Raw genomic sequence first — 115,343 nt, forward strand, 5'->3', positions numbered from 1 at the left:
TCATCATACTGGGCCAAACTGTATTATCAGGGCCTCAGAGAAAAGGGCAAATCTCATCAGTCTGCGATCCGGGCACTGGCGTTCAAATGGATAAGGATCATTTACCGCTGCTGGAAGGCCAGAACCTGTTATGACGAAGCGAAATATTTGCTGGCTCTCGAAGCGAGACACTCGCCCTTACTGAAGCCATAAAAAGCTTGTCGAATGTCTCAGGGCGTGAAGCTGACCTTCTATCTGCAGCCGATGCCTGTGGCTTACCGTGTCAAAGCCCCCAGGAGAAAGACAACTATCATTCGAGGGCAAAGCCCTAATGCATAAGCTCAGCACTCTCCTTTTTAAGGTTGCAGTACGAATCGTTATGTATTCAAATGCATAACGATATCCATATTGGAAGAGGATGATTGATGAACCTGTATATGTTTTATATCGGTGGTAATGCTGGCAAATCAAATATTGAAGTACACGACATTCAGTTTGTCGCGGCCAAAAAGCCAGAAGACGCCTGGCCCGCCCTTCGCGATGCATGGTTTGGCGATAAAGATAAAATTCATATTGACGGTTACAGCCGTATCACCTGGGTTGACGGTTATTCCGTCACATTGTCTGCTGAGCCTTCTCGAGCTGCAAACAAGTTATTTTTCGTCAATGTGGGAGGTTACAGGCCTGATACGCTTGCTGAGTTACATGAGTTCGATTTGTTTGTGGCCGAAAATGCCCTGCAGGCCAAGAGTAAAGCATTAAAGACACTGCTCTGTGGCGCCGACCATCAGCATAAGGATAATCTGAAGGACGTGGATGATTGCCTGTTACTTGAAAAAATAGGTGAGTTTTTTATTAATTTGACCCCCTGCGAGTCAGGAAGTCGTGATCAACCAGAGTGGCAGGGCTATCAGCCGATAGGTGTCTAATATTGTAAACATAAACCAAGCGAACGTCCGCTCCTGACACGGCGCGGACAGAAAGCAAGGTTATAAGGTCCGCTGTGATCGAGGAGCAGACGTTCGTCTAGTGTATAAATAGCAATGTCGCTTACGCCATCGGAGCTGCCTCCCCGCTTTCTTATTCAGCGCGAATTTATGTGGAGTGCCACGAAGCAACGGCTTATCGGCGATGGTATAGCGGAAAACACACATTGTGTTGACGATATAGCAATGCAAACGAGTGAATATATTGATTGATGTTATACTGACGGTCATTTCCGAGTGGGACAACAAGGGGTTATCTATCTTGCTCAGACAAAAGTATATCAGTGCTATTTTTTTAATCGTTGTTTGTACCACTGTACTTTTTATTGCACTGGCCGTCCGTGAGGTACACGAGTTAAAGAGCTACCTGGGATATGTCGCTGAAAACGGTAAATCGGCACTTTTCCATGAAGAATCTATTAACCAGAGTATTGCCACACGACTTTCCCGGGCGTTTTATACCAGAACCGTGTCTGCGCCCGCAGCCCGCAGCGAACGGGTCGCCATTTGCCAGTCCCTTGAAAAGGAAGGTGATATTTACGGATTCAATCTGCTGGCAAAAAAAATGACCAGCCTGAACGGCACTCTGCAAACCCGTAATAAATCGTGCGAAAACTGGGCTGGTGATATTAGCGCGTTATCGGTTATTCACACGGCTGAGAGCAAGATTTTATCGAAGTACAGCTTTTCAAATTATACCGGGTATAGGTTCAGGAACATCCGGTACTACATCGATCTTTCTTATAATTATATTTATATTAATCAGCCAGTTAATACAAAAGACTACACTTTTAACAACTGGCTGGTTGGCAATAACAACACTATCAACATCGCGCGTAGTGCTCACACCATTTCCATTGATGACAATGCCCTGAATGATCTGCTTAAGGGTGAAAGTACGCTGTCTCATATTTATCAGGATGGATATACACATAATAATATCATCAGTATGCTTACCCCGGTATTTCTGGGTGATAAGGTAAAGGGCGTTCTGATCACCGACGTCAATATTAACGATCTCGTGGTTTCGTTTAAAACGGTCGATCGCCCCTTATTATGGAAATTCCTTTCTTTATATGTTACTGATAATGAAACCGGCACGCATATTTTTTTCCATAAGCCACAAATCAAGTCATATGATTTAATCGGCGACGAAGATAAACTCACACGGTACAACACAGTCCATGTAGAACTGGATGCTATCTATGTCATCATTACCAATTTATGGCTATTAGTGCTTTACATCCCGGGTACCTGGATATTATGTCGCTATGCCCGTAAGCAGTTAATCAGACAGGAGTCGCTTTCCAGAGATAATGTGACGGACGCGATGACCGGTTTGTATAACCGAAAAGTCATTACACCGGAGCTGGAACAAAAAATCCGTTCACTTGTTGACAAAAACATCCCCATCACGGTTATCGCCATTGACAGTGATGGACTCAAAAAAATCAATGATTCTCTTGGCCACCATATGGGTGATAAGGCAATACAGACACTGGGACTGGCACTGGGGAATGCCATTCGTAAAAGTGACTATGGCATACGGCTTGGAGGTGATGAGTTCTGTCTGGTCCTTATCGATTATTCTCTGAATAAATCCCGAGATGTTATTACCCGTACGCAGGAACAATTACTCGCGATTGATCCGAATAAGCTGGTCGCATTTTCCTGGGGAGCATATCAGCTCCTGTCAGGAGATACGCTGGAAGTGGCGATGCTGAAAGCTGATGAATTACTTTATCAGCACAAACGTAGCAAATACGAGGTACGCCGATAAGCCAGTGTGCGTATTCATTATTCGCTACTGGCACAAAACGGACCTGGATATTAGCCAGCATCTGCCAGCAGCGATCATAAACAGATAAGGAATGTTTATGTAAAGATAACACCCGCCGAATACGAAACTCAATATTATCAACGATTTGTAAGTGTCTGGATTATCCGTGGCGATTCAATTTCGAATAGCCGGGCTGCCAGCTAACTTTTACCTGAACCGCTTATCCAGAGCCGCTTCAGGTCGCTGGTTATCAGTACAGCGACCTCAGATACCGACAAGATTGATGAGCATAGCTAATAAACCCTAGCTAATTACCCCATCTAATCGAATAAATCAGTTTGCGTTATGCTTTTTCTGAACAAAAGCGGAAGGACTATGTCATGCAAACTGTAAAACTGAACAACGGTATTGAAATGCCCCTGCTGGGTTTTGGTGTGTTCCAGATGACGGATGCCGCTGAATGCGAGAGAGCCGTTATTGATGCCATTGAAACGGGATATCGCCTGATTGATACCGCGGCGTCCTACCAGAATGAAACCCAGGTCGGGAACGCCCTGAAGCAAAGTGGTATTGCGCGCAACGAACTCTTTATCACCACCAAACTTTGGCTACAGGATACGAATTACGAAGGTGCCAAAGCGCAGTTTGAACGTTCACTGAACCGACTTCAGTTGGACTATGTTGACCTGTACCTGATTCACCAACCTTACGGTGATGTCCACGGTGCCTGGCGTGCAATGGAAGAACTGCAGCAGGCAGGCAAAATTCGCGCCATTGGCGTAAGCAACTTCCATCCGGACAGACTGGCCGATCTTATCGCCTTCAACCGCGTTGCCCCTGCGGTAAACCAGATTGAAGTTAACCCCTTCAACCAGCAACTGCACGCTGTTGCGTGGATGCAAAGCCGTGGCATCCAACCGGAAGCATGGGCACCGTTTGCTGAAGGAAAAAATGGGTTGTTCCAGCATCCCGAATTAGCGGCGATAGGCCAGAAGTACGGAAAAAGTGTAGGTCAGGTTGTCCTGCGGTGGATTTTCCAGCGAGGCATTATTTCGCTTGCAAAATCAGTGCGAAAAGAACGCATGGAAGAGAACATCAACATTCTCGATTTTGAACTCAGTGCTGAAGACATGCTGCAGATTACCGCACTTGATACTGCCACCAGCGCATTCTTCTCTCATCGCGATCCGGCGAGAGTGGAGTGGCTCACTGGCCGTAAACTCGACGTTTAAGCCGCAATAATAGAGGTATTCACACAATGCAAAAACGTTATCTGGGTAAATCCGGGCTTGAAGTATCAGCCCTTGGACTCGGTTGTATGGGCTTAAGCCACGGCTACGGCCCGGCGACAGATACCCGCCAGGCGATTGAACTCATACGGACAGCGGTTGCACGTGGCGTCACGTTCTTCGACACCGCCGAAGTGTATGGTCCGTTTTTGAATGAAGAGGTTGTCGGTGAAGCGCTAAAACCCTTTCGCGACCGCGTGGTCATCGCCACAAAATTTGGCTTTACCTTTGGCGATGACAACAAACAGCAGATTTTAAACAGCCGCCCCGAGCATATCCGCGTGGCCGTTGAAGGATCGTTACGCCGCCTTAAAACCGACGTCATTGACCTGCTTTATCAACACCGTGTCGATCCGGACGTGCCAATTGAAGATGTCGCAGGAACGGTGAAAGACCTCATTGCTGAAGGAAAAGTCAAACATTTCGGTCTTTCCGAAGCGGGCGCGCAGACGATTCGTCGTGCACATGCGGTTCAACCTGTCAGCGCCCTGCAAAGCGAATACTCCATGTGGTGGCGTGAACCTGAACAGGAGATCCTGCCGCTTCTGGAGGAGTTGGGTATTGGTTTTGTGCCATTCAGCCCGTTAGGTAAAGGCTTTCTGACCGGAGCAATTACGTCAGGAACAACGTTTGGTAAGGATGATTACCGAAGCCAAGTGCCGCGTTTCACCGCTCAGGCAATTGCCGCCAACGAAAAGCTGGTTTCGTTGTTGGGTGAACTGGCAGCCGATAAAGGGGTGACGTCTGCACAAATCGCGCTGGCATGGCTATTGGCACAAAAATCGTGGATTGTTCCTATTCCGGGCACCACCAAACTGCATCGCCTCGAGGAAAACCTGGGCGCCGTTGACGTTATTCTTTCTCAGGATGAGCTGTCCCAGGTCACGCACGCGCTGGAAACGATAAAAATCGTTGGCGAGCGTTATTCGCCTGAGCATCAGGCTCGCGTAGGCCGCTGAAACTTAAGCTTGCGATATCCATAAATCAAAATCGCAAAAATTGCTGCGATGCGGGAAGATTCCGTCACAGGTCAATGTTCCGACGACGCCTGTGCAACACCAGAGAAAAGAACCCGGAACCGTTGATGTGGGCCAAAGGGAAATTCGGTGTTTTCCTCGATATTAACCCACGCGGCACGGTACTGGCAGCCACGTTGCACTCCCCCACCGCAAGCAACGACGATCAAGGAAGGGTTTATTGCCGAAAGGTAAAAATCACGCCGTTGGCCGACGTGTCAGCACAGGAAAAACAGGCATTAAAAAACCCGCTTCGGCGGGTTCTTTTTTTGGAGTTGGTTTGGCTATTGAAAGAAAAATAGTCCAATACTATACCAACAGCCCGAAAAACAAAGGGGTTACCTTTCGGTAACCCCTTGTTTAATCTGGCGGAAGCGCAGAGATTCGAACTCTGGAACCCTTTCGGGTCGCCGGTTTTCAAGACCGGTGCCTTCAACCGCTCGGCCACACTTCCGGAATGAGGCGCACTATAAACATCCCAATGCGCCGTGTAAAGCCCGAATGTGTTCGTTTGCCTGAAAAACAGTCAAAATGCTGTTAATAGCCTGAAATAACAACAGATTGACCATTTATTCAGCACAATACTCACGCTTTATCAGCCATTCACCATAATCCACGATGAAACCTGATTTAGATCAAATGAGTAAAGATGGGTAAAAGCGCTGTGTGCGCGGCTGTGTTTTCATTATCCTCCATCATTAATTACATCTGTCATAAGAGAGTGACTCATGGATCGTATTGTTAGTTCATCACATGACCGTACATCGCTACTCAGCACGCACAAGGTGCTGCGCAATACCTATTTTCTGCTGAGCCTGACGCTGGCGTTTTCGGCGATCACCGCCACCGCCAGCACCGTGCTGATGCTGCCTTCTCCGGGTCTGATTCTGACGCTGGTGGGGATGTACGGGCTGATGTTCCTGACCTATAAAACGGCAAACAAGCCGAGCGGCATTATTTCCGCGTTTGCCTTCACCGGCTTCCTCGGTTACATCCTCGGGCCGATTCTGAACGCTTACCTGTCCGCAGGGATGGGCGACGTGATCGGTATGGCGCTGGGCGGTACCGCGCTGGTGTTCTTCTGCTGCTCCGCCTACGTGCTGACTACCCGTAAAGACATGTCCTTCCTCGGCGGTATGCTGATGGCCGGTATCGTGGTGGTACTGATTGGCATGGTGGCGAACATCTTCCTGCAACTACCGGCACTGCATCTGGCAATCAGCGCGGTGTTTATCCTGATTTCTTCAGGCGCAATCCTGTTCGAAACCAGCAACATCATCCGTGGCGGTGAGACCAACTACATCCGCGCAACGGTTAGCCTCTACGTTTCGCTGTACAACATCTTTATCAGCCTGCTCAGCATTCTGGGCTTCGCCAGCCGCGATTAACGGCAACAAAGCATGACACCCGGCCCCGCTTATGCGGGGCTTTGTTTTTTGGTAAACTGCCGCCAGGTTGTCTAACGCAGTGAAGAATTATGTTGATCTTTGAAGGTAAAGAAATCGCTACCGACTCCGACGGTTATCTGAAAGAGAGTGCGCAGTGGAGCGAACCGATGGCTGTAGTCATTGCTGAAAACGAAGGAATCACCCTCTCTCCGGAACATTGGGAAGTGGTGCGTTTTGTTCGCGACTTCTATCTGGAGTTTAATACCTCGCCTGCGATTCGCATGCTGGTCAAGGCGATGGCGAATAAGTTTGGCGAGGAGAAAGGCAACAGCCGTTATCTGTATCGTCTGTTTCCGAAAGGCCCGGCGAAACAGGCCACTAAAATTGCTGGCCTGCCAAAGCCGGTGAAGTGTATTTAATAGCGAATACTAAAACCGGTAAATTCCTCACGAGGACGGTGCGGCTCGCTCAGGACTCTGTCTACCCGGGCAGAACTCGGGCCGCCGTCTTTGAGCCACTTCAGTAATTTGTCGACCTGCTCCGCTTCGCCGCTGGCGACAACCTCCACGCTGCCATCATCCCTGTTCCTCGCATAGCCGGTTAAACTCAGTCGCCGCGCCTCATGCTGCGTGGTATAGCGAAATCCCACGCCCTGAACCCGGCCGTAAACCCACGCGATAATGCAGACTCTCGCCATGGCTATTCTCCTTCTTATCGAAAACGATGAGCGTAACCTCACACGGTTATGTGAATAACATTAACGTACCTGTTTCGGCAAGCATCCGTAATATTGGCTAAACCTCGCCGTAAATCGCGAGCCTGAAAGATAGCCGCTGCGCAATGCTATCTCTCCTATTGGCAACGTCGTCGACTGCAATTGAGATAACGCATAAGACATACGGACCTCTTCAACAATCTGTCGGTAGCTCTGCGATTCTTGCTGGAGTCGTCTGCGCAACGTGGAGGTTCCCATGGCTAACCGATGTGCAATATCCTGTGCTCTCCAAAGCTTAGCAGGTGCCAACATAATGAGCTGGCGTACCTGTTCCGTTAGCGTGTAACCCCGTTCGATAAGCAGTGGACCGATTGCCCCTTCATGCAACAGTGCGAGTAATAATCCCATTGCCTGATGTGCCTGCAACTCAACCGGCAATCCCTGGCGCACAGCGGAAAGTAAATTCGTCCACATAAACGCCAGACTGGAGTTCATCGGCGTACATAAAGAGGTCAGCGTGGCGGGCGGAAAATCCTTAACATAGGTTTTTTTAAATGCGGAAATCATGTCTGGCGAGAGTAGCAGGAGATCTGAACGAAAACCGCCCTGCCCGGGTTGATTAATAATGTCCAGCGACGTGTTCGCCGGAATGATGATTAACTCGCCAGGTTTTGCAACCAGGCGATTATCCTCTTGCATAATGACTTTGCTGCCCTGCGTGATATGGCAGAGTGCAGCAGAGAAAAGCTTAACACGATGCAAGCGATGACGTTGGCTGGAACGCACCTCCGCTGTCGTGAGAACATTATGTTGAAAATAAACGTCCTGCACCGTGTTCTCCTCTGTTTATCTTCCGTATGTGGCTGTCAATTCCGCTTTGGCAATGACATGACTGTTAAGCATAAATCCCACCAGCGCACCGCTCGCATTGTGATCGATGGGTAAGGCATCGGTGCTGAGTGCCCATAAAGTGAACTGATAGCGGTGCGGCTTATCTCCAACCGGCGGACAAGCCCCGCCAAACCCAGCATAACCAAAATCGTTACGCCCCTGAACAATCCCCGCCGCCACGGTTTCCATCTTCACACCAGATGGGAGAGCATGAATACTTGCCGGAATATTCACGACCGTCCAGTGCCACCAACCACTTCCCGTAGGCGCATCGGGATCAAACACAGTGATCGCGTAGCTTTTTGTTCCCTCGGGCGCATTTTGCCAGTGCAACTGCGGAGAGATATTTCCGCCTTCACAGCCAAATCCATTAAAGACCTGCTTTTGCGTTAAAACGAGATTATCGGGAATGTCTGTACTGCCGAGGCTGAACGCCGGAGAGGCCGCCGCACCATAGCTGAGCGTCGTCAGCACAATAGCCGTCAGATAAGATGACATATTCATTGTATTTCCTTATTCAGATTAAGAAATGACAATCTATCAGGCGCATACCCAGGAAATTGTGCCTCTGTGCTTTCAGTTTGTGCCGAAATGCTCACTGTCGGTGCTGATGATTGCATCCCGCATCTGTGCTACCCTACGCGCCATTTTGTTTTAACGGTATCAGGCTGGAATAGACACCCGGCTCGCATCACTGTTTGTGTGAGGTTGCTCGTATGACTGAATCTTCATTTCCTCAATATCCCCGCCTGGTGTTAGCCAAAGGGCGCGACAAATCATTACTTCGTCGCCATCCGTGGGTCTTTTCCGGTGCCGTTGCCCGCATGGAAGGTAAAGCCAACCTCGGTGAAACCATCGACATTGTTGACCATCAGGGTAAATGGTTAGCCCGTGGCGCCTTTTCCCCGGCGTCGCAAATCCGCGCGCGCGTCTGGACCTTCGACAAGTCCGAATCTGTCGATATCGCCTTCTTCACCCGCCGTCTGCGACAGGCGCAGCAATGGCGCGACTGGCTGGCGAAAAAAGATGGACTGGACAGCTATCGTCTGATCGCCGGTGAGTCCGACGGCTTGCCGGGCGTCACCATCGATCGCTTTGGTCATTTCCTCGTGCTGCAATTGCTCAGCGCCGGGGCGGAATATCAACGCGCCGCGTTGATTAGCGCGCTGCAAGCGCTCTACCCGGAATGTGCGATTTACGATCGTAGCGATGTCGCAGTGCGTAAAAAAGAGGGTATGGCGCTGACGCAGGGCCCGGTCACCGGTGAGATCCCTCCAGCACTCCTGCCAATTGAAGAACACGGTATGAAGCTACTGGTCGATATCCAGGGCGGCCACAAAACCGGCTATTACCTCGATCAGCGTGACAGCCGTCTGGCAACGCGCCGCTATGTCGACAATCAACGGGTACTCAATTGTTTCTCCTACACCGGGGGGTTTGCCGTTTCTGCGCTGATGGGCGGCTGCCGTCAGGTTATCAGCGTCGATACTTCCCAGGAAGCGCTGGATATTGCGAAACAGAACGTCGAACTGAACAAACTCGATCTCAGCAAGGCTGAATTTGTTCGTGACGATGTTTTTAAACTGTTACGGACCTATCGCGATCGCGGCGAGAAATTTGATGTCATCGTGATGGATCCCCCGAAGTTTGTCGAAAATAAAAGCCAGTTGATGGGGGCGTGCCGGGGTTACAAGGATATCAACATGCTGGCTATCCAGTTGCTGAATCCGGGTGGCGTGCTGCTGACATTCTCCTGCTCCGGTCTGATGACAACAGATTTATTTCAGAAAATCATCGCTGATGCCGCAATTGATGCGGGTCGTGATGTACAATTTATAGAGCAGTTCCGTCAGGCCGCCGATCATCCCGTGATCGCTACCTACCCGGAAGGGCTGTATCTCAAAGGGTTTGCCTGTCGCGTCATGTAACTTGAAAAGTGGAATTTTACCCTTATATCAAGGGTAATGATTTCCCGGGAGGTGACTATGATTGCCAGCAAATTCGGTATCGGCCAGCAGGTCCGCCATTCCCTGTTAGGATATCTCGGAGTGGTCGTGGATATCGACCCGGTCTATTCGCTTGCGGAACCGTCACCTGATGAGTTGGCGGTCAACGACGAGCTTCGTGCTGCTCCGTGGTATCACGTGGTGATGGAAGATGATGACGGTCGTCCGGTACATACCTATCTTGCCGAAGCGCAGCTAAGCAGCGAAACGCAGGACGAACATCCTGAACAGCCTTCGATGGATGAGCTTGCTCAGACCATTCGTAAACAGTTGCAGGCCCCCCGCCTGCGTAACTGATCCTTGTTGAGGCCCGATAGCACATTGCTTATCGGGCCTGTTTCCTTTCTGCCATCAGGGCAATTAACTTACTTTGTCAACCCCAGGCGCGGGATCTCAATCGCCGGGCAGCGATCCATCACCACCATCAGACCCGCTTCGCGCGCCAGCACCGCCGCCTGCTCATTGATCACGCCCAACTGCATCCACAGCGTTTTCGCGCCAATCGCGATCGCGTCCTGTGCGACGCCCCATGCCGCTTCTGAATTGCGGAACACATCCACCATGTCCACTTTTTCCGGCACGTCCGCCAGCGTCGCGTAGCCCTGCTGCCCTAGCAGCGTTTTCCCGGCGACCTTCGGAGAAACCGGAATCACGTGATAACCCTGATCGAGCAAATACTTCATCACACGGTAACTTGGACGATCGGGTTTATCGCTTGCGCCAACCAGGGCAATGGTACGGGTCGAGGTCAAAATGCCAGCAATGTCGGTCTCTTTCATCATCATTCTCCAGGCTGTTTTGCAAAGTGTACGACAATCCTGACGACCCAACCATGCGTCCCACCCGTAAGTATGAGAGCAAAACGCCAAAATATGTCTATATGTTAGTAAACATGATTGTCGAAAAATTTTGATACATTCTTACCCGGCGGTCTTTGGACAGGAGAACCTTATGAAAACCGGCACTGTGACCCTGATGATTGCCCTCTGTTTGCCGGTCGCGGTTTTCGCTACCACCCTCCGTCTTTCAACCGATATTGACCTGCTGGTGCTGGACGGCAAAAAGGTCTCCAGTTCACTCCTGCGCGGCGCGGACAGCATTGAACTCGACAATGGACCGCATCAACTCGTTTTTCGGGTTGAGAAGACAATCCGTCTCTCCAGCCATGAAGAACAGCTCTACATTTCCCCACCGCTGGTGGTAAGTTTTGACACTCAGCGTGTGGGTCAGGTCAATTTCCACCTTCCGCGTCTGGAAAGCGACCGTGAAGCCAGCCATTTCGACGCCGCTCCGCGTCTGGAGTTGCTGGATGGCGACGCAATGCCGATCCCGGTACAACTGGATATCCTCGCCATTACCTCAAAAACAGAAACCATTGATTTTGAGGCAGAAACAGAGCGCTACAATAAATCGGCCAGGCGCGCCTCCTTACCCCAGTTCGCCACGATGATGGCCGACGACAGCACCCTGCTTTCGGGGGTCTCAGAGCTGGATACCATCCCTCCCCAATCTCAAACCCTCACGGAACAGCGCCTGAAGTACTGGTTTCGCCAGGCGGATCCGCAAACCCGCAATAGCTTTCTGCAATGGGCGGAGAAACAGCCCTCTTCCTGATGTCTTTGACACGTCCGGCTTTTTTTTCGTCTTTCTCTTGCAGCGTCAGACACATTCAGTACTCTGTAGCAAAACCCACAATGGAACTGAATGATGGAACTGACGACTCGCACTTTACCTGCGCGTAAGCATATTGCGCTGGTTGCGCACGATCACTGCAAAAAAATGTTGATGAGCTGGGTAGAACGCCACCAGCCGTTGCTGGAAAAGCACGTGCTCTACGCGACCGGGACAACCGGAAATCTCATTCAACGCGCAACGGGTATGGACGTTAACGCCATGCTGAGCGGCCCGATGGGCGGCGATCAGCAGGTTGGCGCGTTGATTTCTGAAGGGAAAATTGATGTGCTGATTTTCTTCTGGGATCCGCTTAACGCCGTTCCGCACGACCCGGATGTGAAGGCGCTGCTCCGTCTGGCGACCGTCTGGAATATCCCCGTCGCCACTAACGTCGCCACTGCGGATTTCATCATCCAGTCGCCGCACTTTAATGACGATGTCGATGTGCTCATCCCCGACTACCCGCGTTATCTGGCTGATCGTCTCAAGTAATCCCACGCAGGCGACATTCGTCGCCTGCTGCTTACGCTTTTCTCGCTACCGGAACATCCAGGTCTTTCAGATCCTCGACAAAGCGTGACGGATTCGCTTTGCTATACAGCAACCAGACCCGATGGCGGGCGCGGGTCAGGGCAACGTAAAGCAACCGTCGTTCTTCTGCATCCGGGAAATCTTCCACGACGGGCAGCAGCGCCTCTTCCATGATGGATTCACGCGCCGGCGCCGGAAAACCATCACTCCCTTCCTGTAACCCGACAATGATGACGTAATCCGCCTGTTGTCCCTTGCTGGCGTGGATGGTCATGAAATCAAGCTGCAACTTCGGCCAACGGGTTGTCGCCTTTTCGAGGCTGGCCGGTTTCAGGTGGTGATAACGGGCCAGCACCAGAATCCGCTCGTCGGCTTTCGCGTAACCGGAAAGCTTATCCAGCAACGCATCCAGTTGCGTTTCATCCAGCAGTGTGACGGCTTTCTTGTCTCCCGTCGTCAGACTATTAAGCGGTTTCTTCAGTTGATGCGGGTTCTGTTGAATAAAGCGGTTAGCGATTTCACCAATTCGATTATTGAAACGATAGGTGGTGTCGAGGTCACAACGGTCGCCGTCACCGAAGGTCTGATGAAACGCGGTCGTTAATGAAAGCTGCGCGCCGCTAAAACGGTAAATAGCCTGCCAGTCATCCCCAACGGCAAACAGCGTGGTATGGCTGTTTTGCTTACGCAGCGCGGCCAGCAGCGCCGCACGCTGCGGGGAGATATCCTGAAATTCATCCACCAGAATATGCTTCCACGGACTGACAAAACGCCCTTTTTCCAGAATCACGATTGCCTGATGGATCAGACCGGAAAAATCGACGGCATTTTCCGCTTTCAGCGCGTTTTTCCAGGCCTTCAGCAAAGGTGCCATCAGCTTCACGCGCTTGCTGAACAGATCCCGAATCTCTTCCGGCGCGCTGGCGATCATCTCCGCCTGGGCTCCGCCATGCATGCGCATCAGACTCACCCACCGATCCAGCCGCGAGGCCAGACGACGCTGAAGTTTTTCATTGTCCCAGAAATTGCCTTCCGGCACCGTCCACTGCATCTCCTCTTCCAGCCACTGCCGCCAGCCCTTCGCCTGCGCTTTTTTCTCGCTGCATTGCTGACGCCAGGTACTGATAAACAGTTTATTTCGCGCGGAGGTGTCGTTCTCAAGCTTACTGATGGTCGGAACTTTTTTGCTGCCCTGCTGGATGATATGCAGCGCCAGGGCATGGAACGTCCGCGCCGTTATCTCCTCGGTATGCAACCGCTCGCGAATACGCTCGTCCATCTCCTGCGCTGCCTTACGGCCAAAAGCCAGTAGCAGGATCTGTTCTGCGGCCGCTTCGCCCCGCGCCAGCAGCCAGCCTGCACGCGCCACCAGCACCGACGTTTTGCCACTCCCTGCCCCGGCCAGCACCAGCAAAGAATGTTCGCCGTTGACGACCGCTCTGGCCTGAGCCGGATTGAGCGGCGACGATTCCACCTGCTGGAAGAAATCAGCGTATTCCGTCAACATCGTTTCGGTATATGCCTGGTTATGCTGCAGGCGACACGCTTCGATATCTTTCAGCCACGCCTGGCACTGCCGCAACGCATCGCGACAGTTATCAAACTCTTCCAGCCGATTAACCGGCAGCGGCAGTGCGGCAAACGCCCGCAGGATCTGCTGCTGTAATCCCGTCGTCTGCTCGCGCGTCAGCCAGGCATTCTGCCCGGTTCGCACGGCAATTAAATCCAGTTGTTCCTGCAATACACCGGCCGCAACTTCACTCATCTCCTGGCTCCACTGCTGCCAGCGGGTATTCAGATGATGATGGAAACGCTGGGTTTCAGCCCACTCGGTGCCATGCAGTCGCACCACTTTTTCATCCGGCAGCACGAATTCAAGTTCGCCCCACACCAGCCCGCGCTTACAGTGAATCGCCAGTAACTGATTGAAGGGAATAAGATATTCATGGCGATCGCCCGACACTTTAATGCCAGCATTGAGGATCACCGCCCTGTCGTAGGGGTGTTGTGCCAGACGTTTTCCAATAGACGTTGCTTTAAGTTCCATGACTCAGCCGATCCAGACAAAGCGTATTTCTTCTCAGTGTAACCGCCAGAGAATACGTGCTCCAGCCCAAAAAAACGTTACAATTGCCAGGAATCATAGAAAACCAGAATCAACCGAGGGTCTATGCGTACCGTTCTGAATATTTTGAATTTTGTGCTGGGGGGTTTTGCCACCACACTGTCCTGGTTCCTGGCGACGCTGGTCAGTATTGTGCTGATCTTCACCCTGCCGCTCACCCGTTCGTGCTGGGAAATCACCAAACTGTCGCTGCTGCCTTACGGAAATGAAGCGGTCCATGTCGATGAACTGGATCCGGCGGGAAAAAACGTGCTGTTGAATACCGGCGGGACGCTGCTGAATATTTTCTGGCTGATCTTCTTCGGCTGGTGGCTGTGCCTGATGCACATCGCCGCTGGTATCACCCAGTGCATCACGATCATTGGTATTCCGGTTGGCATTGCGAACTTTAAAATTGCCGCGATTGCGCTGTGGCCCGTGGGACGTCGCGTCGTCTCTGTGGAAGTCGCACGGGCGGCACGTGAAGCGAACGCCCGCCGCCGTTTTGAGTCACCAGGACGCTAAGTCAGTATGTTAAGTCCCCTGCTTCGTCGCTATACCTGGAACAGCACCTGGCTGTATTACGTGCGAATTTTTATCGCTCTCTGCGGAACTACCGCGCTGCCCTGGTGGCTGGGCGATGTCAAACTGACCATCCCCCTGACGCTGGGAATGGTGGCGGCGGCGTTGACCGATCTGGACGATCGGCTCGCGGGCCGTCTGCGAAACCTTATCATCACGCTCATCTGCTTTTTTATCGCCTCCGCCTCGGTCGAGTTGTTGTTTCCCTACCCGTGGCTGTTCGCCATCGGACTGACTATCTCCACCAGCGGTTTTATCCTGCTCGGCGGCCTGGGTCAGCGCTACGCAACGATTGCCTTCGGCGCGCTGCTGATCGCGATTTACACTATGCTCGGCGCGTCTCTGTACGCCCAATGGTATCAGCAACCGCTTCTGCTGCTGGCTGGCGCAATCTGGTATAACGGATTAACGCTTACCGGCCATCTGCTGTTCCCCATTCGTCCCCTGCAGGACAATCTGGCGCGCAGCTATGAACAACTGGCACACTTTCTGGAGCTAAAATCGCGTCTTTTTGACCCGGATATTGAAGACGAAAGCCAGGCGCCGCTTTATGATTTAGCACTGGCCAATGGCCAACTGATGGCGACGCTGAATCAGACAAAAGTGTCCTTGCTGACCCGGTTGCGCGGCGACCGGGGACAACGCGGCACGCGGCGTACTCTGCATTATTACTTTGTGGCGCAGGATATTCATGAACGCGCCAGTTCCTCGCATATTCAGTACCAGACGCTGCGCGACCATTTTCGTCACAGCGACGTGATGTTCCGCTTTCAACGTCTGATGTCGATGCAGGGGCAGGCCTGTCTGCAACTGTCACGCTCGATTTTGCTACGCGTCCCCTACCAGCACGATCCACATTTTGAACGCGCTTTCACGCATCTTGACGCAGCACTTGAGCGGATGCGGACAAACGGTGCCTCCGCCGATCTGCTGAAAACGCTGGGATTCTTACTGGCTAATTTGCGCGCTATCGACGCGCAGCTGGCTACGATTGAATCCGAGCAAGCTCAGGCCATGTCGCGCAATGAATCAGAAAGCCAGCTTGCCGATGACAGTCCGCACGGGCTCAGCGATATCTGGCTGCGGCTGAGCCGCAACTTCACCCCGGAATCCGCGCTGTTTCGGCATGCGGTCAGGATGTCTCTGGTCCTGTGCGTCGGCTATGCGATCATTCAGATAACCGGTATGCATCACGGTTACTGGATCCTGCTGACCAGCCTGTTTGTTTGCCAGCCTAACTACAACGCCACGCGACACCGTCTGGCGTTGAGGATCATCGGGACGCTGGTCGGGGTCGCGATTGGTATCCCGATTTTATGGTTCGTTCCGTCACTGGAAGGCCAGCTCATTCTACTGGTGATCACCGGCGTCCTGTTCTTTGCCTTTCGCAACGTCCAGTATGCCCATGCGACCATGTTTATTACGCTGCTGGTCCTGCTGTGCTTCAATTTGCTCGGCGAAGGGTTTGAAGTCGCCCTCCCCCGAGTGATTGATACGCTCATCGGCTGCGCCATTGCCTGGGCGGCGGTCAGTTTCATCTGGCCTGACTGGCGTTTTCGTAATCTCCCGCGGGTGATGAAAAGAGCAACCGACGCCAACTGTCGCTATCTGGACGCCATTCTGGAACAGTACCATCAGGGACGCGACAATCGACTGGCATATCGGATTGCTCGCCGCGATGCCCATAACCGCGACGCAGAGCTGGCCTCCGTAGTGTCGAACATGTCCAGCGAACCCGATGTGACGGCACAGACGCGTGAGGCAGCGTTCCGTTTGCTCTGTCTCAACCATACATTCACCAGCTATATCTCCGCATTAGGGGCGCATCGTGAGCAACTTACCAACCCCGACGTACTGGCACTACTGGACGATGCGGTCTGTTATGTCGATGATGCGCTACATCATCTCCCGGCCGACGAAGAGCGCGTGCAACAAGCGCTGGCAGAACTGAAACAGCGCATCCAGCATCTTGAGCCGCGCCCGGACAGCAAAGAACCATTGGTGATTCAGCAGGTCGGTTTGCTGGTGGCCCTGCTGCCGGAAATGGGTCGACTACAGCGACAAATCACTCAATCTTCTCCGGATACATCGACACCGGCGAAAGCGACTTAACCCACAAAGCAAGCTCCTGGCGGCGTATCGCCGGGAGCGCAGCTTCATGAATGCCATAAATGGCGCCTTCAAGATTAAACAGAACCTTGTCGGTAATGGACTTATTAATCTGTCGAAGCCGCAGCCAGCACATTTTGGCCCCCAGCATTCGCAGGGTGGCGACGTCGTAGATCCCCGCTTCATTCAGTAAACTTTCCAGATGAAAGGTCATATTGGGGAGATCCTTAAGCCGCTGCTGTGAACAACGGGTCAACTTCTCCTGCAACGCGGCATCCAGTGAAAACTTCGATAACTGGATCAACTGCTGCTGGTCGCGCCACAAACTGTCATCAACCTGATAATAGTTGAGCATGACCGGACGTCCGCGTTTGAGAAATGTCAGCCAGACAGGGGAATGTTGCACGCAATACTGTACGCTTTGCTCACAGGCACGAAGATAAAGCTCACCATTCGCGACCATCGCAAAGACGGTATTCTTGATAGTCAGACTGTAGCTGCCGAACAGTGAACGGAAATGAATCCTCCCCAGAGAAGATAAATATTCCTGTGATTTATAGATCCTGTCATAGGAGTGTACTTTCATAAAATTCCCTGTTAAATCATAAACTAAAAGAATGATTTGTCGTCGCGGATCCGTTACAGACGAAAATAGGCAACTTATTCTCAGGGGGCAAGTTGTATTTCGTTTTTACCGCAACCATGAATAAAAAATGCGAGTCTGTTTCCGAAAATAAAGTTGATCTTTCACGACATCAGGGTTACTGTACATCCATACAGTAACTCACAGGGCTGGATTGATTATGTACACTTCAGGCTACGCAAATCGTTCTCCGTCATTCTCTTCCACATCGAACACGATGGCGCGCGTCTCTTCTGAGAAAGTGTCCACCGGGCTTATCAGCGAAGTGGTCTATCGTGAAGACCAGCCCATGATGACGCAGTTACTGCTGTTACCGCTTCTTCAGCAGTTAGGTCAACAATCGCGCTGGCAGCTCTGGCTGACGCCGCAGCAAAAACTGAGCCGTGAATGGGTTCAGTCTGCCGGCCTTCCGCTGACCAAAGTGATGCAAATTAACCAGCTTTCCCCCTGCGATACGCTGGAATCGATGATTCGCGCATTACGCACGGGCAATTACAGCGTGGTGATCGGCTGGCTGACAGAAGAATTAACAGAAGAAGAACATGCTGAATTGGTCAGGGCTGCAGATGAGGGAAACGCGATGGGATTTATCATGCGTCCCGTGAATGCTCAGACCCATGCCACGAGACAGCAAACCGGGCTAAAAATTCACTCGAATTTGTATCATTGAGTGAAATTAGGATTTATCCTGGAATTTTTTTTGCCCCCGAGACCTTCGCATTGAGGACTAACGCTTTTTTTCGGTGAACGCTTGGCGGACGCGGTTCCCGCGAAATCGGGGGGAAGATTTTGATGCACGAAATGTTAAATATTATGTATACAAGCTTTTTTTTTTCATATGCCTGACAGAGTTCACACTTGTAAGTTTTCAACTACGTTGTAGACTTTACATCGCCAGGGGTGCTCGGCATAAGCCGCAGATATCGGTAGAGTAACTATTGAGCTAGTCCCCCGGTGAAGGATTTAACCGTGTTATCTCGTTGGAGATATTCATGGCGTATTTTGGATGATAACGAGGCGCAAAAAATGAAAAAGACAGCTATCGCGATTGCAGTGGCACTGGCTGGTTTCGCTACCGTGGCGCAGGCCGCTCCGAAAGATAACACCTGGTACACTGGTGCTAAACTGGGTTGGTCCCAGTACCATGACACTGGTTTCATCGACAACAACGGTCCGACCCACGAAAGTCAACTGGGTGCCGGTGCGTTCGGTGGTTACCAGGTTAACCCGTATGTTGGCTTTGAAATGGGTTACGACTGGTTAGGTCGTATGCCGTACAAAGGTGACAACATCAACGGTGCTTACAAAGCTCAGGGCGTTCAACTGACCGCTAAACTGGGTTACCCAATCACTGACGATCTGGACATCTACACTCGTCTGGGTGGTATGGTATGGCGTGCAGACACCAAGTCTAACGTACCTGGTGGCGCATCAACCAAAGATCACGACACTGGCGTATCCCCAGTATTCGCAGGTGGTGTTGAGTACGCAATTACTCCTGAAATCGCTACCCGTCTGGAATACCAGTGGACCAACAACATCGGTGACGCTAACACCATCGGTACTCGTCCAGACAACGGTCTGCTGAGCGTAGGTGTTTCTTACCGTTTCGGTCAGCAGGAACAAGCTGCTCCGATCGTAGCTCCGGCTCCGGCTCCGGCTCCAGAAGTACAGACCAAACACTTCACCCTGAAGTCTGACGTTCTGTTCAACTTCAACAAAGCCACTCTGAAACCAGAAGGCCAGCAGGCTCTGGATCAGATGTACAGCCAGCTGAGCAACCTGGATCCGAAAGACGGTTCCGTAGTGGTTCTGGGCTTCACTGACCGCATCGGTTCTGACGCTTACAACCAGGGTCTGTCTGAGAAACGTGCTCAGTCTGTTGTTGATTACCTGATCTCTAAAGGTATCCCGGCTGACAAAATCTCCGCACGTGGTATGGGCGAATCCAACCCGGTTACTGGCAACACCTGTGACAACGTGAAAGCTCGCGCTGCACTGATCGACTGCCTGGCCCCGGATCGTCGCGTTGAGATCGAAGTTAAAGGCATCAAAGACGTTGTAACTCAGCCGCAGGCTTAAGTTTCCGTCTAATAAAAAACCCCGCGCTGCGGGGTTTTTTTTCGTCTGTTATCTACAGGATGGTTGTAACGTGCGGACTACTCTTTGCCCAACAACGCCTGCAGATCCTGCTTCAGCGAAGACATCTTGTTGGCATACTTCTCTTTATTCTCTGCATCTTCAATTAGCTGCACCACGGTCTCTGATAACGTCTTACCGCGCCGCTGCGCCAGTCCGGCGAGTCGCTGCCAGACGATAAACTCCAGATCGATAGATTTCTTTCGCGTGTGCTGATGCTCGGCATTGAAATGACGTTTACGCCGTGCACGTATCGTCTGCTTCATGCGGTTTTGCAGCGCAGGATTCATATGTTCATCAATCCAGAGATTGACCCGCACCGGTTCATTTTCCAGCGTAAGCAACAAATCCACGGCTTCCTGGGCAGCACTGGCCTCCACATAACGGGTAATTAATTCCCCTTCGCGGTGCTTCTTCACCAGGTACTTCCACTTCCAACCGCTTTCAAGATTCTCAAGTTGTTGATATTTCATGGCGATCTCAATGTTACCGTGTCACTCCTATCAGAATATCAGCTTTTTCAGCATCTGAAGAAAAGAATCTTCAGGCTGTGAGCCACTCTGCACGCTCCTGTGCGTTTACCGTCGCTTTCCACGTGTGAAGCGCGGACGGTTACGCTATAATCGCGTCTTTTACAACAGACTATAAAACATCAACTTTGACCATTACGAAACTTGCATGGCGTGATCTTGTCCCTGATACCGACAGTTATCAGGAGATTTTTGCACAGCCACATGTCACTGAAGAAAACGACACATTACTGAGTGATACTCAACCACGCTTACAATTTGCCCTGGAGCAATTGTTACAACCCAGAGCCACATCCCCTTTCATGCTGGCCAAAGCGCCTGAAGAGCTTGAGTATCTTAATCTTCTGGCCGATGCCGCACGTGCCTTACAGCACGACACCGGTCGCCTGACTGGAGGTCACTACGAGGTTTCGGGCCACACGATTCACTATCGTGACGCTGAGCGGGCTGAAGACAATTTTGCCACCTTATCACAGGTGGTGATTGCCGACTGGGTTGAGGCAGAACAGCTGTTTGGCTGCCTGCGTCAATTCAATGGCGACATCACGCTGCAGCCCGGACTGGTTCACCAGGCCAATGGCGGCGTGCTGGTTATCTCCCTGCGCACCCTGCTTGCACAACCGCTGCTGTGGATGCGCCTGAAGGCCATTGTCAGCCGCGAACGCTTTGACTGGGTAGCCTTTGATGAGTCCCGCCCGCTGCCGGTCTCCGTGCCGTCTATGCCGCTTAAACTGAAGGTGCTGTTAGTTGGTGAGCGCGAGTCGCTGGCGGATTTCCAGGAAATGGAACCTGAACTGGCCGAGCAGGCTATTTATAGCGAATTCGAAGATAACATGCAGATCGTGGATGCAGAATCCATGACGCAGTGGTGTCAGTGGGTGACGTGGACTGCGAAACGTAATCAGTTACCTTACCCGGCGCCCGATGCCTGGGAAGTACTGGTTCGCGAAGCAGTGCGTTATACCGGCGAACAGGATACGTTACCGCTCAATCCGCTGTGGATCATCAGGCAGTTCACGGAAGTCGCGCCGCTGTGCGAAAGTGAAACCTGCACAGGTGAACAGCTCAGCCTGATGCTTGCCCAGAGAGAGTGGCGCGAAGGATTCCTGGCCGAACGCATGCAGGATGAGATCCTCCAGGAACAGATCCTGATCGAAACAGAGGGTGAGCGCGTTGGTCAGATCAACGCCCTGTCGGTGATTGAATTTCCCGGCCACCCGCGCGCCTTCGGTGAACCTTCACGTATCAGTTGCGTCGTGCACATTGGCGATGGTGAGTTCACGGATATTGAGCGGAAAGCCGAACTTGGCGGTAATATTCATGCTAAGGGAATGATGATCATGCAGGCGTTCCTGATGTCGGAACTCCAGCTCGAGCAACAACTCCCCTTCTCGGCCTCGCTGACGTTTGAACAGTCCTACAGTGAAGTTGATGGCGACAGCGCTTCCATGGCAGAACTGTGCGCACTGATAAGCGCGCTGTCCGATGTGCCAGTTAATCAGAGCATCGCCATTACCGGTTCGGTCGACCAGTTCGGTCGCGCTCAGCCCGTTGGCGGTTTAAATGAAAAAATTGAAGGCTTCTTCACGATTTGCCAACAGCGCGAACTGACGGGTAAGCAAGGGGTCATCATCCCCTCTTCCAACGTCAGGCATCTTAGCCTGCAACCCGCGCTGCTACAGGCCGTTGAAGAAGAGAAGTTCACTATCTGGGCGGTAGATGACGTTACCGACGCGCTGCCGCTGCTGTTAAATCTGCTGTGGGATGGTGAAGGCCAGACAACGTTGATGCAGACTATCCAGGAGCGTATCGCCCAGGCGACGCAACAGGAAGGACGTCACCGTTTTCCGTGGCCGCTGCGTTGGCTGAACGGGATTCTTCCGAACTGATCGGACTTGTTCAGCGTACACGTGTTAGCTATCCTGCGTGCTTCAATAAAATAAGGCTTACAGAGAACATGGTAGATAAACGCGAATCCTATACAAAAGAAGACCTTCTTGCCTCTGGTCGCGGTGAGCTGTTTGGTGCGAAAGGCCCGCAGTTGCCTGCTCCGAGCATGCTGATGATGGACCGTGTCGTCAAGATGACCGAAACGGGCGGTAACTTCGACAAAGGTTATGTTGAGGCAGAGCTGGATATCAATCCGGATCTTTGGTTCTTCGGATGCCACTTCATTGGCGATCCCGTCATGCCGGGTTGTCTGGGGCTGGACGCAATGTGGCAGTTGGTTGGATTCTACCTCGGCTGGCTCGGCGGTGAAGGCAAAGGCCGCGCACTGGGCGTAGGCGAAGTGAAGTTCACCGGTCAGGTACTGCCTACTGCCAGGAAAGTGACCTATCGTATCCACTTCAAGCGCATCGTGAATCGCCGCCTGATCATGGGCCTTGCGGATGGTGAAGTGTTGGTGGATGGGCGTCTGATCTATACCGCGAACGATCTGAAAGTGGGTCTGTTCCAGGACACCTCTGCATTCTGATGCCTGACCCGGTAAAGGGCCAGTGTGCCGTTTATCACAGGTTATAAAAGGCGAAACCTCCGCACTGCGGAGGTTTCTTTTTTAAAGAGACAGAATCAGGCCATTACCACCCTGTCAGCCATGGCTTCTCGCCAGCCTCCCAGCCAATACGATCTCTGATTCAGCGTCTGATAGGGACACATTTCTTTCGAACGTCCGGCAATACCGGCCTGATAACCACGTTGATGTGCCCGTTCCAGGCGATCTCGTTTTTGTCTCTTCATGCCTCGTTTCCCTCATACTTATATCTGGTGGAAAAGATAACAGTGATTACGAAGTGTGCAATCACACTAAACGAATACCGCGAATCCCCTGTCCCGTCAATGTACAAAATTCACACGGGTGTCATATTTGTGAGCTAGCGAAAAACTCAGTTGTACAAAAAATGTGAGCCGGAACAAGTTCCTGGGTCATCCTGCCGGTAAAAAAAAACCGCCCCAAACACGCTGTCTGAGACGGTTTTATTTACAAAAATTTAAACTATGGAATGCGCTTCAGCTCCTGGGCGATCGCCGCAGCTTCCTGGCTCCAGACGGTTGCCAGCACTTTCACCATCTCATCGTAGCCATCCTGCGTCTGAACGGCTTCAATGTGGAACGGACGCTTGATGAGACGTCCCTGGTGGTTAAGCAGCCACTCACCGCTGACCACCACCTTACCATCATAACGACCGTGGAAGCCGGTTACCGTTACGTTGAGCGTATCCTGCACGCTGCCCAAAGGTTGAGAGGCTACTACCCAACCTGGCAGTTGCGTACTCAGATTGGCAACCAGCGTATTACGCAATTGCTGATCCAGCGGGCTGGCCCACAAATTGTTATTGGCGATCGCGTACTTCACATCGCTGGTCTGATAGACCACGCCATTGCCAGCCAGATAATCTGGCACCGCAACCTGCTCGACCCACAGCAGACGGTTACCCTGGTTTGCGGTACTTTGCACGCCTCCCTGCGCAACAGGGAGCTGATAATAGCTTTTATTCTCTCCACTGGAGCTGCACGACGTCAGCCAGAACGCCATCGCCACCACTAGCCACTTTTTCATTGTTTCGCCCTCTTCGGCTCTGGATCTTTCTTGTCCTTCGCTTCAAACACCAGCGCGTTGCTCTTCTCATTCAGCGTTTTCAGCACCGGCTGTAGCTCGCGGAGTACCTGATCAAGACGTTGCATATCGGCCACCATCTTGTTGTAGGCTGCGGAGCCAGGCTGGAAGCCCTGCATGCTGCGGTTCAGTTCACGTAACGTGTTCTGCATATCCGCCGGCAACTGTTGCATTGACTGACTGGAGGTAATCTTGTTCATGTTATCCAGCGTCGTTTGCAGATGTTTCATCGTGCGCTGGCTTTCACTCAACGTATTGGTAGCCTGCTCAATCATCGGGTTCAACGGCAGATTGTTGATCTTATCCAGCGCTTCCATCAGTCTCTGCTGAATTTGCGCCAGACCTCCGCTCACCGTCGGGATGATCTGATAACCGTTAAACTCGCGGATACCGGTAAGCGGCGGCTCTTTCGGATAGAAGTCCAGATCGACATACAACGCCCCGGTCACCAGGTTCCCGGTTTTCAGCGAGCCGCGTAAGCCCCGTTTCAGCAGTTCGGCCAGATGTGCACCCACGTCCGTATCTTCACCAAGCTGTGCTTTCAGCCGCTCGGGTTCAATGCGCACCAGCACCGGAATGCGGTAATCGTTGTTAAATACCTGGCGCATATTCGGCGCGAAGAACGGCACTTTACTCACCGTCCCCAGACGAATACCGCGGAACTCCAGCGGCGCGCCCGGTTGCAGACCCCGGATCGAATCTTTGAAGAACATCAGGTAATCGATGTGTTCGGTGAACAGCGAATCCTGAATACTTTTCGGATCGTCATACAGGCTGAAGGCGGCCTTCTCGGCAACCGGCTGACCCTGTTCAAGCCCTTCAGGCACGTCAAAGCTGACGCCCCCGCCAAACAACGTTGTCAGCGATCCCATCTCTACCCGCATCCCGGCAGAAGTCAGATCGACCGCAATCCCGCTGTCTTTCCAGAAACGGACGTTACTGGTGACCAGACGATCGTTTGGCGCATTGATGAACAGTTGATAGCTGATGCTGCGTTTTTGCGGATCAAAAGTGCTGGTTTCTACCGATCCGACGCGATAGCCACGGAACAGAACCGGATCGCCCGGACTCAGTTGCCCGGCTTTTTTGCTGTCGAGCACCACGCGGATCCCTTTGGCATCCGGCGGCGCCAGCGGCGGCGAATCCAGCAGCTCATACTTTTCCACTCTGTTGCCTTTATTACCCGGTTGCAGTTCGATGTAGGCGCCAGAAAGAAGCGTGCCTAAGCCGCTGATCCCTTCGCGTCCAACCTGCGGCTTCACCACCCAGAACACAGAGTCTTTGTGCAGCAGTTTTTCCATACCGGCATTCAGGCGCGCTTTGATTTCAACGTGCGTCAGATCGTCGGTCAGCGTGGCGCTTTCGACCACGCCCACATCAACGCTGCGGCTTTTAATGGTGGTTTTTCCGCCCTCAATGCCCTCGGCATTAGTGGTAATCAGGGTCACTTCCGGTCCCTGATGGCTGTAGTGATAGAACAGAACCCATGCCCCAATGAGCGCAGTGACGATGGGAAAAATCCACACGGGAGACCAGTTTTTTACCTTCTGGATTTTGGCTTCCCCACTTTTAGATTCCATGTTGTCAGGACTCCTCATGGTCTGGTTCTGGTTCACGATCCCACGACAGACGCGGATCAAATGTCATCGCAGAAAACATTGTCATAATGACGACTAAAGCAAACATCAATGCACCCATTGCTGGATAAATATTCATCAAACCTCCCATGCGCACCAGCGCAGAGAGCACGGCGATAACAAACACATCAATCATTGACCAGCGACCAACGAACTCCACCACTTCGTAAATCAAATGCATTCGTTCACTGTCACGCTTGCCGTGCCCTTTGGCGTCCCAGCATAGCCAGGCAATCGCGATCATTTTTAGCGTCGGCACCATGATACTGGCGATAAAGATAACTGCCGCTACCGGGTAAGAACCTTCGCTCCAGATTAAAACCACCCCCTCAATAATAGTGGAAGGCAGTTTTGACCCCAGGAGATCCGTTATCATGATCGGCAGAATATTGGCCGGCAGATACAGCATGATAGACGTGAACAGTAACGCCAGCGTCCATTGCAGACTGTTTCTGCGCCGCACATACCCTTTCGTCTCACAGCGCGGGCAAAGATTCTCATCCGCCGGAAGGATCGCCGTGCAGCAGGAGCAAGAGCGTAATCCCTGACGGATGCCGGGAACGCCAGGCGTTAAGGGCTGCTTAATTTTAGGCATGGGGGCAATGTCATCCCACAGCCAGCGACGGTCGACGCACTGAAACGCGCGCAGTTGCAGAATGCAGAAGAAGCACCATGGGATAAAGCTACTGCCGACGCCGATATCGCCGTACGCCATCAGTTTAACGAAACTCACCAGTACGCCAGCGAGGAAAATCTCCGCCATCCCCCAACTCTTCAACTGAAATAAAACTCGCGCCAACTGGGCTTTGAGCCGACCGGGCATTTGTACCCGATTCACCAACAACAGAATGGTTAACAGGCAAAAAGCAGGAACCAGTTGCACGAAGAGTAAAAAGAAGGTGCCGAGACTGGCGTAATTTTCCGAAAAGAGAACGCCGGGGATTTCCATCAGGGTCACTTCACTGCTCACCCCTGCGACATTCATATTCACAAAGGGGAACAGATTCGATAAGAGCAACATAAACAGCGCGGCTAACGCATACGCGGTGGGACGCTGTCTCGGTGCGTCCCACATAATCGTCAATGTTGTGCCACATCTCGGACATGCCGCTTTCTGACCATGCTCAAGGTGGGGCAATGCCACCAGCATGTCACACTGCGAGCACAGAATGTGCTTTGCGGCATGATGATGTTCGCACATGGTGTGCTCCTTAATTATGCGCCATTCTTTAACGCTTCAAGATACTCCCAGCGCTCAAAGGCCTGCTCAAGTTCTTGTTCTGCTTTTGCCAGATCGGCCAAAACCTGCTGCGTCTGCTCATGTGGCTGGCTGAAAAAGGCGGCATCGGCAACCTGCGCCTGCAATGCATCCAGTTTCGCTTCCAGCGCTTCCAGCAACTGCGGTAGCTGTTCCAGCTCGCGCTGCAGTTTATAGCTTAGTTTGCTACTGCCGCGTTTTACAATTTCTGCTTTCGGGGCAATAACTTCCTCAGTTTTTTTCGCCGCTGGCTGTTTAAACGCCAGATGCTGTTCCTGTTGGCCACGCGCATCGTGATAACCGCCGACATAACGACCAATCTTCCCGTTACCTTCAAAAATCCAGCACTCGGTCACCGTATTGTCGACAAACTGACGATCGTGGCTTACCAGTAACACGGTACCCTGATAACCATCAATCAGCTCTTCCAGCAACTCCAGCGTTTCGACGTCGAGATCGTTGGTTGGTTCATCGAGAATCAACAGATTGCTGGGTTTCAGAAAAAGACGCGCCAGCAGCAGACGGTTACGCTCACCGCCAGACAACGCACGCACCGGGGTCATCGCCCGTTTCGGATGGAACAGGAAGTCCTGCAGATAGCCGAGCACATGGCGCGGTTTACCGTTAACCATCACCTCCTGCTTGCCTTCCGCGAGGTTGTCCATCACCGTCTTGTCTGGATCCAGCTCGGCGCGGTGCTGATCGAAATAGGCCACTTCCAGTTTCGTACCGACGTGGATACGACCGCTGTCCGGCGGCAACTGGCCTAACATCAGCTTCAGCAGCGTGGTTTTACCACAGCCGTTAGGGCCGATCAGCGCAATTTTATCGCTGCGCTGTACCTGAGCAGAAAAGTCTTTCACCAGCTGTTTGCCATCGACCTGGTAATCCACGTTCTCCATTTCGAAGACAATCTTACCGGAACGGGTGGCCTCTTCGACCTGCATCTTCGCCGTACCCATCACTTCGCGGCGTTCGCTGCGTTCACGGCGCATCGCTTTCAACGCCCGCACGCGACCTTCATTACGGGTACGACGGGCTTTGATGCCCTGACGGATCCACACCTCTTCCTGCGCCAGCTTGCGATCGAACTCGGCATTCTGAAGGTCTTCCACACGCAGCGCTTCTTCTTTCTCGACCAGGTACTGATCGTAATTCCCTGGATAGGTCACCAGCTTGCCACGATCGAGATCGACAATACGGGTAGCCATATTGCGAATAAAAGAACGGTCGTGGGAGATAAAAATGATCGTCCCATTGAACGATTTCAGGAATCCTTCCAGCCAGTCAATGGTTTCAATATCGAGGTGGTTGGTCGGTTCGTCCAGCAGCAGAACGCGCGGATTACTGACCAGCGCACGCCCCAGCGCTGCTTTACGCAGCCAGCCGCCGGACAGTGACGACAGCGCCGCGTTAGGATCCAGCCCTAACTGCGCCAGCACTTCGTTGATGCGGTTTTCCAGTTGCCACAAATTGTGGTGATCGAGCTGTTCCTGCACCTTCGCCAGATCATTCAGGTTTTTGTCGCTCGGATCGGTCATCACCAGGCGTGAAATGTCGTGGTAACGCTTAAGGTATTCTGCCTGTTCTTCAATCCCTTCCGCCACAAAATCGTAAACGGTGCCTTCCACGTTACGCGGTGGATCCTGCTGCAAGCGCGCAACGATCAGATCCTGCTCATAAATAATGCGCCCATCGTCCAGACCCTGTTCACGATTAAGGATCTTCATCAACGTGGATTTTCCGGCGCCGTTACGGCCCACCAGACAGACGCGTTCGTTATCTTCGATATGCAGTTCTGCGTTATCGAGAAGCGGCGCGTCGCTGAACGACAGCCATGCGCCATGCATACTGATTAATGACATTTATTTATCCTTTCAGGCGGCGGTAATCAGCCAGCAGTTGTGGATTTGACGGTTACGGGCAAAGTCCTGGGAAAGCGTTTTTTGGGTGATTTCTTGTGCTTTCAGTCCCAGCGCCGCAAGACCGTCAAGATCCATACGGAATCCGCGTTTATTGTTGGAGAACATGATCGTGCCGCCTTTACGCAGCAGACGTTTCAGATCTTTCATCAGCGCCAGATGATCGCGCTGGACATCAAAGGCGTCCTCCATGCGTTTCGAGTTGGAGAACGTCGGGGGATCGATAAAAATCAGATCAAACTGTTCATTGGCTTCACGCAGCCAGGCCAGGCAGTCGGCCTGGATAAGCCGATGCGCACGTCCGCTGAGGCCATTCAGACGCAGGTTACGCTCCGCCCACTCAAGATAGGTACGCGACATGTCGACCGTCGTGGTGCTACGCGCACCGCCTAAACCTGCGTGCACGCTGGCGCTGCCGGTGTAGGAGAACAGGTTGAGGAAGTCTTTTCCGTTGCTCATCTGTCCCAGCATCCGTCGTGCAATACGGTGATCGAGGAACAGCCCGGTATCCAGGTAATCGGTCAGGTTCACCCACAGGCGAGCGTTGTATTCGCCCACCTCAATGAATTCTCCCTTCTCGTTCATCTTCTGATACTGGTTTTTCCCTTTCTGTCGTTCACGGGTTTTCAGCACCAGTTTGTTCGGCGCAATCTCCAGCACCGACAGCGTGGCCGCGATGATGTCAAACAGTCGCTGACGCGCTTTCTGCGCATCGATAGTTTTCGGCGGGGCGTACTCCTGAATCACCACCCAGTCAGCGTAACGATCTACCGCAACGTTGTATTCCGGCAAGTCGGCATCGTAGAGACGGTAACATTCAATGCCTTCCTGACGCGCCCATTTTTCCAGCTTCTTGATGTTCTTGCGCAGGCGGTTGGCGTAGTCTTCCGCCACCGTCGCCGGTTTGCTGTCCGGCGTGCTTTCCGCCACATGGTAGTTTTTCTGCACGCAGTCCAGTGGACCGTTTTTCGCTTTGAATTGCTTATCAGCACGCAGTTGCAGGCTGCTCAGCAGATCCGGTGAGGCGCTGAACAGAGAGAGGTTCCAGCCGCCGAACTGGTTCTTCATGGTGCGTCCCAGCAGGCTGTGCAGTGCAATCAGCGCCGGCTCGCTGTCCAGACGCTCGCCATAGGGCGGGTTGCTGATCACTGTCCCGTAAGGACCTTTCGGCAGCGGATTGCTCAGTTTCGCCACGTCTTTCACTTCGAAGGTGATCAGCTCGCCAATCCCCGCACGGCGGGCGTTACTGCGCGCGCGTTCAATCACGCGGGCATCACTGTCAGAACCATAAAAATGCGAAGTGTATTCAGCCAGACCTTTGCGGGCGCGGGTTTGCGCTTCCGCCTTTACGTCCTGCCAGAGAGCGTCGTCATGCTGGGCCCAGCCGCTAAATCCCCAGCGGCCACGGTGTAAGCCAGGCGCGCGATCGGTCGCCCACATGGCCGCTTCAATCAGCAGCGTGCCCGAACCACACATCGGGTCGAGCAGCGGCGTACCGGGTTTCCAGCCAGAGCGCATGACAATCGCCGCCGCCAGTGTCTCTTTGATAGGTGCCAGACCGGTTCGATCGCGATAGCCGCGCAGATGCAGGCCGTCGCCGCTTAAATCCAGCGCAATGCTGGCCGTGTCTTTATTCAGCCAGACGTTGACGCGAATATCTGGCGATTCGCGATCGACATTCGGGCGCGGCAGATTTTTACGCGTGAAAGCATCGACAATCGCATCTTTGACTTTCATCGCGCCGTACTGGCTGTTACGAATGGTGTCATTCAGTCCGCTGAAGTGGACAGCAAAGGTCGCTCCAGGATTAAACATCGCCGTCCAGTCGATCGCCTGCACGCCGAGATAAAGGTCTAAGTCACTGTAAACTTTGCACTCACCCAACGGTAAAATAATGCGCGAGGCCAGGCGACTCCACATCAGGCTCTGGTAGACAAGCCGGGTGTCGCCCTGGAAATGGACCCCACCCTGAACCACCTGACACTCCACGGCGCCGAGGCTTTCCAGTTCAGTTTTTAACAGCTCTTCCAGCCCACGGGCCGTACTGGCAAACAAAGAATTCATAGCGTCACTTATACTCGAAGAAAATTGCTGCGCATTATAGCTAATATGGGCGCTATGTCATAAAGTTGAGGGCTTATTTCTTTCGAGGGACTGTACAGTGTTGACGTTATCCAGACTTTTTATCCATCCCGTCAAATCCATGCGCGGCATTGGGTTGACCCACGCTCTGGCAGACGTCAGCGGTCTGGCTTTCGATCGTATTTTTATGCTAACCGAAGCTGATGGCACCTTCATTACCGCTCGTCAGTTTCCGCAAATGGTGCGCTTTACCCCTTCTCCTCTGCATGACGGCCTGCATTTAACCGCGCCTGACGGCAGCAGCGCGCTGGTGCGGTTTGCTGATTTCGCCCCCCAGGATGCGCCAACGGAAGTGTGGGGTAACCATTTCACCGCGCGAATCGCCCCAGATGCTATCAACCAGTGGCTAAGTGGCTTCTTTTCGCGCAGCGTACAACTCCGTTGGGTGGGGCCGCAGCTGACCCGCCGGGTCAAACGCCACGCGGGCGTGCCGCTCTCTTTTGCCGACGGATTTCCGTACCTGCTGGTGAATGACGCCTCGCTGCGCGATTTACAGCAGCGCTGTCCGGCAGGTGTGCAGGTTGAACAGTTTCGCCCGAACATCGTGGTATCCGGAGCAACCGCATGGGAAGAAGACAGCTGGAAAGTGATCCGCATTGGCGAGGTCATTTTTGATGTAGCAAAGCCGTGCAGCCGCTGTATTTTTACCACGGTCAGTCCGGAAAAAGGGCAAAAGCATCCCTCCGGCGAACCGCTGGCGACGCTGCAAACTTTCCGTACCGCACCGGATAATGGCGATGTCGATTTCGGGCTGAACCTGATAGCCCGTAACAGCGGGGTGATTCGCGTCGGCGACGATGTTGAAATTTTAGCAACTGGCCCGGCCCGGGTATACGGCGCTGCTGCTCAGGATGACGCCGTTGACGCCGTGCAACAGCCTGATACCAGCGTCACCATCGACTGGCAGGGACAGGCGTTTCAGGGGAACAATCAACAGGTACTGCTTGAGCAACTGGAAAACCAGGGGATCCGGGTTCCCTATTCGTGTCGGGCGGGAATATGCGGCTGCTGCCGTATCAAACTGCTGGAAGGTGAAGTGAACCCACTGAAAAAATCAGCGCTTGCTGATGACGGCACCATCCTCAGCTGTAGCTGCGTGCCAAAAACCGCGCTAAAACTGGCGCTCTAAACCGCCTGCTCCAGGCTGAAGCTGTGAGGACGGAACTGCGGCTTCAGCCGGTCATTCATGATTTTAATCGCATCGCCAAGCTGCATGGTTCGTCCGGCCACGACCACGCCCGGTTGCGCCAGCAAACACAGGGCCGCATTCTCACCAGGCTCCACCACTAACAAATTAATTTGCTCCTGGGTGTCGCTCAGCCAGACGCAGGCCGCATCGCCGGTTCCTGGCGACCAGTTTTCGCCGTGCGCCACAAAGTGCCAGCTTTTCGGCATCTGTGGTTTCAGATAGCGAATGGCCACCAGCGCATTAAGCACCAGTTCTGCTTTCTGGTCTTTAGAGAGTTCAAGGTCGCGGCACTTTTCTTCAAAGGAGAAATACAGTGCGGCGTCATCAACGCAAAAACCGGACGGTGAGAATGCATCCGGGGTGAGCATTTTACGGGCAAAACGCGAGCGAAATAACATGCCATTGGCTAAATCGAGCATCATTCGGTCATGCTCTTCGTCATAATACCAACGCCAGTTATCGTCAGGTTTAATTCGCATTGTTTTCTCTCCCCTCTCCATCACCCGTTGCAAAATTGTCCTTTTTTGCCGCTTCGTTTATTACCTTAATAAGCAAAGCTTAAAATGTTTAAATAAGCAACAGTGAAAGAATATAAAACAACCAGGGGAGGAAATAAACCCCTGGTTGTCTGATATTCTGATAAAGAGAGAGAAAAAATCAAATATGGGTAACGATTTCTTTAATCAGCGGCGGGCCTTTAAAAATAAAACCAGAATAAATCTGAACCAACGACGCCCCGGCCGCCATCTTCTCGCGCGCGGCAATCACAGAGTCGATACCGCCGACGCCAATAATAGGCAACTGACCTTTTAATTCCACAGACAGACGGCGGATAATTTCTGTGCTTTTTAATTGCAGCGGACGACCACTTAAGCCACCCGTTTGATCGCAATTTTTCATTCCCTGAACCAGAGAACGATCGAGTGTAGTATTGGTGGCAATAACGCCATCAATATTATGCCGAACTAAACTATCGGCAACCTGGATCAGTTCTTCCTCAGAAAGATCCGGCGCGATCTTTACTGCGATCGGAACATATTTCTGGTGGATCGTTTGCAGATCGTTTTGTTTATTTTTAATCGCTGTCAGCAAATCATCCAGCGCGTCACCATATTGCAGCGAGCGTAATCCTGGTGTATTTGGTGAGGAGATATTAATAGCAATATAACCGGCATAGGCATAGATTTTTTCCATACAAATCAGATAGTCATCTTTACCCTGCTCGACCGGCGTATCTTTATTTTTGCCGATATTAATCCCGAGCACGCCATCATAATGGGCCTTTTTAACGTTCTCCACCAGGTTATCAACGCCGTGGTTATTAAAACCCATGCGGTTGATCAAACCTTCGGCATCAACCAGACGGAACAGTCTTGGCTTATCGTTACCAGGCTGCGGGCGCGGGGTCACGGTGCCGATTTCGATCGAGCCAAATCCCATCGCGCCCAGGGCATCAATACACTCCCCGTCCTTGTCCAGACCGGCAGCCAGACCGAGCGGATTTTTAAAGGTTAATCCCATACAGGTGACCGGTTTTGCCGGGACTTTCTGGCGGATCAACGCTTCTAGCGGCGTTCCCGTCACACGACGTAATTGCTGAAATGTTAATTCATGAGCGCGCTCAGGATCGAGCTGGAAAAGGGCTTTACGAACGAAGGGGTAGTACATGAACTCTCCTGGATTCCCGGTGTGCAAACCGGGGGCGTATTATGGGTGATGTCGGTCAAAAAGGGAATTGACCTGTGGCAATAAAAAGCAAACGTTTCCCCTGCCACGTTCTTTTTATGCAATTTTCAGATTTTCTATTCCGCATAAATCATTTCGATTCCCGATCTCCCTCTGTCAGACTGCAAAAATTGTTATCAATGTTAAATAAAAGCGAACAATTAGTTATAAGGGGAGAATGCATCTATGCGCGTCATCACTTTGGCGGGAAGCCCACGCTTTCCCTCCCGATCCAGTGCGTTACTGGAATATGCCCGGGAAAAACTGAACGGTCAGGACGTCGAGGTTTACCACTGGAATCTGCACAACTTCGAACCTGAAGATCTGCTGTATGCCCGTTTCGACAGCCCGGCGTTGAAAACACTCGTTGAACAACTAAAAGAAGCGGACGGTCTGATCGTTGCCACGCCGGTCTATAAGGCAGCCTACTCCGGAGCGCTGAAAACGCTGCTCGATTTGCTCCCGGAACGCGCGCTGGAGGGCAAGGTGGTTCTGCCGCTGGCGACGGGCGGCACCGTCGCTCACCTGCTCGCCGTTGATTATGCGCTGAAACCGGTGCTCAGCGCCCTGAAAGCCCAGGAGATTTTGCACGGCGTTTTTGCCGATGACTCCCAGGTGATCGATTATCAGCATAAGCCGCATTTCACACCCAATTTGCAACTGCGTCTTGATAAGGCGCTGGAAACGTTCTGGCACGCTCTGCATCGCCGCGACGTCAGGGTTCCCACCTTTAATACCGTGCGAGGTACGGCCCATGCGTAATCTTCTTAACCCCCGTTCGGCGTGGCTGGCCTTCGCTGGGCTGCTGGCTTTTTCCGGGCTGACACAGGCGGCAGAGCCCTCTCCTGATGCCTTACGCATCGGCTATCAGAAAGGCAGCATCAGTATGGTACTGGCAAAAAGTCATCAGTTACTGGAAACGCGTTATCCCGGAACAAAAATATCCTGGATTGAATTTCCCGCCGGGCCGCAGATGCTGGAAGCCCTGAACGTCGGCAGTATCGATCTGGGCAGCACCGGTGATATTCCCCCCATTTTCGCCCAGGCGGCCGGGGCTGATTTAGTTTACGTCGGCGTTGAACCGGCAAAACCGAAAGCAGAAGTGATTCTGGTGCCGGAAAACAGCCCGATCAAGACCGTCGCGGAACTGAAAGGTCATAAGGTGGCGTTCCAGAAAGGCTCCAGTTCGCACAACCTGCTGCTGCGTGCGCTGCAACAGGCCGGACTGAAATTTACCGATATCCAGCCTACCTACCTGACCCCTGCCGATGCCCGTGCGGCTTTCCAGCAGGGTAATGTCGATGCGTGGGCCATCTGGGATCCCTACTATTCCGCTGCATTATTGCAGGGCGGCGTGCGCGTACTGAAAGACGGCACCGATCTGAAACAGACGGGATCGTTCTATCTCGCCGCGCGACCGTACGCCGAGAAAAACGGCGCATTTATCCAGGGCGTGCTGGAAACCTTCAGTCAGGCGGATGCGTTAACCCTCAGTCAGCGTCAGGAGAGTATTACCCTGCTGGCAAAAACGATGGGTCTGCCGGAACCGGTGATTGCCTCCTATCTCGATCATCGCCCACCAACCACCATTTCGCCGGTCAGCGCCTCTGTGGCCGCCCTGCAACAACAAACTGCGGATCTGTTTTACGACAACCGGCTGGTACCGAAAAAAATCGATATTCGCCAGCGCATCTGGCAGCCCACTCAACAGGAAGGAAAACAGTTATGAGCCTGAATATGTTCTGGTTTTTACCGACGCACGGTGACGGTCACTATCTGGGAACCGAAGAAGGCTCCCGCCCGGTGGATCAAGGCTATTTACAGCAGATTGCTCAGGCAGCGGATCGTCTGGGATTCACCGGCGTGCTGATCCCAACCGGACGATCCTGCGAAGACGCGTGGCTGGTCGCGGCATCGATGATCCCGGTGACCCAGCGACTCAAGTTCCTGGTGGCATTGCGTCCGAGCGTCACCTCACCAACCGTTGCCGCACGTCAGGCCGCCACGCTCGACAGACTCTCTAACGGTCGCGCGCTGTTTAACCTGGTCACCGGCAGCGATCCGCAGGAACTGGCGGGCGACGGTGTGTTTCTCGATCACAGCGAACGCTACGAGGCCTCCTCGGAGTTCACCCAGGTCTGGCGTCGTTTATTGCAGGGCGAAACTGTCGATTTCAACGGCAAGCACATCCACGTTCGCGGGGCGAAGCTGTTCTTCCCGCCGATCCAACAACCTCATCCGCCACTTTACTTCGGCGGTTCTTCCGATGTTGCCCAGGATCTGGCCGCTGAGCAGGTCGATCTTTACCTCACCTGGGGCGAGCCGCCTGAACTGGTGAAAGAGAAGATCGCCCAGGTACGAGCCAAAGCCGCGGCGCGCGGACGTAACGTCCGTTTTGGCATTCGCCTGCACGTCATCGTCCGTGAAACCAACGAGGAAGCATGGCGGGCAGCGGATCGGCTGATTGCCCACCTTGATGACGACACCATCGCAAAAGCACAGGCGGCTTTCGCCCGGACGGATTCCGTTGGTCAGCACCGAATGGCGGCGCTGCATAATGGCAAGCGAGACCAACTGGAGATAAGCCCAAATCTGTGGGCCGGTGTGGGTCTGGTGCGTGGAGGCGCCGGAACTGCGCTGGTTGGTGACGGTCCGACAGTAGCGGCGCGCATCAATGAGTATGCGGCGCTGGGCATCGACAGCTTCGTGCTTTCAGGTTATCCACATCTGGAAGAGGCGTACAGGGTCGGCGAACTGCTGTTCCCGCATCTGGACGTCGCGATCCCGGAAATCCCGCAGCCGCAACGCCGACATCAGCAGGGTGAAGCGGTAGCGAATGAATTTATCCCGCGCAAGGTTGCGCAAAGCTAAGGAGAATCGCGATGGCAACGCCAATACAAAGGGGGTTATTGCGCGTTGCCCCCTGGTTTTTACCGGTGGGCATCGTCGCCGTCTGGCAACTGGCCTCCTCCGTAGGCTGGCTCTCCGGGCGCATTTTACCCTCGCCAGAAGGGGTGATCGCCGCCTTCTGGACGCTCTCTGCCAGCGGCGAACTCTGGCAGCATCTGGCCATCAGCTCCTGGCGCGCGCTGATCGGCTTCTCGATCGGCGGTTCAATTGGCCTGACGCTGGGGCTGATCAGCGGCTTATCGCGCTGGGGAGAACGTCTGCTGGACACGTCAATTCAGATGCTGCGTAACGTTCCGCATCTGGCGCTGATCCCGTTAGTTATTTTGTGGTTTGGCATTGATGAAACCGCGAAGATCTTCCTGGTGGCGCTGGGGACGCTCTTTCCCATCTACATCAACACCTGGCACGGGATCCGCAATATCGACAGAGGTCTGGTTGAGATGGCGCGCAGCTACGGATTATCCGGCTTTTCGCTGTTTCTCCATGTGATCCTGCCCGGTGCCCTGCCCTCGATTATGGTCGGCGTGCGCTTTGCGCTGGGGCTGATGTGGCTGACGCTTATCGTCGCGGAAACCATCTCGGCCAATTCCGGGATCGGTTATCTGGCGATGAACGCAAGGGAGTTTCTGCAAACGGATATTGTGATTGTCGCCATTATTCTCTATGCCCTGCTTGGCAAACTGGCCGACGTCAGCGCTCAACTGCTGGAACGCGTCTGGCTGCGCTGGAACCCGGCTTATCATGTGAAGGAGGCCACCGTATGAATCCTGCCCGTCTGAACCAGGGTACGCCGCTCCTGCTGAATGCAGTGACGAAAAAGTATGCGGCTAACACCGTACTGAATCAGCTTGATCTGCATATTCCGGCAGGTCAGTTTGTTGCCGTTGTCGGTCGCAGCGGCGGGGGTAAAAGTACCCTGCTACGCCTGCTGGCGGGGCTGGAATCGCCGAATGCGGGTGAACTGCTGGCCGGTACCACGCCGCTTCGCGATATTCAGGACGATACCCGCATGATGTTTCAGGATGCCCGACTTCTCCCGTGGAAGTCGGTGATCGATAACGTGGGACTGGGGTTGAAGGGCAACTGGCGGGACGCTGCGCGTCAGGCGCTGGCGGCAGTTGGGCTGGAAGAACGAGCGACAGAATGGCCTGCGGCGCTTTCCGGTGGACAAAAGCAGCGTGTCGCCCTTGCGCGGGCGCTGATCCACCGACCGGGCCTGCTGTTGCTCGACGAACCGCTTGGCGCGCTGGATGCGTTAACGCGGCTGGAGATGCAGGATCTCATTGTTTCGCTGTGGCAGGAGCATGGTTTCACCGTGCTGCTGGTAACGCATGACGTCAGCGAAGCCGTAGCGATGGCCGACCGGGTGTTGTTGATTGAGGATGGCAGGATTGGCCTGGATCTGACGGTCGACATTGCGCGACCGCGCCGGTTAGGATCGGTGCGTTTAGCGGAACTGGAAGCCGACGTGTTGAGTCGGGTTATGCAGCGTGGGGTAACAGAACAGCCAGCCCGTCGACATGGATAAGCATTCAGGACGTTCCATGCCCGGTAGGCGAACGCCACCGGGCATTTTGCCGGATGGCGGCGTTACCGCCTTATCCGGCCAACAAAACGACAGGTCAATGTCTCAGGCTAACGCTTTGGTAACCTTCTCGAACAGATCGCCGGAAAGATTCTCCAGCCCTTTCAACTGCTCCAGCGCGGCACGCATTTTTTGCTGACGTTTCGCATCATAACGCTTCAGGCGGATCAATGGTTCGATCAGGCGTGACGCTACCTGCGGATTACGGCTGTTAAGCTCGGTCAACATCTCGACCAGGAACTGATATCCACTGCCATCTTCCGCATGGAAAGCCGCCGGGTTACTGCCAGCAAACGCGCCAATCAGCGAACGAATACGGTTCGGGTTGCTCATGCTGAATGAACGGTGTTTCAACAGGCCGCGCACCGTGTCCAGCACGTTATCTGCCGGACTGGTGGACTGCAGGATAAACCATTTGTCCATCACCAGACCGTCCTGATGCCACTTGTCGTCATACTCCTGCATCAGCGCGTCACGGCACGGCAACTGCGCAGCCACGGCCGCAGAGAGCGCCGCCAGCGCATCGGTCATGTTGTTAGCTTCGCGATACTGTTTGCTCACCAGCGTATCTGCCAGCGTCGTTTCACCGAAGGCCAGGAAGCGCAAGCAGGCATTACGCAGCGTACGTTTGCCGATGTCCGCATGCTCAACGCGGTACTCCTCCAGGCGATTGGCGTTATAGATTGCCAGGAACTCATCCGCCAGTTCCGCCGCCAGAGTACGCGTTAACGCTTCGCGAACTTCCGCGATCGCCAGCGGATCGATAACCTCAAACAATTCGGCAATTTCGTTTGCCGAAGGCAGCGTCAGAATTTCCGCCGCCAGCGCCGGATCGATCTTCTCATCCAGCAGCACGGCGCGGAAAGCATCCGCCACATGCACCGGCAGAGAGAGCGGCTGTCCCTGCTGATGACGCGCCACGTTCAACTTAATGTACGTTGCCAGCAGGCTTTGCGCCGCGTCCCAACGGGAGAAGTCGTTGCGCGCATGGCGCATCAGGAACGTCAGTTGCTGATCGCTCCATTTATATTCCAGTTTCACCGGGGCAGAGAATTCGCACAGCAGCGCCGGTACCGGCTGGAAATAAACGTTATCGAACACAAACGTCTGCTCCGCCTGCGTCACGTTCAGCACGGCGTTCACCGGATGACCACCTTTCTGTAGCGGGATCACCTTGCCTTCGTTGTCATACAGTTCGATGGCAAACGGAATATGCAGCGGCTGTTTCTCGGCCTGATCCGGCGTTGCCGGCGTGCGCTGGCTGAGGGTCAGCGTGTACTGCTCCGTTTCCGGGTTATAGTCATCCTTAGCGGTAACAATCGGCGTACCGGACTGGCTGTACCAGCGGCGGAAATGGGAAAGATCGACGTTGGAGGCATCTTCCATTGCCTGAACGAAGTCATCACAGGTCGCCGCGCTGCCGTCGTGACGCTCAAAGTACAGCTGCATCCCTTTCTGGAAATTCGTCTCACCGAGCAGGGTGTGGATCATGCGAATGACTTCTGCGCCCTTTTCATACACGGTCAGGGTATAGAAATTGTTCATTTCGATGACCTTATCCGGGCGGATCGGATGCGCCATCGGACTGGCATCTTCAGCAAACTGCAGGCCGCGCATGGTGCGCACATTGCTGATCCGGTTAACCGCTCGGGAACCAAGATCCGAACTGAACTCCTGATCGCGGAAAACGGTTAACCCCTCTTTCAGGCTCAACTGGAACCAGTCGCGACAGGTGACGCGATTACCGGTCCAGTTGTGGAAATACTCATGGCCAATCACGCGTTCAATATCGAGATAATCTTTGTCGGTGGCGGTGTCGGTTCGCGCCAGCACGTATTTGGAGTTAAAGATATTAAGACCTTTATTCTCCATTGCGCCCATATTAAAGAAGTCGACGGCGACTATCATATAGATGTCAAGATCGTACTCCAGGCCGAAGCGCTCCTCGTCCCACTTCATCGAGTTCTGTAACGACGTCATCGCCCACGGCGCACGGTCGAGATTGCCGCGATCCACGTACAGTTCCAGCGCCACTTCACGCCCGGAACGGGTGGTAAAGGTATCGCGCAGCACGTCGAAATCACCGGCGACCAGTGCAAACAGGTAGCACGGTTTCGGGAACGGATCCTGCCACTGGACCCAGTGACGACCGTTTTCCAGTTCCCCCTCGCCGGTACGGTTACCGTTGGAGAGCAGGAACGGATATTTGCTTTTATCGGCAATAATTTTGGTGGTAAAACGCGCCAGTACGTCCGGACGGTCGAGATACCAGGTGATATGGCGGAAGCCTTCTGCTTCACACTGGGTGCATAACGCCTCGCCCGACTGATACAGGCCTTCCAGCGCGGTGTTCCGGGCCGGGCTGATTTCATTAACAATACGCAGCGTAAAACGCTCGGGCAGATTGCTAATCACCAGCGCGCCCGCTTCTTCTTTATAAGCTGTCCACGGTTCATCGTTGACGTGGAGAGAGACCAGCGTCAGATCTTCTCCATCCAGTTTCAGCGGGGCATCCGATGCGCCATGACGAACAGCCTGGCTCACTGCCGTGACCACGGTTTTTTCAGCATCCAGGTCAAAGGTCAAGTCAATATCAGTAATCTGGTAATCCGGCGCACGGTAGTCGTGGCGGTATTTGGCTTGTGGCTGTTGTGTCATAAAAAACCTTTAGCATCTTTTGAAGAGTCTCGACTTCAGTCTATTCCTGTTGCGCAAAACGCGCTACGCAGAATGTTTATCTTTTCAGGCACAAACACTCTTTTTGCTACATTTTTATAACACACGGCACGAAATGCACTCGACCCTGGCGTCACCTTATGGTGTGATCGGGGTTCAATAAATCGCTAAACAAGGTATACTCCAGCGGTTTTCTTAGTTGTTTATTGTACTAAACGCTCCCGTGAGAGGATGCTACTGCGCACCTATGACACAATTCGCTTCTCCTGTTCTGCACTCGTTGCTGGATACAGATGCTTATAAGTTGCATATGCAGCAAGCCGTATTTCACCACTACTATGATGTGCAGGTAGCGGCTGAATTTCGTTGCCGAGGCGACGACCTGCTGGGTATTTATGCCGACACCATTCGCGAGCAGGTCAATGCTATGCAGCACCTGCGCCTGGAGGATGAAGAGTATCAGTGGCTCTCCGGGCTGCCCTTCTTCAAAGCGGATTACCTCAACTGGCTGCGCGATTTTCGCTATGACCCACAGCAGGTTTCCGTCAGCAACGACAACGGAAAGCTGAATATCCGCCTAACCGGTCCGTGGCGTGAAGTCATCATGTGGGAAGTCCCGTTGCTGGCAGTGATCAGCGAACTGGTTCATCGCTATCGCTCACCAGAAATGGGCGTTGCGCAGGCCCTTGATACGCTGGAGACGAAATTAGTCGATTTCTCTGCTTTAACGTCCAGTCTCGATATGTCCCGCTTCCACCTGATGGATTTCGGCACCCGCCGACGTTTTTCCCGCGAAGTGCAACAGGCTATCGTTAAACGTTTGCAGCAGGAGTCGTGGTTTGTTGGCACCAGTAACTACGATCTGGCCCGCCGTCTGTCGCTAACGCCAATGGGCACACAGGCGCACGAGTGGTTCCAGGCGCATCAGCAGATAAGTCCAGAACTGGCGACCAGCCAGCGCGCCGCGCTGGCCGCATGGTTGAATGAATACCCGGACAAATTGGGTATCGCGTTGACCGATTGCATTACCATGGACGCGTTTTTACGCGACTTTGGCGCTGAATTTGCCACGCGCTATCAGGGACTGCGCCATGACTCGGGCGATCCTGTTGAATGGGGCGAAAAGGCCATCGCCCATTATGAAAAGTTGGGTATCGATCCGCACAGCAAAACGCTGGTCTTTTCCGACAATCTGGATCTGAGTAAAGCGGTAGACCTTTATCGTCACTTCTCCTCCCGCGTACAGTTGAGTTTTGGTATTGGTACGCGTCTGACCTGCGATATTCCGCAGGTTAAGCCGCTGAACATTGTGATCAAGCTGGTCGAGTGCAACGGTAAACCGGTTGCCAAGCTGTCTGACAGCCCGGGTAAAACCATTTGTCACGACAAAGCCTTTGTTCGCGCGTTGCGTAAAGCGTTTGATTTACCGCATATCAAAAAAGCCAGTTAATCCTCCCAGGGAGCCGCTTCGGCTCCCTTTTCGTACTTATTTCTGAAATCTTTCTCTTTGCCTGTTAATTCTGCTTGTCTGATTGCAGATGCCAGGTAACATAGGAAATCCCCATTCCGGGGAACATGTGTTTATATATCGGACTATTAACAGAGAGAATATTATGAGCGTTGTGCCTGTAGCCGACGTACTCCAGGGCCGCGTAGCCGTTGACAGCGAAGTCACCGTGCGCGGATGGGTACGTACCCGCCGAGATTCAAAAGCTGGCATCTCCTTCCTCGCCGTTTATGACGGTTCCTGCTTTGATCCTGTACAGGCCGTCATCAATAATTCTCTGCCCAATTACAATGAAGAAGTGCTGCGTCTGACCACCGGCTGCTCCGTTATCGTTACCGGCAAGGTTGTGGCCTCTCCGGGACAAGGACAGAGTTTTGAGATCCAGGCCACTGAGGTTGAAGTCAGCGGCTGGGTTGAAGATCCTGACACCTACCCGATGGCGGCGAAACGTCACAGCATCGAGTACCTGCGTGAAGTTGCACACCTGCGTCCGCGTACCAACATGATTGGTGCCGTCGCTCGTGTTCGCCACACGCTGGCACAGGCGCTGCACCGTTTCTTCGATGAGCAGGGCTTCTTCTGGGTTTCCACTCCGCTTATCACCGCGTCTGATACCGAAGGTGCGGGTGAGATGTTCCGCGTGTCGACGCTGGACCTGGAAAACCTGCCGCGTAACGATCAGGGCAAAGTGGATTTCGACAAAGACTTCTTTGGTAAAGAGTCCTTCCTGACCGTATCCGGCCAGTTGAACGGCGAAACTTACGCCTGCGCGTTGTCGAAGATCTATACCTTCGGTCCGACTTTCCGTGCGGAAAATTCCAACACCACCCGTCACCTGGCGGAGTTCTGGATGCTGGAACCGGAAGTGGCCTTCGCCAACCTGAGCGACATTGCCGGTCTGGCGGAAGGCATGCTGAAATATGCCTTCAAAACCGTACTGACCGAGCGAGCTGACGACATGAAGTTCTTTGCCGAGCGCGTGGATAAAGAGGCGATTAGTCGTCTGGAACGCTTCATCGAGGCGGATTTCGCCCAGGTGGATTACACTGATGCGGTCGCCATTCTGGAAGAGTGCATTAAGAAAGGCAGAAAGTTCGAAAACCCGGTTTACTGGGGTGTCGATCTCTCCTCCGAACACGAACGTTATCTGGCAGAAGAACACTTTAAAGCGCCGGTAGTGGTGAAAAACTATCCGAAAGAGATTAAAGCGTTCTATATGCGCCTGAACGAAGACGGTAAAACCGTTGCCGCGATGGACGTTCTGGCTCCGGGTATCGGTGAAATCATCGGTGGTTCTCAGCGTGAAGAGCGTCTGGATGTGCTGGATGCGCGTATGCTGGAAATGGGCCTGAATAAAGAAGACTACTGGTGGTATCGCGATCTGCGTCGTTACGGCACCGTGCCGCACTCCGGCTTCGGTCTCGGCTTCGAGCGTCTGATCGCGTACGTTACCGGCGTACAGAACGTTCGTGATGTGATCGCCTTCCCGCGCACACCGCGTAACGCGACGTTCTAAAACCGTTCGCCAAAAGGCCAGCCCCGCTGGCCTTTTTTATTGGCTGAAATGTCAGGTTTTGTGAGTAATAAGTAAGCAACTCTAATAGCAACCCCCAAAACCCCTTCTCCTGTTACCTGATGTTACGCCGTAATATTTCTGTACAAAAAATAAACCGCATCATTCTTGTGGATTAGTATTTCCTCATCCAATAGCACGTTTTATACACAATTCCACAGCATTCCAGACGTCCAGAAATAGCCATAAGTAAAACTGGAAACGTCTACTTTCTGTACGCTATTTTTCATTTATCCAAATTAAAGATAAGAAAATCATATAAATAGATATAAGTGGGGTGATCTGGAGCTGAAATCGTTTCGAAATTTGATGTCGTTCACAAAGTTCCAGAAAAGTAATATTTAGTTACACATTTTTTCTTTCTGAAACTAATTCTTTATCTTTGTAGCACTTTCACGGTAGCGAAACGATAGTTTGAATGGAAAGATGCCTGTCAGACACATAAAGACACCAAACTCTCATCAATAGTTCCGTAAATTTTTATTGACGAAATTTATTGGCGGCAGTGGCAGGTGTCATAAAAAAACCAATGAGGGTAATAAATAATGATGAAGCGCAATATTCTGGCAGTGGTTATCCCTGCCCTGCTGGTAGCCGGTGCAGCTAACGCTGCAGAAATCTACAACAAAGACGGCAACAAACTGGACCTGTACGGTAAAACCGTTGGTCTGCACTATTTTTCTGATAACAAAGGCAATGACGGCGACCAGACTTATGCCCGTCTTGGTTTCAAAGGGGAAACTCAGATCAATGACCAACTGACCGGTTACGGCCAGTGGGAATACCAATTCCAGGGTAACAACTCTGAAGGCGGCGATGATGCTCAGAATGGTAACAAAACCCGTCTGGCGTTCGCCGGTCTGAAATTCGGTGACGCGGGCTCCTTCGACTACGGTCGTAACTACGGTATCGTTTACGATGCACTGGGTTACACCGATATGCTGCCAGAATTCGGCGGTGATACTGCTTACAGCGATAACTTCTTCGTTGGCCGTGTTGGTGGCGTTGCGACCTACCGTAACTCTAACTTCTTCGGTCTGGTTGACGGCCTCAACTTCGGTGTTCAGTACCTGGGCAAAAACGAGCGCGCAAGCAGCTACGAAGTTGACTCTACCGATCCGACCAGCAACAACTTCAGCGATGTTCGTCGTTCTAACGGTGACGGCGTCGGCGGTTCTATTAGCTACGAAATGAATGGCTTCGGCATTGTTGGTGCTTACGGTGCAGCTGACCGTACTAATGCACAGCAGGATCCGTCACTGCTCGGCAGTGGTGAAAAAGCTGAGCAGTGGGCGACGGGTCTGAAATATGACGCGAACAATATCTACCTGGCAACCAACTACGGTGAAACCCGTAACGCTACCCCGATCAAAGGCGGCTTCGCAAACAAAACTCAGGACTTCTTCGTTGTGGCTCAGTACCAGTTCGATTTCGGTCTGCGTCCGTCCATCTCCTACAACAAATCTAAAGCGAAAGACGTAGAAGGTGTAGGTAGCGAAGATCTGGTGAACTACGTTGAAGTGGGCGCAACCTACTACTTCAACAAAAACATGTCCACCTATGTTGACTATCAGATCAACCAGATTGATTCTGACAACAAACTGGGCGTGAACTCTGACGACACCGTTGCTGTCGGTATCGTATACCAGTTCTAATAGCAGACCCCTTTGTTAAATGCCTAAAAAACAGGACTTCGGTCCTGTTTTTTTATGCCTGTCAGCCAAATCTTGCGACTTCAAAAAACCTGCAGGGTTTTCATCACTAACGGTTGGCATTTTGTAAATCTACCGTTAACCTGATAACGGATTTCCCTTCTGTAACCACAATGGAACCTCGTCATGTTTGAGAACATTACTGCCGCCCCTGCCGACCCCATTCTGGGTCTGGCCGATCTGTTTCGTGCTGATGACCGTCCTTCGAAAATTAACCTTGGGATCGGTGTCTATAAAGATGAAACTGGCAAAACGCCAGTGCTGACCAGCGTTAAGAAAGCCGAGCAATACCTACTCGAAAATGAAACAACGAAAAACTACCTCGGCATTGACGGTATTCCGGAATTTGGCCGTTGCACACAGGAACTGCTGTTCGGTAAAGGTAGCGCGCTGATTAACGACAAACGCGCACGCACGGCACAAACGCCGGGCGGCACCGGCGCGCTGCGCGTTGCTGCCGACTTCCTGGCAAAAAATACGGCAGTAAAACGCGTATGGGTGAGCAACCCGAGCTGGCCAAACCATAAGAGCGTGTTTAACTCCGCCGGGCTGGAAGTACGCGAGTACGCTTATTACGACGCAGAAAACCATTCTCTGGACTTCGACGCGCTGCAAAACAGCCTGAGCGAAGCGCAGGCTGGCGACGTGGTGCTGTTCCACGGATGCTGCCATAACCCAACCGGTATAGATCCTACACTTGAGCAGTGGCAAACCCTGGCTCAGCTTTCCGTCGAGAAAGGCTGGTTACCGCTGTTTGACTTCGCATATCAGGGCTTCGCCCGTGGTCTGGAAGAAGACGCGGAAGGACTGCGCGCGTTCGCCGCGCTGCACAAAGAGCTGATTGTCGCGAGTTCCTACTCCAAGAACTTTGGCCTGTACAACGAGCGTGTCGGTGCCTGTACGTTAGTTGCGGCAGATACGGAAACCGTTGACCGCGCCTTCAGCCAGATGAAATCCGTTATTCGTGCAAACTACTCTAACCCGCCCGCCCACGGCGCATCTGTGGTTGCCACAATCCTCAGCAACGATGCACTGCGCGCAATCTGGGAACAGGAACTGACCGACATGCGTCAGCGCATTCAGCGTATGCGTCTGCTGTTTGTGAATACCCTGCAAGAGAAAGGGGCGGATCGCGATTTCAGCTTTATCATCAAACAAAACGGCATGTTCTCTTTCAGCGGCCTGACCAAAGATCAGGTTCTGCGTCTGCGTGAAGAGTTTGGCGTCTACGCGGTGGCTTCTGGCCGCGTCAACGTCGCCGGGATGACCCCGGATAACATGGCACCGCTGTGCGAAGCCATTGTCGCCGTGCTGTAAGACTTCCGATAAAACAAAGCCCGCGATAAGCGGGCTTTTTAATGGGGATTACCAGACAGGCATTTCATCCTGCAGGAACGGATTGTGCAACCGTTCATAGCCCAGCGTCGACAGCGGTCCATGACCTGGAATAAACGTTACGTCATCGCCTAACGGCAACAGCTTACGTTTGATCGAATCAATCAACTGGTTGTGATCGCCGCGCGGGAAATCACTACGCCCTACTCCGCCTTTAAAAATCACGTCGCCTGAAATGAGAAGTTGCGACTGCTCGTCAAAGAAAACAACGTGTCCAGGCGTATGCCCCGGGCAATGCAACACCTGTAAAGTCACATTCCCTACGCTGACACTATCTCCTTCGTTAAGCCAACGGTCGGGTGTCAGTGGCTGACATTCGCCGAGGCCAAACATGCGACTCTGAGCTGGCAGACCCTGCAACCAGAACTCATCTTCTTTTTCCGGACCGATAACCGGTACGCTATAGTGCTGCGCCAGTTCCGCCGCGGCACCCACATGATCGAGGTGTCCGTGAGTGAGCAGGATTTGCGTCAGCGTAATGCCGCTGGCGTCCACTTCCTGTTTGATTTTCTCAGCATCACCGCCGGGATCGACAAGCGCTGCCAGACGCGTTTGCTCACACCAGATCAAAGAACAGTTCTGGGAGAACGCGGTGACCGGAATAATACGATAGTTCATACTGCTCCTGTTTCGTTAATCACCAGTGCCGCGCCGGCCCGGTGTCAATATGCACAAAGTTACTGCGTGGGTAGTATCCTACACCACCTGCGCGCATAGATAACGCGGCTTTGCGAATATTACTTAACGAAATTCCTTCAATATGAAAATCCATTGCCTGGCCTTTGGTGTGATAGCTTTGTTTCGCTACCCCACGGCTGTGCGCACGCAATTCATTGTTGGTATCCAGTGAACGATAACCGGAAATCAGCTGAACAGGTTTACGCGTTCCCAGCAGCCCTTGCAGGCGGAAAAGCTGATCGAAGAGTCCGGGATCGATGGACTTCACCTTATTCGCGCGATAGTCACGGAAAAAATGGTTAAGTTTGGCTAATTCATCCTGAATATAAGCTCTGCCATCAAAAAATTCCGCTTTGATTGACTCTCCGGTGTTGAGGTTACTCAGAGTCAAAATACGCGGACGCGGGGTAGAGAGTGTGGCAAACGCAGGCACAGGCAAGATGGCAGCGCCGAGGGCAGCACCACCTAACGCCAGCAGTTTGCGGCGATTAGCGTCAAATTTGTCCATGGTTTAAGGTCTACAGGTCAATGTTATCGTCTATATGCTTTAGCGCACGATAGGCACCTTAACTGGCAACAAAGCTGCCGTCAAGTTGGCCCAACCCCAGTAATGACGGGGCTTCTGGGCCGATGCCCCTGTCACTACCAAATATTACGACAACAGATTAACCAGAACCTCTTCATTTACCTGATTAATTGCTCAGCTTTTGCCACAATTTGTGCGCTGGATCGCGCCGTCAGATCATAATTGTAAATATCTGTACGATACTGGGTGCGCCCGTCTGCGCCAACAAACGCCGTCAGGTAGTAAAGGTTGACCGGAATAGTCTGGCGAATATTCACATAGCGCGTGTCACCCTGCTTTAGCGCATCGGAAATGCGCGTATCGTTCCAGCCCGCGTCCTGCAACAGCATATTTGCCAGTTCCGACGCCTTGTTTACGCGCACACAGCCGGAACTGAGCGCTCGGGTATCTTTCTGGAACAGATTGTGGTTCGGCGTATCGTGCAGATAGATAGCATCGGAACTGGGCATATTGAACTTATAGCGGCCCAGCGAGTTACGCGCGCCAGGCGCCTGCTGGAAACGGAACGGTAAATTTGATGGCGTGATGGTTGACCAGTCAACCTGCCACGGATCTATCGCCTCTCTGCTGTTCCAGCCTCGCATCACGGTATAACCGTGACGTTCAAGGTAGCCCGGATCGTTCCACAGTTTGGGCAGAATGTCTTTACGTGCCAGCGTCGGCGGGACGTTCCACGGTGGATTGACCACCACGTTATTCAGCGCGCTGCTCATCATCGGCGTTTTACGATCGGGACGACCAACAATCACCCGGGACGCCAGCACTTGATTACCGTTCTGGTAATAAACCAGTGAATACGCCGGAATATTCACCATAATTCCCGTCGAAAGTTCAGACGGAAGCAAGCGCAGACGCTGGATATTGAGTGCCAGTACGCCCGCACGCTGCGCGGGCGTCATGTTCAGCCAGTCACGCGTGGCAGGGCCAATTGCGCCATCCGCGCCCAGCCCTTGCCAGGTCTGGAAGCGTTTTACCGCTTCAACCAGCTCTTTATCATACGCGGCACGAACAGCCGGTGCTGGCTTACTGCGCGGGACGGTCTGTTTTGCGGCGTCAACGCTCGGGGTTTCAACGGCAACAGCAGACGGGCTGACCACCGCCTCTGACGGGGTCTCATCACCCGGCAGCGCAATTTTAGGTCCCCCTTCCAGCATCCCGGTACGTTGCAGTATTTCCCGCAGTGCCGGCACGTCGTTGCTCCACTGACCCGGTCGCAGCGTTGCTTTGCCGGTTAGTTGCGGCCACGGACGTGAATCGCCCACCAGCGTCAATAGCGACGCGTGCATCGATGCATACTGAGGGTGCTGAGGCGCCAGCCCGGCAATAAACGTCGGGAGTTGCCCATTATCCAGCGCGACCTGCCACTGATTGAGAACCGACAGCGGTGGCGTCGCCAGCACATACGGCTTGCTGCTGTATAGCCAACGGTTGCCCTTGACCGGGATATTGGCTATCAAATGGAGATAACCCATCATCGCATCAGACAACACCAGATCGCGTGTAATACCGCTAACGCCAGGATCGGTCAGTAACGCCACCCAGGTAGTAAACTGGGGCTGGAAACCGGCGATGGCGACCTCAGCTAGCTGCTGCTGGAACGCTTTTACGGCTTCACGATTTTCCCACATGGGTTTCATATCGCGCGCCGCATAGAGCAATTCAAGCTGATTCATATAGACAGGCGTGTAGCCCGAGGGAAGTTGCGACTGCAGTTCAGTCCGCGCCTTTTCCGCCGCCCCTTCAGGAAGAGGCTGCAGACCCGCCATCACGGCCGTTGCGCCAGATTGCGCCTGCGGCTGGGCGAGGCTCTGCTCACTGGCAACAACGGGGCTGTCGCCAGGTATAACTTCAGGCTCATCAGCCTGAACACTGAACAGTGGAGCGAATGCTACGGCCAGGCATAAACTCATTGCCGAGAGCCGACGACCACCAATTTTATTAAGCAACATCCCTTGCCCTCTGGTTACATTACGACATGCTCACATCTACCGGAGCTTTCCTTCATTATAGAAAGGCTGTTATGTGATTGCCTAACCTAATGTAAAGAAGTTTAAAGAAAATGCACCTGAAATCCGCTGATTAAGAAATGAAAAAGACGGCTTTTCAGCCGTCTTTGGGGTTTTAGCTGGCCTCTGACGGGGCATCAGCCTCACCGGGGAGAGGGTCAGGCAACTGCGGGGCAAACCCGCGCAGTCCGACCACGTGGACGTGTTCCGTATTCTGGAAAACTTTACGAACCAGCTTATAGGTGGTGCCCTTCTCCGGACTGATGTTTTCCGGTGCCGCGATGATCAACTGCATTTGCAGACGCTCGCACAGCTCGAACAGCGTCGCGATGGAGCGCGCATCCAGACGGGCCGCTTCATCGAGGAACAGCAGACGGCATGGGGAGATGTCTTTCCCGCGCAGACGACGCGCTTCATCTTCCCAGCTCTGAACCACCATCACCAGGATAGACATCCCGGTCCCGATCGCTTCACCGGTCGACAGTGCACCGGACTCCGCACGCAGCCAGCCGTCGGAACCCCGGTTGACTTCCACTTCCATTTCGAGATAGTTACGATAGTCCAGCAACTCCTCGCCAATGGTCTGCGGCGTACGCTGCCCCATGTCGATCTGCGGATTCAGGCGCTGATACAGCTTCGCCAGCGCTTCTGAGAAGGTCAGGCGATTGCTGTTGAACAGATCCTGATGCTGCTCATGCTGTTCAGACAACACTTCCAGCAGCGTGGCATGGGTTTCACGCACATTCACGTTCAGACGCACGCTGTGAACCTGGCCAAACGATACGCTTTGCAGCCCCTGGTTGAGCTGACGGATACGGTTCTGTTCACGCTGGATGGTCTTGCGAATAATGTTTGCCACACTGCGTGAGCTGATCGCCAGTTTCTGTTCACGGGAAGTCAGCTCTTCGGTCAGACGGCCCAGCTCAATTTCCATCTGTTCGATGGCTTCCACTGGATCATCGGTACGAATAATATCCTGACGGATACGCTCGCGCAGGTGCTGGTACACCGCGACAAAGAACTGGATCTTACGTTCCGGACGCTTCGGATCTTCCGACAAACGCAGAACGTCACGCAGATGTTCGTTATCAGCGACCGCCAGACGCAGCGCACCCAGCGCCTTATCCGACATGGAACGCAGTTCGTCACCCGAGAGATAAGCCAGCTCACGGCGGTGCAGGCGACGCTCGACGCCGCTGTCTTTCACCAGCCGCATCACTGCGCACCAGCCGGCTTTCGCGGTCACCACCTGCTCACGCATTTCATGGTAATCGCGTTCCAGCTTGCGAAGTTTGCGGGTCAGATTATCCATCTCCGCTTCACAGAAGGTGAGCGCTTTTTCAAGCTGGTTACGCCGCGCACGGTTATTGCTGAGCTGCGCGTGCAGTTCATCGCGACGAATGCGCGCCCGCTCTTCCGCTCCACTGTCAGCACGAACGCCAATATCCTGCAACTCACGCTGCAGATCGTTGAGCAGCTCTTTCTTGGTGTCATAAGAGCTTTTCAGCGAGGCCAGAACCTGATTGTACTGACTCAGTTGCGCCGCATGGCCGCGCAGGGCTTCACGGGCGCGGGTACGTTCGGCTTCCGCATGTTCCAGTCGCTCGCGCAGCTTTTCATTCAGATCGCTGTTACCGCTGAGCATTTCCGCCGAGTCGGAATAGCCGAAGTGCGCACGACGCTGAACCACTTCAGTCAGCGCAAACGCCTGCTGACGCGCATCACGCTGCGTCTGCTGGGAATACGCGTAGTCTTCTTTCAACTGTTCGAACTGTTCCGGATCGCTCTGTAGTACCGAAACCATCGGTTCCAGTTTCGCCAGTTGGTTGCCGTGCTGCTGCACAAAGCGCGCCGCTTCCTGCGCTTCATCCAGACGCTCGCGGATCTCCTCGACGCGGTCCGCCAGGCTGTCGTCAGCCAGCAGATTCAGACGCGGCAGCAGACGGTTCAGTGCGGCAACGCCTTCTTTGGCCTGCTCGTACTGCAGACGCTGCTGCTGGTTGTCATTTTCGTGAGCGGTCAGCGCACGTTCCAGTTCAACGCGACGACTGTTGAGCTGACGAATTTCGGCTTCCGGATCGGATTCAAACGCCACCGAAAGATGGCTACCAATGAAACGGCTGAACGCCTGATGCAGACGCTGCGTTTTCTGTACGTCAAAAGAGAGCGTGGCAAAACGCTCGGACAACCCTTCACGCTCGGCATGCAGAGTTTCGATACGATTTTCCCGCGCCGCGCGACCAAACAGCGGTACGGACGGGAAGCGCGAATAACGCCACTGGCGATCGGCGATTTTCACCACCACCGCTTTTTCCAGTTCGTCTACGCTGAAGACGCTGTCATCAAACGACTGCGGATCCCCTTCAATCAGATACAAATCTTCCGGGCAATCCGTCAACCCTTCCAGTTGCTCGGCGATAAGCGACAGGTCCGGCACCACGATGGCATGGCGTGATGGGCCATACAGCGCGGAGAAGTACGGCGCATCTTCAAGGCTGACGTCGTCATAAATTTCTGACAGCAGCACACCGCCAAAGCGTTCCGCCAGCGCGTTCAGGCGCTGATCTTCCGAACCGCCAGGCTGACTTAAGCGTTCGATCTCTTCATCGACGGCATTCTTGCGCGCGCCAACTTCGTCGCGTTCCACAATCGCTTCACGTTCACGCTCGAGCAATTGCTGTAAATATTCAGTCACTTCCTGGCCAGAGGTGAACTCTTCGCCACACTGTTCGCTGAGCTGGCTCAGGCTGTTTTGTGCCGCAAGCCAGACAGGCGCACGCTGCATTAAGTGCTGAATGCGGGACTGTAGCTGTTCCTGCTCCTGACGCAGCGCCATGCGCTGTTCGTGCGCGCTGGAGACATTGTCAGACAGCGAGGCGATACGCGCCTCCAGCTCCTGGTGCAGGGCTTCCAGTTCATCAATATCGAAGTTTTTGCCCTGACGCTTACAGAATTCCGCCAACAGACGTTCGGCTTCCTGCTGCTCGCGCAGACGCTGTTCAAGTTCGCTCAGTCGCATGCGCAGCGGCTGCACCTGCTCCGCCAGGTGGCGCTGATCAACGCCTTCACGCAACAGTTCACGCGCCACGCCCCAGGCCTCATTTCGCGCCAGCGGGCCATTGATCGCCACCACCAGCTGATACGCCTGCTCAAACTGACTGTGCGCGGTTTGCGACACGCTTATTTTCTGCTCCAGCGAGAGCATTTTTTCGGTCGCTTCCTGCTCTTTCGCCTGGAAAGTCTCCAGCCACTGGGCGGCGCTATCGGCCGTCAGATCCGGCAAATGACATACCGCTCTGGCGCGCTCCAGTGCGGAGATCGCCTGGTTGTACTGGATGGCGCGGGTCTGCTGAACGTCCAGCGCCTGCTGGTAATCCGCCAGTTGGCTTTTCAGCTCATCCACTTCCAGCTCGGCAGCCTCGGCGCGCGCTTCGTTTTCTTCCTGGCGATCGGCAGCTTCCGCTACCACTTCGTTTTGTTCTTCGAGACGGATCTGCAACTCGTCGAGATCCGCTTCATAACGTTCAATTTTTTCCTGCTGACGCAGCGCCGTTTGCACCAGGTTCAGGTGATCGCTCGCTGCCTGATAATCGGCTTCGAGATCGCCTTCCGCGCCGTTGTGCTCGCCCAACTCACGCGCCATATCGACGTGCTTATATTGCTCCGCCGCCAGCTGTTTGCGCGAGGTGTACAGTTCACGACGAAACTCCAGCGCTTTATCGAGGTGGATCCGACGCTCATTGGCGTGGCGCATATAGTCCGCCGCCACGTAGTTAGTGGCTTCGCTGATCAGGTGTTTAAACAGATCGCGGTCGGACTGGGTGACGCGAATAGCTTCCAGCGTCAGACGGTTTTCCCGCAGCGCGGCTTCCATATCCTGGAACGCCTTACGCACCCCGCTGTTTTCCGGCAGCAGGTAGTCGCGCAGAGAACGGGTGATCGCGCTGGAAATCCCGCCGTACAGCGAGGCTTCAATCAGGCGATAGAATTTACTACGATCGGAGGCAGAGCGCAGACGACGGGCGATGAGGCCCAGATCGAACATCAGCGAATGGTAGTCGGTTATCGAGTTGAACTGCTTAAACTGCACGCCTTCCATTTCGTCGAGCTTCTCTTTAAGCTCCGTCAACGGCAGGACGCGCGCCTGACGCTCGTTCAGCGTTTCCGTCACCAGTTGCGTGGGCTGCACCGACATCGGCAGCCCCTGAATGGCAAACGGTTTGATGTCGACTTTACGGTCGCGTCCGGCCACCTGCTGCAAACGTACGCCAACCACCACGCGCTGATGCCGCGAGTTGATCGTGTCCAGCATTGAATAGCAGACACCCGCTTTCAGCTTACCGTGCAGGCCTTTATCACGTGAGCCACTGGTCGCCCCGGCTTCGGTAGTGTTACGAAAGTGCAACAGGGTTAAGTCCGGGATAAGCGCTGTGACGAACGCCGCCATGGTGGTGGATTTCCCCGCGCCGTTCCCCCCGGAAAGCGTGGTAACCAGTTCATCCAGGTCAAAGGTGCGGGCAAAGAAACCGTTCCAGTTAATCAGCGTTAGTGAGCGAAATTTACCGCGTTCAATCATTATTCTTCTTCTCCACTGTCCGGCTGATTCTCTTCAGTCTCATCATTGAGCAGCAGGTGGTTTTCGACCGGCATCGCTTCGCCATCGCGAATCAGGCGACGCTGCGCTTCCCGCGGATCATCGCCACTGCGCACATCTGCGCCAAAACGGAACACCGATTCCGTAATACGGAATTTGCTGCTGTCGTGTCCCATAAACCACACCATGCCTAAACGGCGCAGACGGTTTAACGACGAGCGCATTTTTTCCTGTAATTTCTGGCGGTCGACATCGGAGCCGGTTGAACGGTTATTTACCAGCTTCAACAGTTTGGCTTCGTCAGCCAACGTCAGCAGCTCGTCATACAGCTCCTGCTGCGTGAAAATCCCTTCATTCGCCAGCCGCTCCGGGCTGAGATAGAGGTAGCAAAGAATTTTACCGACCATCATGTCCAGTTCAGACAACACGGAACGCGGGATAATGGTCGTTGAACGCGGACGCAGGTAGAAAAACCCTTCCGGCGCGCGGATCAATTCCACGTTATAACGGCTGTAAAACTCTTCCAGGTCGTCCTGAAAATCCATCAGAAAGGCATGATTATCCAGTTCATCCAGACCAATGTGACGGCCTGAACGTAATGCGCTATCCAGCGCTGGAAATAACGGATTCGCCAACGCCTGCGCCAGCTTAACCGGCATCACTTGTTCAATATTTGTCAATGACATGCGCCTGTACCTTGGCTCCGTAATCATTAATCGGCTGCCATTTGGCTGGCAGTCCGGTGAAGTCTGCTTGCGCTACGCCAAGACGTACCGCCTGATCGATAACAATGCGCGCAACGTCGAAATGACGCGCACGCGGGTATTGCGCAAGATACTCGCGCACTACCAGGCCGAGATCCAGCGGCGTCTCTTTCGATTTATAGATAGCCAGTTGGCCTTCGATAATCGCCGCCAGCTGTTCGCGGATCTCATTAAACTCTTCGTACTCTAAGTCCGGCGGAAGTTCCCCGGTAACCTCTTCATCGCGCAGCGCCATCTCTTCGTCGCGCATATCCAGCAGACGATCGGCATTGGCATAGGTCAGCGCCCACGGCTCGTCAAAATAGGTCTGTACCGACTGACGTAAGCGCTGGGCAAAAACGCGGTTTTTATCCATATCGATGGCAGTACGGATAAATTTATGAACATGGCGGTCATAGCCGATCCACAGATCGATCGACTGCTGGCCCCAACTGATAATACGATCCAGCTTGCTTTGCAGGTCAAACACCAGCCTGTCAACAAAATGCAGATCGTCATGGGCCAGCGTCGCATCCTGAATGCGCAGCAGATTGGCCTGTAATTTATCGCCTGCCGCTTCCAGCGTATCCTGCAACTCGCGCAGGGTGCCGGACGTTTCCGAGAGTAACAGCTCACAGCTCGAAATCGCCGCGCGCCAGTCTTTATTCAACAGCTGCGCGATATCATCTTTCACCTGCTGCTGCTGTTCATCCATGATGCGCTGAGTCAGATCGATACTGTCGAAAATCTCTGCCACCGAATACTTGAGCGGCGCATAGACGTTGCGGTGCCAATGGAACTCATCGCCGCCCTCATCGGCGGCATCCGCCGCGCGTTTGAGTTCACCCGCGACTATCGACAACTGCATCGACAAACGCAGTGTGGAAAATTCACGTTGGCGAATATAGTAATCCGTAATGCCAATGCCGAGCGGCGTCAGGCGATAAATCGCGTTCCCTTCTGCCTGCTCACTGGTAAAGCGGTTCAGCAGACGTTGACGCACCATATCGTTGATCGCATTGTTCGCGCGCACGCCAATGGTTTCGCTGGTTTGCTCAAACGCATCACTTACATGGCGGAACGCGTCCACCAGTTCGCCTTCACTCATCTCACCGTCCAGGCGCTCGCCGTTCAGCGTGGCCACCGCCAGCAGGAACGAGAGTCGGTCTACCGGCAGCGAAATAGTGAAGTCATTTTTTCTGGCCCAGGCAACCAGTTCGGGGACTGTCTGGGAAAATTCACTCATAGGTTATCCTTGCATCTGCGGTTTACGCGCGGTGACGTGAATGTAACGACCCAGGCTGACATACGGCTCCTGGCGACAATAACGCGTTTCTAATTCAAGCAATATCTCATAACAGTCACGCTGCTGATGTTTCTCACGCAGATAATCATGAAACACACGCACCCCGGTCTTCCCGGTGATCTGCCAGCCAATCTGTTCCAGCCACTGGTAAACCTGCCCTGGCTCACGCGGATAGTCTGGCGAAAGGGTACGCTTCTTACGCTTTGGCATCCCTATCTGTACGTAGTCAAAGTTCCCTGCCACCATGTTATGCATCAACAGACCGTTGGCATTGTAGAACATTAACGACAGTACGCCACCGGGACGCAATACGGACCACAGGGTCTCTAACACACTGACCGGATCGGCGACCCACTCCAGCACAGCGTGAAACAATATCAGATCAACGGGGCTTTCCAAATGCGAAGCAACATCCTGAGCGGCGCATTGTATAAAATGCATGTTGTGGCTCACATCTTTATCTTCTGCTGCCCGTTGCGCACGGGCGATCATCTCACCGGACAGATCGCACAGCGTCACGTGATGGCCACACTCTGCCATTTTAATGGCCGTCTGCCCTTCACCACCGCCGGCATCCAGCACCCGCAGTTTCTGCGAGCCGTAATCCGCCAGGACACGGTCGAGATCCTGCCACAGGATCGCCTGTCTTAGCTGCCCTTTTGTGGTGCCGTAAATATTACGGGAAAACTTCTCAGCAATGTCATCAAAATTGCGATCCCGCATCGGGCTCTCCACAGGCTGGCTTAGGTGTTCTCTGATAAAACCGCTATTTTGTCACACCCGCGCGGAGAATGAACCTCTCTGGTGTAATATCCCGATTATTCTTCTGCTATATGGTCAAAAAAGGAACCAAAAAGGATGCTCTTTACACTCAAGAAAGTGATTGGCGGCGTGCTGCTGCCTCTCCCTTTTCTGCTCCTGATGATGGGTATCGGCCTGGCGCTGCTGTGGTTTAGCCGTTTTCAGAAAACCGGGAAGGTATTTATCAGTGTCAGTTGGCTGACGCTGTTCCTGCTTAGCCTGCAACCCGTTGCCGATCATCTGCTGCGCCCGATAGAAGCGAGCTACCCGACCTGGCAGGATACGCAGAAAGTGAAATACATCGTCGTACTGGGCGGCGGCTATACCTGGAACCCACAGTGGGCCCCCAGTTCCAACCTGATCAATAACAGTCTGCCGCGTCTTAATGAGGGAATACGGCTGTGGCGGGCCAACCCGGGTTCAAAATTGATTTTTACCGGCGCGAATGCCAGAACCAATCCAGTGAGTACGGCTGAAGCCGGCGCGCGGGTGGCACAATCGCTGGGCGTACCGGGAGAGGATATCATTGTGCTGGACAGGCCCAAAGATACCGAGGAAGAAGCCGCCGCCGTAAAGCAGGCCATCGGCGACGCGCCATTCCTGCTGGTCACTTCCGCCTCTCATCTGCCACGAGCGATGATTTTCTTTCAGCAGGCCGGATTAAACCCACTGCCGGCTCCGGCGAATCAACTGGCCATCGATTCCCCATTGAATCCGTGGGAACGGGCGCTCCCCTCTCCCGTATGGTTGATGCATAGCGATCGGGCAAGCTATGAGACGCTGGGGAGGGTCTGGCAATGGCTGAAAGGAGCGTCAGGCGAGCCAGGGCAGGAGTGATTTCGCGGCAAGATCAAAATGAGAGCGGTTGAAACGCCCGGTATTGACCAGTTGCGCAACTTCATCCCATAACACATATAACCAACGCCGCCAGATGAACGATTCCGCCACTGGCGCGCGTTGCAGGTAGTGCCAGAGCAACCCTTCCGCCAGCGTATTATCCACCAGCCGGAACAGTTCGTACTCCCGTGGCGCCCAGAGCATGATGCCTGGCCCCACCATCGCCAGAAGCTGGTCGCTTCGGGCATCTTTTAGCATGCTGCGCAGACTGAAATTGCCATGCACCAGCACACAGTTGTCGTTAAATCCGTCAAACAGCGCCGGCAGGCATTCGCGGGTGCGAAACAGAATGCGTTTATCCTGCATCGTCAGCCCGGTGTTGTTGAACTGGTTGAGCGTGCTCCAGAGCACCTCAACACGCTGTCGGTACCAGGAGGGCCAAATATTCTCCTGCGTATTATCCACCGCGCCGACGCAGCCGCGGCTATCCTGACGGTGCCAGGCCAGTAACCCTTCGACGATCTGATCTTTGAGCTGTTCCCAGCGTTCCGGCGTCCGGGCTGGCGCTTCAACCGGGACCCCGCGCAGACGTTCGAGCAGTAAGACATCCGGGCCGGGATGCTCGTCGTGGGTCATCACACCATAAATAACCGGCATTCGCACGGTGCCACTACGCGCTAACATGGTGGTTTTCCAGGCCAGTTGCTGTGCGACCCCCGGCGTAGTGAAACTTTGGGCCATCAACGGCATCGGGTTGCCCTGACTGTCATAGAGCGCCCACAGCGCTGTGTCGACTTTTTCATTCACGCATTCAATGCGGCTCAGTTTTTCGCCCAGTAAATGACTTAATTCGGCGCGCAGCTGTTCCATTCAGATTGCCCTCATAAAAGCTACTGCTTTTATAATGAGCGCCACTCCGACAGATGTCACCCGGATGAGATCAATTGTTGAAAAGAAAAAACGAGGAAAATCGTAACGGTACGACACTCCTCTCACTAAAGAGCGGAGTGTCATAAAGAGAATTAACGCATTTCAGCGCGAACGCGCTCGAGGTCTTCTGCGGTATCAACACCGGTCCCGGGTACCTCTTTTGCCACAGCCACGTGGATTTTTTCGCCGTACCACAGCACGCGGAGTTGCTCCAGCATCTCAATATTTTCCAGCGGACTGGGCTGCCAGCTCACATAACGGCGGATAAATCCGGCGCGGTAGCCGTAAATACCAAGGTGACGCAGGAAGGTATCGCCAATGGTCTCCCGACTCTTCGCAAAACGGTCGCGATCCCAGGGGATTGTGGCACGCGAGAAATACAGCGCATAGCCTTCGGCATCCAGTACGACCTTCACCGCATTAGGATTGAATGCCTCTTCTGCACCGTGAATAGGTGCCGCGAGCGTGGCCATTCCAACCTGACGCTGCGCCAGGTTTTCCGCCACCTGGCGAATGATGACGGCCGGGATCATCGGCTCATCACCCTGCACGTTAACGATCACGGTGTCATCACTGAAGCCACACTTCTCGACCACCTCTGCCAGACGTTCTGTCCCCGACTGGTGGTCGACGCGGGTCATGCACACTTCCCCACCCGCAGCTTCAACGGCGCGCGCGACGTCTTCATGATCGGTCGCGACAATAATGCGCTCAGCGCCGGATTCACGGGCGCGCTCCAGCACATGTACAATCATCGGCTTACCGTTGATGTCCTGCAACGGCTTACCCGGCAGACGCGTGGAGGCGTAGCGGGCAGGAATAATGACGACAAAACTCATGATTTACGCTCATCAGCCGCTAACACGCGGGCCTCAGTTTCCAGCAACACGGGAATGCCATCACGCAGCGGAAAAGCGAGGTTATCCAGTTTGCAGATCAGTTCTTGTTTTTCCTGGTTGTACCAGAGTTTTCCGTTATAGACCGGGCAGGCAACGATTTCAAGCAGACGATGATCCATAGTTCCTCCAGATGGACCGGGTAGTGAATGAGGAGATCTTATCATACTCGCTCATGCGACTGCGTCTATTTCCCACCCCTGCCGACATTGTGCAAATATCCCTTCCGGACAGTGCCCCAGCGTCACGCGGGCGGCATTCTGCCAGCGGGCGAAATCGGTTATCGCCTGCTGTAACCCGTTTTGCAGCGTCACACCTGGCTTTACCCCCTCCTGCAGATAGAGAGAAATCACTTCCAGTACGCCAGTTTTACGGTGCATTTTGGCGTCCATCCGCCCCACCAGTTGCCCCCGGTGGAGCAAAGGCAGGACAAAGTAGCCATATTGCCGCTTTGGCGCCGGCGTGTAACATTCCAGCCGGTAGCTGAAATCAAACAGCTGCTCCGCGCGTTTGCGATCCCAGACTACCGGATCAAACGGCGACAGCACCGCGCTATGTGTCGCGGTCAGCTTTCCTGCCTGTGCCTGTTCAAGCAGCGGCAGCATATCCGCATGCAACCACAGCGGCCCGAGGCTTTCGACCTCGACCGGAACGATCTGCTGCTGTTCAGCCCGCACATCACGCCAGTTTTGTAATTCGGGACGTTTCAGACGGTAGTAATCTGCCAGCCACTGCTCGCGAAAAATCCCCAGGCTGCGCGCGCTGTTGTCCAGCATGACAGATTCCGCTTGCGCCCGTGGAAGCAGATCGCGTTCATCATCCCAGTGCGGCATGACGCGATGCGTGAGATCGTATACACGTTGGAAATTACGCCGTTCAATCACCATCACCTTTCCTGCCGTGAACAGCCCTTCCAGATGTAGCTTGTGCGGCTTCCAGTCCCACCAGCCGCTGTTACCTTTACGCTGGTGCTCAAAGTCCGCTGAGCGAACCGGCCCGTTTTGATGGATATGCTGCAACAGTTGCTCAATTTCGCCAGCATGCTCTTTCATCCACGCCGCCTGGTACTTCCAGCCCATTTTTTCAGGGGCCAGCATCCGGTGGCGTATCAACGTGAAGTCACTGCGCGGCAGGAAGCAGGCCTCATGGGCCCAGTACTCCATCAACTCGCCCTGCGTCAGGGCGTCATCCAGCCACTGTATCGCGTAATCCCCCAGTCGGCTGAACAACACAAGGTAGGGGCTGCGGGCAACAATATTGATGGTATCAATTTGCAGCAGCGACATGCGGGTAATCGTCGGCAGGATATCGCTCGCCAGCGCGCGGCGGCGTGGTTTTTTTAACAGCCCCTGGGCGGCGAGATGAAGGTTACGGGCATCCGTAAGAGAGAGGTACGGCAACGACATTCATGATTCCCTCATTCATTCGCTGCCGTTATGGTGGTGCGCTAACGTACCAGCGAGATCAATTTTTCGAGTAATGTCTCAGGTTCTGTCCCCGACAGATGTGCGTCGACAGGGAGATACCACCAGTTGTCTTCAGCAAAGGCGCGGCACTTAACGGCGTCCTTCTCCGTCATGATCAGCGTTTGCGACGAGTTCAGTAAGCCGTTGACATCACGCGAAGTCAACGCCTGATGATCTGCCAGCGGAACACATTTCTGTGGCTGTACGCCACAGGCCTCTAACGTGGCAAAAAAGCGCGGCGGATGACCAATACCCGCCATCGCCACGACATTTTGCAATTGCGCGACATCGCGACGCTCACCGGTACGCAGGTTCACAGCCAGTCCTGCCGCCAGACGCATCGGGATCTCCCCCGCCTGCGGGATGCCACCGTTGACAATGACCGCATCCACCGTTTTCAGCCGACCGGCCCGTTCACGCATCGGGCCTGCCGGTAGCCACCAGCCGTTACCGAAACGACGCACGCCATCAACCACCACAATCTCAACATCGCGGGCCAGACGGTAGTGCTGAAGGCCATCATCGGTGACGATAATCTGTACATCGTGATGCGCCAGAATCGCTTTAACCGCGTCGGCCCGGTTGGGTGATACCGATACCGGTGCGCCGGTGCGCTGATAAATCAGCACCGGTTCATCACCCGCTTCTGCTGTGGTCGTTTCGGCATTCAGCAGTAAGGGATAAGACGCCGCTTTGCCACCGTAACCGCGGGAAACCACCCCAACGCGAAGACCGCGCCGCTGGAGCTGTTCCACCAGCCAGATCACTACCGGCGTTTTACCGTTACCGCCCGCCGTCAGGTTACCGACCACCACCACCGGCACCGGTGCACGCCAGGCGCGCTTGATCCCGAGCGTATAACACAGACGAATCCCCCCGCTCACCAGGCCGTACAGCCAGGAGAGAGGGAGTAACAGTCGCCATAAGGGCGACTCACCGGACCAGATGCGTGCGATCATTGACCAAATTGCATTTTGTGCAGTTGCGCATAGACGCCGCGATGTTCCAGCAGTTCGCTGTGCGTACCGCGTTCCACAATCAGACCATCTTCCACGACCACAATTTCATCAGCCTGCTCGATGGTTGAGAGACGGTGCGCAATAACCAGCGAGGTGCGGTTTTTCTGCAGTTCGTCCAGCGCCGCCTGAATGGCGCGCTCTGATTCGGTATCCAGCGCTGACGTGGCTTCATCAAGGATCAGAATCGGGCTGTCTCGCAGCAAGGCGCGCGCAATGGCGATACGCTGACGCTGACCGCCGGACAGCAACACGCCGTTTTCGCCGATCACCGTATCAAGGCCGTCATCCATTTTATTGATAAAGTCCATGGCATAGGCCATACGAGCCGCTTCTTCGATCTGCTCACGGCTATACTGCTCAGTTCGCGCGTAGGCGATGTTGTTCGCCACCGTGTCGTTGAACAGATGCACGTTTTGCGAAACCAGCGCCACCTGATTACGCAACGAGGCCAAGGTGTACTCACGTAGATCGTGACCATCCATGAGGATTTCGCCTTCATTGATGTCGTAAAAACGCGTGATCAGACTGGCAATGGTTGATTTACCGGAACCTGAACGCCCCACCAGCGCAACGGTTTTGCCTGCCGGGATTTTCAGGTTGATATTGCGCAGAGCCGGCACTTCGCGGCCCGGATAGGTAAAGGTCACATTACGGAATTCCAGATCGCCGGTCGCACGTTCAATCACGCGTTTACCTTCGTCTTTTTCCTGCTCGCTATCCAGAATTGCAAACAGGGTCTGGCATGCGGCCATACCACGCTGGAACTGGGCGTTGACGTTGGTCAGCGATTTCAGCGGACGCATCAGGGCAATCATTGACGAGAAGACCACGGTGATCGTCCCTGCCGTCAGGCTGTCCATAACGCTTGGGAAGCTGGCCGCGTACAGAACAAACGCCAGCGCCAGAGAAGCAATCAACTGGATGATAGGATCGGAAATGGAAGAGGCAGAAACCATCTTCATTCCCTGCAAGCGCATCTTGTTACTGACTTTGTCGAAGCGCTTCGTTTCCACCCCCTGACCACCGAAGATCAGGACCTCTTTATGGCCTTTCAGCATCTGTTCCGCGCTGGTCGTCACCTGCCCCATCGTATTCTGCATATTCTTACTGATAGCACGAAAACGTTTGGAGACCACACGAATCGCAATCGACACGATAGGTGCCAGCACAACCAGGATGATCGACAACTGCCAGCTGTAATAGAACATCATGATGAACAGGCCGATAATGGATGCGCCTTCACGCACAACGGTAATCAGCGCGCCGGAAGACGAAGAGGCAACCTGTTCAGAATCGTAAGTAATGCGAGAAAGCAGCGTCCCGGTGGACTGCTTGTCAAAGAAGGAAACCGGCATGCCCATCATATGACCAAACAGGCGACGACGCATGGTCATCACCACTTTTCCTGATACCCAGGAAATACAGTAGCTGGAGATATAGCTGGTGATACCACGTAAAATCATCAGCCCAATAACCACCAGCGGCATCCAAAGCAACACTGAGCGATCTGTTTTACCAAAACCATCGTCCAGTAATGGTTTGAGGAGCGATAACATGAAGGTATCGCTGGCCGCGTTGAGGATTAACGCAACACCCGCCACGATCAGACCCGATTTGAAAGGCGCAATGGTTGGCCACAGTCGGCGAAACGTCTGCCACGTAGAGAGATCTTTATCGTTATGCATTCAAGAAACCAGCATCTGTTGAAATAGCCGCATATTCTACCCGTTATCGTCTGACACGCCAAACCACTGATGATACCAACGAGGTAAAATTTGCTCCCGCAGGCTGATGACCTGCCAGCCCTGTGTTGAAAAATCCAGCGAAATTTGCCCCTGATGCGGGGTATCACACCACCGGTACCCCTGTTGCTGATAGCGCTGCTTCACCTTGTGGGACGGCAGCCGCCAGGCGTTGTAGCGTGATGCCGAGGCCAGCGCCGCCCGGCCATTGGCGCGTTGAATGAATGCCAGTGAAGAAGAACTGTTGCTGCCATGATGTGGTACCTGGACTACCGTTGCTGAAAGATGCTGCCAGTAATGGCTTAACATTTTCTGTTCCGCCGGGGACTCTATATCACCCGTCAGCAGAATACTGTGCATGCCATCATCAATCTTTACGACACAGGAGTGGTTATTTCCCTGCGTCTGGTCCCCCTTCAACGGCCAGTGCACGCTAAACCACAATCCCTGCCATTGCCACGTCTCGCCACGATAACAGGGCAAATGGCCCGGCCATCCTAGCGGGCTGCGTACCCAAAGCGTTGGCCAGGTTGTCTGCAAAGAGTGTAGTCCACCGCGATGGTCAAGATGCTCATGGCTGAGAATGATGCCCTCTGGCTGCAGATGGTGCCAGCGCAGCCATGGAATGATGATCTGCTGCGCGCTGTCACCCCCCGGCCAGGCCAACCCGGTATCGTAGAGTAACGCTTTACCATTGCGGGCGATGACCATCGCCAATCCTTGTCCAACATCCAGCATGTGCACCTGCCAGGCGTCGGTACGTGTCGGACTCCAGAACGGCCAACTCAATAGCGCCAGCGTCGCCAGACAGAGGCCGGGAAAGATGCGCCATGCAACGAATCGCCAGCCGAGTAACATAAGCCAGGGGACAAAGACCAGCCACTGCCAACGAACATCAACATTGATCCACCCTGCAGGCAAGAGCTTAAGCGCCCAGAATAACGTGGCCAATGAACGATCGGCCAGATACCAGAGTCCGCCCTCGAGAAACAGCGGACCGGTGAGGTGAACCACCATTCCAGCGAGGATCAACGGAACGCTGACAAACGTAACCAGCGGAACAGCAAACAGATTTGCGACAAAAGAGGTCAGGCTGATACCGTGAAACAGCGCAATTTGTAGCGGCAGGAGCAACAGGGTAATCCCCAGTTGCAGATGTGCCAATTCAACAAGCAAACGCCCGGCGCGCGGTAAGCGCAAGGCAGGACAAGGAAACCATTGATACCAGAACAGCAAAGCCGCAACGGCAAAGGCAGAAAGCCACAGGCTTTGCGAGATTACAGCAACGGGATCGACAACCAGAATGGCCGCCAGACAGCAGCACCAGACCGACCAACCGCTCCATTGCCGTCCGCTTAATTTCAGTGCCCCCCACACCAGCAGCGCCACCACCGTGCGTAACGCCGGGGGTTGCAGTCCGGTCAACCAGGCATAACACACCGCGCAAATAAGCCCACCAATCAGCGGGTGTTGCCAGCGGATCCCGGCGACCGGCAACAGAAACTGCACACCCCGCAACAGAGCGGCAGCCAGTAAAGCCGCGAAAGCGATATGCAGGCCGGAAATCGCCATCAAATGCGCCGTACCAGTATCACGCATAATCGCTTTGACCTCCTGCGGGACCAGCAGGCGTTCTCCCATCCCCAGCCCCAGAATGACCTGCTGCCAGGAATAGTTCTCCAGAGAGGCGGTCAGCGAGGCGAGATAGCGAGCCCGCCAGCTGCATCCACTGTCGACCACCTTTGCCTGCAAAAAGCGACCGGTGAGCGGCTGATGCTGTGCTAAGGCATAACGCTGGCTGTCAAATCCGCCGTCATTCAACTCGGCGTGAATAGCGCGAACCTTCAGCGTCATCGCCCAACGTTGCCCCGCACACGGTGCTATCGGCAAGTATTGGTCATAAAGCACAATGCCTACGGCAGGGAAAAGTCGATGCCCATTAAGATGCGTGATCCACCCGGCATGTGTTGTCATGTTATCCGTGGCCGTAAGCTCTACGACCGCCTCCTGCGTGGCGACTGGCAATGTATTTACCGCCCACAGCGACTGCTTCGCCGCCATGACGCCCCAGAGAAAAAACAGCAGGAGGAGCCCGGCACACTTCGCCACTTTCCAGCGGAGCAGAGCGAGCAAACAGGCCAGCACAAACAGGACGCTCACAACCACTGAACCTGGAAGCGTGGGCAGCAAGAATAAAGGGAAGATCCCCCCTAATGCGCACAGACTAACCGTCGTTATTTTCATGGACACCTCCCTGTTAGCGGAAGTGTCCAGATCTGAACAGTGGTTGTCAGGTGTAGAATGAGGGATTTACGGTCATGATTCCGCAATTTTCATCGCCGCCCGGCAATATGCAACGTGAAATGCGAGTGGTACTCCAGGACGGGCTGCAGGCAAGAAAAAAGCACCGTAAAGGTGCTTTTCCTAGGCTATGTTTTGCGAAAAACTTAACCGTAAATATTGGCGCGATCGCGCAGTTCTTTACCCGGCTTAAAGTGCGGAACATATTTTCCTTCCAGATCCACTTTATCGCCAGTCTTCGGGTTACGCCCGGTACGTGGTGCACGGTAATGCAAAGAAAAGCTGCCGAAACCGCGGATTTCAATACGCTCGCCCTGTGCAAGAGTCGAGGCCATATGCTCCAGCATCTCTTTTACTGCATCTTCAACCGCTTTCGCGGGAATATGAGATTGCTGAGTGGCAAGTCTTTCAATCAATTCTGACTTGGTCATGATTCCTCCGGTTCCAATAAGCTGCTGCTGTCGCATTGATTAAGGGCGGCCGTAGCCGCCCTTTGTCATTGATTACAGAACGAATTCTATAATCTGTCAAGTATTCTCATCTGACTTCGGGACGAAACATCCCGAAGTATCAAAGAATTACTCGCCTTTAGCTGCTTTGAAAGCTTCAGCCATTGCGTTGTTAGAGAAGTTTGCATCTTCCTGTTTGTTAACAGTTGCGATGGCATCTTTCTCATCAGCTTCGTCTTTAGCACGAACAGACAGGCTGATTGCACGGTTCTTACGGTCAACGCCGGTGAATTTAGCTTCAACGTCGTCACCCACGCTCAGAACCAGGGTAGCATCTTCAACGCGGTCACGGGATGCTTCAGAAGCGCGCAGGTAACCTTCAACGCCGTCAGCCAGTTCTACGGTTGCGCCTTTCGCGTCAACTGCAGTCACTTTACCGTTTACGATTGCGCCTTTCTTGTTCAGTGCAACCCAGTTGTTGAACGGATCTTCTGCCAGCTGTTTAACGCCCAGAGAGATACGCTCGCGCTCTGCGTCAACCTGCAGAACAACTGCTGCGATTTCGTCGCCTTTTTTGTATTCACGAACTGCTTCTTCGCCTGCAACGTTCCAGGAGATGTCAGACAGGTGAACCAGGCCGTCGATGCCGCCGTCCAAGCCGATGAAGATACCAAAGTCAGTGATAGACTTGATTTTACCTTCAACACGGTCACCCTTGTTGTGGGTTTCCGCGAACTGCTGCCATGGGTTAGATTTGCACTGCTTCAGGCCCAGGGAGATACGACGACGTTCTTCGTCGATATCCAGAACCATGACTTCCACTACGTCGCCAACGTTAACAACTTTGGACGGGTGGATGTTTTTGTTGGTCCAGTCCATTTCGGAAACGTGAACCAGGCCTTCAACGCCTTCTTCGATTTCAACGAAGCAGCCGTAGTCAGTCAGGTTGGTCACGCGACCGGTCAGTTTGGTACCTTCCGGATAACGCTTAGCGATAGCAACCCACGGATCTTCGCCCAGCTGTTTCAGGCCCAGGGATACACGGGTACGTTCGCGGTCGAACTTCAGCACTTTAACAGTGATTTCGTCGCCAACGTTTACGATTTCGCTTGGATGCTTAACGCGTTTCCATGCCATATCGGTGATGTGCAGCAGGCCGTCAACGCCACCCAGATCAACGAATGCACCGTAGTCAGTGAGGTTCTTAACGATACCTTTAACTTCCATGCCTTCCTGCAGGTTTTCCAGCAGCTGATCGCGCTCTGCGCTGTTTTCGGATTCGATCACGGCACGACGAGAAACAACAACGTTGTTGCGCTTCTGATCCAGCTTGATGACTTTGAACTCAAGCTCTTTGCCTTCCAGGTGCAGCGTATCGCGCACCGGACGAACGTCTACCAGTGAACCTGGCAGGAACGCACGAATACCGTTCAGCTCAACAGTGAAGCCGCCCTTAACTTTGCCGTTGATAACACCAACAACAGTTTCAGCGTCTTCGTATGCTTTTTCCAGCGTGATCCAAGCTTCGTGACGCTTAGCTTTCTCACGGGACAGCAGGGTTTCGCCGAAGCCGTCTTCTACTGCGTCCAGCGCAACGTCAACTTCGTCACCGACCTGGATTTCCAGCTCGCCGGCTGCGTTTTTGAACTGCTCTGCAGGGATTGCAGATTCAGATTTCAGGCCCGCATCAACCAGAACGACGTCTTTGTCGATAGCAACAACAACGCCACGAACGATGGAACCCGGACGGGTTTCGATTGTTTTTAAGGATTCTTCAAATAGTTGAGCAAAAGATTCAGTCATGTTTAATCTTCGAAGTTAGATTTAACGTCCACCTGACACCATGTCGGATGGGGTTGTTTAACATACCCGCTGTCATTCCATTGCAACGGGGGTACTGCAAATTCGGTCGCTCTTAAGCGAGTGCCAGTTTTTGGCGCGCGTATTGTAGCGTTTTTTCAATCACTTGCTCAATGCTTAATCGTGTGGAATCTAAAACTAAAGCATCAGCAGCGGGAACCAGCGGCGCTACAGCACGGTTTCGGTCGCGATCGTCACGTTCTTTGATCTCGGCCAAAAGGCGCTCAAAGTTAACACTAAAGCCTTTCTCCTGCAACTGTAGCATACGGCGATGCGCACGTTCTTCCGAAGAGGCGTCAAGGAAAATTTTCACTGGCGCATCCGGGAAAACTACCGTTCCCATGTCGCGTCCGTCGGCGATAAGTCCTGGCGCTTCACGGAAAGCGCGTTGACGACGCAGCAGCGCTTCGCGCACGCGAGGGAACGCAGCAACCTGAGAGGCGGCATTGGCGACTTCCTGCGTGCGGATTTCACCGCTGACGTCTTCTCCTTCCAGAATTACTTCCAGATTTCCGTCCGTTGAGACAAAACGGACATCAAGATGGGTTGCCAGCGGAACCAGCGCGTCTTCTGAGGCGACATCGACATGATGATGTAATGCCGCCAGCGCCAGCACGCGATAGATTGCGCCTGAGTCCAACAGATGCCATTGCAATGCTTCCGCCATCGCTTTGCACAAGGTGCCTTTTCCTGCACCGCTTGGGCCATCAATGGTAATTACCGGGGCAATTGCCGTCATCTTTATCTCCTTAAACAGGCGTTCTGTTAACGTAAACGCCGCGCATTATACGCGCCAACGCCCACAATCGTTAACGTTGTGTGCAAAAACCGGTTTAGTCTGTAATCAGATGAAGAATAATTGCGCAATTATAGCGGGCTGGTGAGCAACCAGCCCGAAAGATGACAATGTTTTACGTTTATCAGGCAGGTGTGCTGATACGCGCCAGTTGTTCGAAATAGTCAGGGAAGGTTTTGGCGGTACATTTGGGGTCAAGGATCGTGACCGCCGTGTCAGATAGCGCCACCAGCGAGAAGCACATCGCCATGCGATGATCGTTATAGGTGCCAATTTCGGCAAACTTCAGCTTGGCCGGCGGCGTGATGCGAATAAAATCCTGCCCCTCTTCCACTTCCGCGCCAACCTTGCGCAGTTCGGTCGCCATCGCAAACAGACGGTCAGTCTCTTTGACACGCCAGTTATAGATGTTGCGAAGCGTCGTCGTACCTTTGGCAAACAGCGCCGCGGTGGCAATGGTCATCGCCGCATCCGGAATGTGGTTCATGTCCATGTCGATTGCGTTGAGCTCTCCGCGGGTACAGGCGATAAAGTCGTCACCCCAGGTTACCGTCGCGCCCATCTTCTCCAGCACATCGGCAAAGCGAATATCGCCCTGCATGCTGTTGCGGCCAATCCCGGTCACTTTCACCGTCCCGCCTTTAATTGCGCCTGCCGCAAGGAAATAGGAGGCCGATGAAGCATCACCTTCAACCAGATAGTGGCCCGGAGATTGATACTGCTGACCGCCTTTGACCACAAAACGCTGATAGCTCTGGTTCTCTATCTCAACGCCAAAGGTTTTCATCAGGTTCAACGTGATATCAATATACGGTTTCGACACCAGCTCACCTTTAATGCCAATCACCGTATCCTGTGGTGCCAGAGGCGCGGTCATCAGCAGCGCGGTGAGGAACTGGCTGGAGACGCTACCATCAACCTCAACCTGTCCACCGGTAAACCCGCCACGCAGTCGAAGCGGTGGGTAGTTTTCCTGTTCCAGATACTCAATGTTCGCCCCGCCCTGACGCAGTGCATCCACCAGATGACCAATCGGACGCTCTTTCATGCGCGGTTCGCCAGTCAGCACAATATCGTTTGCGCCAAGGCACAGCGCGGCGGCCAGCGGTCGCATCGCCGTTCCGGCATTGCCCAGAAACAGTTCTAACGCGCCGTCGGCATGCAGAGGACCAGCATTGCCAGTGATTTCGCAGCGGGTACGATCCGCAGAAAGGGTGTAATCAATCCCCAACGCACTCAGGGCATTAAGCATATGGCGAACGTCATCGCTGTCCAGCAGGTTGGTCAGCACGGTGGTGCCATGTGCTAACGCCGCCAGTAACAACGCGCGGTTAGATACGCTCTTCGAGCCAGGCAGATTAATCGTGCCATCGACCCGTGCGATGGGTTGTAACGTCAGGGATTCCATGAAACTCAACTCTCAAAAGACAGAAATAAAAACCCCACAGACAACGCTGTGGGGATGAAAAGAGACTACAGATTAGCCGCGGCGACGCTCGAAATCGGTCATGAAATCGGCAAGCGCTTTTACCCCTTCCAGCGGCATCGCGTTATAGATAGAGGCGCGCATACCGCCGACAACGCGATGGCCTTTCAGCGCATGCAGACCGGCGGCAAACGATTCTTCCAGGAAGATCTTATCCAGCGCGCTGTCAGCCAACTGGAACGGCACGTTCATACGTGAACGGTTGGCTTTCGCCACATCGTTACGATAGAAGTCGCTGTTATCAATCACGCCATACAGCAGTTCGGCTTTCTGCTGGTTGATTTTATCCATCGCTGCCACGCCGCCATTGGCTTTCAGCCATTTGAACACCAGGCCAGAAAGGTACCAGGCGAAGGTCGGCGGCGTATTGAACATCGAATCATTGTCGTTCAGTACGGCGTAATCGAGGATCGACGGGCATGCCACATTCGCTTTACCCAGTAAATCTTCGCGCACGATGACGAGCGTCAGACCCGCCGGACCAATGTTCTTCTGCGCGCCGGCGTAAATAATGCCGTAGCGAGAGACATCCAGCGGCCCGGAAAGAATGGTTGAGGAGAAATCGGCGGTCACCACCACATCAGAACCAAAATTGGGCGTTTCGTTAATCGCGATGCCATCGATGGTTTCGTTAGGGCAGTAATGCAGATACGCCGCATCAGCAGAAAGCTGCCACTCGCGCATTGGCTTCACGCCGCGCAGGCCATCAACCGAGACTTTGGCATCAATCACATTCGGCGTGCAGTATTTTTTCGCTTCTTTAACCGCGCTGGCAGCCCAGTAGCCGGCATCAACGTAGTCAGCCGTGGTTTTGTCGCCCAGAATGTTCAGCGGAATAGCGGAAAACTGGCCGCGACCGCCGCCGTGACAAAACAGCACTTTGTAGTTGGAGGGGATATTCAACAGATCGCGAAAATCCTGCTCCGCTTCTTGCGCGACCTGGATGAATTCTTTTCCGCGGTGGCTCACTTCCATGACGGACGTACCAAGACCGTTCCAGTCACAAAGATCCTGTTGAGCCAGTTTGAGCACGTCTGCCGGTAGCATTGCCGGACCTGAACTAAAATTGAAGACCTGAGCCATTTCCCCTCACCACGTTGTGTTGTTATTAACCCAACCTCTTTTCGTACATGAACAGACATTGGGTATAAGTTATTCCTGTGGATATCGGTTTTATCATTCAGTGACACGCGCCGCAATGGCTAAAACGGAGCAGAGCAAAAATGAGTGTTCGCTCACACAACAGAATCTTCGGGATTGACGATGAAAGACCGATATTTTTGCTGTCAGACGACCCGTTTTGCCCGGCTGGCCTTCGACCATTCTGGATTTTTGCAACGTGGACAAAATTGGCTATCCCCGGCGCTCATGCCGACAACTTCACTGCAGCGCACGCAGGCGTAATCCCCTGCTTCCGGCATGACCCTGAAGCGCTGCGTGCAATATTCAGGCAGAATGCTAAGCCCTGGCTTCACTTTTTCGTCTGCAAAGAAATAGACGCTGATCTGCCCGTTCGTTTCGAGGATCGCCAGTCTGACCTGTCCCAGTTGCTCAACACCGTTCAGCCGCAGTTCCATAAAGAACTCAAATTCAGTCATGTTGGCGTTACCCAGCTTCGACCAGGCTAACTCGCCGTCTTCGATGATAACGACGGGCTTGCCTTCCAGCAGATCTTCCAGCGCTTCGCTGCGCGCCATCAGCCACATCACCAGCCGGTACAACATCGCCAGAGTAATGAAGACCACCAGCACTGGCAGCATGGGCACATCGTCATAAAAAGCCACATCCCCTGCCGCCGACCCCAGCGTCAGAATGATCAGCACTTCGAATAATGACATCTGTCTTACGCCGCGCCTGCCCGTCAGTTTGAGAAACAGGAACACCAGAATAAAGGTGTAGAGACTGCGCAGCGCAACTTCCCAGAGGAATTCCAGCGGCACTTTGTCGAGTGCCATTCGTTGTAAATCAAATGCTTTCATTTTTATGCCCTTAACGCAGGTACCGGATAAAAGCATAGCCAAAACTTTTATTTGCGCCGCGTCCGTGGCGGCGATAGCGTCAGTCACATAAAACCCGTATCATTGCGCGCTTTCCGTACGACAAAAGTGATTTTCATGACGCAAACATTTATCCCCGGCAAAGACGCCGCACTGGAAGACTCCATCGCTCGCTTCCAGCAGAAACTCCTCGACCTCGGTTTCCATATTGAAGAGGCCTCGTGGCTGAATCCGGTGCCGAACGTCTGGTCTGTACACATTCGCGATAAAGAGTGTGCGCTGTGCTTTACCAACGGCAAAGGGGCGACAAAAAAAGCCGCGCTGGCGTCGGCGTTGGGCGAATATTTTGAGCGTCTGTCGACCAACTATTTCTTTGCCGATTTCTGGCTGGGTGAAACCATCGCCAATGGCCCGTTCGTGCATTATCCGAACGAGAAATGGTTCCCGCTGACCGAAAATGACGACGTACCGGAAGGTCTGCTGGATGCGCGCCTGCGTGCTTTCTACGATCCCGAGAAAGAACTGACAGGCAGCATGCTGATCGACCTGCAGTCTGGCAATGAAGAGCGTGGTATCTGCGGTCTGCCGTTCACCCGCCAGTCGGATAACCAGACCGTCTATATTCCGATGAACATTATCGGCAATCTGTACGTCTCGAACGGGATGTCTGCCGGTAACACCCGTAATGAAGCCCGCGTGCAGGGGCTTTCTGAAGTCTTTGAACGTTACGTGAAGAATCGCATTATTGCCGAAAGTATCAGCCTGCCGGAAATCCCGGCCGACGTGCTGGCACGCTACCCGGCGGTGGTGGAATCGATTGCGACGCTGGAAGCAGAAGGTTTCCCAATCTTTGCTTACGACGGTTCTCTGGGCGGCCAGTATCCTGTTATCTGTGTCGTCCTGTTTAATCCGGCTAACGGCACCTGCTTTGCCTCCTTCGGTGCACACCCTGACTTTGGCGTCGCGCTGGAGCGTACGGTGACGGAGCTGTTGCAGGGCCGCGGCCTGAAAGATCTCGATGTCTTCACGCCACCGACCTTCGACGATGAAGAAGTGGCTGAGCATACCAATCTGGAAACGCACTTCATTGACTCCAGCGGTCTGATCTCCTGGGATCTGTTCAAACAGGATGCCGACTACCCGTTCGTTGACTGGAGTTTCTCCGGTACAACAGAAGAAGAATTCGCTACCCTGATGGCTATCTTCAACGCGGAAGATAAAGAAGTGTACATCGCTGATTACGAGCATCTTGGCGTCTACGCCTGCCGGATCATCGTGCCGGGGATGTCCGATATTTATCCTGCTGAAGATTTGTGGCTTGCCAATAACAGCATGGGCAGTCATCTGCGCGAGGCCCTCCTCTCATTGCCGGACAGCGCCTGGGATAAAGAAGACTACCTCAACCTGATTGAACAGTTAGACGAAGAAGGGTTTGATGATTTCACCCGCGTCCGTGAACTGTTAGGTCTGGCAACCGGTCCGGATAACGGCTGGTACACCCTGCGTATTGGCGAGCTGAAAGCGATGCTGGCGTTGGCAGGTGGCGATCTGGAACAGGCGCTGATCTGGACCGAATGGACGATGGAATTTAATGCGTCGATCTTTAGCGCTGAACGGGCGAATTATTACCGTTGCCTGCAAACGCTGCTGCTTCTGTCGCAGGAAGAAGAGCGTGAACCGCTACAATATCTGAACGCGTTTGTCCGCATGTATGGCGCAGAAGCGGTGGAGGCTGCCAGCGCAGCGTTGAGCGGTGAAGCGGCCTTTTATGGTTTGCAGCCGGTTGACAGCGATCTGCATGCTTTCGCGTCACACCAGTCGCTGCTGAAGGCCTATGAGAAGTTACAGCGCGCAAAATCTTCATTCTGGTCAAAATAAAGACAATTAACCTACGCTGAGTAGGTTTAAATAATCGTCTGAGCTATATTACGGGGCGCACTTAGCGCCCCGTTTTACTTATTTTTGGCTGCTCAAAAATAAATGTAATAACAAGGTTAAATATTGGTAGTTGATATTATACAACTTAACGGTTAGTTGTTACTTTGCAAGTCAATTACTCCATATTAATTAACTGGCCAACAGACCCAGGAAGGAAAATTTTCAACTCATTTGCTAAATTTTAAAATTTATTTTTATCATATTAATCAATAAATTACTCCGTAATTGCATAAAAACCATGCGTATTACGGGCCTATAAGCCAGGCGAGATATGATCTATATCAATTTCTCATCTATAATGCTTTGTTAGTATCTCGTCGCCGACTTAATAAAGAGAGAGTTAGTGTGAAAGCTGACAACCCTTTTGATCTTTTACTCCCTGCAGCAATGGCCAAAGTGGCCGAAGAGGCAGGCGTCTATAAAGCAACGAAACATCCGCTTAAGACTTTCTTCCTGGCAATTACTGCCGGTGTGTTCATTTCCATCGCCTTTGTTTTCTATATCACTGCAACGACCGGTACTGGTACGATGCCCTTTGGTATGGCGAAACTGATTGGTGGTATCTGCTTCTCTCTGGGGTTGATTCTTTGCGTCATCTGCGGTGCAGACCTCTTTACGTCAACCGTGTTGATTGTCGTCGCCAAAGCCAGTGGTCGTATCACCTGGGGTCAGTTGGCGAAAAACTGGCTCAACGTCTATTTTGGTAACCTGATTGGTTGCTTGCTCTTTGTGCTGTTGATGTGGCTTTCTGGCGAATATATGGTCGCCAACGGCCAGTGGGGATTTAACGTCCTGCAAACCGCCGACCACAAAATGCACCATACTTTTATTGAAGCCGTCAGTCTCGGTATCCTCGCAAACCTGATGGTATGCCTGGCCGTCTGGATGAGCTACTCAGGCCGTAGCCTGATGGATAAAGCGTTTATCATGGTTTTACCCGTTGCGATGTTTGTTGCCAGCGGTTTTGAGCACAGTATCGCAAACATGTTTATGATCCCGATGGGTATTGTAATCCGCGATCTCGCTACACCGGAGTTCTGGAGCGCAGTTGGCTCGACGCCGGAAAATTTTTCTCACCTGACCGCGATGAACTTCATCACTGATAACCTGATTCCGGTTACGATCGGCAACATTATCGGCGGGGGTTTGTTGGTTGGGTTGACATACTGGGTCATTTATCTGCGTGACAACGATCATCATTAATTGATGTCGCGATACACGAAATCATTCAAGTTGCATTGAGGCGGCAAGTGAATGAGTTCCCAGGAGCGTACACACAGTACGTGACTGGGGCGAATGAGCGTAGCCAACAAAGAGGCAGCTTGAAGGATGAAGTGTATATACGCAGTAAATAAAAAATCCACTTAAGAAGGTAGGTGTTACATGTCCGAGCTTAATGAAAAGTTAGCCACAGCCTGGGAAGGTTTTACCAAAGGTGACTGGCAGAATGAAGTAAACGTCCGTGACTTCATTCAGAAAAACTACACTCCGTACGAGGGTGACGAGTCCTTCCTGGCTGGCGCAACTGATGCGACCACTGCACTGTGGGACAGCGTAATGGAAGGCGTTAAACAGGAAAACCGCACTCACGCGCCTGTTGACTTTGACACCTCTGTTGCTTCCACCATCACTTCTCACGACGCTGGCTACATCAATAAAGCGCTTGAGAAAATCGTCGGTCTGCAAACTGAAGCTCCGCTGAAACGTGCGATCATCCCGTTCGGTGGTATCAAAATGGTTGAAGGTTCCTGCAAAGCGTACAATCGCGAACTGGACCCGATGCTGAAAAAAATCTTCACTGAATATCGTAAAACCCACAACCAGGGTGTTTTCGATGTTTACACCAAAGACATTCTGAACTGCCGTAAATCCGGTGTTCTGACTGGTCTGCCGGATGCATATGGCCGTGGCCGTATCATCGGTGACTACCGTCGCATTGCGCTGTACGGTATCGACTTCCTGATGAAAGACAAATACGCTCAGTTCGTTTCCCTGCAGTCCGATCTGGAAAACGGCGTAAACCTGGAAGCGACTATCCGTCTGCGTGAAGAAATTGCTGAACAGCACCGTGCACTGGGCCAGATCAAAGAGATGGCGGCTAAATATGGCTGCGATATTTCCGCACCGGCAACCAACGCACAGGAAGCTATCCAGTGGACTTACTTCGGCTACCTGGCTGCTGTTAAGTCTCAGAACGGCGCTGCAATGTCCTTCGGTCGTGTTTCCACCTTCCTGGATGCATACATCGAACGTGACCTGAAAGCAGGCAAAATCACAGAGCAAGACGCTCAGGAAATGATTGACCACCTGGTCATGAAACTGCGTATGGTTCGTTTCCTGCGTACGCCTGAATATGATGAACTGTTCTCCGGTGACCCGATTTGGGCAACGGAATCTATCGGTGGTATGGGCGTTGACGGCCGTACTCTGGTAACCAAAAACAGCTTCCGCTTCCTGAACACCCTGTACACCATGGGTCCGTCTCCGGAGCCGAACATCACTGTTCTGTGGTCTGAAAAACTGCCTCTGAACTTCAAAAAATTCGCCGCTAAAGTGTCTATCGACACCTCTTCTCTGCAGTATGAGAACGATGACCTGATGCGTCCGGACTTCAACAACGACGACTACGCTATCGCTTGCTGCGTAAGCCCGATGATCGTTGGTAAACAAATGCAGTTCTTCGGTGCCCGTGCAAACCTGGCGAAAACCATGCTGTACGCCATCAACGGCGGCGTTGATGAAAAACTGAAAATGCAGGTTGGTCCGAAATCTGAACCGATCAAAGGCGACGTTCTGAAGTTCGACGAAGTGATGGAACGCATGGATCACTTCATGGACTGGCTGGCTAAGCAGTATGTCACCGCGCTGAACGTTATCCACTACATGCACGACAAGTACAGCTACGAAGCCTCTCTGATGGCGCTGCACGACCGTGACGTTATCCGCACCATGGCGTGTGGTATCGCTGGTCTGTCCGTTGCGGCTGACTCCCTGTCTGCTATCAAATATGCGAAAGTTAAACCGATTCGTGACGAAGACGGTCTGGCTATCGACTTCGAAATCGAAGGCGAATACCCGCAGTTTGGTAACAACGACGCGCGCGTTGATGACATGGCGGTTGACCTGGTTGAACGTTTCATGAAGAAAATTCAGAAACTGAAAACCTACCGTGATGCTATCCCGACTCAGTCTGTTCTGACCATCACCTCTAACGTTGTGTATGGTAAGAAAACAGGTAACACCCCAGATGGTCGTCGTGCTGGCGCGCCGTTCGGACCAGGTGCTAACCCAATGCACGGTCGTGACCAGAAAGGTGCTGTTGCCTCTCTGACCTCCGTTGCTAAACTGCCGTTTGCTTACGCGAAAGATGGTATCTCTTACACCTTCTCTATCGTTCCGAACGCACTGGGTAAAGACGATGAAGTTCGTAAGACCAACCTGGCAGGCCTGATGGATGGTTACTTCCATCATGAGTCTTCCATTGAAGGCGGTCAGCACCTGAACGTGAACGTCATGAACCGTGAAATGCTGCTGGACGCGATGGAACATCCGGAAAAATATCCGCAGCTGACCATCCGCGTTTCCGGTTACGCAGTACGTTTTAACTCCCTGACGAAAGAACAGCAGCAGGACGTTATTACTCGTACCTTCACTCAGACCATGTAATGTGTTTTGACTGAAATCACGCGTTAAAAGGCGTACAATAAAGGCTCCACGGAAGTGGGGCCTTTTTAACAGGTCGTTTCCCAAACACAGCCTGTTTTGTCAGCTATCTATACTCAATGGATAACCGCCAAAACAGACTCGACACAGCCAATGAGCTGTGCACCAACACGGCCCCGGATGGGCCACATCTGGAGAAACACCGCAATGTCAGTTATTGGTCGCATTCACTCCTTTGAATCCTGTGGTACCGTTGACGGCCCGGGCATCCGCTTTATTACTTTCTTCCAGGGTTGCCTGATGCGCTGCCTGTATTGCCATAACCGCGATACGTGGGACACGCATGGCGGTAAAGAAGTCACCGTTGAAGAACTGATGAAAGAGGTCGTGACCTATCGCCACTTTATGAACGCATCCGGCGGTGGCGTAACGGCATCGGGCGGTGAAGCCATCCTGCAGGCAGAATTTGTTCGCGACTGGTTCCGTGCCTGTAAGAAAGAAGGTATCCATACCTGCCTGGATACCAACGGTTTTGTCCGCCGCTACGACCCAGTGATTGATGAACTGCTGGAGGTTACCGATCTGGTGATGCTCGATCTTAAGCAGATGAATGATGAGATCCACCAGAACCTCGTCGGCGTTTCCAACCATCGTACGCTGGAGTTCGCCCGCTATCTGGCAAACAAAGATATCAACGTGTGGATCCGTTACGTCGTCGTGCCTGGCTGGTCTGACGATGACGACTCAGCGCACCGACTCGGTGAGTTTACCCGCGATATGGGCAACGTTGAGAAAATCGAGCTCCTGCCCTATCACGAGCTGGGTAAACACAAATGGGTGGCGATGGGCGAAGAGTACAAACTGGATGGCGTACACCCACCGAAGAAAGAGACCATGGAACGCGTCAAAGGCATTCTCGAACAGTACGGTCATAAAGTGATGTACTAAGTTTTGCCACCAGGCCTGATAAGCGCAGCGCTATCAGGCCGCAACACAAGCCAAATGCATTACGACATAAAATATTCCGACAGCTTATTCGCCACACTCTCAATCGAGAAGATGCTCTTCTGATGCGCTTTGCGGCACTCTGCATAGCGTTCATCCTGTTCCTCCAGCGCATTGAGTAATCGGTCCGCAACCATCATTGCCCCAGCAATTTCAGCAAACCCATATTCCCCCTCCCCCTTCAGCGCCACTGCAGCCTGTAAATTCCAGTCAGAAAGACGACTCAATGGTGCAAAGGTTCCTCGCGTAAGCGAAAGAATTCGGGCTCCATGCTGTTTTGCCAGGGTCAGTGCCTGCATCATATCGGCTGACGTCTGCTCAGTGTGAACGACAATAATTCCCTGACTCTGTGACTCAACCATCACGGATGATGTTGTGAGATAAAAACGATCGACAAAACTTGCCGCCTTACCCATTTTGATCAGATTCATCTGCAAAAAGAGCGCAACCGGTACTGCCGTGCCAACGGCATAAATTGCGACATTATTCACCTGGTTGAGCCAGGTGGCAGCAGCCTGTAATTCCTGTGTATTGATAATGGCATGGCTGTCGCGAATACTCGCCACAACAGCAGAGATCTCCGCGTTTCCCTGCTCTTCAGGACGTGCAGCCCCCTGCTCCAGAGCAAGCGCAGTTCTGAAATCTGAGAAACCTTTAAAACCAAATGCCCGGCAAAAACGCGTAATACTCCCCTCACTGGTTTCAATCGAATCGGCTAACTCAGTAATCGTGTGTCGCATCACAAAGTCAGGATTTTCCGTCACAAAATGACCCACCTTTTCCAGGATTGGGCTAAGCCCACTGGCCTCATTTCTGATGTTTATCAGCAAGTTAGTATTAATCTGACTCATTTTTCGCCTTTTTGCTCAAAATGCATACACAATCACATTTTTCTGCCCACACAAAGATAATAATTTTTTTTGTTTTACATTCAATAAAAATAATTATTTTTACAAAACAGGAGAAGTGACATGAAAGGTCTTATTGTCTGTCGTACCGGCATGGGCAGCTCCTTAATGCTCAAAATCAAAGCACAGAAAATCATCGATAAGAATGGATGGGATGTCGACCTTGAACATGATGTGCTGTCAGGTCTCGCCACCTGGCAAGGGATCGACTTTGTTATCACCATGCGCGACCTCACCGATGAAATAGAAGCTGCCGGATTCAGAGCCATCGGTATAACCGATTTGATGAATAGCGAAGAAATGGAAACCGCGCTCACCAGCGTCATTCAGGGCAACTAACCTCTCCCGGAGGCAATATGGATCTCCTCAGGTTTATTGTATTCGACATTCTGGGTGTAACCCCACTTTTAGTTGGATTTATTGCACTAATAGGTCTGTTAATCCAACGTAAGCCAATTGAAAAAGTCTTATCCGGCACATTCAAAACCATCGTCGGTTTTCTGGTTTTCGCCGGTGGTGCCGGATTGGCCGTCACCTCTCTGGGTAATTTCCAGACGCTGTTCAGCGATGGGTTTGGACTTAAAGGGGTGATGCCGCTGGCAGAAGCGTTAACCGGGTTGGCACAGACCAAATTTGCCATGTGCGTGTCCCTGATTATGGTTATCGGCTTTGGCTGGAATCTGCTCTTTGCCCGCGTTACGCCGTTCAAGTACATTTTTTTGACCGGTCAACATAACCTCTATCTCTCCGCTTTACTCACTGTCACATTGAAGGCGCTGGGTTACAGTGATGGTATTACGATTATCGTCGGTTCTGTATTGTTGGGGCTGGCGGCCTGTATCTATCCTGCAATCGCCCAACCCTGGATGCGAAAGATTACCGGTAATGATGAAATTGCCATGGGCCATTACGTCACGCTGGCTTACGCTGCTTCTGGTTGGATCGGTTCGAAAGTGGGCGATCCCAAAGAGTCTACGGAAAAACTTAACCTCCCTGGATGGTTGGGAATTTTTAAAGACTACATTGTCTCGGTCTCCATCTCAGTCAGTATTTTCTATTACATCGCCGCATTAGCCGCTGGCAAAACAGCCGTCACTGCCGTGGCGGGAGGCATGCATTGGCTGGTCTATCCGTTATTTCAGTCACTCACCTTTACCGCCTCTCTTTACATCATTATCACCGGGGTTCGTTTGCTACTTTCGGAGATCGTTCCAGCATTCCTTGGGATCTCTGAGAAATTCATCCCAAATGCTAAACCCGCGCTCGATTGCCCGGTCGTGTTCCCTTACGCACCAACCGCCACCGTACTGGGCTTTATTTCTTCATTTGTTGGTGGGTTGGTGGTGATGGGAATACTTGCGCTGATCGGTCAGACCGTCATTATTCCCGTCGCTATTCCCTATTTCTTCATTGGGGCAACTGCTGCTGTTTTCGGTAACGCCTCTGGAGGCTGGAAAGGTGCCGTTGTGGGCAGTTTTATTACTGGCATTCTCATCGGGATCGGCCCAGCACTTATCTACCCCATTATGGAATCTGTAGGACTCTCCGGCACCAGCTTCCCGGAAACCGACTTCGTTGCACTTGGTCTGGTGGTGTATTACATCGGCAAAATGCTGCCCTGATAAGGAGTAAACATGAATATAGATGAACTGAAATCACATGCGCTGGCAGCTCGCCGCGATATTGTAAGCATGATTTATGAATCCGGGATTGGTCACCCAGGCGGAGCACTTTCTGTTATTGATATCCTGACCTGGATTTACCATCAGGAAGTCGATCTTGATACCACACCACGCGCCAGAGTGGTTATGAGCAAAGGCCACGCCGTCGCCGCACAGTACGCCATGCTGTACCAGAAAGGGAAAATAGCTCGCAGCGAATTCAACACCTTTCGCCAAATCAACTCGCGCTTACAGGGGCATCCCAGCGTGAAATCGCTTCCAGAAGTTGATGCTACCACCGGACTATTAGGCCAGGGACTTTCCGTGGCACTGGGGATGGCAGCGGCGAAGAAGAAGGCTCAGGATCCACACCGTGTCTTCGCCATTATTGGCGACGGTGAAATGCATGAAGGTCAGATTTGGGAGTCATTGCAGCAGGCTGGTCATATGAAGATGGATAATCTGGTAGCGATTATCGACTACAACGGTTTCTCATCGCACGATCCCGTCAATGAGGTTATCAACCTTGAGCCACTCGCCGATAAAATCCGCACCTTTGGCTGGCACGTACTTGAACTGCAAAATGGCAACGATATGCACCAGATTGCCGATACGTTGCTGCTATCACGTCATCTCAAAGGAAAACCCGTAGCCATTGTTTCGCATACGGTCAAAGGCAGTGGCGTCAGCTATATGGAAAATAACGGCGACTGGCATTCAAAAACCCCAAGCACGGAGCAATATCAGCAGGCAATGGAGGAGTTACAGTCATGAGAGCACCACGTGATGAGATTGGCAATGCTCTGCTCGCTCTGAAAGATAAAGGCTATCCGGTTGTTGTTATCGATAGTGATTTAGCGAGCTCAACCCGTACCGATCAATTCCAGAAATCCTGGCCTGATGCCTTCTTTGAAATGGGGATAGCCGAAGGCTCCGCCATGAGTTTCGCCACAGGGCAGGCGCTGGAAGGAAATATCCCGTTCTATGTTAACTTTGCGATGTTCGTTACCGGCACCGCCTGGACCCAATTACGTCAGGCCTGTTATGCAAAAGCGAATATCAAGCTGGTTGGCAGTCATCCTGGTATGGATGATGGTCCGGATGGCGCGTCACACCATGCGCTGGAAGATCTGGCTTTAACACGTGTTTTGCCCGGGATCACGATCCTGACACCAGCAGATGCGGAAGAAGTTGAAGCGGCTTTCGAACAAGCAGCAAACATTCACGGTCCCGTCTACATTCGCGTTGCGCGGGAACCGATGCCAGTACGTGATAAATCAGCTGTTCCACGCGTCACTGACATAGACGCTGTGGAGGATTCTGGCAACGACTTTGCCATCCTCTATGAAGGTACGGTACTGGAACAAGCCAGTGCTGGTTATGAACAGCTCCACTCAACAGGTAAACGTGGCAAGCTCATTCATGTTGCCACGCTAAAACCATTTAACCGACAGCGATTCCTGCAATTAATTGCAGGTTGTCCGCAAATTGTAACGATAGAAAATCACACAATCACCGGTGGGCTGGGTGGACAAGTCGCCGAAGTGCTTGCAGAAGAAGGATTAGGTACAAAGCTGATCCGTCTTGGGACACAGGATACCTTTACTGAGTCAGGGAACAGTCGTCAGTTAAAAGAGAAATATGGGATTTCAGCATCTGCTGTCTATAACGCACTGAGTAAAGGCTAATGAATACCGGATGGCACTTCCCGGAGTGCCATCCGGCGAGAACAAACGGCAAGGAACAGCAATGACATCAACGCTCTTTTCCGCCTGCCAGTTTCGCGAACGATGCGATTCCTGGCAAGATGCGGTGAAAATGACCTGCTTACCACTGGAAGAACAGAAAATCATTACCAGCGGATATGCACAGGCAATCATCCACGCCACAGAACAGACCGGACCCTGGTATATTTTGAGCCCTGAGTTTGCCCTGCCGCATGCCCGTCCTGAAGAGGGTGTTCTGAGTAGCAAGTCGCATTTATCACTCCTGTGCCTGAAAGAACCTGTACCGTTCCCGGGTCATCCGAACGTGCAACTGGTGATTGTCCTTGCCGCTGCCAACAGTTCTCAACATATTGAAATGATTCAACAGCTGGTGTGCTGGCTCGATGACGCGGACCATTTGCAGCAACTGAGCAATATCACCAGCCCGGCGCAACTACACTCCTTGCTTGAATCCTGAAATAATCACGCTTTTCTACGCGCCAACAGTGGGAAGATGAGACCAGGGTCCACCAGCACAAACGGAGTGGCGATATTCAGCGTAAGCTGGAATATCCATTCGGGCGTAAACGCGTCCATTTTCGGGAAAATCCCGTCAGGCCAGCAAATGCGGTAAACGTGGAAAGCGGTACTGGAAGGGTGAAAAACGCAAAACGTCTGAACGCGTTATTGTCATGAAAATAGCCTATATCACCGGAGTTCAATCATCCCCTGGCATATATACAAAAAACAGCATGCAATAACACAGCATTGCATACTGTTTGCGCAGAATTAAACGTGGGCAACCGGATTCGGGGTATGCCCGGCATTGCGCAGCAGCATCAGTAAATAAATAAACGACACGCTGGCAATCATAATAAACAGAAGATTATCGGAATAATTCTGCATCAACATGGCGGTGAAGGAAGGGCCTAACAGGCTGCCGACGGTATAGCTCAGCAGCAGCGCCTGGTTCATCGCCACCAGTTGGTGATGTTCTACTTTTTCACAGGCCCAGGCCATCGCAACCGGATAGAGCGTGAAGCCCGCGGCCCCCAAAATGAAGAGAGCGGGTGCCATCGCCGCCTGGCTTAACATCGCTACGCTCCCCAGGATCACCACAAACACCTGCACGCGCAGCACCAGCAGTCGACCAAACTTATCCGCCAGTCGCCCAATTGGCCACTGGCCGAGGATACCCGCGCTGACCAGTACCGCCATCCAGAAACCGATGCTGGCGTTACTCATCCCCTGATGATTGAGATACAGCGGCATCAGGCCGTACAACGAGCCGAGGACAATCCCGGAAATGATACAGCCATTGACACCCAGTCGCGCCTGGCGCAGTTTCAGCATTGCGGTGATCGGTGTGACGTTATGTTCTTCTGATTGCTGATTAAGGATACGGGTAAAGAGCAGCGGTAAAATCCCTGCCAGAATCAATCCCGTGGCCCACGGCAGTACGTTCATCAACTCCGTAGAGACTTTGCTGACCAGCAACTGCCCGAGGAACGTCCCCACATAGTAGACCATCATGTAGGCCGCCAACAGGCGACCGCGGTTGCGTGATGTCCCGCTGCACATCAGCGCACTCTCAACGACAACCCAGATCATGGCGCAGCCCACGCCTGCGACAAAGCGCCATGCCAGCCAACTCCAGAAACCAACCATCACACCAAGCCCTACGCAGCCCGCGGCAAAGATCAGCGAGGCAAGGTAGTAGCTACGGTTAAACCCGAGGCGTTTGATTAACTGTCCTGTCAACAGCGTCCCGACCAGGTTACCGGTGAAATAGGACGAACTGACCATACCCACCTGCCACGTCGGCAGGTTTTCCTGGGCGAGCCAAAGCGGGACGAGCGTGTTCAGCACCGCGATCGCCAGGGTCAACAGAAGTAGACCAGCCAGCAACAGCATGACGGGTCGGGTATAGGTGGACATGAGTATAAACCGTGAGGAAGTTCAAATTTCACGCGCATCATGCCACCCACAAAAACATTGTCAATCGGCGCAAACCGTGGCGTGGCGGCCTTTCATACCCTTCGATTGAATTTATTGATTAAGATTATGAATTATTGCTGACTCACATGAGTCAGGTTGCTGTTTTTATTGATTTAACGCAAAAGAGTTCCGTTTTGCTTAGTCGAAAAATCTCATAGTTCCGGCAGCATTTTTTTTCCGTTCTATGCTTTGAATGAACCTTATGCGCCTGAATGAATCTGGGCGCATAGTTGACTCAAGCAAGGAGAAGAGAATGACCAAGCCTTATGTTCGTCTCGATAAAAACGACGCTGCGGTTCTTCTGGTTGATCACCAGGCCGGACTACTCTCACTGGTCAGGGATATTGACCCTGATAAATTTAAGAATAACGTGCTCGCACTGGGTGATTTAGCCAAATATTTTAAGTTACCTACCATCCTCACCACCAGTTTCGAAACCGGACCAAACGGACCGCTGGTCCCTGAATTAAAAGCCCAGTTTCCCGATGCGCCCTACATTGCACGTCCAGGCAACATCAACGCCTGGGATAACGAAGACTTTGTGAAAGCGGTTAAAGCCACGGGTAAAAAACAGTTGATTATTGCCGGCGTGGTAACCGAAGTCTGTGTGGCCTTCCCGGCGCTGTCGGCCATTGAAGAGGGCTTTGACGTCTTTGTAGTGACCGATGCTTCAGGGACGTTTAATGAAATTACCCGCCATTCAGCATGGGACAGGATGTCGCAGGCTGGCGCACAGTTGATGACGTGGTTTGGTGTGGCGTGTGAATTGCACCGCGACTGGCGTAATGACATCGAAGGGCTGGCGACGCTGTTCTCCAATCATATTCCGGATTACCGCAATCTGATGACCAGTTACGATACGTTGACTAAGCAGAAATAAAAAAACCGGGGCGAAAGCCCCGGTTCATCACTTAGCTGGCAACCGCCATACCGACGGTCATATGCAGGCCATAGAATACGCCGCGACCAATCAACTCCCCCACCAGCAGCAGAATAAAGGCCACTGACAGCAGCGGAACCGCAGGCTGATAACCTTTCAACTGTGGGACAATCCAGCAGCACAATGCCACCGCCAGAACCCCAATACGCCAGGCCATCAGCGAACCGTAGTCCGGTACCAGCGCAGAAGCCTGCTGAACAGCGCTGTGAATGGTCGCCAGTTCCGCCCCCTGCATCACCGACATGATGGCACTGACCACCAACGCCAACAGTGAAACCGCAGGCAGCAGACGCATCGCCCAACCATCAACACCCGCCACACGCAGCAGCAGATAGCCCAACAGCGGGCCGCCCATCAACAGCGTCAGGAAGAAGCCCAGCGGTGTCCAGACGCTGTACCAGGTCGGTACGGTATCGATACTGTTATAAACGCGCACCATCATCCAGACGAACAGCACACCCAGTACCATTGTGAGCAGCAGCCACAAGTTACGCAGGGCCGGTGTGAGCTTTTTCAGCACTGCCAGCAGCCAGCCAATCCCACCAACCGCAAAGAAAATAGAACCGCTGGCAATTTCATTACTCAGCGCCGACGATCCTACGCGGTTAAGCGAGTTAAGCGCCCGCATTGGCGAGCCAAGGTGCAGCATGGAAGCGATAAAGCCGATGCCCATCAGCACCCACAGCGCGAACATGCAGGTAATCACGCGCTGTTGCGTTTCTGCCCGCAGGTCGCCTTTCATCAGCGCCAGCGCCAGAACAATGAAGCCACCAACCACACATTGTCCGAAGACCGTAAAGATCATCAGCGGCCATTCATGCCATCCACTTCCCATCTTACACCTCCTTCGGATTCGCCAGATAACCGGTGGTATCCCCGGTCGGACGGCTGTTGGCATTCGGTTTGATCACAATACTCGGCTTCGTGAAGTGCGCACCCGCCAGCGGCGCAACGGCAGCCAGTTCACCGTGTTTCTTACGCAGTTCGTCGATGGGGCCGAAATCCAGCGCGCGCAGCGGACAAGATTCCACGCAGATCGGCTTTTTGCCCTCTGCCACGCGGTCATGACAGCCGTCGCACTTGGTCATGTGACCCTTAGCGGCGTTGTACTGTGGCGCGCCGTACGGGCAGGCCATATGGCAGTAGCGGCAGCCGATGCAGATATCTTCATCCACGACCACAAAACCGTCTTCCCGCTTGTGCATCGCTCCGCTCGGACAGACCTTGGTACAGGCCGGATCTTCGCAGTGGTTGCAGGCAATGGACAGATAGTAGGCAAATACGTTCTGATGCCAGACGCCGTTGTCTTCCTGCCAGTCTCCGCCCGCGTATTCATAAATGCGACGAAAGCTGACATCCGGGGTTAAGTCTTTGTAATCTTTACAGGCCAGTTCGCAGGTTTTACAACCGGTGCAACGGCTGGAATCAATAAAAAATCCATACTGGGTTGTCATCGGTTACTCCTTACACCTTCTCAACCTGAACAAGGTTCGTATGTGACGGGTTCCCCTTCGCCAGAGGAGATGGGCGCTGCGTGGTCAACACGTTGATGCAACCGCCCTGGTCAATGCGTTTCGTATCCGGGTCATACCAGGCCCCCTCACCTAACGCGACCACGCCTGGCATCATACGCGGCGTCACTTTCGCCTCAATATGGAGCTCTCCGCGGCCGTTGAAGATGCGGACCTTATCACCATTGCGGATACCCCGTTTTTGCGCGTCCAGTGGATTGATCCACATCTCCTGGCAGCACGCCGCTTTCAGGACATCAACGTTGCCATAAGTCGAGTGGACTCGGGATTTATAGTGGAAGCCCGTTAGCTGTAGCGGATAATCTTTGGTCAACGGATCGTTGTAGTTCTCAAAACCCGGCGTGTAGATCGGCAATGGATCGATGACATCGCCTTCTGGCAGTTCCCAGGTGGCGGCAATCTCTGCCAGCTCCTGCGAGTAGATCTCGATTTTACACGACGGTGTCGTCAACGGATTAGCCTGCGGATCGTCGCGGAACGCCTTGTAGGCCACATGATGCCCTTGCGGATCGCGCTGTTTAAACAGACCCTGTTTACGGAATTCCTCAAAGGTCGGCAGTTCCGGAATGGCTTGACGCGACTGTTCGTACAGATGACGCATCCACTCTTCCTGAGTGCGCCCTTCGGTAAACTGCGACTCGACACCCAGACGCTTCGCCAACTCGCTGGTCATTTCATAGATGGTTTTGCATTCGAAACGCGGCTTGATGGCCCGATCGGCGAAAATAACGTAGGACATATTCCCGCAGGAAGCATCCAGCGCGAAGTCCATCTGCTCAGAAGCCGTACAGTCAGGCAACAGGATATCGGCATACTTCGCCGACGACGTCATGTGGCAGTCGATGACGACAATCATTTCGCACTTCTTGTCATCCTGGAGGATGTCGTGCGTGCGGTTGATCTCTGAGTGCTGGTTGATAAGACAGTTACCGGCGTAGTTCCAGATCATCTTAATCGGCACGTCGAGTTTGTCTTTACCGCGCACCCCATCACGCAGCGCGGTCATTTCCGGACCACGCTCAATGGCATCGGTCCACATAAACATGGAGATACTGGTTTCTACCGGGTTTTCCAGCGTGGGCATCCGTACAAACGGCAAATCGTAAGAGCCTTCACGTGCGCCGCTGTTGCCACCGTTAATCCCGACGTTACCGGTCAGAATGGCCAGCATAGAAATAGCACGGGTGGCGATCTCGCCATTCGCGTGACGCTGCGGTCCCCATCCCTGGCTGATGTAGGCCGGTTTAGCACTGCCAATTTCACGCGCCAGTTTGATAATACGGTCTGCCGGAATGCCGGTAATTTGCGCCGCCCATTCAGGCGTTTTTGGCGTACCGTCATTCCCCTGCCCCAGAATATAGGCCTTATAGTGACCATTTTTCGGCGCGCTGGCAGGCAAGGTTTTCTCGTCGTAGCCCACACAGTACTTATCGAGGAACGGCTGATCGACCATATTCTCAGTAATCAGCACATAAGCCAGCGCATTCACCAGCGCCGCATCGGTACCCGGGCGAATCGGGATCCACTCGTCTTCTCGACCGGCCCCGGTGTCGGTATAGCGCGGATCGATAATGATCATCCGCGCATTCGATTTCTGTCGCGCCTGTTCCAGATAGTAGGTGACCCCACCGCCACTCATGCGGGTTTCGCCAGGGTTGTTACCGAACAGTACGACCAGCTTACTGTTTTCGATGTCAGACGGGCTGTTACCATCCGCCCAGCCGCCGTAGGTATAGTTCAGCCCCGCCGCAATTTGCGCGGAGGAGTAGTCGCCATAGTGGTTCAGGTAACCGCCGCAGCAGTTCATCAAACGTGCCACCAGGGTATCTCCTGGCGGCCATGAGCGAGTCATCGTACCGCCCAGCGTACCGGTGCCGTAGTTCAGGTAGATGGACTCGTTACCGTAATCCTTAATCAGACGCTGCATATTGCTGGCGATGAGGTCGTAAGCCTCATCCCAACTGATGCGCTCGAATTTACCTTCTCCGCGCTTGCCCACGCGTTTCATCGGGTATTTCAGGCGATCCGGGTTATAGACGCGACGGCGCATGGAGCGACCACGCAGACAGGCACGCACCTGATGCAGGCCGTCATAGTTGTCATCACCGGTATTGTCGGTTTCAACGTATTTGATTTCACCATCCACAACATGCATGCGCAACGGGCAACGACTCCCGCAGTTCACAGTGCACGCGCTCCAGATGACTTTTTCACTGGCCTGCGCCGGACTCAGGGCTTCGGCTGCATTGGCGATTCGGGTAAATGGCAGGGTAAACGCGCTACTGGCCATCGCCAGTCCGCCTATGGCCGTCGTTTTGACTAAACCACGACGACTCACCTCCGCTGCCATCACGGCATCAGGGATCTTAGTTTTCATAAAGACTCACTCTGCTTGCTTACAGTAAAAAAAAAGAAATTGATGTTATTATTTGAGTAGTTACACAGCGGTATATAGTTTTATATATAGCGATTTCATAGGATAATAGCGCAAAATGCTGAATTCCGTTCAAAGGTAATATTACCCCCAAGGGAGTAATGATTATTGTCCGGCGTCAAACAGGCATAAAAAAAGCGCCCAAAGGCGCTTTTTAGAAAGGGATGAAGCGAGGATTAACCAATATATTCCAGTCCGTTCATGTACGGACGCAGCACTTCTGGTACCTGGATACGGCCATCAGCCTGCTGGTAGTTTTCCATCACGGCCACCAGCGTACGACCTACTGCCAGACCAGAGCCGTTCAGGGTATGCACCAGGCGGGTCTTTTTGTCAGACTTGCTGCGGCAGCGTGCCTGCATACGGCGCGCCTGGAAATCCCAGACGTTAGAGCAGGACGAGATCTCGCGATAGGTATTCTGTGCCGGTACCCACACTTCCAGATCGTAGGTTTTGCATGCGCCGAAGCCCATGTCGCCGGTGCAAAGAATAATTTTGCGATACGGTAGGCCCAGCAGTTGCAGAACTTTCTCAGCATGGCCGGTCATCTCTTCCAGCGCCGCCATTGAATCTTCCGGGCGAACAATCTGTACCATTTCAACTTTGTCGAACTGGTGCATACGGATCAGGCCACGAGTATCACGACCGTAAGAACCCGCTTCCGAGCGGAAGCACGGCGTATGCGCCGTCATTTTGATCGGCAACTGATCTTCGTCGATGATCTCATCACGCACCAGGTTGGTCAGCGGGACTTCCGCCGTCGGGATCAGCGCGTAGTTACTGCTGTCAGCCTCTTCTTCAAGCGGACGAGTATGGAACAGATCGCCAGCAAATTTCGGTAACTGACCGGTACCGTACAGGGTGTCATGGTTGACCAGATACGGCACATAATTTTCGCTGTAGCCATGCTGCTCAGTGTGCAGATCGAGCATGAACTGCGAGAGCGCACGATGCATACGGGCAATCTGCCCTTTCATCACCACGAAACGGGAGCCTGTCAGCTTAACGGCGGCAGCAAAGTCCAGACCGGCATGCATTTCACCCAGCGTGACGTGATCGCGAACTTCAAAATCAAACGCGCGCGGGGTACCCCAGCGGCTGACTTCAACGTTATCGTTCTCGTCTTTACCGACCGGGACATCGTCAGCAGGCAGGTTCGGAATGGTCAGCGCGATATCGCGGATCTCAGTCTGTAAAGCATCCAGCTCCGCTTTTGCGGCATCCAGTTCTTCGCCCAGTTTGTTCACTTCCAGACGTAAAGGCTCGATGTCTTCCCCGCGCGCTTTCGCCTGGCCGATGGATTTCGATCGAGAGTTACGCTCTGCCTGCAGGTTTTCGGTATTGACCTGCAAAACTTTACGACGCTCTTCAAGAGCGCGCAGCTTATCTACATCCAGCTTAAAGCCCCGGCGTGCCAGTTTTTCAGCGACTGCGTCTGGCTCATTACGCAGCAGATTGGGATCGAGCATGCTTATCCTGTGCTTATCGAATTGAAAGAGGAAAATGTGACCACAGCCTGCGGTCACAGGGATACAGTGCCAACATTACCGCAACGCCTGCGCTAACGGTAGCGTTTTATAGGGCTATTTTGATCCTGTCCGGCGAGCCAGGCGAGCTTTTCGCCAATCTTACCCTCAAGACCTCTGTTTGTGGGGTGATAATAGCGTGTTTGTGCCATCTCCTGCGGGAAATAGTCCTCGCCGGCGGCATAGGCATTCGGTTCATCATGCGCGTAGCGATATTCCTGACCGTAGCCCATCTCTTTCATCAGTTTCGTCGGCGCATTGCGCAGATGGACAGGTACGTCATAGTCAGGGCGTTCACGGGCATCGGACATCGCCGCTTTGAATGCGGTATACACCGCATTACTTTTCGGTGCGCAGGCCAGATAGACAATCGCCTGCGCGATGGCGCGTTCGCCTTCAGCAGGCCCCACACGCGTAAAGCAGTCCCAGGCGGAGATCGCCACCTGCATCGCACGCGGATCGGCATTGCCCACATCCTCGGAGGCAATAGCCAGACAGCGACGCGCCACGTACAGCGGATCGCCCCCCGCCGTAATGATGCGCGCATACCAGTAAAGTGCCGCATCCGGCGCGCTGCCGCGAACCGATTTATGCAATGCGGAAATGAGATCGTAGAAGCGGTCACCTTTGTTATCGAAACGCGCGCTGCGCTCGCCGGCAATTTCGGTCAACAGCGCGGGCAGCAATACCCGCTTACCGCTGTCATCCACTTCCGCCATGTCGGCCATCATTTCCAGCGTGTTCAGCGCCCGACGCGCATCGCCGTTGACCAGCTCCGCGATTGCTCTGCGGGTGTCATCCGGTAGAACAATATTCTGCCCACCGTAACCCCGCGCCTTGTCTTCCATCGCCTGACGCAGAACCTGCTCGATATCTTCCGTCGTCAGCGACTTGAGCAAATAGACGCGCGCACGCGACAGCAGTGCGGAATTTAGCTCAAAAGAGGGGTTCTCGGTGGTAGCCCCGATAAAGGTGATGGTGCCGTCTTCAATGTGCGGCAGGAACGCATCCTGTTGGCTTTTGTTGAAGCGATGAACTTCGTCAACAAACAGGATGGTGCGACGCCCGGCATTACGACTCTGCCGGGCGCGTTCGATGGCTTCACGGATCTCTTTCACGCCGGAGGTGACGGCTGAAATCCGCTCAACGTCGGCATCGGCGTAGCGGGCAATCACTTCAGCAAGCGTGGTTTTTCCGGTGCCTGGCGGTCCCCACAAAATCATGGAGTGCAGGTGTCCGGCTTCAATCGCGCGCGGCAATGGTTTGCCCGCAGCCAACAGGTGCTGCTGACCAATATACTGCGCTAAATTTTCTGGCCGCATCCGCGCGGCCAGTGGCTGAAAGGTATTATCAGAAAAATCGAGCGACAGGTTGCTCACTGATGCCTCTACTTACGTTGGTCGTCTACCGTTACGCCTTGCGGTGGAGTAAAGGTGAATTTCGATGCGTCAACGGTGCCATTCTGCTGCGATTTCAGCTGATAGCTGCTGCGCTGGTCATCCTGCTCCACGGCGCTGAACTGATGAATGGTCCCGTCGCGGCCCACATTGATAGTGAACTGTTTCAGGTTGCCGTTGCTGGTTTTTGGCGTCAGGACGAAGTCATCTCCGTTCTGCTTGATATTGTACTGCTGCCAGTCGCTGGACTGATTGCGGGCAATCAGCATAAACGGTGTGTTGCCGGTGGCGTCTTTCAACCATGTCGCGGTGGCCTGCTCAACAAACGGGTTAAAGAACCATAGCGTTTTACCATCAGAAACCAGAATGCTTTCGTCAGGCTGCGTCATGTGCCAGTTAAACAGGTTTGGACGCTTCACCCACAAATCACCCTGACCTTCCTGAACAGCGGCACCGCTGCCATCGGTCACTTTCTGCGTAAAGCTGGCGTGGAAGCTGCTCACTTTATCCAGACGACTTTTCAGATCGCTGGCGGCATCCGCCCAAACGCTGCTTACCACGAATCCTGAGAGTAATGCACAGGTGATTGCGATTCTTTTCATTGTTATTCCTCAAAATACGTCACTCCCGACCGGGAGATCCCTCTGCTATCCATTCCAGGCCAAAAATCAGCGTGAGGAAAGTAGACAATACTGAATTACGTAACTTTGCACTTAGTCAAACGGCGGTGGAGCCAGCACTTCGCGATTGCCGTTATGGCCCTGTTCGCTGACGATCCCCTGCGCTTCCATCTGTTCGATGATGCGTGCCGCGCGGTTGTAGCCAATGCGGAACTGGCGCTGTACGCCGGAGATGGACGCTTTATGTTTCTCCGTCACAAAGTTAACCGCTTGATCAAATAACGGATCCAGCTCTTCGCCGCCGTCAAAGCCACCACCGCCACCTTCACTTTCGCTGTCGGAGGTGATGCCATCCACATACTGCGGACGCCCACGTGCCTTCCAGTCCTGAACCACCGCATGCACTTCCTGGTCACGGACAAATGCGCCGTGAACACGCACTGGCATTGTGGAGTTCGGCCCGGAGTAAAGCATATCCCCCATCCCCAGCAGCGATTCTGCACCGCCCTGATCGAGGATGGTACGCGAGTCAATCTTACTGGACACGGTGAAGGCAATACGGGTCGGAATGTTGGCCTTGATCAGACCCGTAATCACGTCAACCGACGGACGCTGCGTCGCCAGCACCAGGTGGATCCCTGCCGCACGGGCTTTTTGCGCCAGTCGGGCAATCAACTCTTCAACTTTCTTACCGACGGTCATCATCAGGTCGGCAAATTCATCCACCAGCACAACGATATACGGCAGTTTTTCCAGTACCGGATGCTGTGCATCCATACTGTCACCCGGCTTCCAGTACGGATCCGGAATCGGACGCCCCATCCGCGCGGCTTCGGCAATCTTCTCGTTGTAACCCGCCAGATTACGCACGCCCAGAGCGGACATCAGCTTGTAACGGCGCTCCATCTCGTTAACGCTCCAGCGCAGGGCGTTGGCGGCGTCTTTCATATCGGTGACGACCTCCGTCAGCAAATGCGGAATGCCTTCGTAAACCGACAGTTCCAGCATTTTCGGGTCGATCATGATGAAGCGAACGTCTTCCGGTTGCGCCTTGTAAAGCATGCTGAGGATCATCGCATTCACACCAACCGATTTACCCGAACCGGTTGTACCCGCCACTAACAGGTGTGGCATTTTCGCCAGGTCAGCCACCACCGGATCGCCAGCAATATCTTTACCCAGCACGACGGTCAGCGGCGACGGGTTTTCACGGAATTTCGCGTTATCCAGCACTTCACGCAGATAAACGGTCTGCCGTTTTTTGTTCGGCAATTCCAGGCCTACGTAGGGTTTGCCCGGAATCACTTCCACCACGCGTACAGCGATGGTCGAAAGCGAACGCGCCAGGTCACGAGAGAGGTTGGAAATACGGGCAGCCTTCACGCCCGGTGCCAGATTCAGTTCAAAACGCGTGATCACCGGACCTGGAGAGTAATTCACCACATCAGCCTTGATGCGGAAGTCAGCCAGACGGGCTTCAACCAGTCGCGCCATTTGTTCCAGCGCAAAGGTATCAACCGGCTCGACTTCGCTCGGCGGCTGCGTCAGCAGATCCAGCGACGGCAACGGCGTCGTCGGTCTTTGCAGCGGACGACTGTCACCGTTGCGCATCAGCAACGGGTGAATCAGACTTTCCTGCGGCTGAGGCGCTGCGGGTTGCTGCGGGACCATCGGCTGTTGTGGCTGCTGATACTGCGGCTGCGGGACCACCGGCTGTTGCGGCTGTTGATACTGCGGCTGCGGGGTCACCGGCTGTTGCGGCTGCTGATACTGCGGCTGAGGGACCACCGGCTGTTGTGGCTGCTGATACTGCGGCTGCGGGGCCACCGGTTGTTGCGGCTGCTGATACTGCGGCTGCGGGACCACCGGCTGTTGCGGCTGTTGATACTGCGGCTGCTGTGGCTGCTGAACAGGCACAGGCTCCGGCATCACGCCCGGCGTAAACAACGGCTCATGCGGGCCATTATCCACCAGCGTTTTCATCGGTGAAAACTCAAAATCATCCAGCGAGAACGGATTCGCTCCCGTAGGTTGCTCACCGGCATAGCGTTGCTGCTGCGAAGAGGCAAACTGGCGCGCCAGTTCGGCTTCTGCAGCGACATCTTCATCGTCAGCCTGCGTCACATCTCGCGGATACTCATCGCCATAACGACTTTGCTGTGACTGGGCGAACTGACGAGCCAGTTCATCCTGCTGCATGGCGTCGATTTCATCATCGCTGTATTGCGGATCGTGCTGCCCGGCCTCACGTACTCTCTCCTCAGCCATACGCTGAGACGGTAATTTAATGCCATACGATGCCAGCTCACGGCGCGTCGGTACGCGCACGCGGTTCGGACGAGGCAACTGTGGACCAATCCCTTCTTTCACCTGCGGACGCGGCGCGCCGCCGTTCGCGAGGCTGAAGATCGGCGCTGCTGCTGCCGCAGTCGCACCGGCTGATAACGTCGCATCCTTCACGCCTGCGGCGATCGGTGCAATAGCCGCTGCGGCGTCGACTGGCGGTATGGAAGGCGCGGCTGATGGCGCAGGAGCCACCGATTCCAGCGCGTTAACGGGCTCAGGAATCGGCTGATACCATGCCGCCAGTTGCTCGCGTTCACGCGCGCGCTTCTCTTCCACCTCTTCAAAATAGTACAGCGGCGGACGCGCAGGTTTCGTCTCTTCCACCACCGGTTCAGGCTCTGCAACAGGCATCTGCTGAACCACAGGTTCCTGCGGCCCTGGCTGATAAGCCGGTTGATGATAATTCGGTTGTTGAACGGGCTCTGACGGATAAACCGACTCAGGTTGCCAGGGTTGTTCTGGCGCAGGCTGCGGTTGCTGCCACGGTTGCTGCGGTACGCCTGGCTGTAAATAACCTGTTTCAGGGCCAACAGGCGCAGTGTATTGCTGTTCAGTCGGAACGGGCTGTTGCCATGACTCATACTGCGCGTGTTGCGGTTGCGCATACTGAGCGTGTGGCGGATAGCCTTCCGGCGCCGGAGCGATAGCCGGCTCGCCGGTTTGCGGCCCTGGAACAGGCTGCCATTCAACGGCAGGTTGTACAGAAACGGTTTCCGCTCCCGACATAGGTGGCGTTTGCATAATCGGATCGACCGGGGCGGCCCAGGCCTGAGTCGCAGCCGTTGCTGCTGCCGCAGCGACCGGTTCGGTCACCGAATGACCGTTTAAAAGCGGATCGTATTCATCATATTCTGGTTGCGTTGCACGATGTCCAGAGAACAGCACATCGCCAGGATCCGCTTCGACGCCACGCGCGCTGTATGCTACCTCATCTTCGTCATCCATGCGTCTGCCAGAGAACAGCGCCGCATCGGTCTGACGACCATGCGGGTTGATAAATTTTTCAGCCAGACGTTTACGGCGCGCCAGCGCTCCGCGAAGAATACGCGCCCGACGAGATTCACGTCTCCCGCCATCAGCTTCATCTTCATATTCTTCATCGTCTTCGTATTCGTCGTCTTCTACCCAGGTATCATCACGACGCGTTCGGTTGCTGGCAAAAGTCAGAATATTGAGCAGCCAGCCACCGAGTTTTTCGGCGATGCTAACCCATGACCAACCGGTAAAGAGCGTCAGCCCCGCGGCCCACACGCACAAAAGCGTAATGGTGCCGCCACTGCTGTGCAGCAGTGGTTGCAGCGTAGTACTCAACAGACTGCCAATCACCCCGCCAGACGCGAAGTACCAGATATCGTCAGCATTGATTGCGGCCAGGCCACAGGAGGTGAGGATAAGCGCCAGCACGCCAATGATGCGCAGTGAGACGGCAAAATAGTCGATATAGTCATCGGTCGCCTGATGACGCCAGGCAAACCAGCAGCCGCCCACAATGATGACTGGAATGGTGTACGCCATCACCCCAAAGATAAAGAACAGGGTATCTGCCAGCCACGCACCCGGAGCCCCCCCCAGATTATGGATAGGCTCATGCCAGGCCGTTTGCGACCAACTGGGATCAGAAGGATTAAAGCTCAGTAAGGCTGCCATCAGCCAGACGGCAAAAAGGGCAATAAGAATTAACAACGCCTCCAGAAGTCGGCGCCCGCTGCTTAACTTTGTCAATGTGACTTCTTTGTCTTCAGTGTATTCCTGGCTCAAAAAAGGCTCTCCAGGTTTCAGGCTTTTCCTGCCCGGTGCTAAAACGGACAACAGCACCGGGTTACCCCGGCACTGTTGCTGTATGGATTAACAGGAGTGTAATCAAAATACGCCGATTTTGCACCTGTTCCGTATTAGCGCGTCTTAATAACCAGACGATTACTCTGTTTGACTTCTTCCATTACCACGTAAGTACGTGTGTCATTCACGCCAGGCAGACGCAGCAGGGTTTCCCCCAACAGCTTACGGTACGCTGACATATCCGGCACACGTGTTTTCAACAGGTAGTCGAAATCACCGGACACCAAATGACACTCTTGAATTTCTTCAAGTTTCTGTACGGCAGCATTGAATTGTTCAAACACATCCGGAGCGCCACGATTCAGAGTAATCTCAACAAATACCAGAAGTGATGCATCCAGATAATGCGGGTTTAACAGAGCGGTATAGCCCTGAATGAAACCCTGTCTTTCCAGACGACGCACACGCTCAAGGCAGGGCGTCGGGGAAAGTCCCACTCGTTTAGAAAGCTCGACGTTAGAAATACGCCCATCCTTTTGCAACTCATTAAGAATGTTACGATCGATACGGTCGAGATCTTTGCCAGGGCGCTTTTTGCTATCTACCATTATTATTGTCTCTCTGTATTCCTTCCCTACTCCTGCCTGACTCATCAAACATCATTGTCGAGAGTCGATGCCCATCACAATAGACCGAAACCCAGAGGATTAACGGCGCGCAATGCCTGGGTCTATAGTGAGAAGACCGTTGCCTGAAGGCAGCTATCGACATCACGAATGGCGTCTGTCCACGCCATGCGTAGATTTCGCTAGCCCGGTAAACATGGTATTTATATGCATGATTATGCGGCACACACACAACACTGTTTTTTTCTTCCTCGAATGTTTTCGCAAAACGGCAGGTGATTGTCAAAGTAAAACATCGATTTTTAGTACAACATGCCAGTTATTCATTATGCGTTAAGACAATTCGTCATTTTATCACCTTATAACTGACCGACTTTAAGTAGAATTCTTTATAGTGACACTGCCGATTTGTTCACTTATTGGCCTCGCCTATTGCACAAATTGTTAACAAAATCGCTATACTCTTTTTTTACGCCACCAAATTCCCTACAATCCAGCCCATTGCCTGCCAACAACAATGAGGATCTCATGGGCACGACCAAACACAGTAAACTGCTTATCCTGGGTTCCGGCCCGGCGGGATACACCGCGGCGGTCTATGCTGCGCGCGCAAACCTGCAGCCGGTGCTGATTACCGGTATGGAAAAAGGCGGTCAACTGACCACCACGACCGAAGTGGAAAACTGGCCTGGCGATCCGAACGATCTGACCGGTCCCCTGCTGATGGAGCGTATGCACGAGCATGCGACTAAGTTTGAAACCGAGATCATCTTCGATCACATCAATAAAGTGGACCTGCAAAACCGTCCGTTCCGTCTGACAGGTGACAGTGCAGAGTACACCTGTGATGCGCTGATTATCGCCACCGGTGCGTCCGCTCGCTATCTCGGTCTGCCGTCAGAAGAGGCGTTCAAAGGTCGTGGCGTTTCTGCCTGCGCAACCTGTGACGGCTTTTTCTATCGCAACCAGAAGGTCGCGGTTATCGGCGGCGGTAACACGGCCGTTGAAGAAGCGCTGTATCTGGCGAACATCGCCTCTGAAGTTCACCTGATTCACCGCCGTGACGGCTTTCGCGCGGAAAAAATTCTGATTAAACGTCTGATGGACAAAGTGGAGAACGGCAACATTGTGTTGCACACCCACCGCACGCTGGAAGAAGTAACCGGCGATCAGATGGGCGTTACCGGTCTGCGCCTGCGCGATACGCAGAATGCAGACAACATTGAGTCGCTGGAGGTCGCGGGACTGTTTGTTGCCATCGGCCACAGCCCGAACACGGCGATTTTCGAAGGTCAGCTTGAGCTTGAAAACGGCTACATCAAAGTACAGTCCGGCAGTCACGGTAACGCGACCCAGACCAGCATCCCGGGCGTCTTCGCTGCGGGCGACGTGATGGACCACATGTATCGTCAGGCTATCACCTCCGCAGGCACCGGTTGTATGGCTGCGCTGGATGCCGAACGTTACCTCGATGGTTTAGCCGACGCGTGCAAATAGTTTTTACAAATCAGTAACAAAAGTAAATAAGGCGACTATAAGTCGCCTTTATTTTTGCCCCGTTGTAACATTGCCCTGCCAAAAAATTCTGATAACTCACCTGCAAAGCGCGCAATGAATAAAACTCGTCAAAAAGAGCTAACCCTCTGGTTAAAACAGCAAAGTGTCATTTCCCAACGCTGGCTCATGATTTCCCGTCTGCTGGGGTTCGTGAGTGGCGTACTGATTGTCGCTCAGGCCTGGATCATGGCTCGCATTCTGCAACATATGATCATGGATAACATCCCGCGCGAGGCATTGCTGTTGCCCTTTGTCGTGCTGGTGCTGATCTTTATCCTGCGTGCCTGGGTGGTATGGCTACGCGAACGCGTGGGATTCCATGCGGGACAACATATCCGATTTGAGATCCGCCGCCAGGTCCTCAATCGCCTGCAACAGGCCGGTCCGGCGTGGATTCAGGGGCGACCGGCGGGAAGTTGGGCCACGCTAGTGCTGGAACAAATTGACGATATGCACGATTACTACGCCCGCTATCTGCCGCAGATGGCGCTGGCAGTGTGTGTGCCCATCCTGATCGTGGCGGCTATTTTTCCCTCGAACTGGGCCGCCGCGCTGATTCTGCTCGGCACCGCGCCGCTTATCCCTCTGTTCATGGCGATGGTCGGTATGGGCGCAGCCGATGCTAACCGTCGTAACTTCCTGGCGCTGGCTCGTCTGAGCGGGCATTTTCTCGATCGCTTACGCGGAATGGATACCCTGCGCATTTTTGGTCGCGGTGAAGCCGAAACAGAAAGCATCCGCGTCGCGTCGCAAGATTTCCGCCAGCGCACGATGGAAGTGCTACGCCTTGCCTTTTTATCATCGGGTGTACTGGAATTTTTCACCTCGCTTTCCATCGCGCTGGTCGCTGTTTACTTTGGCTTTTCCTACCTCGGCGAACTTAATTTCGGCCACTATGGTACGGGCGTGACGCTGGCGGCAGGCTTCCTGGCCCTCATTCTGGCCCCTGAGTTTTTCCAGCCGCTGCGCGATTTGGGTACGTTTTATCACGCCAGGGCGCAGGCGGTGGGTGCGGCTGACAGTCTGAAAACCTTTATGGAAACGCCGCTCGCCCACCCGGAACGCGGCGAGGTTGAATTATCCGCGCAAGAACCTGTTTCCATTGATGCTGAAAATCTCATTATCACCTCCCCGGAAGGTAAAACGCTGGCAGGACCACTGAACTTCTCGCTTCCTGCCGGGCAGCGTACCGTGCTGGTCGGTCGTAGCGGTTCAGGTAAGAGTTCGTTGTTGAATGCACTTTCCGGCTTCCTTTCCTATCAGGGATCGCTGCGCATTAACGGTGTGGAACTGCGCGATTTGTCTCCAGAGTCCTGGCGCAAGCATCTCTCCTGGGTGGGGCAAAACCCACAGTTGCCCGCAGCAACGATACGGGAAAACGTTTTGCTGGCGCGCCCGAATGCCAGCGAGCAAGAACTGCGCGCAGCACTCGACAGCGCCTGGGTCAGTGAATTCCTGCCGCTGTTGCCGCAGGGTGTTGATACACCCGTTGGCGATCAGGCAGGACGCCTGTCCGTCGGCCAGGCTCAACGCGTAGCAGTCGCACGTGCGCTCCTTAATCCCTGCAAGTTACTGCTGCTGGACGAACCGGCTGCCAGCCTGGATGCCCATAGTGAACAGCGGGTCATGCAGGCGCTGAAAACTGCCTCAAAACGCCAGACAACGCTAATGGTCACGCACCAGCTTGAAGATCTTGCCGACTGGGACACGATTTGGGTGATGCAGGACGGACAGATTATCGAACAAGGCTCCTGGGCCGAGTTGAGTTCCGCCAGCGGCGCGTTTGCAACGCTGTTGGCCCATCGTCAGGAGGAGATCTAAATGCGCGCGCTGCTGCCTTATCTGACGCTCTATAAACGTCACAAGTGGATGTTAACGCTGGGCATCGTGTTGGCCATTATCACTCTGCTCGCCAGTATTGGCCTGCTGACGCTGTCCGGCTGGTTTCTTTCAGCGTCGGCCGTGGCGGGCTTTGCCGGTATCTACAGTTTTAACTACATGCTTCCTGCCGCGGGCGTACGCGGCGCGGCCATTACCCGGACTGCCGGACGCTATTTCGAGCGGCTGGTCAGCCATGATGCGACCTTCCGCGTGCTGCAACATTTGCGCATTCACACCTTCAGCAAACTGTTGCCGCTCTCCCCTGCCGGACTGGCTCGCTATCGTCAGGGTGAATTGTTGAACCGCATTGTGGCAGATGTGGATACGCTGGATCACCTCTACCTGCGCGTCATTTCCCCTCTGGTGGGTGCTTTTGTGGTAATTATGGTCGTGACGATCGGTCTGAGCGTACTTGACGTCACCCTCGCCTGCACCCTCGGCGGTGTGATGCTGCTGACGCTGTTTATTATGCCGCCCGTATTTTATCGCGCCGGGAAAACCACCGGACAGAACCTGACGCATCTGCGCGGACAGTATCGTCAGCAACTGACTGCGTGGTTACAGGGCCAGGCTGAACTGACTATTTTTGGCGCCAGCGACCGTTATCGCGCACAGATGGAAGCCACAGAGTTACAGTGGCACGAAGCACAGCGCCGACAGTCTGAACTGACGGCACTGTCACAGGCGCTAATGTTGCTGATCGGCGCCGTTGCCATATTACTGATGCTGTGGATGGCAGCAGGCGGCGTGGGTGGTAACACCCAGCCGGGCGCGCTGATTGCTCTGTTTGTCTTTTGCGCGCTGGCGGCGTTTGAAGCGCTGGCTCCGGTTACCGGTGCATTTCAGCATCTGGGACAGGTCATCGCCTCCGCCATGCGGATCACCGAGTTAACCGAACAGAAGCCGGAAGTCATTTTCCCGACCGACGTGTCGGACGTCCCGGCTAAGGTTACTCTGACGCTGCGTGACGTTGCATTCAGCTATCCCGGGCAGGCGCAAAAAGCGCTGGATTCGCTCTCTCTTCAGGTGAATCCTGGCGAGCACATTGCCATTCTTGGTCGTACTGGGTGCGGTAAATCGACATTGCTGCAACTGCTCACGCGCGCGTGGGATCCGCAGCAGGGCGAGATCCTGCTCAACGACCGTCCGATTGCGGCATTGAATGAAGCGACGCTGCGCAAGACCATCAGCGTCGTGCCGCAGCGTGTGCACTTGTTCAGCGCCACCCTACGCGACAACCTGCGGCTTGCCGCACCCGACGCCAGTGACGAACAGTTGACAGACACGCTGCGCCGCGTCGGACTGGAGAAACTCCTCGACGATACCGGCCTCAATAGCTGGCTGGGAGAAGGCGGTCGTCAGTTATCCGGTGGGGAACTACGCCGTCTGGCGATCGCCCGTGCCCTGCTGCACGATGCGCCGCTGATGCTGCTTGATGAACCAACGGAAGGACTGGATGCGACCACCGAAAGCCAAATGCTTGAATTACTGGCGGATGTAATGCGTGGTAAAACGTTACTGATGGTGACGCATCGCCTGCGCGGGCTCGCGCGTTTTGATCAAATAATAGTAATGGACAACGGCCAAATTATTGAGCAAGGTAATCACGCAGATCTGTTAGCGCAGCAGGGGCGTTATTACCAGTTTAAGCAAGGTCTGTAAGCTATTATTGAACGATCCGACTCGCGTACTGGAGTTCTGCTGTCATGCGCCTGGTTCAGCTTTCCCGACACTCTATCGCCTTCCCTTCGCCGGAGGGCGCTTTACGCGAGCCAAACGGCCTGCTGGCGCTTGGGGGCGATCTGAGCCCTGCGCGGCTGCTGATGGCCTATCAGCGCGGCATTTTCCCGTGGTTTTCCCCTGGCGACCCTATTCTCTGGTGGTCGCCGGACCCTCGGGCCATTCTGTGGCCTGACACTTTTCATATTAGCCGCAGCATGAAGCGCTTTCATAAGCGCTCTCCGTATCGTGTCACCCTGAATTATGCGTTTGGTCAGGTCATCGACGGGTGCGCCAACGATCGCGATGAAGGGACATGGATAACTCAGGGCGTGGTGGAAGCCTATCACCGACTGCACGAACTGGGACACGCGCATTCCATTGAGGTCTGGCGCGACAATGAGCTGGTCGGTGGTATGTATGGCGTTTCCCAGGGAGCCCTGTTTTGCGGTGAGTCAATGTTCAGTCGGCAAGAGAATGCGTCAAAAACCGCGCTACTGGTTTTTTGTGCAGAATTTGTCCGTCACGGCGGCAAATTAATGGATTGCCAGGTGCTCAATAGCCATACCGAATCGCTAGGGGCGGTCGAAATTTCGCGTCGGGTGTATCTGGAACACCTCGATGCGTTACGCCAACAACGTTTACCTCGCGATTTTTGGGTCCCTCGTACGTTATTTTTGCCCCTGAAGTGAATGTTTTCGGCACATTTTTTGTCAGGGTGTTATAATTGCGTCGCAGAGTTGGTTTAGCCCATTACCCCGCTGCCGTTAAGGATCCGTTCGCGTCAGGTAACGCCATCGTTTATCTCATCGCTCCCTTATACGTTGCGCTTCACGTGCGGCTTTGCCGTGTGCTTTTTAAGCAAACCGGAGTAATGCGCCAAATTTTGTTTGCTGCGTTTTAAACGTGCAAATCTTTACTTATTAAAAGAACTTCGGCATTATCTTGCCGGTTCAAATTACGGTAGTGATACCCCAGAGGATTAGATGGCCAAAGAAGACAATATTGAAATGCAGGGTACCGTTCTCGAAACGTTACCTAATACCATGTTCCGCGTAGAGTTAGAAAACGGTCACGTGGTTACTGCACACATCTCCGGTAAAATGCGTAAAAACTACATCCGCATCCTGACGGGCGACAAAGTGACTGTTGAGCTGACCCCGTACGACCTGAGCAAAGGCCGCATTGTCTTCCGTAGTCGCTGATTGTTTTCACGCCCGAATGGCGTACCAATAATAAAAGGTCGGTCTATCCGGCCTTTTTTGTTGTGTAGAAATCACCTACTCCTCCGTCATCCGCGCGTACTCGTCCGTCAGGAAATCCACCAGCGCTCTCACCGACGGCAGCAATCCCCTGCGTGAAGGAAAAACCGCATGAATCACCTCTCTTCGGGGTTCCCATCCTTCCAGTAACGAAACCAGTTCACCCGCCGCCAGCTGTTCTTTGACCATTAAGATGGGAAGCTGTACGGCACCGACGCCGGCGATAGCCGCCTCACGCAATACCAACATATCAGTCGTGATAAATCGCGGGGTAAAGTGTACTTCCGCTCTGGCCCCTTGTGGACCGTACAACTCCCAGCGATGAATATGCTTTCCGGATGCCAGACTCAGTCCGGGCCAGCGGCTTAATTCCGCCGGTGATGCAGGGACACCCATGCGTGCGATCAATGCCGGACTGGCAAATAACCGGTGTGCGCGGTCAGCAAGAACCCGCATAACCAGATCGCTGTCCTCAATCGGGCGCGGTCGTACTCTGATAGCAATATCAACGCCTTCACCCACCACATCAACACGACGATTCGTCGCTTCGAGTTGCAGCGTGACATCGGGATAGCGTGCCATAAATTTCGCCAGCATCGGCCCCACGTGAACGTGGAGCAGCGTGACCGGACACGTCAGCTTCACCACGCCACGAGGTTCGACCTGCAATGCGGCAATCGCATCCTGCGCCGCCTGTGCTTCTACCAGCATCGCTTTGCAGTGCTCGTAGAACGTTTGCCCCACTTCCGTAACGTTAAACTGCCGCGTCGTCCGCTGGATGAGTCGCACACCCAGTTGCTCCTCCAGTTGCGCGATGCGCCGACTGAGCTTTGATTTAGGTTCGTCTAACGCGCGGCCTGCCGCGGCAAACCCTCCCTGCTCCACGACATGGACAAACCACGCAAAATCATTGAGGTCCGGCTTTGCCATTTATTGTTCCATTTTCAGAACGATGAGATTCATTTTAGCGACTACTCACCTCGCTGTCATGAATATAAGCTTATTCACAGGCAGGAATACCATTGAGGAGATAATGATGAAACAGGTTACAGGCGTCTATACCGCACCTCGCCCGCACTGGGTTGGCGATGGATTTCCGGTTCGTTCACTGTTTTCGTACCAGTCCCACGCGCAGCAGCTGAGCCCGTTTCTGCTGCTCGACTATGCGGGTCCCCATACGTTCACGCCGGGAACGAAAAAGCGTGGTGTGGGTGAACATCCCCACCGCGGTTTTGAAACGGTGACAATAGTGTACAGCGGTGAAGTTGAGCATCGCGACTCAACGGGTCGCGGCGGCATTATTGGCCCTGGCGACGTGCAGTGGATGACGGCAGGCGCAGGCATTTTGCATGAAGAATTTCATTCTGAAGCCTTCACCCGCAAGGGAGGAGAACTGGAGATGGTGCAACTGTGGGTAAACCTGCCAGCGAAAGACAAAATGACGTCACCGGGATACCAGAGCATCACTCAGGAACACATCCCAACCGTTGAGTTGCCGAACGAGGCAGGAACAGTACGAATCATTGCCGGTCAGTATCAGCAGACGACAGGACCGGCTCACACGTTCTCGCCGCTGAACGTCTGGGATATGCGGCTGCAGCAGGCGCGCCCGTTGACACTTTTGCAGCCAGAGGGGTGGAGTACCGCACTGGTGATCCTGAAAGGTTCAATCAGGGTAAATGGCTCGACAACGGCAAATGAGGGGCAACTGGTCGTATTAAGTCAGCAAGGAGACTCAGTGCATCTGGAAGCCAGCGGTGATGCCAGCGTGTTGTTGCTGTCGGGGGAACCGCTGAATGAACCGGTAGTCGGTTACGGTCCGTTTGTCATGAATACCAAACAAGAAATTGCAGAAGCCGTTCGCGATTTTAACGCTGGCCGCTTTGGTCAAATCTGACCGGGAGGAGGTTGTAAGAATAGCAAAATGCGGGATTCATAACGCAGAAAAGCTTCCCCGACGGCATCGTTCGGGGAAGCTGTACAATGCGTAACCAAACGATAAGCAAAGCGTAAATACTGCTTGACCGTTTTAGCGCAACTCCATATAGTAGCGCCCCGTTGCTCCCCAAGCGGTCAGGCAACAATACAATATGGTGAGGTGTCCGAGTGGCTGAAGGAGCACGCCTGGAAAGTGTGTATACGGCAACGTATCGGGGGTTCGAATCCCCCCCTCACCGCCATATTTAAGAAAGAGCTCGTACGCAAGTACGGGCTTTTTTTTCGCATATTGCACACACCTGGGGGGATGAGAGCCCCCGACCGGGGGTCGACAACGGGCGCAGCCCGTTGGACAGACCGCGAACATCGTGAGCGGGCTGCCCGTCAGGGCGAGCGAAGCGAGTCAATCCCCCCCTCACCGCCATATTTAAGAAAGAGCTCGTACGCAAGTACGGGCTTTTTTTTCGCATATTGCACACGCCGTGGGGGGATGAGAATCCCCGACCGGGGTCGACAACGGGCGCAGCCCGTTGGACAGACCGCGAACTTCGTGAGCGGGCTGCCCGTCAGGGCGAGCGAAGCGAGTCAATCCCCCCCTCACCGCCATCTTTAAGAAAGAGCTCGTACGCAAGTACGGGCTTTTTTTTCGCATATTGCACGCACTGCGGGGGGATGAGATCAGAGATTTCCACCCGGGTAATGAAATCATCTGCAATTTTATTCAATACACATCAGAGCAGCGACCGATATTCTGTCAGAAATAGTGCTAAGGAGAGAATGTCAATGCCGCTATGTTATGCCTCTGAAATTCATACGAGATTCAGGCAACTTCGTTCTGCGACGATCGGTGTTAATGGTATTCACGCAGATGCTAATTCGGGCGCACAAGTGGCTCAGTTACTTGCAGTCGCAGATAAGCGACTGACGGCGACTCGCGAAGGCGAGTTTGCGGAGATTAAAGCCTGGCGTCGTGCTTTTTCCGAGTTAGGCCTTAAGCCTACACAATATCGCTGCGCATCGGAATCTCTGTTAAGACGGTATCGCAAGAGCGGAGAGTTGCCGACGCTACATCCGCTGATTGACCTGTGTAATGCGGCTTCCCTCGCCTTTGCCATACCGGTTGCTGCATTTGACATCAACCGGATCAGCGGTGCGTTAACAGTGCGTTCGGCCTGTGGGGATGAACTCTATGAGACGTTTTCCGGGGAAACTGAACACCCTGAACCCGGTGAAGTTATCTTTGTCGATGATTCCGGACGAGCCCATGCCCGACGCTGGACTCATCGACAAAGCGGTTGGTCGGCCGTTCGCCAACGTACGTCCAACGTGCTGATTGTCGCCGAAGCTTTGCACGAAACCGCACAGGATGACGTTGAAAACCTTATTGTCGCACTCACAGACGCCATATCTCAGGTATGGCCTGCAGCCATACGGACGGACATAAAGCGCTTATGAACCCAGCGCTTCGGTTTGCTGGTAATGGGTATTTGCGACGGTGGTACGTTGATACATTATTGCCAGGGCAAAAGTATTATCATCAATAAAGACGGTACCCCGCACGAGTGTGGGTATTTGTCTCTGAGCCATACTCTTCCCCATTATCCCGAGCAGTGGTATCCCATGATAATTTCGGGCTTTATTTTACGATGATAATTCCTGGGATTAATCAGTTTCAGGGAGGCTGCTGCGCTCAGATTAGGCAGTAACTTATTCATTCGTCGGCATTCGGGATATAGCTTTCATCTGTCTATACCACTCACATTCATTCTGGATTTGTGATTGAAAAATAAAGACTGGTATAAACACTTCCGTTCAGTTCTCCGAACAGGCATAGTGACGAATGAGGATTTTTTTCACAACAGGAGTTGCCATGTTTTCTTATGTCATGTTGGGTACCAATAACCCGGAAGTTTCTTATAAATTTTATGCGCCGCTAATGGACGTGCTGGGATATCCTCTGGATGGTCGAAGTGAGAAAGGCGCCGCCTGGGGCACGTTTAAAAATAATAATTCCACAGGGCTATGTGTTGGCCTTCCCTTTAATCAACGTCCGGCAACATTTGGCAATGGCGTGATGGTGGCACTTAATGCCCCCTCCGTTGATATAATTAACAAGCTCTATGCCTTAGCGTTAGAAAACGGTGGCGAGGATGATGGTCCTCCTGGCTACCGCCCACACTATGGTGATGATTTTTACAGTGCTTATGTCCGCGATCCTGACAAGAACAAAATTGCTTTTGTTTTTTACGATCCGACAAAAAAATAAAGCCCACTGTATTTGATATGTGCCTGCTCTGCCTCAACGTTTATCGTCTGCGACCTTTTATGGCTCTACAGGCCATCCGTTGATTCATTAACTTAGCTGAAACATCCTGACACTCTGCATGAATAAGCAAAGTGTCAGGATGTTATCTCAGTGTGAAAATAAACATCACATTGTAACAGACCAGGATTAATACCAGGAAAACGCTATTATTCTGATTTATTGGAATTCTGTGCAATCAGACGCAGATACTCATTGTTTTTAAACGCAATCATAATAAGTTCAAACATGACGCGACAGCCAACCAGACTAAAAGCCGTGCCAAATAATCCTGCAATGATTTGACCATTAAATATAGAAATCACGCCAACAACGGCCACTAAAACCATAAAAATCCAGTATAAAAACACCATGATTTTAGGAGTCAGCAGACTATCGAAACCCAGAATTACTTTCATTTGGCTATCCTTAATAAATAAAATTTGAAGAAAACTGCAAGAACAACATATATTATCTATTTCAAAATGTAAATACTGATTTATTAGTCTGGCTACTATTCTATTTCGTTCTATTGCGAGACAATTGAAGGTAAGAATTTTCCGTGAATAGCGTGATAATGATTTCAGGATTATAATATTAGCTAAGCATGGGATATAATTTCATGAAATAAATATTGGCATTTATTATTAACTAATTATTAATATTCATCTTACCGTTTCCTCTGCTGGGTAGAATAATCTGAAGGTAAAACGATAAGGGAGCCATGGGGAAGAAAACCGACCTATGAGGCAGATGTTTGTCTGTCCAGATAATAGAGAACCGGGCACGTGGCCCGGTTCGTCAGTCAGCTAAGAGAGCGTTGAGATTAATGCGCGGCTTCCGGCTTGTGCTTCTGCGCACTCTGGAAGCCATAGGTCAGTTCATTTTTCTCTTTATCCAGTGCCACGGTCACCTGTCCGCCGTCCACCAGCGAGCCAAACAGCAGTTCGTTTGCCAGCGGTTTTTTCAGGTTATCCTGAATCACACGCGCCATTGGACGTGCGCCCATTGCCCGATCGTAGCCCTTCTCAGCCAACCAGTTGCGCGCTTCCTGGCTGACTTCCAGGGAGACACCTTTCTGATCCAACTGAACCTGCAGCTCGACAATGAACTTATCGACAACCTGATGGATCACCTCAGTAGACAGGTGTTCGAACCAGATAATATTGTCGAGACGGTTACGGAACTCCGGCGTAAATACTTTCTTGATTTCACTCATCGCATCAGTGCTGTTGTCCTGATGAATCAGGCCAATCGATTTACGCTCAGTTTCGCGTACACCGGCGTTGGTGGTCATGACCAGCACCACGTTACGGAAATCGGCTTTACGCCCGTTATTATCCGTCAGCGTGCCGTTGTCCATCACCTGCAGCAGCAGGTTAAAGACATCCGGGTGCGCTTTCTCGATTTCATCCAGCAGCAGTACCGCATGAGGATGCTTGATGACCGCATCCGTCAACAGACCACCCTGATCAAAACCCACGTATCCCGGAGGCGCACCAATCAGGCGGCTGACGGTATGACGTTCCATATACTCGGACATGTCAAAACGCAGCAGTTCGATTCCCAGCGCTTTGGAAAGCTGTACCGTGACCTCTGTTTTCCCGACACCGGTCGGCCCGGCAAACAGGAAGGAACCCACCGGCTTATGCTCGTGTCCCAGACCCGCGCGGCTCATCTTGATGGCTTCGGTCAGCGCCTCAATGGCTTTATCCTGCCCAAAGACCAGCATTTTCAGACGGTCGCCAAGGTTTTTCAGCGTATCGCGATCGCTTTGTGACACGCTCTTTTCCGGAATACGCGCAATACGCGCGACCACAGACTCGATATCCGCCACGTTAACGGTTTTCTTGCGTTTGCTGACCGGCATCAGACGCGCACGCGCACCAGCTTCGTCAATGACGTCAATCGCTTTATCCGGCAGATGACGATCGTTGATATATTTCACCGCCAGCTCAACCGCCGCACGCACCGCTTTCGCGGTATAACGCACGTCGTGGTGCGCTTCGTACTTCGGCTTCAGGCCGTTGATAATCTGTACGGTCTCTTCCACCGACGGTTCAGTAATATCAATTTTCTGGAAGCGACGGGCTAACGCACGGTCTTTCTCGAAAATATTGCTGAACTCCTGATAGGTCGTGGAGCCAATCACGCGGATCTTACCGCCGGAAAGCAGCGGTTTAATCAGGTTTGCGGCATCCACCTGGCCGCCCGATGCTGCACCCGCACCAATAATGGTGTGGATCTCGTCGATAAACAGAATACTGTTGGTATCCTGCTCCAGCTGTTTCAGCAGCGCTTTAAAGCGTTTTTCAAAGTCACCGCGGTATTTGGTGCCCGCCAGCAGCGAACCGATATCCAGTGAATAAATCGTGCAATCGGCCATCACTTCCGGCACGTCGCCCTGCACGATACGCCAGGCCAGTCCTTCGGCAATCGCCGTTTTCCCGACGCCGGATTCCCCGACCAACAGCGGGTTATTTTTACGCCGACGGCACAGCACCTGAATGGCACGCTCCAGTTCTTTGTCGCGGCCGATCAACGGGTCAATACCGCCAACACGGGCAAGCTGGTTAAGGTTTGTCGTGAAGTTCTCCATACGTTCCTCCCCGCCAGCTTGCTCTTCGGTATTGGGCTGACTGCCGGGATCGGATGACTGACTCGGCTCATCTTTGCGCGTACCGTGAGAAATAAAGTTGACTACGTCAAGACGGCTGACCTCATGCTTACGCAACAGGTAGGCCGCCTGAGACTCCTGTTCGCTAAAGATGGCAACCAGCACGTTGGCGCCAGTCACTTCACTACGCCCGGAGGACTGAACGTGGAAAACCGCACGTTGCAGAACGCGCTGAAAGCTCAGCGTCGGCTGCGTGTCGCGTTCTTCTTCGCTGGCAGGCAGTACGGGTGTGGTTTGTTCTATGAAGGCTTCGAGTTCCTGACGGAGCGCCACGAGGTCCACGGAACACGCTTCCAGCGCTTCGCGGGCCGATGGGTTACTGAGCAGCGCCAGTAACAAGTGCTCGACGGTCATAAACTCATGACGGTGCTCGCGCGCTCTGGCGAAAGCCATGTTTAAACTGAGTTCCAGTTCTTGATTGAGCATAGGCACCTCCCCCAATTTTTATGCCTGCATTCAGGCTTTTTCCAGCGTACACAGCAACGGATGCTCGTTCTCCCTTGCATACGTGTTCACCATCGCCACTTTGGTCTCCGCGACCTCTGCGGTGAATACACCGCAAATGGCTTTACCGTGATAGTGAACCGCAAGCATCAGTTGCGTTGCACGTTCTACATCATAAGAAAAGAATTTTTGTAACACGTCAATAACAAACTCCATCGGAGTATAATCATCATTGACTAATATCACTTTATACATAGATGGCGGTTTAAGCGCGTCACGCACTTTATCTGCCGCCAGCTGGTCAAAATCCAGCCAGTCGTTCGTCTTACCCATTGTCAGTCGTCATCTTCAGTTACGGTTACCGGCAGAACAGTCTGCCGCTGACAAGAGCGGATGTGCACACTCAATCTACCTCAATTGATAGATAACTATCATCTATCACTGGCATCCGCGACATCTGTCACATTCCCGCCAATAGCGTTAACTGCTTCAAATTTTTGATTCATTTTTACCCACTGCCCCCCGTCAGATGCTTGACGCCCCGCCTGATTTCTCTAAATTGTAGTTTCGAGAGTTGGCGAGGTTTTGAACAACCCCCACTCCACCACCGGTTCATTCCATCTTACTTATATAAGATTTACGAAGGATGTCGAAGCATGGAAACGGGTACTGTTAAGTGGTTCAATAATGCCAAAGGGTTTGGTTTCATCTGCCCTGAAGGCGGCGGCGAAGATATTTTCGCTCACTATTCCACCATTCAGATGGATGGTTACAGAACGCTAAAAGCCGGACAGTCTGTCCAGTTTGATGTTCACCAGGGGCCAAAAGGCAATCACGCCAGTGTCATCGTGCCTATCGAAGCAGAAGCTGTTGCATAGCTCTTCTGTCTCATTGTGTACATCCCGCAGATAAAATGCCAGCCCGATCGGCTGGCATTTTTATTTCCCGCAACGTTACTCTCGCGCCAACGCATCGACCGGATCCAGTCGCGCCGCGTTGCGCGCCGGTAACCAGCCGAACAGAATACCGGTAAAGGTAGAGCACAAAAATGCCGTCAGCAGCGCTACCGGCGAGAAGCCAATCTCCCAACCGGGCAGGAACAGCTGCAGCGTGAAGGCGATCAGCATCGACAGGCTGATACCCAGCGCGCCGCCGACCAGGCAGACCAGCACCGCTTCAATCAAAAATTGCTGCAACACATCGCTGGCGCGTGCGCCAACTGCCATCCGGATACCTATCTCCCGCGTACGCTCCGTGACCGACACCAGCATAATGTTCATCACGCCAATCCCGCCGACCACCAGTGAAATCACCGCCACCAGCGTCAGGAACAACTGAAGAGTACGTGTGGTCTTTTCGGCGGTTTTCAAGACACCGTCCATATTCCAGGTGAAGAAATCCTTTTTGCCATGACGCAGCGTCAATAGTCGGGTGAGTTGCTGTTCGGCCTGCGCACTATCGAAGCCCTCCTTCACCCGCACGGTGATCGAGTTCAGCCACGACTGCCCCATAATGCGCCCGGACATCGTGCTGTAGGGCAACCAGACGCGTAGAATTTTGCTGCTGCCAAACATCGACTGCTTCTCTTCTGCCACGCCAATCACCGTCGCAGGCATGTTGCCCACGAGGATCACTTCGCCCACCACGTTCGCCTTATGCGGGAATAACTGACGTCGGGTGTTGCTGTCGAGCACCACGACCTGCGCGCGGCCATTAAGCTGTTCGCGGTTAAAGGTGGTTCCTTCACTGAAGGTCATGCCGTAGACGTTAAAATAGTCGCCG

General features: G+C 53.3%; 100 protein-coding genes, 2 tRNA genes and 2 pseudogenes (1 of these 104 running past the window's edge). 49 read left to right on the plus strand and 55 right to left on the minus strand.

From position 1 onward, the window contains the following. The 6 genes and pseudogenes from QQZ17_RS21185 to QQZ17_RS21210 all read left to right on the plus strand — a co-directional run. A pseudogene (locus tag QQZ17_RS21185) lies at positions 1–192 on the plus strand (IS110 family transposase); the annotation flags it as partial. A 212-nt stretch (positions 193–404) separates the two neighbouring features. Next, complete coding sequence (locus QQZ17_RS21190) at positions 405–908, plus strand: DUF1543 domain-containing protein (protein WP_152405209.1); 504 nt, start codon at positions 405–407, stop codon at positions 906–908. 253 nt (positions 909–1,161) lie between these two features. After that, complete coding sequence (gene dgcJ, locus QQZ17_RS21195) at positions 1,162–2,745, plus strand: diguanylate cyclase DgcJ (RefSeq protein ID WP_284554172.1); 1,584 nt, start codon at positions 1,162–1,164, stop codon at positions 2,743–2,745. A 380-nt stretch (positions 2,746–3,125) separates the two neighbouring features. Next, a complete protein-coding gene (locus QQZ17_RS21200) occupies positions 3,126–3,977 on the plus strand; it encodes an aldo/keto reductase (RefSeq protein ID WP_152405210.1) in 852 nt (283 codons plus the stop codon). A gap of 26 nt (positions 3,978–4,003) precedes the next feature. Next, complete coding sequence (locus QQZ17_RS21205) at positions 4,004–4,993, plus strand: aldo/keto reductase (protein WP_152405211.1); 990 nt, start codon at positions 4,004–4,006, stop codon at positions 4,991–4,993. A gap of 125 nt (positions 4,994–5,118) precedes the next feature. Then, entirely contained in the window at positions 5,119–5,352 is a 234-nt protein-coding gene (locus tag QQZ17_RS21210) for a hypothetical protein (protein ID WP_152405212.1), read from the plus strand. 64 nt (positions 5,353–5,416) lie between these two features. On the opposite strand, the gene QQZ17_RS21215 is transcribed toward QQZ17_RS21210, so the two are convergent. Next, positions 5,417–5,504, minus strand: a tRNA-Ser gene (locus tag QQZ17_RS21215). 274 nt (positions 5,505–5,778) lie between these two features. Here QQZ17_RS21215 and yccA point away from each other — a divergent pair. Then, positions 5,779–6,438, plus strand: coding sequence for an FtsH protease modulator YccA (gene yccA / locus QQZ17_RS21220; RefSeq protein ID WP_152405213.1), 660 nt, complete (start codon positions 5,779–5,781; stop codon positions 6,436–6,438). Positions 6,439–6,527: 89 nt separating this feature from the next. Beyond that, positions 6,528–6,857 (plus strand): sulfurtransferase TusE, encoded by a 330-nt coding sequence (gene tusE, locus QQZ17_RS21225; RefSeq protein WP_046478766.1) that lies wholly within the window; start codon positions 6,528–6,530, stop codon positions 6,855–6,857. Here the strand turns inward: tusE and yccX are convergent. From yccX to QQZ17_RS21240, 3 genes are read right to left on the minus strand one after another with little or no spacing between them, the layout of a single operon-like run. Beyond that, a complete protein-coding gene (yccX, locus tag QQZ17_RS21230; RefSeq protein ID WP_152405214.1) occupies positions 6,854–7,135 on the minus strand; it encodes an acylphosphatase in 282 nt (93 codons plus the stop codon). The two genes, tusE and yccX, sit on opposite strands and share 4 nt — an antisense overlap. A gap of 60 nt (positions 7,136–7,195) precedes the next feature. After that, the gene (locus QQZ17_RS21235; RefSeq protein WP_152405215.1) at positions 7,196–7,984 is read right to left on the minus strand and encodes a helix-turn-helix transcriptional regulator; all 789 of its coding nucleotides are present in this window, start codon (positions 7,982–7,984) and stop codon (positions 7,196–7,198) included. Positions 7,985–7,999: 15 nt separating this feature from the next. Continuing rightward, positions 8,000–8,548, minus strand: a complete 549-nt coding sequence (locus QQZ17_RS21240; RefSeq protein ID WP_284554173.1) for a YbhB/YbcL family Raf kinase inhibitor-like protein — start codon at positions 8,546–8,548, stop codon at positions 8,000–8,002. A gap of 212 nt (positions 8,549–8,760) precedes the next feature. Between QQZ17_RS21240 and rlmI the strand changes: the two genes are divergently transcribed. Continuing rightward, positions 8,761–9,972: a 23S rRNA (cytosine(1962)-C(5))-methyltransferase RlmI gene (gene rlmI / locus QQZ17_RS21245; RefSeq protein ID WP_152405216.1), complete on the plus strand. Its 1,212-nt coding sequence runs from the start codon at positions 8,761–8,763 to the stop codon at positions 9,970–9,972. A gap of 57 nt (positions 9,973–10,029) precedes the next feature. Further along, positions 10,030–10,347 carry a heat shock protein HspQ gene (gene hspQ / locus QQZ17_RS21250; protein ID WP_042319966.1) on the plus strand — a complete coding sequence of 106 codons (318 nt, stop codon included), beginning with the start codon at positions 10,030–10,032 and terminating at the stop codon, positions 10,345–10,347. A gap of 68 nt (positions 10,348–10,415) precedes the next feature. Here hspQ and QQZ17_RS21255 read toward each other — a convergent pair whose 3' ends face one another. Beyond that, positions 10,416–10,829, minus strand: a complete 414-nt coding sequence (locus tag QQZ17_RS21255) for a CoA-binding protein (protein WP_042319968.1) — start codon at positions 10,827–10,829, stop codon at positions 10,416–10,418. 172 nt (positions 10,830–11,001) lie between these two features. Here QQZ17_RS21255 and QQZ17_RS21260 point away from each other — a divergent pair, with 172 nt between their 5' ends. Beyond that, positions 11,002–11,664: a DUF2057 family protein gene (locus tag QQZ17_RS21260; RefSeq protein ID WP_152405217.1), complete on the plus strand. Its 663-nt coding sequence runs from the start codon at positions 11,002–11,004 to the stop codon at positions 11,662–11,664. Between the two features lie 93 nt (positions 11,665–11,757). Further along, positions 11,758–12,216 carry a methylglyoxal synthase gene (gene mgsA, locus QQZ17_RS21265; protein ID WP_152406364.1) on the plus strand — a complete coding sequence of 153 codons (459 nt, stop codon included), beginning with the start codon at positions 11,758–11,760 and terminating at the stop codon, positions 12,214–12,216. Positions 12,217–12,247: 31 nt separating this feature from the next. On the opposite strand, the gene helD is transcribed toward mgsA, so the two are convergent. Then, positions 12,248–14,302, minus strand: a complete 2,055-nt coding sequence (gene helD, locus QQZ17_RS21270; protein WP_152405218.1) for a DNA helicase IV — start codon at positions 14,300–14,302, stop codon at positions 12,248–12,250. 123 nt (positions 14,303–14,425) lie between these two features. Between helD and QQZ17_RS21275 the strand changes: the two genes are divergently transcribed. Both QQZ17_RS21275 and yccS read left to right on the plus strand, forming a co-directional pair. Continuing rightward, positions 14,426–14,884 carry a YccF domain-containing protein gene (locus QQZ17_RS21275; protein WP_152405219.1) on the plus strand — a complete coding sequence of 153 codons (459 nt, stop codon included), beginning with the start codon at positions 14,426–14,428 and terminating at the stop codon, positions 14,882–14,884. A gap of 6 nt (positions 14,885–14,890) precedes the next feature. Then, positions 14,891–17,053: a YccS family putative transporter gene (gene yccS, locus QQZ17_RS21280; RefSeq protein ID WP_152405220.1), complete on the plus strand. Its 2,163-nt coding sequence runs from the start codon at positions 14,891–14,893 to the stop codon at positions 17,051–17,053. On the opposite strand, the gene QQZ17_RS21285 is transcribed toward yccS, so the two are convergent. Beyond that, positions 17,007–17,636, minus strand: coding sequence for a TfoX/Sxy family DNA transformation protein (locus tag QQZ17_RS21285; RefSeq protein ID WP_152405221.1), 630 nt, complete (start codon positions 17,634–17,636; stop codon positions 17,007–17,009). The two genes, yccS and QQZ17_RS21285, sit on opposite strands and share 47 nt — an antisense overlap. A gap of 217 nt (positions 17,637–17,853) precedes the next feature. Here QQZ17_RS21285 and sulA point away from each other — a divergent pair, with 217 nt between their 5' ends. Together sulA and ompA are read left to right on the plus strand one after the other, a co-directional pair. Further along, positions 17,854–18,363 carry an SOS-induced cell division inhibitor SulA gene (sulA, locus tag QQZ17_RS21290; RefSeq protein ID WP_152405222.1) on the plus strand — a complete coding sequence of 170 codons (510 nt, stop codon included), beginning with the start codon at positions 17,854–17,856 and terminating at the stop codon, positions 18,361–18,363. 356 nt (positions 18,364–18,719) lie between these two features. After that, a complete protein-coding gene (gene ompA, locus QQZ17_RS21295) occupies positions 18,720–19,775 on the plus strand; it encodes a porin OmpA (RefSeq protein WP_052746997.1) in 1,056 nt (351 codons plus the stop codon). Positions 19,776–19,852: 77 nt separating this feature from the next. On the opposite strand, the gene matP is transcribed toward ompA, so the two are convergent. Then, on the minus strand, positions 19,853–20,305 hold the full coding sequence (matP, locus tag QQZ17_RS21300) for a macrodomain Ter protein MatP (protein ID WP_061077056.1): 453 nt from the start codon (positions 20,303–20,305) through the stop codon (positions 19,853–19,855). Between the two features lie 185 nt (positions 20,306–20,490). Between matP and QQZ17_RS21305 the strand changes: the two genes are divergently transcribed. Next, complete coding sequence (locus QQZ17_RS21305) at positions 20,491–22,251, plus strand: AAA family ATPase (RefSeq protein ID WP_152405223.1); 1,761 nt, start codon at positions 20,491–20,493, stop codon at positions 22,249–22,251. A gap of 68 nt (positions 22,252–22,319) precedes the next feature. Then, positions 22,320–22,838 carry a bifunctional 3-hydroxydecanoyl-ACP dehydratase/trans-2-decenoyl-ACP isomerase gene (gene fabA / locus QQZ17_RS21310; protein ID WP_152405224.1) on the plus strand — a complete coding sequence of 173 codons (519 nt, stop codon included), beginning with the start codon at positions 22,320–22,322 and terminating at the stop codon, positions 22,836–22,838. Positions 22,839–22,933: 95 nt separating this feature from the next. Here fabA and rmf read toward each other — a convergent pair whose 3' ends face one another. The 6 genes from rmf to rlmKL all read right to left on the minus strand — a co-directional run bounded on the left by rmf (position 22,934) and on the right by rlmKL (position 30,859). Continuing rightward, on the minus strand, positions 22,934–23,101 hold the full coding sequence (gene rmf, locus QQZ17_RS21315) for a ribosome modulation factor (protein WP_042320000.1): 168 nt from the start codon (positions 23,099–23,101) through the stop codon (positions 22,934–22,936). 256 nt (positions 23,102–23,357) lie between these two features. After that, entirely contained in the window at positions 23,358–23,921 is a 564-nt protein-coding gene (gene pqiC, locus QQZ17_RS21320; protein ID WP_152405225.1) for a membrane integrity-associated transporter subunit PqiC, read from the minus strand. After that, positions 23,918–25,558, minus strand: coding sequence for an intermembrane transport protein PqiB (gene pqiB / locus QQZ17_RS21325; RefSeq protein WP_152405226.1), 1,641 nt, complete (start codon positions 25,556–25,558; stop codon positions 23,918–23,920). The genes pqiC and pqiB overlap by 4 nt, the downstream gene beginning before the upstream one ends. A 4-nt stretch (positions 25,559–25,562) precedes the next feature. Beyond that, complete coding sequence (gene pqiA / locus QQZ17_RS21330) at positions 25,563–26,816, minus strand: membrane integrity-associated transporter subunit PqiA (protein ID WP_152405227.1); 1,254 nt, start codon at positions 26,814–26,816, stop codon at positions 25,563–25,565. A 14-nt stretch (positions 26,817–26,830) separates the two neighbouring features. Further along, positions 26,831–28,738 (minus strand): ABC transporter ATP-binding protein, encoded by a 1,908-nt coding sequence (locus QQZ17_RS21335; protein ID WP_152405228.1) that lies wholly within the window; start codon positions 28,736–28,738, stop codon positions 26,831–26,833. 12 nt (positions 28,739–28,750) lie between these two features. Continuing rightward, positions 28,751–30,859 carry a bifunctional 23S rRNA (guanine(2069)-N(7))-methyltransferase RlmK/23S rRNA (guanine(2445)-N(2))-methyltransferase RlmL gene (gene rlmKL / locus QQZ17_RS21340; RefSeq protein WP_152405229.1) on the minus strand — a complete coding sequence of 703 codons (2,109 nt, stop codon included), beginning with the start codon at positions 30,857–30,859 and terminating at the stop codon, positions 28,751–28,753. Between the two features lie 97 nt (positions 30,860–30,956). On the opposite strand from rlmKL, the gene QQZ17_RS21345 reads away from it, so the two are divergent. Beyond that, the gene (locus tag QQZ17_RS21345; protein WP_152405230.1) at positions 30,957–32,066 is read left to right on the plus strand and encodes a YcbX family protein; all 1,110 of its coding nucleotides are present in this window, start codon (positions 30,957–30,959) and stop codon (positions 32,064–32,066) included. On the opposite strand, the gene zapC is transcribed toward QQZ17_RS21345, so the two are convergent. Together zapC and pyrD are read right to left on the minus strand one after the other, a co-directional pair. Beyond that, positions 32,063–32,605, minus strand: coding sequence for a cell division protein ZapC (gene zapC / locus QQZ17_RS21350; protein WP_152405231.1), 543 nt, complete (start codon positions 32,603–32,605; stop codon positions 32,063–32,065). The genes QQZ17_RS21345 and zapC overlap by 4 nt on opposite strands. A 178-nt stretch (positions 32,606–32,783) precedes the next feature. Next, positions 32,784–33,794 carry a quinone-dependent dihydroorotate dehydrogenase gene (gene pyrD, locus QQZ17_RS21355; RefSeq protein ID WP_152405232.1) on the minus strand — a complete coding sequence of 337 codons (1,011 nt, stop codon included), beginning with the start codon at positions 33,792–33,794 and terminating at the stop codon, positions 32,784–32,786. A gap of 243 nt (positions 33,795–34,037) precedes the next feature. On the opposite strand from pyrD, the gene ssuE reads away from it, so the two are divergent. From ssuE to ssuB, 5 genes are read left to right on the plus strand one after another with little or no spacing between them, the layout of a single operon-like run. After that, positions 34,038–34,613: an NADPH-dependent FMN reductase gene (gene ssuE / locus QQZ17_RS21360; protein WP_152405233.1), complete on the plus strand. Its 576-nt coding sequence runs from the start codon at positions 34,038–34,040 to the stop codon at positions 34,611–34,613. Continuing rightward, on the plus strand, positions 34,606–35,580 hold the full coding sequence (locus tag QQZ17_RS21365) for a sulfonate ABC transporter substrate-binding protein (RefSeq protein WP_152405234.1): 975 nt from the start codon (positions 34,606–34,608) through the stop codon (positions 35,578–35,580). The genes ssuE and QQZ17_RS21365 overlap by 8 nt, the downstream gene beginning before the upstream one ends. Beyond that, positions 35,577–36,722 carry an FMNH2-dependent alkanesulfonate monooxygenase gene (ssuD, locus tag QQZ17_RS21370; protein ID WP_152405235.1) on the plus strand — a complete coding sequence of 382 codons (1,146 nt, stop codon included), beginning with the start codon at positions 35,577–35,579 and terminating at the stop codon, positions 36,720–36,722. The genes QQZ17_RS21365 and ssuD overlap by 4 nt, the downstream gene beginning before the upstream one ends. Positions 36,723–36,733: 11 nt before the next feature. Continuing rightward, positions 36,734–37,525: an aliphatic sulfonate ABC transporter permease SsuC gene (gene ssuC / locus QQZ17_RS21375; RefSeq protein WP_152405236.1), complete on the plus strand. Its 792-nt coding sequence runs from the start codon at positions 36,734–36,736 to the stop codon at positions 37,523–37,525. Then, on the plus strand, positions 37,522–38,289 hold the full coding sequence (ssuB, locus tag QQZ17_RS21380; RefSeq protein ID WP_152405237.1) for an aliphatic sulfonates ABC transporter ATP-binding protein: 768 nt from the start codon (positions 37,522–37,524) through the stop codon (positions 38,287–38,289). Before ssuC ends, ssuB begins: the two co-directional genes overlap by 4 nt. A gap of 102 nt (positions 38,290–38,391) precedes the next feature. On the opposite strand, the gene pepN is transcribed toward ssuB, so the two are convergent. Beyond that, entirely contained in the window at positions 38,392–41,004 is a 2,613-nt protein-coding gene (gene pepN, locus QQZ17_RS21385; RefSeq protein WP_152405238.1) for an aminopeptidase N, read from the minus strand. Positions 41,005–41,269: 265 nt separating this feature from the next. On the opposite strand from pepN, the gene pncB reads away from it, so the two are divergent. The 4 genes from pncB (at position 41,270) to aspC (ending at position 47,131) form a co-directional block, all read left to right on the plus strand. Further along, the gene (pncB, locus tag QQZ17_RS21390; RefSeq protein WP_152405239.1) at positions 41,270–42,472 is read left to right on the plus strand and encodes a nicotinate phosphoribosyltransferase; all 1,203 of its coding nucleotides are present in this window, start codon (positions 41,270–41,272) and stop codon (positions 42,470–42,472) included. Positions 42,473–42,635: 163 nt separating this feature from the next. Further along, positions 42,636–44,045 carry an asparagine--tRNA ligase gene (gene asnS / locus QQZ17_RS21395; protein ID WP_046478715.1) on the plus strand — a complete coding sequence of 470 codons (1,410 nt, stop codon included), beginning with the start codon at positions 42,636–42,638 and terminating at the stop codon, positions 44,043–44,045. A gap of 602 nt (positions 44,046–44,647) precedes the next feature. Then, positions 44,648–45,757 (plus strand): porin OmpF, encoded by a 1,110-nt coding sequence (gene ompF / locus QQZ17_RS21400; RefSeq protein WP_284554174.1) that lies wholly within the window; start codon positions 44,648–44,650, stop codon positions 45,755–45,757. Between the two features lie 183 nt (positions 45,758–45,940). After that, the gene (gene aspC / locus QQZ17_RS21405) at positions 45,941–47,131 is read left to right on the plus strand and encodes an aspartate transaminase (protein ID WP_152405240.1); all 1,191 of its coding nucleotides are present in this window, start codon (positions 45,941–45,943) and stop codon (positions 47,129–47,131) included. A 48-nt stretch (positions 47,132–47,179) separates the two neighbouring features. On the opposite strand, the gene QQZ17_RS21410 is transcribed toward aspC, so the two are convergent. The 7 genes from QQZ17_RS21410 to cmoM all read right to left on the minus strand — a co-directional run bounded on the left by QQZ17_RS21410 (position 47,180) and on the right by cmoM (position 57,845). Further along, positions 47,180–47,827: an MBL fold metallo-hydrolase gene (locus QQZ17_RS21410; protein ID WP_152405241.1), complete on the minus strand. Its 648-nt coding sequence runs from the start codon at positions 47,825–47,827 to the stop codon at positions 47,180–47,182. A 19-nt stretch (positions 47,828–47,846) separates the two neighbouring features. Then, on the minus strand, positions 47,847–48,395 hold the full coding sequence (locus tag QQZ17_RS21415; RefSeq protein ID WP_061077037.1) for a YcbK family protein: 549 nt from the start codon (positions 48,393–48,395) through the stop codon (positions 47,847–47,849). A gap of 176 nt (positions 48,396–48,571) precedes the next feature. Further along, positions 48,572–50,422 (minus strand): L,D-transpeptidase, encoded by a 1,851-nt coding sequence (ldtD, locus tag QQZ17_RS21420; RefSeq protein WP_152405242.1) that lies wholly within the window; start codon positions 50,420–50,422, stop codon positions 48,572–48,574. Positions 50,423–50,594: 172 nt separating this feature from the next. Continuing rightward, positions 50,595–55,055, minus strand: coding sequence for a chromosome partition protein MukB (mukB, locus tag QQZ17_RS21425; protein WP_152405243.1), 4,461 nt, complete (start codon positions 55,053–55,055; stop codon positions 50,595–50,597). After that, entirely contained in the window at positions 55,055–55,759 is a 705-nt protein-coding gene (gene mukE / locus QQZ17_RS21430; RefSeq protein ID WP_152405244.1) for a chromosome partition protein MukE, read from the minus strand. Before mukE ends, mukB begins: the two co-directional genes overlap by 1 nt. Next, positions 55,740–57,062: a chromosome partition protein MukF gene (gene mukF / locus QQZ17_RS21435; protein WP_152405245.1), complete on the minus strand. Its 1,323-nt coding sequence runs from the start codon at positions 57,060–57,062 to the stop codon at positions 55,740–55,742. The genes mukE and mukF overlap by 20 nt, the downstream gene beginning before the upstream one ends. Positions 57,063–57,065: 3 nt before the next feature. After that, the gene (gene cmoM / locus QQZ17_RS21440) at positions 57,066–57,845 is read right to left on the minus strand and encodes a tRNA uridine 5-oxyacetic acid(34) methyltransferase CmoM (RefSeq protein WP_152405246.1); all 780 of its coding nucleotides are present in this window, start codon (positions 57,843–57,845) and stop codon (positions 57,066–57,068) included. Between the two features lie 135 nt (positions 57,846–57,980). Between cmoM and elyC the strand changes: the two genes are divergently transcribed. Further along, a complete protein-coding gene (gene elyC / locus QQZ17_RS21445) occupies positions 57,981–58,760 on the plus strand; it encodes an envelope biogenesis factor ElyC (protein ID WP_152405247.1) in 780 nt (259 codons plus the stop codon). Here elyC and QQZ17_RS21450 read toward each other — a convergent pair. The 13 genes from QQZ17_RS21450 to QQZ17_RS21510 form a co-directional block, all read right to left on the minus strand. Then, a complete protein-coding gene (locus tag QQZ17_RS21450) occupies positions 58,737–59,630 on the minus strand; it encodes a YcbJ family phosphotransferase (RefSeq protein WP_042320190.1) in 894 nt (297 codons plus the stop codon). The two genes, elyC and QQZ17_RS21450, sit on opposite strands and share 24 nt — an antisense overlap. Positions 59,631–59,782: 152 nt before the next feature. After that, on the minus strand, positions 59,783–60,529 hold the full coding sequence (gene kdsB, locus QQZ17_RS21455; RefSeq protein WP_152405248.1) for a 3-deoxy-manno-octulosonate cytidylyltransferase: 747 nt from the start codon (positions 60,527–60,529) through the stop codon (positions 59,783–59,785). Then, positions 60,526–60,708: a protein YcaR gene (gene ycaR, locus QQZ17_RS21460; RefSeq protein ID WP_284554175.1), complete on the minus strand. Its 183-nt coding sequence runs from the start codon at positions 60,706–60,708 to the stop codon at positions 60,526–60,528. The genes kdsB and ycaR overlap by 4 nt, the downstream gene beginning before the upstream one ends. A gap of 51 nt (positions 60,709–60,759) precedes the next feature. Further along, the gene (locus QQZ17_RS21465; protein ID WP_152405249.1) at positions 60,760–61,992 is read right to left on the minus strand and encodes a winged helix-turn-helix domain-containing protein; all 1,233 of its coding nucleotides are present in this window, start codon (positions 61,990–61,992) and stop codon (positions 60,760–60,762) included. Positions 61,993–62,033: 41 nt separating this feature from the next. Next, positions 62,034–63,011 carry a tetraacyldisaccharide 4'-kinase gene (gene lpxK, locus QQZ17_RS21470; RefSeq protein WP_152405250.1) on the minus strand — a complete coding sequence of 326 codons (978 nt, stop codon included), beginning with the start codon at positions 63,009–63,011 and terminating at the stop codon, positions 62,034–62,036. Beyond that, on the minus strand, positions 63,008–64,756 hold the full coding sequence (gene msbA / locus QQZ17_RS21475; RefSeq protein ID WP_152405251.1) for a lipid A ABC transporter ATP-binding protein/permease MsbA: 1,749 nt from the start codon (positions 64,754–64,756) through the stop codon (positions 63,008–63,010). The genes lpxK and msbA overlap by 4 nt, the downstream gene beginning before the upstream one ends. A 36-nt stretch (positions 64,757–64,792) precedes the next feature. Continuing rightward, the gene (locus tag QQZ17_RS21480) at positions 64,793–67,057 is read right to left on the minus strand and encodes a ComEC family protein (protein WP_152405252.1); all 2,265 of its coding nucleotides are present in this window, start codon (positions 67,055–67,057) and stop codon (positions 64,793–64,795) included. A gap of 203 nt (positions 67,058–67,260) precedes the next feature. After that, positions 67,261–67,545 carry an integration host factor subunit beta gene (gene ihfB, locus QQZ17_RS21485; RefSeq protein ID WP_002463068.1) on the minus strand — a complete coding sequence of 95 codons (285 nt, stop codon included), beginning with the start codon at positions 67,543–67,545 and terminating at the stop codon, positions 67,261–67,263. Between the two features lie 147 nt (positions 67,546–67,692). Beyond that, complete coding sequence (gene rpsA / locus QQZ17_RS21490) at positions 67,693–69,366, minus strand: 30S ribosomal protein S1 (protein WP_046478685.1); 1,674 nt, start codon at positions 69,364–69,366, stop codon at positions 67,693–67,695. A 112-nt stretch (positions 69,367–69,478) separates the two neighbouring features. Next, positions 69,479–70,162: a (d)CMP kinase gene (gene cmk, locus QQZ17_RS21495; RefSeq protein WP_152405253.1), complete on the minus strand. Its 684-nt coding sequence runs from the start codon at positions 70,160–70,162 to the stop codon at positions 69,479–69,481. Between the two features lie 181 nt (positions 70,163–70,343). Beyond that, positions 70,344–71,627, minus strand: coding sequence for a 3-phosphoshikimate 1-carboxyvinyltransferase (gene aroA / locus QQZ17_RS21500; RefSeq protein ID WP_152405254.1), 1,284 nt, complete (start codon positions 71,625–71,627; stop codon positions 70,344–70,346). Between the two features lie 72 nt (positions 71,628–71,699). Next, positions 71,700–72,788, minus strand: coding sequence for a 3-phosphoserine/phosphohydroxythreonine transaminase (gene serC / locus QQZ17_RS21505; RefSeq protein WP_152405255.1), 1,089 nt, complete (start codon positions 72,786–72,788; stop codon positions 71,700–71,702). 203 nt (positions 72,789–72,991) lie between these two features. After that, positions 72,992–73,684 carry a DUF421 domain-containing protein gene (locus tag QQZ17_RS21510; protein ID WP_152405256.1) on the minus strand — a complete coding sequence of 231 codons (693 nt, stop codon included), beginning with the start codon at positions 73,682–73,684 and terminating at the stop codon, positions 72,992–72,994. Between the two features lie 135 nt (positions 73,685–73,819). Between QQZ17_RS21510 and ycaO the strand changes: the two genes are divergently transcribed. The 4 genes from ycaO to pflA all read left to right on the plus strand — a co-directional run bounded on the left by ycaO (position 73,820) and on the right by pflA (position 80,251). Then, complete coding sequence (gene ycaO, locus QQZ17_RS21515) at positions 73,820–75,580, plus strand: 30S ribosomal protein S12 methylthiotransferase accessory factor YcaO (RefSeq protein ID WP_152405257.1); 1,761 nt, start codon at positions 73,820–73,822, stop codon at positions 75,578–75,580. 405 nt (positions 75,581–75,985) lie between these two features. Beyond that, positions 75,986–76,843: a formate transporter FocA gene (gene focA, locus QQZ17_RS21520; protein ID WP_152405258.1), complete on the plus strand. Its 858-nt coding sequence runs from the start codon at positions 75,986–75,988 to the stop codon at positions 76,841–76,843. A gap of 180 nt (positions 76,844–77,023) precedes the next feature. Further along, positions 77,024–79,306: a formate C-acetyltransferase gene (gene pflB, locus QQZ17_RS21525; RefSeq protein ID WP_152405259.1), complete on the plus strand. Its 2,283-nt coding sequence runs from the start codon at positions 77,024–77,026 to the stop codon at positions 79,304–79,306. Positions 79,307–79,510: 204 nt separating this feature from the next. Further along, positions 79,511–80,251 carry a pyruvate formate lyase 1-activating protein gene (pflA, locus tag QQZ17_RS21530; protein WP_152405260.1) on the plus strand — a complete coding sequence of 247 codons (741 nt, stop codon included), beginning with the start codon at positions 79,511–79,513 and terminating at the stop codon, positions 80,249–80,251. A 59-nt stretch (positions 80,252–80,310) separates the two neighbouring features. Here the strand turns inward: pflA and QQZ17_RS21535 are convergent, their stop codons facing one another. Then, the gene (locus tag QQZ17_RS21535) at positions 80,311–81,159 is read right to left on the minus strand and encodes a MurR/RpiR family transcriptional regulator (RefSeq protein ID WP_152405261.1); all 849 of its coding nucleotides are present in this window, start codon (positions 81,157–81,159) and stop codon (positions 80,311–80,313) included. A 120-nt stretch (positions 81,160–81,279) separates the two neighbouring features. On the opposite strand from QQZ17_RS21535, the gene QQZ17_RS21540 reads away from it, so the two are divergent. The 5 genes from QQZ17_RS21540 (at position 81,280) to QQZ17_RS21560 (ending at position 85,061) form a co-directional block, all read left to right on the plus strand. Continuing rightward, positions 81,280–81,555 carry a PTS sugar transporter subunit IIB gene (locus QQZ17_RS21540; RefSeq protein ID WP_152405262.1) on the plus strand — a complete coding sequence of 92 codons (276 nt, stop codon included), beginning with the start codon at positions 81,280–81,282 and terminating at the stop codon, positions 81,553–81,555. Positions 81,556–81,572: 17 nt separating this feature from the next. Beyond that, on the plus strand, positions 81,573–82,838 hold the full coding sequence (locus QQZ17_RS21545) for a PTS ascorbate transporter subunit IIC (protein WP_152405263.1): 1,266 nt from the start codon (positions 81,573–81,575) through the stop codon (positions 82,836–82,838). Between the two features lie 12 nt (positions 82,839–82,850). After that, a complete protein-coding gene (locus QQZ17_RS21550; RefSeq protein ID WP_152405264.1) occupies positions 82,851–83,651 on the plus strand; it encodes a transketolase in 801 nt (266 codons plus the stop codon). Further along, positions 83,648–84,565, plus strand: coding sequence for a transketolase family protein (locus QQZ17_RS21555; protein WP_152405265.1), 918 nt, complete (start codon positions 83,648–83,650; stop codon positions 84,563–84,565). Before QQZ17_RS21550 ends, QQZ17_RS21555 begins: the two co-directional genes overlap by 4 nt. A gap of 61 nt (positions 84,566–84,626) precedes the next feature. Then, on the plus strand, positions 84,627–85,061 hold the full coding sequence (locus QQZ17_RS21560) for a PTS sugar transporter subunit IIA (RefSeq protein ID WP_152405266.1): 435 nt from the start codon (positions 84,627–84,629) through the stop codon (positions 85,059–85,061). A 5-nt stretch (positions 85,062–85,066) separates the two neighbouring features. Here QQZ17_RS21560 and QQZ17_RS21565 read toward each other — a convergent pair. Both QQZ17_RS21565 and QQZ17_RS21570 read right to left on the minus strand, forming a co-directional pair. Continuing rightward, positions 85,067–85,218, minus strand: a pseudogene (locus tag QQZ17_RS21565) (amino acid permease); the annotation flags it as partial. Between the two features lie 154 nt (positions 85,219–85,372). Further along, positions 85,373–86,521, minus strand: a complete 1,149-nt coding sequence (locus tag QQZ17_RS21570) for an MFS transporter (protein WP_152405267.1) — start codon at positions 86,519–86,521, stop codon at positions 85,373–85,375. A 313-nt stretch (positions 86,522–86,834) separates the two neighbouring features. Here QQZ17_RS21570 and ycaC point away from each other — a divergent pair, with 313 nt between their 5' ends. Beyond that, on the plus strand, positions 86,835–87,461 hold the full coding sequence (gene ycaC, locus QQZ17_RS21575; protein ID WP_102602156.1) for an isochorismate family cysteine hydrolase YcaC: 627 nt from the start codon (positions 86,835–86,837) through the stop codon (positions 87,459–87,461). Positions 87,462–87,492: 31 nt separating this feature from the next. Here the strand turns inward: ycaC and QQZ17_RS21580 are convergent, their stop codons facing one another. The 8 genes from QQZ17_RS21580 to lrp all read right to left on the minus strand — a co-directional run bounded on the left by QQZ17_RS21580 (position 87,493) and on the right by lrp (position 99,763). Then, positions 87,493–88,356, minus strand: coding sequence for a dimethyl sulfoxide reductase anchor subunit family protein (locus QQZ17_RS21580; RefSeq protein ID WP_152405268.1), 864 nt, complete (start codon positions 88,354–88,356; stop codon positions 87,493–87,495). A gap of 1 nt (position 88,357) precedes the next feature. Beyond that, positions 88,358–88,975 carry a dimethylsulfoxide reductase iron-sulfur subunit DmsB gene (gene dmsB / locus QQZ17_RS21585; RefSeq protein WP_152405269.1) on the minus strand — a complete coding sequence of 206 codons (618 nt, stop codon included), beginning with the start codon at positions 88,973–88,975 and terminating at the stop codon, positions 88,358–88,360. A 10-nt stretch (positions 88,976–88,985) separates the two neighbouring features. Further along, on the minus strand, positions 88,986–91,430 hold the full coding sequence (gene dmsA / locus QQZ17_RS21590) for a dimethylsulfoxide reductase subunit A (RefSeq protein ID WP_152405270.1): 2,445 nt from the start codon (positions 91,428–91,430) through the stop codon (positions 88,986–88,988). Between the two features lie 233 nt (positions 91,431–91,663). After that, the gene (serS, locus tag QQZ17_RS21595; protein ID WP_152405271.1) at positions 91,664–92,956 is read right to left on the minus strand and encodes a serine--tRNA ligase; all 1,293 of its coding nucleotides are present in this window, start codon (positions 92,954–92,956) and stop codon (positions 91,664–91,666) included. 92 nt (positions 92,957–93,048) lie between these two features. Beyond that, on the minus strand, positions 93,049–94,392 hold the full coding sequence (gene rarA / locus QQZ17_RS21600) for a replication-associated recombination protein RarA (protein WP_152405272.1): 1,344 nt from the start codon (positions 94,390–94,392) through the stop codon (positions 93,049–93,051). 8 nt (positions 94,393–94,400) lie between these two features. Then, entirely contained in the window at positions 94,401–95,012 is a 612-nt protein-coding gene (gene lolA, locus QQZ17_RS21605) for an outer membrane lipoprotein chaperone LolA (protein ID WP_152405273.1), read from the minus strand. Positions 95,013–95,123: 111 nt separating this feature from the next. Then, positions 95,124–99,134 carry a DNA translocase FtsK gene (gene ftsK, locus QQZ17_RS21610; RefSeq protein WP_152405274.1) on the minus strand — a complete coding sequence of 1,337 codons (4,011 nt, stop codon included), beginning with the start codon at positions 99,132–99,134 and terminating at the stop codon, positions 95,124–95,126. A 134-nt stretch (positions 99,135–99,268) separates the two neighbouring features. After that, positions 99,269–99,763, minus strand: a complete 495-nt coding sequence (lrp, locus tag QQZ17_RS21615; RefSeq protein WP_000228469.1) for a leucine-responsive transcriptional regulator Lrp — start codon at positions 99,761–99,763, stop codon at positions 99,269–99,271. A 546-nt stretch (positions 99,764–100,309) separates the two neighbouring features. Between lrp and trxB the strand changes: the two genes are divergently transcribed. The 5 genes from trxB to infA all read left to right on the plus strand — a co-directional run bounded on the left by trxB (position 100,310) and on the right by infA (position 106,143). Next, positions 100,310–101,278, plus strand: a complete 969-nt coding sequence (trxB, locus tag QQZ17_RS21620; RefSeq protein ID WP_284554176.1) for a thioredoxin-disulfide reductase — start codon at positions 100,310–100,312, stop codon at positions 101,276–101,278. 114 nt (positions 101,279–101,392) lie between these two features. Beyond that, a complete protein-coding gene (gene cydD, locus QQZ17_RS21625) occupies positions 101,393–103,159 on the plus strand; it encodes a heme ABC transporter permease/ATP-binding protein CydD (RefSeq protein ID WP_152405276.1) in 1,767 nt (588 codons plus the stop codon). After that, positions 103,160–104,881, plus strand: a complete 1,722-nt coding sequence (gene cydC / locus QQZ17_RS21630) for a heme ABC transporter ATP-binding protein/permease CydC (RefSeq protein ID WP_152405277.1) — start codon at positions 103,160–103,162, stop codon at positions 104,879–104,881. Between the two features lie 44 nt (positions 104,882–104,925). Beyond that, the gene (gene aat / locus QQZ17_RS21635) at positions 104,926–105,630 is read left to right on the plus strand and encodes a leucyl/phenylalanyl-tRNA--protein transferase (protein WP_152405278.1); all 705 of its coding nucleotides are present in this window, start codon (positions 104,926–104,928) and stop codon (positions 105,628–105,630) included. A gap of 294 nt (positions 105,631–105,924) precedes the next feature. Beyond that, positions 105,925–106,143 carry a translation initiation factor IF-1 gene (gene infA, locus QQZ17_RS21645; protein WP_001040187.1) on the plus strand — a complete coding sequence of 73 codons (219 nt, stop codon included), beginning with the start codon at positions 105,925–105,927 and terminating at the stop codon, positions 106,141–106,143. A gap of 75 nt (positions 106,144–106,218) precedes the next feature. Here the strand turns inward: infA and QQZ17_RS21650 are convergent, their stop codons facing one another. Further along, positions 106,219–107,130, minus strand: coding sequence for a LysR family transcriptional regulator (locus tag QQZ17_RS21650; RefSeq protein ID WP_152405279.1), 912 nt, complete (start codon positions 107,128–107,130; stop codon positions 106,219–106,221). 106 nt (positions 107,131–107,236) lie between these two features. On the opposite strand from QQZ17_RS21650, the gene QQZ17_RS21655 reads away from it, so the two are divergent. The 3 genes from QQZ17_RS21655 (at position 107,237) to QQZ17_RS21665 (ending at position 109,593) form a co-directional block, all read left to right on the plus strand. After that, a complete protein-coding gene (locus QQZ17_RS21655) occupies positions 107,237–108,097 on the plus strand; it encodes a pirin family protein (RefSeq protein WP_152406366.1) in 861 nt (286 codons plus the stop codon). A gap of 195 nt (positions 108,098–108,292) precedes the next feature. Continuing rightward, positions 108,293–108,380, plus strand: a tRNA-Ser gene (locus QQZ17_RS21660). Between the two features lie 646 nt (positions 108,381–109,026). Next, positions 109,027–109,593, plus strand: a complete 567-nt coding sequence (locus QQZ17_RS21665; RefSeq protein WP_199800595.1) for a B3/B4 domain-containing protein — start codon at positions 109,027–109,029, stop codon at positions 109,591–109,593. Here the strand turns inward: QQZ17_RS21665 and QQZ17_RS21670 are convergent. After that, entirely contained in the window at positions 109,588–109,725 is a 138-nt protein-coding gene (locus QQZ17_RS21670; RefSeq protein ID WP_178827978.1) for a hypothetical protein, read from the minus strand. The genes QQZ17_RS21665 and QQZ17_RS21670 overlap by 6 nt on opposite strands. 283 nt (positions 109,726–110,008) lie before the next feature. On the opposite strand from QQZ17_RS21670, the gene QQZ17_RS21675 reads away from it, so the two are divergent. Next, the gene (locus QQZ17_RS21675; RefSeq protein WP_152405280.1) at positions 110,009–110,404 is read left to right on the plus strand and encodes a VOC family protein; all 396 of its coding nucleotides are present in this window, start codon (positions 110,009–110,011) and stop codon (positions 110,402–110,404) included. Positions 110,405–110,610: 206 nt separating this feature from the next. Here the strand turns inward: QQZ17_RS21675 and QQZ17_RS21680 are convergent, their stop codons facing one another. The 4 genes from QQZ17_RS21680 to QQZ17_RS21695 form a co-directional block, all read right to left on the minus strand. Next, positions 110,611–110,859: a DUF4282 domain-containing protein gene (locus tag QQZ17_RS21680; protein ID WP_152405281.1), complete on the minus strand. Its 249-nt coding sequence runs from the start codon at positions 110,857–110,859 to the stop codon at positions 110,611–110,613. A 407-nt stretch (positions 110,860–111,266) separates the two neighbouring features. Beyond that, positions 111,267–113,543 carry an ATP-dependent Clp protease ATP-binding subunit ClpA gene (clpA, locus tag QQZ17_RS21685; protein ID WP_152405282.1) on the minus strand — a complete coding sequence of 759 codons (2,277 nt, stop codon included), beginning with the start codon at positions 113,541–113,543 and terminating at the stop codon, positions 111,267–111,269. A gap of 30 nt (positions 113,544–113,573) precedes the next feature. Beyond that, positions 113,574–113,894 carry an ATP-dependent Clp protease adapter ClpS gene (gene clpS / locus QQZ17_RS21690; protein ID WP_042320277.1) on the minus strand — a complete coding sequence of 107 codons (321 nt, stop codon included), beginning with the start codon at positions 113,892–113,894 and terminating at the stop codon, positions 113,574–113,576. A gap of 98 nt (positions 113,895–113,992) precedes the next feature. After that, positions 113,993–114,067, minus strand: coding sequence for a hypothetical protein (locus tag QQZ17_RS21695; RefSeq protein WP_212807582.1), 75 nt, complete (start codon positions 114,065–114,067; stop codon positions 113,993–113,995). A gap of 150 nt (positions 114,068–114,217) precedes the next feature. On the opposite strand from QQZ17_RS21695, the gene cspD reads away from it, so the two are divergent. Then, entirely contained in the window at positions 114,218–114,439 is a 222-nt protein-coding gene (cspD, locus tag QQZ17_RS21700) for a cold shock-like protein CspD (RefSeq protein ID WP_042284847.1), read from the plus strand. Positions 114,440–114,514: 75 nt separating this feature from the next. On the opposite strand, the gene macB is transcribed toward cspD, so the two are convergent. Further along, positions 114,515–115,343 carry the end of a macrolide ABC transporter ATP-binding protein/permease MacB gene (gene macB, locus QQZ17_RS21705; protein ID WP_152405283.1) on the minus strand. It continues 1,118 nt past the right edge of the window, so only the last 829 of its 1,947 coding nucleotides appear in the window; its start codon lies off the right edge, out of view — the gene reads right to left on this strand; the stop codon is at positions 114,515–114,517.

It is taken from the genome of Citrobacter sp. T1.2D-1, assembly GCF_950098555.1.
Lineage (GTDB): Bacteria > Pseudomonadota > Gammaproteobacteria > Enterobacterales > Enterobacteriaceae > Citrobacter_A > Citrobacter_A telavivensis.

Coding starts and splice junctions, on each gene's coding strand:
- QQZ17_RS21190 (WP_152405209.1), top strand. CDS start 405: ATGAACCTGTATATGTTTTATATCGGTGGTAATGCTGGCAAATCAAAT.
- QQZ17_RS21200 (WP_152405210.1), top strand. CDS start 3,126: ATGCAAACTGTAAAACTGAACAACGGTATTGAAATGCCCCTGCTGGGT.
- QQZ17_RS21205 (WP_152405211.1), top strand. CDS start 4,004: ATGCAAAAACGTTATCTGGGTAAATCCGGGCTTGAAGTATCAGCCCTT.
- QQZ17_RS21210 (WP_152405212.1), top strand. CDS start 5,119: ATGTGGGCCAAAGGGAAATTCGGTGTTTTCCTCGATATTAACCCACGC.
- yccA (WP_152405213.1), top strand. CDS start 5,779: ATGGATCGTATTGTTAGTTCATCACATGACCGTACATCGCTACTCAGC.
- tusE (WP_046478766.1), top strand. CDS start 6,528: ATGTTGATCTTTGAAGGTAAAGAAATCGCTACCGACTCCGACGGTTAT.
- yccX (WP_152405214.1), bottom strand. CDS start 7,135: ATGGCGAGAGTCTGCATTATCGCGTGGGTTTACGGCCGGGTTCAGGGC.
- QQZ17_RS21240 (WP_284554173.1), bottom strand. CDS start 8,548: ATGAATATGTCATCTTATCTGACGGCTATTGTGCTGACGACGCTCAGC.
- rlmI (WP_152405216.1), top strand. CDS start 8,761: ATGACTGAATCTTCATTTCCTCAATATCCCCGCCTGGTGTTAGCCAAA.
- hspQ (WP_042319966.1), top strand. CDS start 10,030: ATGATTGCCAGCAAATTCGGTATCGGCCAGCAGGTCCGCCATTCCCTG.
- QQZ17_RS21255 (WP_042319968.1), bottom strand. CDS start 10,829: ATGAAAGAGACCGACATTGCTGGCATTTTGACCTCGACCCGTACCATT.
- QQZ17_RS21260 (WP_152405217.1), top strand. CDS start 11,002: ATGAAAACCGGCACTGTGACCCTGATGATTGCCCTCTGTTTGCCGGTC.
- mgsA (WP_152406364.1), top strand. CDS start 11,758: ATGGAACTGACGACTCGCACTTTACCTGCGCGTAAGCATATTGCGCTG.
- helD (WP_152405218.1), bottom strand. CDS start 14,302: ATGGAACTTAAAGCAACGTCTATTGGAAAACGTCTGGCACAACACCCC.
- QQZ17_RS21275 (WP_152405219.1), top strand. CDS start 14,426: ATGCGTACCGTTCTGAATATTTTGAATTTTGTGCTGGGGGGTTTTGCC.
- yccS (WP_152405220.1), top strand. CDS start 14,891: ATGTTAAGTCCCCTGCTTCGTCGCTATACCTGGAACAGCACCTGGCTG.
- QQZ17_RS21285 (WP_152405221.1), bottom strand. CDS start 17,636: ATGAAAGTACACTCCTATGACAGGATCTATAAATCACAGGAATATTTA.
- sulA (WP_152405222.1), top strand. CDS start 17,854: ATGTACACTTCAGGCTACGCAAATCGTTCTCCGTCATTCTCTTCCACA.
- ompA (WP_052746997.1), top strand. CDS start 18,720: ATGAAAAAGACAGCTATCGCGATTGCAGTGGCACTGGCTGGTTTCGCT.
- matP (WP_061077056.1), bottom strand. CDS start 20,305: ATGAAATATCAACAACTTGAGAATCTTGAAAGCGGTTGGAAGTGGAAG.
- fabA (WP_152405224.1), top strand. CDS start 22,320: ATGGTAGATAAACGCGAATCCTATACAAAAGAAGACCTTCTTGCCTCT.
- rmf (WP_042320000.1), bottom strand. CDS start 23,101: ATGAAGAGACAAAAACGAGATCGCCTGGAACGGGCACATCAACGTGGT.
- pqiC (WP_152405225.1), bottom strand. CDS start 23,921: ATGAAAAAGTGGCTAGTGGTGGCGATGGCGTTCTGGCTGACGTCGTGC.
- pqiB (WP_152405226.1), bottom strand. CDS start 25,558: ATGGAATCTAAAAGTGGGGAAGCCAAAATCCAGAAGGTAAAAAACTGG.
- pqiA (WP_152405227.1), bottom strand. CDS start 26,816: ATGTGCGAACATCATCATGCCGCAAAGCACATTCTGTGCTCGCAGTGT.
- QQZ17_RS21335 (WP_152405228.1), bottom strand. CDS start 28,738: ATGTCATTAATCAGTATGCATGGCGCATGGCTGTCGTTCAGCGACGCG.
- rlmKL (WP_152405229.1), bottom strand. CDS start 30,859: ATGAATTCTTTGTTTGCCAGTACGGCCCGTGGGCTGGAAGAGCTGTTA.
- zapC (WP_152405231.1), bottom strand. CDS start 32,605: ATGCGAATTAAACCTGACGATAACTGGCGTTGGTATTATGACGAAGAG.
- pyrD (WP_152405232.1), bottom strand. CDS start 33,794: ATGTACTACCCCTTCGTTCGTAAAGCCCTTTTCCAGCTCGATCCTGAG.
- ssuE (WP_152405233.1), top strand. CDS start 34,038: ATGCGCGTCATCACTTTGGCGGGAAGCCCACGCTTTCCCTCCCGATCC.
- QQZ17_RS21365 (WP_152405234.1), top strand. CDS start 34,606: ATGCGTAATCTTCTTAACCCCCGTTCGGCGTGGCTGGCCTTCGCTGGG.
- ssuD (WP_152405235.1), top strand. CDS start 35,577: ATGAGCCTGAATATGTTCTGGTTTTTACCGACGCACGGTGACGGTCAC.
- ssuC (WP_152405236.1), top strand. CDS start 36,734: ATGGCAACGCCAATACAAAGGGGGTTATTGCGCGTTGCCCCCTGGTTT.
- ssuB (WP_152405237.1), top strand. CDS start 37,522: ATGAATCCTGCCCGTCTGAACCAGGGTACGCCGCTCCTGCTGAATGCA.
- pepN (WP_152405238.1), bottom strand. CDS start 41,004: ATGACACAACAGCCACAAGCCAAATACCGCCACGACTACCGTGCGCCG.
- pncB (WP_152405239.1), top strand. CDS start 41,270: ATGACACAATTCGCTTCTCCTGTTCTGCACTCGTTGCTGGATACAGAT.
- asnS (WP_046478715.1), top strand. CDS start 42,636: ATGAGCGTTGTGCCTGTAGCCGACGTACTCCAGGGCCGCGTAGCCGTT.
- ompF (WP_284554174.1), top strand. CDS start 44,648: ATGATGAAGCGCAATATTCTGGCAGTGGTTATCCCTGCCCTGCTGGTA.
- aspC (WP_152405240.1), top strand. CDS start 45,941: ATGTTTGAGAACATTACTGCCGCCCCTGCCGACCCCATTCTGGGTCTG.
- QQZ17_RS21410 (WP_152405241.1), bottom strand. CDS start 47,827: ATGAACTATCGTATTATTCCGGTCACCGCGTTCTCCCAGAACTGTTCT.
- QQZ17_RS21415 (WP_061077037.1), bottom strand. CDS start 48,395: ATGGACAAATTTGACGCTAATCGCCGCAAACTGCTGGCGTTAGGTGGT.
- ldtD (WP_152405242.1), bottom strand. CDS start 50,422: ATGTTGCTTAATAAAATTGGTGGTCGTCGGCTCTCGGCAATGAGTTTA.
- mukB (WP_152405243.1), bottom strand. CDS start 55,055: ATGATTGAACGCGGTAAATTTCGCTCACTAACGCTGATTAACTGGAAC.
- mukE (WP_152405244.1), bottom strand. CDS start 55,759: ATGTCATTGACAAATATTGAACAAGTGATGCCGGTTAAGCTGGCGCAG.
- mukF (WP_152405245.1), bottom strand. CDS start 57,062: ATGAGTGAATTTTCCCAGACAGTCCCCGAACTGGTTGCCTGGGCCAGA.
- cmoM (WP_152405246.1), bottom strand. CDS start 57,845: ATGCGGGATCGCAATTTTGATGACATTGCTGAGAAGTTTTCCCGTAAT.
- elyC (WP_152405247.1), top strand. CDS start 57,981: ATGCTCTTTACACTCAAGAAAGTGATTGGCGGCGTGCTGCTGCCTCTC.
- QQZ17_RS21450 (WP_042320190.1), bottom strand. CDS start 59,630: ATGGAACAGCTGCGCGCCGAATTAAGTCATTTACTGGGCGAAAAACTG.
- kdsB (WP_152405248.1), bottom strand. CDS start 60,529: ATGAGTTTTGTCGTCATTATTCCTGCCCGCTACGCCTCCACGCGTCTG.
- ycaR (WP_284554175.1), bottom strand. CDS start 60,708: ATGGATCATCGTCTGCTTGAAATCGTTGCCTGCCCGGTCTATAACGGA.
- QQZ17_RS21465 (WP_152405249.1), bottom strand. CDS start 61,992: ATGTCGTTGCCGTACCTCTCTCTTACGGATGCCCGTAACCTTCATCTC.
- lpxK (WP_152405250.1), bottom strand. CDS start 63,011: ATGATCGCACGCATCTGGTCCGGTGAGTCGCCCTTATGGCGACTGTTA.
- msbA (WP_152405251.1), bottom strand. CDS start 64,756: ATGCATAACGATAAAGATCTCTCTACGTGGCAGACGTTTCGCCGACTG.
- QQZ17_RS21480 (WP_152405252.1), bottom strand. CDS start 67,057: ATGAAAATAACGACGGTTAGTCTGTGCGCATTAGGGGGGATCTTCCCT.
- ihfB (WP_002463068.1), bottom strand. CDS start 67,545: ATGACCAAGTCAGAATTGATTGAAAGACTTGCCACTCAGCAATCTCAT.
- rpsA (WP_046478685.1), bottom strand. CDS start 69,366: ATGACTGAATCTTTTGCTCAACTATTTGAAGAATCCTTAAAAACAATC.
- cmk (WP_152405253.1), bottom strand. CDS start 70,162: ATGACGGCAATTGCCCCGGTAATTACCATTGATGGCCCAAGCGGTGCA.
- aroA (WP_152405254.1), bottom strand. CDS start 71,627: ATGGAATCCCTGACGTTACAACCCATCGCACGGGTCGATGGCACGATT.
- serC (WP_152405255.1), bottom strand. CDS start 72,788: ATGGCTCAGGTCTTCAATTTTAGTTCAGGTCCGGCAATGCTACCGGCA.
- QQZ17_RS21510 (WP_152405256.1), bottom strand. CDS start 73,684: ATGAAAGCATTTGATTTACAACGAATGGCACTCGACAAAGTGCCGCTG.
- ycaO (WP_152405257.1), top strand. CDS start 73,820: ATGACGCAAACATTTATCCCCGGCAAAGACGCCGCACTGGAAGACTCC.
- pflB (WP_152405259.1), top strand. CDS start 77,024: ATGTCCGAGCTTAATGAAAAGTTAGCCACAGCCTGGGAAGGTTTTACC.
- pflA (WP_152405260.1), top strand. CDS start 79,511: ATGTCAGTTATTGGTCGCATTCACTCCTTTGAATCCTGTGGTACCGTT.
- QQZ17_RS21535 (WP_152405261.1), bottom strand. CDS start 81,159: ATGAGTCAGATTAATACTAACTTGCTGATAAACATCAGAAATGAGGCC.
- QQZ17_RS21540 (WP_152405262.1), top strand. CDS start 81,280: ATGAAAGGTCTTATTGTCTGTCGTACCGGCATGGGCAGCTCCTTAATG.
- QQZ17_RS21545 (WP_152405263.1), top strand. CDS start 81,573: ATGGATCTCCTCAGGTTTATTGTATTCGACATTCTGGGTGTAACCCCA.
- QQZ17_RS21550 (WP_152405264.1), top strand. CDS start 82,851: ATGAATATAGATGAACTGAAATCACATGCGCTGGCAGCTCGCCGCGAT.
- QQZ17_RS21555 (WP_152405265.1), top strand. CDS start 83,648: ATGAGAGCACCACGTGATGAGATTGGCAATGCTCTGCTCGCTCTGAAA.
- QQZ17_RS21560 (WP_152405266.1), top strand. CDS start 84,627: ATGACATCAACGCTCTTTTCCGCCTGCCAGTTTCGCGAACGATGCGAT.
- QQZ17_RS21570 (WP_152405267.1), bottom strand. CDS start 86,521: ATGTCCACCTATACCCGACCCGTCATGCTGTTGCTGGCTGGTCTACTT.
- ycaC (WP_102602156.1), top strand. CDS start 86,835: ATGACCAAGCCTTATGTTCGTCTCGATAAAAACGACGCTGCGGTTCTT.
- QQZ17_RS21580 (WP_152405268.1), bottom strand. CDS start 88,356: ATGGGAAGTGGATGGCATGAATGGCCGCTGATGATCTTTACGGTCTTC.
- dmsB (WP_152405269.1), bottom strand. CDS start 88,975: ATGACAACCCAGTATGGATTTTTTATTGATTCCAGCCGTTGCACCGGT.
- dmsA (WP_152405270.1), bottom strand. CDS start 91,430: ATGAAAACTAAGATCCCTGATGCCGTGATGGCAGCGGAGGTGAGTCGT.
- serS (WP_152405271.1), bottom strand. CDS start 92,956: ATGCTCGATCCCAATCTGCTGCGTAATGAGCCAGACGCAGTCGCTGAA.
- lolA (WP_152405273.1), bottom strand. CDS start 95,012: ATGAAAAGAATCGCAATCACCTGTGCATTACTCTCAGGATTCGTGGTA.
- lrp (WP_000228469.1), bottom strand. CDS start 99,763: ATGGTAGATAGCAAAAAGCGCCCTGGCAAAGATCTCGACCGTATCGAT.
- trxB (WP_284554176.1), top strand. CDS start 100,310: ATGGGCACGACCAAACACAGTAAACTGCTTATCCTGGGTTCCGGCCCG.
- cydD (WP_152405276.1), top strand. CDS start 101,393: ATGAATAAAACTCGTCAAAAAGAGCTAACCCTCTGGTTAAAACAGCAA.
- cydC (WP_152405277.1), top strand. CDS start 103,160: ATGCGCGCGCTGCTGCCTTATCTGACGCTCTATAAACGTCACAAGTGG.
- aat (WP_152405278.1), top strand. CDS start 104,926: ATGCGCCTGGTTCAGCTTTCCCGACACTCTATCGCCTTCCCTTCGCCG.
- infA (WP_001040187.1), top strand. CDS start 105,925: ATGGCCAAAGAAGACAATATTGAAATGCAGGGTACCGTTCTCGAAACG.
- QQZ17_RS21650 (WP_152405279.1), bottom strand. CDS start 107,130: ATGGCAAAGCCGGACCTCAATGATTTTGCGTGGTTTGTCCATGTCGTG.
- QQZ17_RS21655 (WP_152406366.1), top strand. CDS start 107,237: ATGAAACAGGTTACAGGCGTCTATACCGCACCTCGCCCGCACTGGGTT.
- QQZ17_RS21670 (WP_178827978.1), bottom strand. CDS start 109,725: ATGGCTCAGAGACAAATACCCACACTCGTGCGGGGTACCGTCTTTATT.
- QQZ17_RS21675 (WP_152405280.1), top strand. CDS start 110,009: ATGTTTTCTTATGTCATGTTGGGTACCAATAACCCGGAAGTTTCTTAT.
- QQZ17_RS21680 (WP_152405281.1), bottom strand. CDS start 110,859: ATGAAAGTAATTCTGGGTTTCGATAGTCTGCTGACTCCTAAAATCATG.
- clpA (WP_152405282.1), bottom strand. CDS start 113,543: ATGCTCAATCAAGAACTGGAACTCAGTTTAAACATGGCTTTCGCCAGA.
- clpS (WP_042320277.1), bottom strand. CDS start 113,894: ATGGGTAAGACGAACGACTGGCTGGATTTTGACCAGCTGGCGGCAGAT.
- cspD (WP_042284847.1), top strand. CDS start 114,218: ATGGAAACGGGTACTGTTAAGTGGTTCAATAATGCCAAAGGGTTTGGT.